Below are 113,704 nucleotides of genomic sequence, written 5' to 3'. Positions count from 1 at the left end.
ATTCAGTTTATGCCCTATTTCGTGCTGGAGAAAGTGAATTCGCCCCGTCTAACTTCAAGAGTTTTTCATAGATTCTCTAATACAAAACAACTTTTCGGAGACAATCAGTTAATAGTGCAACTCAAACTAACTTAGCGCGTTGATTTTGCCTTGCAAAATTTCGATAGCCAGCTCTAAGTTTTCTTGTCTCTGGTCATCAGCAGCCAAACGCAATACAGCTTGGATGATAGGGTCAATCTGTGTTCGGCCACCTTCCTCGTGGTAGCGCAACAAGCCACACACTTCGATTGTTTTCCACCCTTTACCATGCTTGTCCCCCTTATGCCTATAGGTTATCCCTGGCACCAGTGCGGTGATGTGGTCTTCGTACCTATCGTAGTGTGCATGGACGATAGTGTAACTCGATGATCGAGTGGGGAATCTTTTATAAGAAGGTGATTTAGTAATTAACGATGTACCTTTGTATCCATTGCATTCTTTACAGGAAACACAAAGGTTCTCCGGGTGAAACATCCACTTATCAAAATTGTTTTTGTGCATAATATGCTCTAAATCCCAATCCCCACCATGCAAGGAAGGTTTGTGAACCTTACAATAAGCACAGCAATATTCTTGCTGTTCAATGTAATGTACCTTCATTCTGGTTTTGAGTTCTGTCACCGCGGGATCCGCCCATTTTTCACTAGGGGAAACGTTTTTTTCCAGGACGCTTGTGATGATCGCTTCGTCATCTTCGCTCAGAACAAAAGGGGTCATAGGTACCCTCCTGCCAACAAAGACGAGCGCATAATTCTCAGTAAGACTCTGACTTTATCGTGTTCCTCTAATTGAGGTTCAAAGCTCAATAACCAATTCGCAGTTGTTAGCGTTTCCTCGGGAGGGTTTTCTGACTTACAGACAGAATCCAAGACCTCAATAATTTGAGTAATTAAATATTCGTTGTTATTACCTGGATTGTGGAACAAAGTGGCCAGCTGATAATCTGCAGAGCGTTCTTTATGAGGACGAGCATCAATTAACTTGTGATTAACCATATCGTACACGCAACTATTTGAAGCGGAGATGTCTGATACAATTAAAGGGGAGTGCGTTGCGATAAGGAAATGGCACCCTTTATAGCCTGAAAATGAGTCTTTAAGAATGTCTACAAACTTCTCTTGCCATTGCGGATGAAGGCTGATTTCAGGTTCATCGATGCAGATCAGTGCATCATCTTCGATGGAAGAAATAATACCCAAAAAGAGCAAGAATAAGCATTGTTCGCCAGAACTACGCTTTGCCAAGCCCGTCAGAGGTACATCTGATATATCAAAATCATCTACATAATTTGTGGGATTTTTTGTGTGACGAACTGTCTCAAGGTTTTCTAGCTCGATAAGTCCAGCTCTAAGTAGAGTGGAAACGACATGACGATCAATATCAACGTCAGAAAAGGTCTCTTCGTGGTTTCTTAAATGTTTTAATGTAAAAGCATTGCGATCTACAGTAAGAAGAAACTCAGATTCCTTGTAGATTACTTCACAATATTGGATTAGCCCTAGGATTTCTTCTTGTTCATATTCTTCTAGGGCTTCTTTCAGTATCAGAGATGTTTTTGGCTGTAATTGTTGGCCATTTTGCAAATTTGTAAAGTCATCGCTAGAAATAGCAACATTAAAACGTAAACGCAATAAGCCACCAAAATCGAACTTAAGCAGAAAATTTGTTAACGCAGCAAGTTTTCTCGTTTCAAATTTTTCGTTGCCCAATAATTGTTGAATTGCTTTCGATGCGATACGTGTTGAAGGCACTTGAAATGGTGTATAAGGTTTAGAACCTACATAGGCATAAAACCCATTGTGCTGTATGTCCTTCTTGTTCTTCCATCTTTGTTGGAACTTTTCAAACTGACTCGTTGACGCTGCGATCAATTTTCTTGGTAAAGGAAGGCCGAACCTTTCACCTAATAGACTCCACGGAGCAGAAAATTCTTTTACATCACGGACTGCAGTAGCTACATTAGGTTTGTCGCTATTGAGCAACTGAGAGTACATTTCTTGATAATAAGTACAAGTATCAACTAACAGTTGCGTTTTTCCACACCCGTTACTCCCTATTATTACAGTAAAAGCGTTCTCTTCAGTTGGCCCCAAATGCCAGAGCTCATGATTTGCGATATTATTAACTCTGAATCCCATGTAATTATCCACACTATCCGATTGTATCAATATGGAATTTCTCACATATATGTTTGTAAGTATAGTTGTTGTGGTCTATTGGCAGTCAATTGCACGTTTGCCATACTTTTATTTATTCGTCATGAGCTAAATTAGTAAAGTCGATAACGCACTTTTATCCAAAAAAACTTAGAGCGACCGTTCGTTGTTCGCTCTTTAATACCTTTTAGGAGTAGTCAAAACTCTCCGATCTAGTATGAGCTACTGCACCTTAAAAAGGCGAAACACGAACCATTGCAGTATCAACAGAACCGTTTTTTGCTCGCTTGGGTAGTTCCTTTCTCCACAAATCAAACTTTATTTGCTGACTAAAGTCTAGGATACTGTTTAACTGATCAAGTCCCTCCTCTTTAGAGCATTTAGTTCCTCCTTTTCCCATATGCTGAAGAACTTCGTCAAGTTCATGCCCGCAAAGAACTCTCGATAGAATTATCAGAATCGCATCCTCTCGTTTCTCATGAAATCCAGACCAAGTATAAGTGTTAAGATCTTTAAAACTCGCAACATTTGTATTAGCTAATATATTTAAAAAAGCTCCTTTAGCTTCAGGGGGAGTATACTTCAGCATCTCGGGTTCGTTTTTTATTCGCTCTGCTAAATTCATTGCTTGACTATGTGAAACGACTAAATTTCGCCATCGTTTATCTATTTGGTCTAACTCTGAAGAAAGGTAATTAGCGATATCGACTCCTGTGGTAATCTGCAACATAACAGCCTTGTAAAGCACTTCAAACGCCAAGGGCTGTATAAAGGTCAAATAATCATAATCTTCATTTTTCAGCTGGTGATATACAAATTGTACTAATGTCAGCAGCTCATCCAAGCCTACTTCACAGACAAGCTCTCCACCTGCGCCAACGCCCCATACGAGACTGGCTTTTGCTTGGATCTTAAACTTGCCATCCTCGTAGCCAATATAAAAGCCCCATTGGGCACCTGCGCCTAAAGAACCTTGCGCTTTGCCACCTATCTTTGCAAGATCACAAAATGCTGGACGCTTTTTCTTTTCTGGATTGTCCCACTGTAAGGCGCCTGCCAATTCACACCCGCCGGATACGCCAACAAAAGCCTCAGCACCGCCTTTGACTGGCTCAAACATGCGGTCGGCTTTACGCATTTGCTTTTTCTCCTGCTCACTTAGACCGTTCACCATCATTTTGCCTTGCTTGAGCGAACAGCCCAAATTCACTGATGCTTGTAATTTTGCCCCAGCATAGCCAAACACGGATACGGTTGCACCTAGCCTCATCGCTCCCAAATTAACTTCGCGCTCTTGGGTGGAGTTTTTGAGCGGCATCATAAATGTCATTTCATATCCGCGCTTACTGGGCAAATAGCCACTGAGCTCCGCTTTTGCCTCCCCCACGGCAAAGTCTGATTTAAAATCGCCTTGCAAAGCAAAAACGCCATCTTTGGGATTAAATGCTGCGGCAATACTGGCACCATGTGTATAGCGCATCAACCTTGCTTCTGCGCTCGCATCAAAGTAATCGCTTTTTTCAAACCCTTTTATACTGAGGTTTTTGTTTAACTCTTTAGCCCAATCGCCCCACACTGCGGTGTAGTCATCAAGTAGCTTGTGATCAAACTTAAAACTGGTCTTTAACTTACTTAAGTCATTCTTTAGGGCTTGAGCGAGTTTATCTTTATCAAGCTCTCCTTTGTCATTGCTAAAGCGTCGGCCATCGCGAATATCGGTTTTAATTTTATATTTGCGAGTGTGGTTCGCGACTTTATCACTGCGTACATAGGTATATTTATTACCTTTGTAACCTATCACTTCTGTGATGCTATTCGCGCTTGGCCCGCTCACTAAAGGCTTTAATGTACTGTTGAGCTCATCTTTGGCTTTTACCAGACTTTCACTTGGCCCTTGACCAACAACATCTTGACTCTGCCCAGCGATACACTGCTTTAAGTTTTCAATTAAGGGGTTCAGCTCGGCTCTTTGCGCATCTAATATATCCGCCAGTGACTGGGTAACGGCAACAAAACTATGATCCACGGGGATATAAATAATATCTACAATTTGTTGCTGTTCATTTGACTCAACAACCGAAAATTGAATGCGATGACTTGCGCCATCCGCATTGGCGGTGAGCTGGTACTCGCCTTCAATAAGCGGCAAAGCAAGTGTGTACTCATATCCCGTATCAGGCTGATACTCACCATCAATGCGTTCTAACTCTGCGTGCAGTGTTCCGGATGTTGGCCCTTGCCAACTAACTTCAACAGAATTACTGTTATAAAACTGACCTTTAACTAGCACATCATAGCCAGTATGTACTTTTATGGTGTCACCGGGTTTAGGTGGCTTTTTAGCGGTAATTTGTGGGTAGTTAAAGCCATATATTCGGCCAGTGTCGAGTGTCCCTGTGTACAGGTCCACCACACTTTCAACGGTTTCACCGGGTCGCATCACATGGTGCGCAAAACGCTTTTTAGTTTGCGCGCTTTGCTTTAAAACCAAGGTTTGCGCGTCTTTTGGCTGACTGATGATCACCGAGGGGGCAATGGTATCTGCATTTTTCGGCTGATTTTCAATGTGCTCTTTTGGCAGTGCGCCAGCGGCGACCGCCGCTGCATCTGATTTAAACATCGCGCTTGTCGGCTTGGCTGGCGCACCTGTTACAGCTTGGGTTGATACGCTCACGGGCGGTTTTTTAATAAACGCATACGTATCCGCTGATTGACTTTGTAACGCGGTACTAATTCGCTGTGTGCTGTTTTTGTTAACACAATACAACTGTTTGTTTGCGTGCAAATCAAATCCGGTATGCCAGTATCTTGCTGAACTTACCGGTACACGTATATAGTTTGAATAGTGTGGCTTAAGCCCTGTTAAAATATCACTGGGTACACCCCGCATGGGTAATTCACAATAAGGGTTTGGCGGCGCAGGTTCGGCGCACAATACTGGGTTGTCTTGCGCTGGTAAAAAGGGGGATAAATGTTGCTTGTCTTGTTCGAGTTGTCCCAAAAAGTGCTGCTGTTTTAACAACGTCATAAAAATGCTTCCTTGTAAATTTGCTGCCAAAAAACCTATATGGCTTGGCAGTGTAAAGCACAAAAAAACCTTTTCATAGAGAGGCAACGAGGGCAAAAACACCGACAATTTGCCCCTTTGCAATAATTGTTCAAACCTACACTACCCTACTACTTAATTCGTAAGGCCTGCACACCTTGTTGCGCAGGTTTGTTAACCTTTAAGGTGCAACAATCTTTTTAAATATTATTTGCTTGTGCTTGTCTTAGCTCATGATTTAACTGCTCAAAACCAATTTCACTGATTTTTAATACCAAGCTTTGACGCTTAACACTTAACTGCGAAACATGGCGAGAGATCACATCATATACGCGCCACTGACCTTGCGTATCTTGTTTAAACTTAAAGATAAGTTGCGAGTGTTCGCTATTGGGCTTATTGATATCAATGGCCGCCTCTGCAAACTTTCGGCCCTGATTAGTTTGTAAAGACTGCAACGACACATCAGCGCCTTTATATTCCACCAGCACTTGGGCATACATATTTACTAGTTGTGACTCAATCAGCCTTGTAAACTCAGCGGTTTGCTGTCTATCTAAACCGCGAACATGCTTACCTAGTAATTTTAAAGAAGAAAACTCCAAGTCTAAATGCGGTGCAAGCTGTGCATTAACGACTTGCATGGCAAACATATCTCGTTCGTTGACAGGCAACAGAGCCAGTTGCTCAGTGGCTTGTTTAAACTGTAAGCTCAAGTCTTGTGCTAATACATCTAGCTGACTAGCTGTTTGATTATCACTCTGACCGTGTGCAGAAAAACTTAGGCCGAATATCAATACTGCTATTAAGGCAAATGCTAAAAACCAAGTGCGCATTGTGTTGCTCTCTTTTGTTGTTAAGGTGCGATTAAGGTAAGTGTACACCTCCTTTACAGTTAAAAAAGTCAACAAAATAGCAATTGATTGATGCCAATAATGCACAAATTAATAATTAACAGAAAAACCAAACACTTATATTAATGATGCCAAATCAGCACCAATAAATTGCTTTTTAGTTTCTATTTAGACATAAAAATAACGCGCACAATAACGCAAATTCTCTATTGAACCACGCGTTATGAAACACTTATCAGGCTTACTTTTATCTTTGGTTATGTCGGGGTCAGCCTTGGCTAGCTCGCCTCATGGTTACGGAGTACATTATATTCATGGAGAAGGAGATGTACGGGGCGTAAAGCTTGCTTATCAGTACCATACAAAATCATGGCTGCCCGACAATTGGCATCATGTTGATATGTATTTCGAGTCAAGCGTCAACTTTTGGCGTTTTGGTGACAGCGGCAAGTACGACCAAAACTTTGTCTTAGCTGTATCTCCGGTGCTCCGATACCCAGTCATGACACTCTATAACAGACCTTTGTCTATCGAGTTTGGCATTGGCTTGGCACTACTTGAAGATACTGAGTTTGCAGGAAAAAACGTCAGTACCCATTACCAGTTTGAAGACCGATTAGGGCTCGTTTACAACTTAGGAGAAGCCAATATCGCGATGCGATATATTCATTATTCTAATGCTGGCTTTAAAAGCCCAAACCCGGGCTTGGACTTTTTATCTCTTTCTTACTCATCCAAATTTTAAGCATAAAAAAAGCCACAACCTAGGTTGTGGCTTTTTTTATACGTGTTCGATTTTAATCACTGGCCGCTTTTGACACGACGCGGTGAGCAAGCAGGATAAAGTATCCTTCACGGCCTGCGCGCTAAATTCAATGAGTTCTATGTCAGGTACTTTGATCTGACCTGATTTCACATCAGCTAGGAGCTTTTGCCCCATAAAGCATAAGTGCTGCTGTGCACAGAGGTTATTTGCTAGCCAAGCACCACCAATTGACACAACACCAATGTTTGGCGACTTCTCAAACAACAGCTCTTGAGGGATTTCACTAAACCCATTCAAACAGGCTATGCGGCCACAAAAACGTAAATGTTCTAAGTCTGTCACAAACGAGTCGCCGCCAGAGGTGTTTAAAATGCAATCAAAACCCTCAGGGCCAATCTCGCGCTTAATTTGGTCGCACACGTTTTCTGACTCACAGTCAAAAGCAAAGTCAGCGCCTAACTTACGCAGTCGTTTATGATGCTCTTTTTGTGCAAAAGCAAAGACTTGCGCGCCCTTTTGCTTTGCGTATTGAATGGCAAAATGCGACACGGCACCCTGTGCGCTATTGATGGCGAGAGAGTCACCCTCTTGTAACTTTAACTTTTCAATGGCGAGTAAAGCAGCCATACCAGCATTCGGTAAGATCACCGCCACTTCTGGGCTAATATCGGCTGGCAATTCAGAAACTGCGTGATTGGGTACCACCGCAAACTCTTTTAACATGCCTTTTTGTGCCAAGTTCGCATTAAACAACACTCGGGTGCCCGCTTTTGGAAATACCCCTTTACCAGCTTGGATCACAGTACCAACGGCATCCAACCCCAAAATATGCGGGTATTCCCATTGGCTAAACCCATCTCTTGCCATTTTTGCATCTAAGTGATTGAGCGCAACATATTCAATGGCCACAAGTAATTCATTACTGCCTGGCTCAGGCATGGCGTGTTCGCTCATTACTAAGTCAAAGTCGAGCCCGTGCGAACGTAATTCAAGGGCTTTCATCTTCGTGTTTTCAATAGACATAGTATGTTGTATCTCCAAAAGTGGCGCTGTTGCAAGTATTAAATACTTGCAACCAAAGCCTTAGACCATTGTCCGTTTAGTTCACCATATACACTTACCGACGAGCTAAGTAGCATATTTCTCATGGCCATTTGCGATTGTTGCGCTATTAAAACATCTTGTCGCGCATCCAACAACTCAAGATAGCCCAATTGCCCCTCTTTATATCCTGCGGTTGCTTGCTGATAAGCACTTTCGGCTGCAATCACTTGCTCATGTGCATAATTTACTTGCACTTTAGCTTGTGACAAGGCACGTAATGAATACTCAGCCTGTGCCAAAACATGGGTTAAGGTTTGACGGTAGTCATAGTAACTCGCCTCGCTCAGCGCCGCTTGCCTGTCTAACTGTGCCAATAATTGTGGGTAGCTAAACAAAGACCAGCTCAACGTGGGGGCAACCTGCCAGCTAGATTGGGTATCATTAAAATTAACCCCAGTTGGGTTGAGCACCCCAGCAAATGCCGAAAAACTAATGTCTGGATATAGCGCTCGCTCTGCACTTTGCGACAGGTAGCTTTGCTGTTTAAGCTTGGCAATTGCACTTTGTACATCACCGCGTTGCAGCAATGCATCTGATGCCGAGTTTACGTTAACGGCAATCGCTAACGCTTCATAGCGGCTCTGCTCTAATGCATGCAAACCTAGTTTATCAGTCGACTTGTTGGTCAACACTGCCAATGTCTGCTCAACTTGAGCCAGTTCTGTGGCAATGTGCGGTAAGCGTTGCTTGTGCTCAAAATATTGCGACTTGGTGCGATTAAGCTCCAGCTCTGTTGCCACGCCTTCTTTAACACGGATCTCAATAATGGCTATGGATTCTTCAAGTGCTGTCAGTTGCGCTTGAGTCAAGGCCTGAGTTTGCTTCAGCGCCTGCCATTGCAGGTAACTCTGTATGGTCGTTGTGACTAGCTCTCCTGCCAGAGCTTGATACTGGCCTTGCTGCGCCTCTGCTGCGGATGCGGCTGCATCCGCCAACTTGGCAATACGACCCGATAAATCCACATCCCATGTTAATGCACCGCCACTATTTAGTGATTCATTAATTGGGCCTTGCATGCCATTAGTAAGTACTGTGGTACCGCGCTGGCCAACAAGATTAATATTACCTTGTGGTAAGCGAGCGCGCTGAGCTTCACTTAGCCCCGCCATTGCAGCGCGCAAACGCGCTGCAGAGGCTTTGAGGTTTTGGTTGGCAGACATCACATCCACCACCAACTGATTTAAGTGCGTGTCTTCAAGTTGCTGCCACCAATTGGCTTCATCCGAGCGCGTCACTGTGTTGAGTACCGCTGTGCCGTCAACTTGCGAGTTAAATGCCTGCTGACTTGCAACCACATCTTGCTCGTAGGAGGTGCTTGTACATCCTACCATTGCAGCAACAGTCAGACTTAAAATAGACAGTTTAATAATGCGCATGTTTATTGCTCCTTTGGCGTTACTAGACGATAAAATACAGGTGTAAATAGTAAGCCAAACACGGTTACCCCTATCATGCCGAAAAATACTGCGTTACCCATGGCTTGACGCATTTCTGCACCCGCGCCTGATGCTAATACCAGCGGGATAACACCTGCGGTAAACGCGATTGAGGTCATTAAAATTGGACGTAATCTTAGTCGACATGCTTCAATTATGGCCTCTAAATGTGTCGCACCTTGTACGTGCTTGTCTCTGGCAAACTCTACCATCAAGATGGCGTTTTTCGATGCCAATGCCACCAATACAATCAAAGCAATTTGCGTAAAGATATTGTTGTCACCACCTAGCATATACACACCAGCAAGTGCCGAGAATATCGTCATTGGTACGATTAAAATAATCGCCAGTGGTAAACGCAAGCTCTCGTACTGCGCTGCCAGTACCATAAAGACTAAAACCACAACCAATGGGAACACATACACCATGGTATTACCTGCCAAAATCTGCTGGTACGTGACTTCAGTCCACTCGTACGCCATGCCTTCAGGTAAGGTATTTGCCAGTACTTTTTCAATGGCTTGCTGCGCTTGATCTGAGCTGTAACCCGGCGCAGGGCTGCCGTTTAGCTCTGCTGTCACATAACCGTTATAGTGCATCACACGATCAGGGCCAGTGGTTGCTTCAACGGTAACAACTGAACCTAATGGCACCATGTTGCCCGCGGCATTACGCACTTTCAGGTTATTAATTTGCTCTTTTTTCGCTCTAAATTCAGCATCAGCTTGCGCTTTCACTTGGTAAGTGCGGCCAAATAAGTTGAAGTCATTGACATAAACAGAGCCTAAATATACTTGTAAAGCATCAAATACTTCCTGTAATGGAATACCTTGGATGAGCGCCTGCTCGCGGTCGATATTAATGTCCATTTGCGGAACCTGTACTCTAAAGCTGGAGTAAAGGCCGGTCAGTGCTGGATCTTGCTGCGCCGCACCTATGGTCGATTGTAACGCTGCAAACAATGCTTCAAACCCTTGGTTGCCTCTATCTTGAATTTGCAGTTTAAAACCACCGGTTGTGCCCAAGCCTAAAATTGGCGGCGGTGGAAATACCGCAACAAATGCCTCATCAATGGCTGCAAAGCGCATATTCAGCTGCATCGCAATTGCCTGCGCTGACAAGCTTGGGTCGTTTCTGTCTGCAAAGTCATCCAGTGGCGTAAACACAATGCCGCTGTTGGTGCTATTAGTAAATCCGTTTACAGATAAGCCTGGGAATGCAACCGTGTGTGCAACACCCGGCACTTGCAGTGCAATTTCTTGCATCTGTTTAATGACTTCTTCAGTGCGGTCTAAGCTTGCTGCATCTGGTAATTGCGCAACGGCAACCAGGTATTGCTTGTCCTGCTGTGGAATAAAGCCGCCCGGTACAGACTGGAACAAACCAATGGTTGAGCCAACAAGTGCAAGATAAACCACACCAACAACCACACTCATACGGATAAGCTTTTTAACGATGGCTTCGTAGCCTTTTGCACCTTTATCAAATAAACGGTTGAATGGCTTAAATAACCATGCACCAAATAGCTTATCAAGCAGGCGTGTTAATCTGTCTTTTGGCGCATCGTGCGATTTTAATAAAATAGCGGATAGCGCAGGTGAAAGCGTCAGTGAGTTAAATGCTGAGATCAGCGTCGAAATCGTAATTGTAAGCGCAAATTGCTTGTAGAACTGACCCGATAAGCCCGTAATAAATGCCGTTGGAATGAATACTGCGCACAGTACAAATGCAATCGCGATAATTGGGCCAGTCACTTCCGTCATGGCAATTTTAGTGGCTTCGTATGGACTGTGGCCATCTGCAATATTACGCTCTACGTTTTCCACAACCACGATGGCATCATCCACAACAATACCGATTGCGAGCACTAGACCAAATAAAGATAAGGTATTAATTGAAACACCTAACATTTGCATCACGGCAAACGTACCAATCAAAGATACCGGTACCGCAATCAATGGAATAATAGAGGCGCGCCATGTTTGCAAGAACACCACAACCACTACAACTACCAATAGAATTGCTTCCATTAAGGTCATGATAACCGCGTCGATTGAACCGCGAACAAAAACAGTTGGGTCGTAAGCGATTTCATAAGTCATGCCCGCTGGGAATGTTTTCTCAAGACGTGCCATGGTTTCACGCACATCATCAGATAATTCAATGGCGTTGGTGCCCGGACGCTGGAAAATCGGCATTGCAAGGGCTGGCTGGTTATCAAGCATTGCACGCAGTGCATAGTTTTCTTGGCCAAGTTCAACTCGAGCAATGTCTTTCAAGCGTGTCAGTGCGCCATTGTCGCCCACTTTAATGATCACACTTTCAAACTCTTCAATGCTCTCTAAACGGCCTTTTACATTTAACAAAATTTGAAATTGGTTTTCTTCAGGTGTTGGCTGTGCGCCCAATGAACCTGCTGCAACTTGTTGGTTTTGCGTACGCAGTGCATTAACCACATCAGAGGCCGTTAAGTTACGTGCAGCCAAAGCGTCTGGGTCTAGCCAAACACGCATTGAGTACTTTGCACCACCAAATAGCTGCAAGTCACCCACACCCGGTAGGCGCTTTAGCTCATCTTTGATGTATAAGTCAGCGTAGTTTGCCATGTAAGCAGTATCTTGCTCACCATTGGGTGATACCAAGTGCACAACCAATGCAAGGTTGGGTGATGACTTTTGAGCAGTGACACCTAGGCGCTGTACCTCTTGCGGTAAACGCGGTAATGCATTGTTCACACGGTTTTGTACCTGTACCTGCGCTTGGTCAAGATCAGTACCTAGTGCAAACGTGACAGTCAAGGTTAAACGCCCGTCACTGGTAGCTTGCGAGCCGTGATACAACATATTCTCAAGACCATTGAGCTCTTGCTCAAGTGGCGTTGCCACAGTCTCTGCAATGACTTTTGGGTTAGCACCTGGGTATGTTGCGTTAACAACAACTGTAGGCGGCACAACTTCTGGGTATTCACTGACCGGCAGTTGAAACAATGAGATAGCACCTGTGATGATAAAAATCATCGACAGCATGGCCGCAAAAATGGGCCTATTGATAAAAAAGTGGGAAAATTTCATAACGCTCTCTTAGTTTGCCGCACTGAGTAATAAAGAAGAGTCAGACTGTTTTAAAACAAACTGAGTATTTTCAAAGGCTAAACTGACAGAATTCGGGGTAATTGGCATACCTGGGCCGACACGCGCAGGACCATTAACAGCAATGCGATCGCCCTCTTCTAAGCCCGACTTAATGGCACGAAACGCACCGTAACGCTCGCCAAGTTCAACCAATCTGTACTGCAAGACATTGTTTTCGTCGATTGTCAGGACAAAACGGTTTTTAAGATCTGTACCAATTGCACGCTCAGGCACAATGGCCATTTGCTGTGCATTTTGTGCACCGATTGAAACGCGAGCAAATGCGCCCGGCTTTAAGTGATGCTGCTGTGCATCAAATACGGCACGCACTCGTAATGTGCCAGTGTTGGGATTAATTTCGTTATCGATAAAATCAAGCTTACCCGCTACTTGCTTGGTTTCGCCTAAGCGCTGAAGCTGTACTGTGATCTGATCTTGTACAGAGACACCTGCAAATTGGCGGCTCCATGTGCGCTCATCCACATCAAAATACGCATAGATTTCATCGTCAGAAACAATGGTCGTCAGCTCAGTTTCACCCGCTTTGACATAGTTACCTGTGGTGACGACCGCACGAGAAATAGTGCCGCTGATAGGCGCGGATACTTGGCTGAACTCTAAATCTAACTGCGCGTTTTGCAGACGTGCCTCAATGGCATTTTTGTTTGCAATCGCACTGCGAAGGGTTGCACTGCGCTGCTCTGCCTCTTCTGTTGAAATGGCATTTTGTGCAACCAAACGATTTGCACGCTCTGCTTCACCTCGCGCTTGCTCTAAGCTTGCCTCAGCACTTTTTAACTGGGCGTTTAAAGTATCAATCTGAGCTTGGAAAGGTCTTGGATCAAGGCTAAATAATAACTGACCTTTATTGACTCGCTCACCTTCGGTGAATGCCATACGTTCAATTTGACCGGATACACGCGGCTTAAGTAAAACGCGTTCAGGCGCTTCTAAACGCGTGGTAAATGTGTGCCAAGATTGAACTTGTTCAAGCTCAACGCTTGCTACGTCTATGGTTAAAGGTGGCGGCTGTTGTCCTTGCTGTGCATTGGATTGACCACATCCACTTAAAACAAGGGCAAGGGCCACAGCACTGAGTGTAAAACCTAACTTTTTCATTTGTTGCTCCGCAGAAAATTAATATGCGAACATCGTACGCCTGTTATTAATGACGAAAAATAGTAGTTTTTTAAAAACATTAATGCCAGAATGGCACCAATAAACATTTATCGTGATGCCAAATATGGATACAACCAGTCGATTGATCATGTTATTAGAAGTCGTTGAGCAAGGCTCTTTTTCAAAAGCTGCCGAAGTCAGAAACATAGATCGCTCAGTTATATCTAAACAAATCAGTAAATTAGAAGAGGAGCTTGGTGTACGTCTACTCAACCGGACTACCCGTTCGTTTTCATTAACTGCCGCTGGCGCTGAAATGGTTAAAAAAGCTGCTGAGCTGAGAGTGCTGCTGCAAGACACAGTGCAAATGGCTGAGAACTATCACCAAGAAGCCCGAGGTTTATTGCGTATCACCTCATCAAGTTACATCGGTAAATACTACCTACTGCCGGTGATCAATGATTTCCAAAAGCGTTTTCCGCAAGTCACCATAGAGTTAAGATTAGATGACCGCGTCATCGATATGGTATCAGAAGGCTTTGATCTGGCGTTTCGCGTAGGTGAACCGAGAGATTCCTCATTGATCGCACGTAAAGTGGCACGAAATCGTATGTTGATTTTAGCCACACCACAGTTTATCGAGACCTATGGTGAGCCAAAAGAAATGTCTGATCTGGCTGATCTGCCAGCTGCTGCCTACTCAAGTAACCACATCCGCTTTGAGTCCATCAGCTACACTGACGACAAAGGCAAATCTCAAGAGCAGCCTATTACCCCGGTGTTTAAATCTAACGATGGTGAGGCATTACTTGAAAAAGTGCTCTCGCATACTGCGTTTTGCACTGCGCCTGCCTTTTTCTTTGCCGATCATATCGATCACACGCAGCTAGTGCCTATGCTGACACATGTGAATTTACCTGACTACAGCGCCATGTATGCAGTCTACCCGCACCGAGATTTACCGGTCAGAACACGATTATTTTTAGATGCTGCACGGCATTATATTGGCGAAGCAGTGCCTCGTTGGGAGCACAATATCCCGGGTCTAGATAAGATGTATTTGCCGAAATAACCGAGTCAGAAAGCGAGTAACCCACCCTAAGAGTTTGATATAAACTACCGCTTTCTGACAAACGTATTTTGGCATATGCCATTTTCAAACAATTCACTTTCTGTGCAACTGAAATGAAGCGGCTCGGCTAACTCACCGAATAGACTCACTCCACCCCCCAATATGATAGGAATAGTTGTGATGATCATCTTGTCAATCAAGTCTGATTTTAAAAAGCTTTGAATTGTAACGCCACCGTCTATATACAAATCTACAAACCCCTGCGCATTCAATTTATCTACCAACTGGAGCAAGCCTCCACTGACTAACTTTACTTTGTCTTCATAACCAGTGGGAACACACCGCATGGTATTGCTCAAAACAAACACCGGCTTTGTATAAGGCCAATCGCAATCAAAGCCGCAAACTAACTCAAAAGTATTTCTGCCCATCACTAACCCGTCAATGGCAGCAATGTGATCGTCATACCCCAAATCCAGTTCTTGGGTGCCAGGAATTGAATGTAACCACTCAATTTCGTTGTTTTTATCTGCAATATAGCCGTCCAAGCTTGTTGCAATAAATACGATGTTCGCCATGACATCCTCATAGTTGATTTAAATAATAACTCCATTATTCTACGATGTAGAATATATAAATCAAATTAAGCATTCATAATGAGCAATACAGCCAAAAAGCGCGGCCGTCCCCAAAAGTCCCAAAGTGCACTAAGTAAAGCAGCTATCATTCGTGCCGCAAAAAATTTGATGGCAACAACAGGTAATATTCCCAGTATCCGCAAGTTATCAGCACAACTTGGGGTCGATGCGATGGCGATTTACCACTACTTTAAAAACAAAGATGCCTTGTTAGAAGCCATTACCACCTCGCTAATTGAAGATATTTATACACCACAAAACACAGAAGATTGGCAACAGGAGCTCAGTGCCCTATGCAAAAGTTACCTTGCGATACTGAGCCAGTATGACGGATTATTACACACTTTACTGAACATGAAATCTGACAGCCCCGCAGAGGTCTTTATTAGCCGATTTGAGCAAATTATCAGTGTCTTAGAACTAGATAGCAGCCAGTCTGAAGTTTTCTTACATCTGTTAGTAGACTACCTCCATGGGTTTTCACTGGCTATGAGCTGCGACAAAGGGAACACACTGAAAATTGATGGCATTGACAAACAGCTGGCATTTATATGCCACTACTACCAACACTTAAAATCATGAGTCCAATGACTTTAATACACTTTTTAAAAAATAAGTGACTGATGTAAGCAAGCTTAACCGCTCACTTCTATTTTAAGACCGCTTAACTAGACAGCCACCCGCTTGGCACCTTTCCCATACTCAATATAACCAAGTACTTACAATAACAAAAAAAGGAAAATGCCATGAAAAGAATGAAACTAATAAATCACATAAAAACCATATCTATCACTATGGCAACGGCATTGTTGCTCACAGGCCCATGTGCCAATGCCAATGCCAATGTAAATCTAGACCATAATGAAGGCGACAATCGCTTATCGCAATTACTAACAGACATTGAACAAGTACGAACTGTTCACAACATACCCGCTATAGGTGTCGCAATTGTTCAGCAAGGGCAATCTCCGATTACTCAAGGCTTTGGCTACGCCAACAAAGAAACAAATGAGCTAGCCACTGATAGACACTTATTTAGATTTGGTTCTGTCACCAAATTACTGCCCGGTATTGCAATTTTACAACTGCAATCCAAAGGCCTACTAGCACTTGATGACAGATTAAAAGATATTGCACCGAGTATTCAATTTAAAAACAAATGGCATAAAACCCACCCAATCCAAGTTCAGCACTTATTAGAGCATACCACAGGCTGGGACAGTCACGTGGCGGAGCAAAAAGCGCTAAATGATGACTCCATATCACTTGAGCAAGTGTTAACGCTTTACCCTGAAAGCCGAATAAGTCGCTGGGCACCAGGCACGAGAGAAGCATATAGTAATACAGGGCCAACCGTTGCCGCGAGAGTAGTTGAAGTTTTAACAGGCATGCGTTTCTCGGACTATGTTAATGAATATATATTTTCGCCACTATCAATGAAAAATAGCTCATTACTTAAACCTAAGAACTGGAATGAATTAGGCGCAATACCCTACTTAAACAATAACCTTCCTGTAGGCTACGAATATATGGCAACACGACCTGCCTCTTCTTTAACAGCTTCAATGCAAGATATATCAAAACTACTCATGCTATTTTTGAAACCTGAACAATCCGAAGTGCTCTCTCCCGCATCAGTATCTCGAATGCAAAAAATAGAAACAGAATTAGGAGTTAGTCTAGGTTTAAAATCATTTAAAGGGTTTTCACACAGTAAAGACATAATTAAGGGACAAACATTCTACGGTCACAACGGCGGGCTTCCAGGGGTAGTGAGTACTTTTAGATACCAGCCTCAGTTACAAATGGGTTTTGCTATTGCCATGACAAAACAAAATGGCCCAGCATACCGAAAAGTAAAAAAGTTAATCACTGAATACTTACAACTACCAGAAAAAGTGAATCATGAGCCAAATTTACCTTTGAGTTATCATTTTTCCGACGCCAGTGGCCTATACACGCAACTTAATACAAGTATGAGTTTAGGCGATATCGTCGCCTATTTTAGCAATGCCGTGATTGTAACGACTCACAAAGAGCAACTATCATTTAAATGGCTATTAGGAGGCTATCAATTAAACTATTTTCAACAAGATGAGCAGCCTATACTTTATAACAAATATGGTGCAGCACAAGTTGCTTTTGCAAAAGATCCAATTGCAGGAAATGTGCTCGTTCGCAACTCTAAAATATACAAAAAAACACCTGCTTGGGTATTCTATGCAAAATTAGCATCACTCGCTTTAAGCGTAATAATAGTGCTTTCTAGCCTACTGTACCTAGTTTTTTCCATACCAGTCAATGCTGTAAAGAAGCTACTAGGTAGGCCAAAATCAAACTTTATAATTTGGAAAGCGTTAACACTTACAGCCTCTTTCATCGTTACGCTTACAGCGCTTCCTTTTATACTGTTAAGTGACTACATGTTACTAAATAGTATGAGCTGGGTTTCACCTCTAGTACAAGTTTGCTCAATACTATACCCCTTACTCAGTTTTGCTGCAGCAGCTTTTTGTTTGCAACAGTGTAAAAAAAGCATTAAAAGCTTTGTACATTATTACTTGGTGAGTATAGTAGCATCACATTGTGTTTTATCATTATTTTTAATGAGTTATAAATTAGTAAATATCCAATTGGCATCTTAGGGCAATCATCGATATGGGCGAGAATTCGCCCAAACTTGCATTCACAAGTCTGGCTTTTAACAAAGAACAACAATAAAAACTAATTACAGGCGCTTTCTATGTACTTTTTCCCACGAACACCTCTTTATTGGTTCTATCATTTTTCCGCACTCATTATGGCCATCAGTGTTGATTTGGTTACCAGCATTGAGCAAGGTAAAATTAATATACATGTTTTAAAAGTATCTATGCTGTTTGCCTTTTTCTTTACTATTTCCACTCTCATATTTAGATATATATTCAACACTCGTGGTTGGATCTCGGCCCAATATCAAAAACAAATACCCAACTTATTAATAGCGGGAACACTACTATCTATTTTGGTTTCTTTTTCGACAATTACAGTCTGTTATTACGTCGATTTTTATAACTCTATTTATCTTCGCTATATTGGTGAGAACGTGTCTTTAATTAATGCGTATACATCCAGCTTTATGTTAAGGCAATGCTTACAAACTCAATTATTCATTTGCTCTTGGATTTTTATTTATACAAGTATTAGCCACCAAAAACGAGCGGTATCTGCAAAGCTACAAAGCTTGCAATTTGAAAACTCACTAAAGTCTGCACAATTAGAAAATTTAAACACGCAACTAAACCCCCACTTTTTGTTTAATACATTAAACAACATTCGCTTTATGATAGCCGAGTCAGTCGAAACAGCCGATGACATGATGGTCACGTTGTCCGAGCTGCTACGTTATGCACTGGAGGTTACGAAACAAGATAAAGTATCTCTTAACAGTGAAGTTCAAATGCTAAATAAGTACATGCGACTAATCAAAATACAGTACGAAGAAAAGCTAATTTACCATACTGAAATTCAAAGTGGCCTATCAGAATATCAAGTACCGCCCATGATGTTACAGCTATTGGTTGAAAATGCAGTTAAGTATGGCATAGAAAGCTCAAAAACTGCTGGGAAAATCAACTTATCTATTACTCAATCAAAACAAAGTTTAATTCTTCAACTGTCTAATACAGTCCCGAAAGAGATCAATACTACAACAACCAGCATGCAGATTGGCCTAGCAAATATTCGGGAGCGGTTATCACTACTTTATGGCCCTAAAGGCTCCCTAGAGACACAGCTTAACGATCAGCAATTTATCGCGACTTTGACTTTACCTAAGGAAGTGACATGTTATCAGTAGTTGTTATTGAAGATTCAAGGTTAGCCCGCAATGGCTTGATACGGTTACTGGAGCCCTACACAGAAATAGACGTTATTGGTAGTGCAGATTGTGTTGCTAATGCATTAGAGTTGGTCAAAAATTTTAGGCCTGAAGTACTCTTTTTAGATATCCATATGCCTGGAGAGAGTGGCTTCGATTTACTAGAACAGCTAGATTATTCTCCAAAAGTTATTTTTACAACGGCTTACAATGAACATGCATTGAGGTCTTTTGACTATAACGTTGTTGATTACTTATTAAAGCCAATAAATAAATCTCGTTTATGTGACGCTATTACCAAGTTGACAGCATCAGAAGTAGAGACACCTTCTGAAACTTTTAAAGATCCAGAAGTTACGACTATGACTATGCAAAGTAAAGTATTTATTAAAGATGGTGAGCAATGTTACTTACTTCCGATAAAAGAAATCGATTATTTTGAAAGCTGTAAAAACTACACACGAGTTTTCTTTTCTAATAAAGATGCATATATTAAAAAACCACTGAACAGTATATTAAAACGCTTACCTGAATCAGACTTTTTTCAAGCGAACCGACAGCAGATCATAAATCTAAACTCAGTGACTGAAACTGATTTAGGAGTTGGTGACACATGTGAAGTAACGCTCAATCATTGCACCTCAATTTCAGTTTCTAGGCGTAACTTACAAATAATGAAGGCCAAATTGGGTTTCTAAGTTTAAGAAACTCTTTTTATCTCAACTCATGCTGGAAACTTACTTCATCTTGCACACCTATTTAACAGAGGCTAAAAAGCGGCTGCTATTCAATCAGTATAATTTCTTTTTTCTGTGAGATGCGCTTTACAAACAACAACTGAGTGTCACTGATATCTGAAATCGACGAAATACCGTTATCGACTTGCTTAAGCGCTTGAAAGGTATGTTCTTTTAAATTATAACGCCACAAAATATTGCCTTTTGTCAGCCCAAATAAACGACCATCTCGCTCAACAAAGCCGGCCTTATGCGTATGCTGATTTAATAGCGCCAAAGCCACCACCTGGCCCTGATTTAAATGCCAAAATTGACCATTTGAATCTTGATAAACCAGCTCATGAGGCTTCAATAGCACTGCATCTTGTATTGCCACTTTAAGCAAATTCTCTATTTCCCCCTCTTCATTTCGAGTTGATAGATGTGCTATCGCTTCTTCTTCATAAGCCAATAAAGTATGCGTAAGCAGGTTCGACTGATATACCCCTACGAACCTTTGCTCAGATAACAAGCTTTTATAATTTCCAGTTAAGTCATAGAGGTACAGCCCTTGGTTAGTCGCAACATATAACTTATTTTCATCAGCGCGCCACTCCACAGACGATGGATATTCAGCACCATTAAACTGTGTCAATCGCCTTGGCTCTCCTCCACTCGACAACCAAACTTGTTTTCTTCCTGAACGCTCAGAGATAAACGCGAGGTGTTCCGTGTTTTGACTCCATTTCCCTTGTTCTTCTCGCCTTGTAGAGCGAACACTGGGTTTTGACTCACCCAGCACTTGGCCATCAACATAAGGCATGACAATTAAGTCCGAGTCGTAAGTACCGTAAGTGCCCACAATCGCATTGGTGTGTGGGTGGAAATTAATGCTGTAAATATCCTGATAAAGGGGCAAGGTGATAGGCTTTACACTGCCATCAAAGTCCAGTCCAAACAAGGAATTACCACTACCATAAAGCAACCTTTTTGAATCAGGGTCAAAATTGGGATAAATACGTGAACTGCCATCATATGACGCGGGAAAATCAATGATACTTTGCGCAACAAGCTCACCGGTGGGTTTTAACAAGCTCAATACTTGCCCACCTTCTTTGTTAAACCCTATCACGGCCAATAATTGATGAGTGGGTGAATACCTTAATGCATATAAATGTAAGTTTTTATCTTCAAAGAGCGTGGCGACTTGATGGTTATTTATATTGTGCAACGCAACACGTAACTGATTGTTTTGCAAATCAAGTGTGGCAAATGAATCTGCAGTTAACCACTGTGGGTGATACATTTTGGTCGGCTTACATGCTTTTAGTACATGAGGTGTTTGCGGACTTTTCAAAGCTTCAGCAAAGTTAATTGCCACCAAATCCCAGCAGTTTGTTACAGTGTTTTGGTATTCAATGGGCTCGTGCTCACATGCTCGGTTTTGCAAAAAGCCCAACTTTTCCCCATCTGGTGAAAACGTAAACCCCGTGAATTTAGCCCCGCTCAGTGTCAGCTTCATTGATTGCTCATTTGCAAGATCTTTGGCCCACAGCTCACTCTCGCAATGCGCCAAGTGACGGTAAAATACTAAGTATTTTCCATCAGGTGAAAATACCCCCGCGCCTTCTTGTACATCACTGGCAGTCAAAGAAGTCAGTTGAGTAAACTCGAGCGTCTCACTCTGTGGCTTTGTAAAATAAAACACACCAACCAAGCTGTTCATAAACAATACAATTACCAAAAAAAGTACAGGCTTTGTGGCTTTCTTTGCATATGTATGTGCCTTTATTGCTGGCTCGGTTTGTTGCTCGCTCCATAAAACTTCAGCTTCTAAGCTATAGCCTTGCTTTGAATGCGTTTTAATGATGGCCTGCGCTTTACCGTCATCGCCAAGTGCCTTTCGCAGTTCAGCAATAGCACGCTGTAGCGAATTAGGTGACACAACAACGCTTTTCCAAACCTCGTCAATCATCTCATCATGGCTGACCACTTGTCCCTGTATTTTTGCCAAGCAATATAAAACCGCAATTACTTTAGGCGGCAAGACCTGCGGTTGGTTTTTATAGGTAATTTGATTTCTCGCGGTATCAATAACTCGCTCGTTTATTATTATTTTTTGTCGCACGTATTTTAGCCTAGCTTTTCTTATCAGTGCTCACTTATACCCATAGTAAAACACAAATAAGTAATAATTTCATAAAGATATCATGATAATTTCAGGTCGATTTCATGTTTCCCTTTCTCAGTTTGTCACACTGTAGCCTCAAATATCACAATAATAATTCAGGAGCGTAACATGCAATTTGTATGGTACATATTATTTTTCATCGCGACTTTTTGTACACAAGCTAGCGTAAAACCAATCACAGAAACACCACTTATCGTTGGCAAAACGCTCAGTATTTCCTCCAAATATATAAAAGAAACACCGAACTTTGATGTGTATTTACCCTCGGACTATCACACCACATCTGAAAAACGTACCTACCCACTGGTTGTTACGCTCGATGGTTGGCTAGTCTCTGAGGCAACAAATGGTATTTTAAGCCACCTCGGCGACACTGCTTCCATGCCGCAAGCCATTATCGTATCCATTCGCTCCCATAATAGGTTTGCATGGGGACCTGAATTGTATGTAAGTAACAGCGGTTGGCAGGGGGAAAAGTCAGACCGCTTAGAAGGCTTTTCACAAGGGCGCTCGCAGGATATGGTTAACTACTTGCATAACGAGCTGTTTCCATTTTTAAAAAGTCACTACCGCATCAATGATTTCCGTATTTTCATCGGTGTATCGCCCACAGCAGCTTTTGGTTTGCATACCTTAAATGCAGCGCCTGATCTATTTAACGCGCATTTCTTATTTGCTGCAACCGATGTACTGGGATTGGGCTATACACCTGATACCACTGTGATTGATGCAATCGCTAAAAGCTTCGAGAAGATCCCCGACAGAACCGGTTTTCTCTATGTCGCGTCAGCAAAGCAAGAAGCTGAGAGAAACCCCGTTAGGTACACGCTTGCCAAACAACTTCGAGAAGCGCTCGCCCCTTATTCAAAAACATTTAAGTTAAAAGTCGAACACATAGATGATTATGGTCACTACCCCATGATAGTGCCCGGATTATTAAACGCCATCGGCTTGGTATTTCCGCGTAAAGACTGGGATATAGGCGCTAAGTTCATCGAGTTCACAAATAACGGGAATCAAACACTGACAGATATCCTCGCCCATTATCAAATACTTAGCAAACAAGTGGGCTTTGATGTCTACCCCAATTTAAACCTAAGCAATAATGCAGCCTGTATACGTGCTATCGCTCAGCGCTTACGAGCTCAAGGTCGCTATGGTGAAGCTGATGCGTTATTTAATTATTGGATATTACACTCGCCAAGCTCTGCGTCAGCTGTCGCTGGACTCGCCGTCAGTAAAGATCTGCAAGGTGAAGAAAAAGAGGCTCTGACACTCTATCGTAAAGCGTTAAAGCTAACTGTTCCTGAAAATACCAGAATAAAGGAGTGGTTAACGGGTAAGCTAAAGTCCTTATTAGAGAGCAAAAATTAGTTTAATTATTGATTACAACAATCGAGTTTTAAGGCGTGATATCTTGAGCGACTGCGTGTTGCAAAAAATATCACACCTTAGGTTTGAAAGTGTATAGCTAACTAATTAGCTTGCATCTCTGACAAGAAAAAACCCTCTATCGTCTTCTTTCTTAAAAGAACTAAAACCACCGTCCCAGTATAGCGCAACGGTGAATGCATACCTTTCTTGAGTGGGCGTCGAGGTCCAGACAAAAATTGCACTCGTTGGGAAGACCTGTACATTTAAAGCGGGGTTATCACATGCAGTTTCAATAATCGTCGACATCTCCTTTATCGTCGGTACCCGCCAGCCAGAATACCCACTAAAAGTTGAGTTTTTGGCTATGTCTAACGCCTCACTCCAAGAGTATCCTTTTGCAACATCGTTGTGAGTACAACGACCCTTGACAATTGAATCACCATACTGACAACGAGACCACATTAACCCAGTGCGATTATCCGTCGCAACCTCAGCATTATGCACGGTAAAGTAGGAGGTTAAAATGTTTTTAGGGATTAGCGGAGAACAGTCTTGTGCCTGTAACTCGAACGCATAACTTCCAAATAAAGCGATTAAAAAAAGTGATATTTTAATTTTCATTCTGCTCTCCTTTATTTAGCTTCAGTAACTAAACGCACTCTAAGTTTTTCACGCTTATACATATCTTCATCAATGCCCTCGGACACTTCAAAGTCTACCGTCCATGCTTTATACCTATCTTCACTTTCATTTTCATAGTAAGTGTCCCCTGTCCAATATTTTAAAAGATTACTTTTCCATCTTTGTGGTTCAGTAATATTTGGAAAAAATGTCTTATCAAGCATGGCTGGCGATAGGCTCACATCCAAAATAGAGTGAAGTTCAAACTTAGATGGCAAACGCCATTGCTTAATGCCACACAGTCCAACTTGATTAACCGCATTCACAAAACGATAAGTATCACACTCAGAGCCACTGCAAATGCCCCCATTTATCGTGCCATCTTCTCCGCCGTGAACACTGGGGTCTGGGTTGAACCAAGTATAGGTATTATCTTTGTCACGCAAGCCGCCATCTGTAGTTTTAACCTCCCAAATAAGTCCCATATGATTGTCTTTTACACACGACCAATTTTGTGCATCTGCTGGAAGTGGGTTACCTTGCGCATCAAGCTTGGTAAAATCAAAACCAGCATTACCCGAACCTACTTTAGTTAACTGTCCTAACTTAGCGAGTTTATCTCTACCAAAATCAGCATCTTGTCCATCAGGTATTGGGTCACCTTCATGGTCATGGGTTTGATTACAATCAAGCTGCCAGTCACTCTTATTCCAAACATATTCATTATTTTGTGGATAATCACTACATGTTGTTAAACCACTATCATTGTATTTGAATACTGGTAACATCTTTGCTCGTTGCTCTGGGCTAATTAAAGTGCCTTCCTCACCAAGACGCGTGGCAGTGACAACAATATAATACGACTGTGATTTATCTTGAACACTGATCTCAAAACCAGATTGCGCATTTGTAAACTTTTGTCCTCCCAGCTTTTGTGCGTAATTCTCCGGTGTTAACCCCGACTCAAGTGCTACGAAAACATCAAATTGTATGTCGTCATCCTGCGCTTCCCAATTTATTTTTATGCCTGTGCGAGTCGCTTCAGGAAACACATTAGGGACTTTCATTCTTTTACGAATTAAAAAGGTCAAGGTACAATCTTGTGTCGTTGGGTCTAAATAAAAGTAGTATAGCTGGCGGGATAGTCTGCCAGGGCAGCCAACAGCATCAAACAACTCAAAATCATCGTTATCTGTTGGCGCAGCATGAATTCCACCAGTCTCGTTATAAGCTAAACTCAGCGAAGTAGGGATAATTGAAGCTGGTAGATTAGATACCGCATTAATTGTATAAACACGCTTAACAAAACTTGCCGTTACAGAGCAAGCAGAGGTAACAGCACCTGTTGTATATTTATCACCAGTCAATACACCGCCACAACCTTGCACTGTATCTACCTGATAGCCCGGCAATGGAGATAATGTAAACTCAGCCGTTTCACCATGTTTCACAGTCTGCTGTGTTGGCGAAATCGAACCATGTTCACTGGCAAGTGCTTGAACCAAGTACTCGTTAATTGCAAAAGACGCTTCAACTTTACAATTTGCAGTGACAAGGCCTGTGGTATATGTGTTTCCTGTCAAAGAGCCACCGCAACCAACAACGGAGCTAACAGAGTAATTTTCATCTGCACTTAAGGTAAATGTTGTACGATTACCATGGGCAACAATTTGAGTGGCTGGAGAAATACTGCCCCCCTCGTTGGCAGCACTGCTCAACGTATAACGATTGAGGGTGAATTCAGCTTTTACTGAACAATTTTGCGTTATTGCACTCGTTGTAAATATGCTGCCATTTAAGGAGCCGTTACAACCTGATACTGTGGATAGGCTATATCCCTCTTTGGTACTGACAGTGAAACTGACAGTTTTTCCGTGTTCAACGATTTTACTTCCCGGAGAAATTGCTCCTCCAACACCACTAGTTGCACTCACAATATAACTGTCAATATTAAAGTTTGCGTTCACTTGGCAATTTGCAGTGATGGGACCTGTGGTAAATATATTGCCATTTAACGTTCCACCACATCCTTCAACCGCCACTAGACTGTGTCCAGCATCGACGGATACCTCAAACTGAGCTGTTTGCCCATGCACGACTACTTGGTTGGGTGGTGAAATTTGACCACCAGCGCTAGCAACCGAATTTACCGTATAGGTTTTTTGACTAAATGAAGCGCTGACAGAGCAGCTCTGACTTATACTACCCGTTATATACGTAGTACCAGTAAGGCGTCCACCACAGCCTGAAACGTCACTAATTTCATAGCCAATATCTGGTTTAATTTCAAATACAGCCGAATTACCAAACACAACTTGCTGTGAAGAAGGCGTTATACTGCCACCAACAGTTGCTGATGCAGAAACCGTATATTGGATTGGCTCAAACTTTGCCCTAATTTGACAGTCTGATATTAAGCTATCCGTTGTATAAACAGAACCATTTAGTAGGCCTCCACAACCCGTTACTGATTGAATCTTATAGCCAGCTTCAGTGATAACATCGATAGAAACTGTTTCTCCATAAGCAACAGTCTGCGCTGAAGGTGTTAACTCACCACCTTCATTGTGAGTGGTAGTAACAGTCAAGTTTTGTATGGAGAATAATGCCTCAATGTCACAATGGTTGGTAATCTCTGAAGTCATAAACGTATTACCAAATAAGCTCCCCTCGCACCCTTGAACAGATACTATTTCATAACCTCGCTCAGCTGACACTTCAAATGTTGCCATTTCACCAAAAACAACATTTTGCATCGCCGGTAATATACTACCGCCTGTACCGGCATTAGCAATCACTTCAAATGCTACTTTTTCAAACTGCGCACTCACAGTACAGTGATCTGTAAGCGCTTCGGTTCTGTAAACATTTCCGCTTAACTGACCGTTACAACCTTCTATTTGAACTAATTTATACCCAGGTTCTGCAAAAATATTAATCTCGGCAGAATCTGCGTAATTTACTTGAAGCGAATCTGGCGTCAGCGCGCCCCCTTCACTTGCAACTGTACTAACAGTTAATACATTACGCTCAAAAATAATAGCTGCTTGACAGTCTTGTGTGACAGGCGAAGTCGTGTAAGTATTGCCATTTAATACTCCCCCGCATCCCGATATATTTTCTACTCGGTAACCTTCATTGGGGAGAATAGAAAATACAGCTTCCTCGAGGTAAGGGACTTGTAACGATGCTGGCTCAATTTGCCCACCGTCATTTGACGTCATCTGAACTAAAAATGATTGCAATGACAAGTCGACAGATATATTACAATCTTCAGTAATCACACCTGTGGTCACCGTACTGCCTGCTAGAGACGCACTGCACCCTTGAACATTATCAATTTGATAACCAGGATAGACTGTAACATCGAAACTTACCGATTCATTAGGCAAAACCTCAAATTGAGTCTGTGTGATACTTCCACCTTCTGATATCTGCACTCCTACAGAATAAGTCTTAGCTATAGCTGGACCACCGGGGTCTTGAATTAAGCCATTCACTTCCCAGTCAGCATCTCCAAGCTGCCCGTCGGTTAACGTTAAACTGATAACTTTTCTGTCTTGTGAAATTGAGTAAAGTTGGCTAGGCAGTTCATACCAAGTATCTTCGGCACCAGGCTCTTTTGGCCCAAACTTAAAATATTTAGTGCCATCCGGCAGCGCTTCTTCATATACTATTTCAAACTCGACGGTTTCTCCTTCACCAACTTTTATATCGATATCATTGACCAAAAATGGCAATTCTATATCTTTGGGAATAGGAGGGGCTCCGTCTTCACCTGGTTTAATTACACCTTGGCTTGAAGAGGCAAGCGCACCATTTCCTTTTACACGGACCTCTATCGTTTGATCTAATCCTGGCGCTTCAAGCACCACATTTTTAGGTATAAAGTCAACTCGGATTTCACAATCTGATTTAACCCCCTGCACTGAATATACTTCGCCCTCTAAAACCCCAGCACATCCCGTAACACCGGATAGCTCAAATCCTTGCATTGCTTGAATAGAGAAATCTTGAGAAGTACCCCAATCTAATATTGGTGAGCTTGGTAATATAGTGCCTTCACCATTTATTACCGTTGTAATTTGAATAGGTTTAATCGCAAACTCAGCTGAAACAACACAGCTAGAAGTTACATCAGAGATAATGTAATTATTATTTTCTAATCGACCGCCGCAGCCAGTAATACCAATTAACTCCTGGCCTTCGTCATTAGATATACTAAGTGATATTGATTCACCGGCTTTAACTTGAGATTTTATGGGGTAGACCTGCCCTGAACCGACGATATCTACACTAACATCATATTCTGTGTTCTTGGGCTTAGACGGCGTGCTCGGTGATGCATTGTTATCACCTCCTCCACCACCACCGCAAGCATTAATAAAAGTTGATAACCCGATTATTAAAAAAGGTTTTAAAAGCTTCTTAAACAATGAATTCCATTCCATACTAAAATTTAAAGTGCGAATTATATCTATTTCTAAAATTATGGCTATCAATTATTAGCAATATGAAAAACATTATAATAGTGCAAAAAACAACAAATAATAACACCTAGATAACATCGTGATTATATGAACACAGATTATAAATTTAGACGCTTTTAGATAGGATAGTTAAGATGATAAATTTCGTTTAATTTTCAGTTTTAAAAGCAGAAAAAGAGAGTCTAAAGACCCTCTCTATAAATTCAATCATTTAACATTTATAACCATTAATTGAAACAGGGCAGGAGTAGTTCGGATCTGAGATTGGCCCACATCCCATCGCAGAAATGCCCCCTGCTATTTGGCGTGTTTTTTCTTGATTTAATGAAGCCATTGTCTGAGAAAGGTTTTTTACGCTCTTTTTGTTCATTTTTAATTTCATAGTTATATCCTTTACTTTGTTGAGCCATAATTGGCAAAAACAGTGTGTCGTTAATTTGCACAAACAGGCACTAGACAATCGTCTAATAAATAAACAAGCTCACAAAAGCGTCATATAGTCATACTCTCCTTATATTGAGATGTTATAACAATTTCCAATTGTAAAGGACGCTATCATGGTCATGCAACATACACCTATGCCAAATTATGGTCGGATACCGCTCCTAGACACTATTCGCGGGTTTGCCTTATGCGGCATCATATTTGCCAATTTAATGAGTTTTTTTGGATTTTATTCATTAAATTATGCGCAAATAAGCCAGCTTCCTTTTGCTGACAGAGCCTCGTTATTTGTCATTGATTGGCTGGTTGAGGGTAAATTTTATACCGTGTTCGCCATATTGTTTGGCGCAGGATTTGCGCTATTACATGAACAAAAGCAAGGCGCTGATTTTGCTTCGTATTGGCACAAGAGAATGGGTGTTTTATTGATCATCGGCCTCATCCACATGTGTTTTATCTGGCATGGCGATATTCTTATTTTGTATAGCCTGCTAGGTATGGCATTGCCTTGGTTTATACGTTTCTCTGCATCGCGCTTACTTTTTATCGCCCTCATGCTTCTGTTTATACCTTTACTTATTCACCTCATGGCCATAATCAGCAAAGACGCCAACTTTTGGTCAGCTCTAAAATTGATTGCGCTAAGCTTAAAATCAAACCTTGGCTATGAGCATACCAGCTTACTGAGCATGCGCACCTCAACCGAATTTATGGACGTGTTTATTGCAAACATTTATAGCGCTATCCCAAGACCCATGTCTTATCTTATTACGGGAAGGCCCTTTCAAGTTCTAGGACAATTTTTGCTTGGGATTTATTTTGTCAAAACGTTTATGAAACAAGGTCGTATCAACATGACTATTTCGTGGCAGGCAATTTCTTTTTTAGCGCTTACAGGGCTTTTACTGAATTTAGTGTACGCCGTAGTCAAAGCCATGACAGGCAGCCCATTTTCTCTTAACTTAATTGGTTTTATGCAAGGTGTGTGTTACCACCTAGGGTGCCTATTCTTGGCGTTGACGTACCTTACTTGCATCGTCAAGTTAGTCGATAAATGCCACAGCAAGGTTGCACTTGGGCTTAATACATTGGGACGTATGTCACTGACCATGTACTTAATGCAAACCACGCTCTGCGTCATGCTGTTTTATGGGTATGGCTTAGCACTGATGAATACTTTGCCATTTTATTTGATTGGAGTATTTGGTGCTGTCATTTTAATAGTGCAAGTATCTTTTGGGCAGTGGTGGCTTAATCAATTTCAACAAGGGCCAATAGAGATGATATGGAGAAAGGCGTTGTAAATATGTAAAAAAGGCCAGTAAGCCGGCCCTTTGGTCAATTTCAAGTGGAGGTTATTTACACTCGCCTAGGTGTTTCCATACTGCCCAACGGCTAGAATATTGCGCTGGGTTTTGATTGCGTGTCCACCACTTCGCTTGATATAACTGTCCATCAAGGCTGGCTTGCTTACCAGAGGTATACACACTACTTGCCTGCCATGCTGGCACATCACAGCTCGGTTTACTGCCATTCACTTTAAAGCGATTTGTCGAAGACTGTGTACTCAAGCCTTGTGCATCCGTTGCAATGGCAAATACACTGTAACTACCCGCCGCTGTAGTCTTAAAGTTTGCACTGTATGGCGCTACACTTGATACCGCCACTTGCTTGCCATTCACAAAGTAAGCGATTTGCTTTAAATCGTTGTCTTTGTCACTGGCAACAACTGACAGTGCAACTTGCTCACCAACATTAAATGTACTGCCATTTGCAGGGCTCGTTAAGCGCACACTTGGGGCTTCTGGTGTTGGCTGTGGCTCAGCATTTTTCACCGTAATAGTACGACTCACAGTCGCGGATTGTGCCTCATCATTATCATATGCAACCGCAGATAATTGATAGGTACCTACTTCAAGTGGTTGATAGTTGAATGCATAAGGAGTGCGCGTTAGCTCAGTTAGCGCTTGACCATTCACACTCACTGCAACTTTAGCGATCTCACCATCGCTGTCATTGGCAACAAATCGCACCGACACTGACTCACCTAATTCAATCGCTACATTACTTGATGGCGATGTAACTGAAAGGCTTGGCGCTTGATTTGGCTTATCAGCCACACCGCCACACTCTAGCCCTTTTTTCCAAACACCCCAAGAGCCTGAGTTGCTGGCTGGACTTTGGTCTCGGTTCCACCACTTCGCCTCATATTCAAAGCCATCAAATGCGACTTTGTTACCTTGGGTATAAACTTTACCACCTTGCCAAGGTGCTGTTTGGCATTGGCTTGGATCGATCAGGCTAAATGACACGGACGCAGCATCTGTTGATAGGCCTTCATCATCGGTCACTTTGGCTGCTACCGTATATACGCCTGTTTTTTCAGCACTAAATTGGGTCTCAAACGGCGCGTGAAGATCGGTATTATACAACGCACCATTGACGAAAAACTCGACCTTCTCCACGGCTCCATATTCATCTTTAGCCTCAGCTTTAAACGTAACGTCACTGCCTATCAGGTAACGTCCGTTGCTTTCTGGGCTAGTAATTGAGATAGTCGGCGCTTTATTTTCAGTACAAGCAAAAACACCTACTGCTTTAAAGGCTTCTCCCACGGCTTTAGTGTCGTAGCCCAAGTCAGCCGCAGCATCTGTTACGCCACAGGCAAGCGATTCGAACTTACCATTGTAAACCCAGAAGTTTTTATTGGCATGAAGCATCACTTCATAGGCTTTTTTAACCCCCCAACCTTCACTATTTGCAAGTAAATAGAAAGCGCGATTGAATACACCCGAACTGTGGTGAACACCCATGCCTATTTCAAATTTGTTGGCATGACCGATAGAACGGCCATCTCGCTCTGGATTCTCCATATAACGAAGCGCAGTTCTATTTTTAAAGATGCTCGCACCAATAAGCCAGTCAACTTCACAAGTGCCATCTGGTTTTTGATTCATAAAGCATTCAAGTGCTTCAGAAGTCATATCAGAAAATGACTCATTCACGCCACCAGACATATTGCTATAAACCAATTTAGAGTTTTGATGCGTGACACCATGACCGATTTCATGGGCAACAACCCCTAAAGACGTAAATGGATAAACGCCGTAGTTATCTAAGTCACCATCACCAAAAGTGACCTCTTTACCATTCCAAAACGCGTTCAAGTAATCTTTACGATAATGGATTCGCATTACAAGGTCGCCCGATAATGCACGGCTGTCGAACCAATCATTAAACATGTCTATGGTTGCTTGACCATAAAACATCGCGTCGTTGAGTGGTGAATAAGCACCATTTACATGCTTATGAGTATTTTCGTGACATGGGAACTGATACGTTTGCGTATTCGTTGTGCCATGTTCCATATCGATAACACGAATGTCTGTATGAGACATTTCACAATTTCCATTACCGAGCTCCTTTGCATGGAACTTTGGCATATCATCACCATAATAGTGCTTGCCAATTTTCTCATTCCCCCCCGGACCCATGCCAATTTTCGAGTGATTCAGCGTTTCAATACGCGACAGCACTTCACCGGAATGTGCATCAATTGCAAACTCTGGGCGCATTGGTGCATGTTCAGTTTCAGCAAATAAAGTCACTAAATAAGCGAGTTTTGCCTTGCCTTGATGAGGGTAAATAACCAGCTCAACCTGTTCATCTGATGTTGCAAGCAGCTCAGTAATTTGCTCTTTTGCAAACTCAATGGCTTGCTTATCAGAAATGCTCGCTTTAACCGTGGCAAGCGAGATATCTGGGACAACAGATCCACTGATTGAAGTGATTTCTCCTTCAGGTTGAAACCAAACACTTAAAAAGTTTTGTTCATTATGGTGAGTGACAATTTCACCGCCGTACACACGCACACCTTTATAATACTGGCTGCGGCGCATGTGGCGTCCATCTTGTGTTGTTTGGTGGGTGATAAACTCTAAATCTTGCTGTTCGTCATTTGATGTCGCTCTAAAAAAGCTTTGATGCTGTGACAGCTTCGATTTGATGTTTGCTTTCAATTGTTCATTATTGTGCAGGCTCACAGGCTCGCTGGCCAAAGCCGCGAACGTTGAAAAAACACCAACACTTGCCGCGACCAGTAGCGCTATTTTTTTTGCTTTTAACATGGATATTTACTCTGTACTTGTTGTTATAGTAAGAAGGTGCATCCATGCACCAGAATGAACTCGGTTTGAATAAACTTGGTTTGAGTGAGCTCGGTTCGAACGAGCTCAGTTAACTAACCTGTTATAGCTTGCGCCAAACAGAGTTGCTGCCCGGAGTTTGACCGCGTGTCCACCAGCGAGCTTGGTAGGTCTCACCATTATGAACCACTTTGTCACCACCGGTATAAACTAGATCACTGCGCCAATCGCGCACTTTGCCATCATCAGGAATGATCTCAGCCCATACGCCGCCGTTACTTGGCACCGCACCTCGGGTCCACCAACGCGCTTTATACTGAACACCTTTGTACCAAACTGTGTTGCCACCAGTGTACACCTTGTTTGCATCCCAAGTTGTCTTGCCATCATCTGGCGTTGGCTCTGGATCCGTTTCGACATTCTTAATCGTCACATTAAACTGACGCGTCACGCTGTGCTCACCATCAGATACCACAACGGTGCCTGTGATTGTCTCAGTTTGTGTTACTTCACCTGCTTTGACGGTGACCGTGCTACCTGTGCCCACAATGGTGTGACCGGGTAGTTGCCATGCAAAGCTCAGTGCTTTCCCTTCAGGATCGGTTGCTGATACGCTGATAGACTCGCTAGTATTTTCATCGAGGGATATCGCTGAAATTGTCCCAACTACTGGCGCTTTGTTCTCTACAACAGGTGCTTTAACAATGACTTTTACTGTGCGATTAACCGTGTTTGCACCGTCACTGACAGCCAAGTTGACGGTGAACACAGAATCACTTGTGACACTTGGTGCTGTCACGATAACGCTGTCATTTTCACTTTGCAGATTTAAGGCCGCATCACCTTGCCAAGAAAAAGTAAGCGCTTTTCCTTCAGGATCGATAGCTTGAGCCGTTAGAACATGAATATCGCCCGCATTTAACGAAATCTGGTTCGTCAGTGTCACAACAGGTGCTTTATTCACTGGCGTTGGGTTAGTGACCTTACCCGCAAGGCCTTCGTGCATTGCATTTAAAATGTCACCATTGTCTGCATCGATTTCCCACGCAAATAGACCCGCTAAATTATGCTCACGTACATAGCGACCTTTTGCGCGCACAGAGCGAGGGCTGTCATAGGTAACCAAGGTGCCTTTTTGGCGATTCCAGACATATGCTGCTTCAGCTTGCTCATCGTACCCTACTTCAAAACCATTAATACCTTGCTCATCATGACCAATCATGTGTGCTTTTAGTCCCTTGTAGTCGATAACGCCTGCTTCCCAAACACCTTGCGACGTCGAACCGCGTAATTTACCATTTGCTGGCGCAGTCATTGGGTTATCAGCAATTTGTGCATTTTGTGGATATACGCCTTCCCAACCACGACCATACATCGCAGTGCCTACAACTAACTTTTCACTTGGCACACCTTGGGCCAAGAGCAATTTAATGGCATTGTCTAGCGTATATGCTGGGCCTTTTCGCGCTTCGCCTTTATCATCAACACCGGTGCCGTTACACTCATCTGTAGACATATGAGAGCCACAATAAATCGCAGTCTGGTGACCTGTTACATTGTTCCAACCACCTGCAAAGTCATACGTCATGGCAAAAATGTAATCCATGTATTGCGCGGCTTGCTGATAATCAACATCTTCAATTTTGTCGTAGCCAGTACCAATTGCTGAAGTCAGTTCAAACTCACGACCCATCTCAATCTCAAGTTCATTCAGCATCTCACGAAGCTCTTTCATCAGGATGATATAAACTTCACCATCTTTGTCTGAACCTAAATCTGGGTTTGCACCGTCACCGCCTGGGAACTCCCAGTCAATGTCGATACCGTCGTAGAATTTCCATGTTTTTAGGAATTCACGCATTGAGTTTACAAAGGTGTCACGGTTTGCTTTGACATCAAAATCAAAGAACGGATCTGAGAGTGTCCAACCGCCCACTGAAGGTAAAATTTTCAAGTCTGGGTTACGCTGCTTCAATGCCATTAGCTGAGCATAAGTACCACGAATTGGATCTTTAGAACTGATCCCCGGTAGTGCTTTTTGCACCGCAGCCCAAGGGTCATGGATCACTACTTCATAGTCTTTTGAGCTACCACAGGCTAATTTAAGCGCTCTCAAACTATTGCCATTTTCGATTTCCGCCAGCGAGTCATTTGGGCCACATACTGGGATAAATCCATAAAGTAAGTGGGTTAAGTTATCCGCAGGAATTTGTGTCACATCGAACTTACGACCATAAATCCCCCACTCAACAAAATAAGCACCGACAACTGTGTTTGGATCTGTGTCGAACTTTTTATTGTTTGGATTCACATTCAGTTTAAGTGGCTCTAAGTGGCCACCGTCTGTATCGGCGATCACGATTGGCTTTGACGCAGACATTGAACAGCCTGATGAATCACACAATGCGATTCTTAATTCATGACGACCAGACTTGTGATATGGAAAACGAATTGTGCCACCGGTTGTGCCCTCAGCGAGTGTGCCTTCATTCACCACTTCATTGTCAAAATATACTTTATAGCTATCGCCACCTTTACCTGACCATGCATTCCATTCAATTTGAATATCCACCACGTCTTTGGCTTGGATCAGCTGCTTGTATGAGCCTCGACCATAAATATTCACGTCAACAAACGAGTAATTTTGTGGTTTCCAGTTAATGCTTGGTGTTGATGGCGCAGCCACAACAGCGGCACTTGCAAGTGCCGCACCGACAGCTGCAGCAGTAGTTAAATATTTAAACATTTTTGAATTACCTCTATGATATTTTTATAGTTTTTTCCAAACGGAATGTTGGTCAGGTTGCTGATTACGCGTCCACCAGCGAGCTTGATAGCGGGCACCGTTAAAAGTCACGATTTCACCGCCACGGTAGGCTTTGCTTGACTGCCATGATGTGTTACCTGCATCTGAATCATCACCACTTGGTACTAACTCCCACGCATGGCTCGACGTTGGTAGTTGGCCGCGAACCCACCATTTAGCACGGTAAGTTTTGCCTTGATAAACCACGGTATCGCCAGCTGTGTAGATTTTGCTGGGCTCCCAAGTATCCCCTGTTGGCTTGTCTGGCGTGCCAGGATCGGTATCGATGTTTTTAACATTCACAACCAGTGGGACTGTTTTGCTTAAACTGCCATCTGACACGGTCACTTTGCCGTCAAAGCGCGTATCCGCGTCCACCTTTGGCGCAGTGATCGTGATGGTTGAACCAGAACCGATAAAGCTCAATGCACTTGGTAGCTGCCAATCAAACTTCAGAGTTGGCTGCTCGTCATCAAATGCATGGACATGCAAGTGCTTGCTCTGCTCTTCATCAATGGTGATTGGCGCTGGCGTGTGCACTGTTGGTGCGGTATTTTTCGGCTTTGAAATCACCGATAAGTTATAGCTATATGACTTGTCCGATAAAAAGACTTGGTTGCTCGAAACTGCCTCAGAACTAAACTCAATATTACCCGAGCTGTCTTTCACACCGATGCGCACAATGTCAGCAAATTGCGTGCTGAGATTTAAAGCAAACTGACTTTGCCAGTGTGTTTCATTGGCTGAAGTGACATCGAAACGCTCTTGAATAAGCTCATTACCATTACCGTTGAATACTCTGACCCACACAGTGTCTCCAGCACTTGCCTCTTGACCTTGCTTAACAAAATAGTCAACGGGGAACCAAGTTTCTGGCGTCGGTGTTGGCTCAGTACCGCGCACAATGGTCACATCACTACAGTTATAGAAGCCTTCACCCACCACATCATCACGCTGCCAGCGGCTATATAAAATCGCATCACCTGAAAACTTTTCTGGGATCGCAACTTCCATCTCGTAATAGCGCTTGCCATCTGGTGCCATGAAAAATGCAATATTGCCATGCTCTTGCACCAGCTCTAAGTCATTCCAAGCAAGTGGTTTTTGCTTAAAATCAGTACTCGGCTTGGTTAAATAAAACTGCCAAAAACTGGGGTTATGCGGTGTTGTGGCACGATAACGAATTTTCACTTTGCCATTAGCGTTTGGCTTTATCTCTGTTGCCTGCCACTGCGTTGATGGAATATTCATCCCCGCTTTTTGGCTATCACCTGCGCCACACAAGGTGCCATCTGGGATATTTGCTTCAACAGCGGCTTGGTTGCGAAAATCTGCTGTATTTGCTGCAAACTCATGCTTTTGAATAAATTGCACGTGTTCTGATTTAAGGTATGCAGCACGGCATGCGGCATTGGGGATTTTTGAGCCATCTTTTGGCCACCAAAATCCACCTTGCTCCTGACAGATTGCTTGCCTCGCTTTGGGAAAGTCCATATAGCCATGCGCGTTCACTTTACCAATGACGCCCACACCTATGGCTACGCCCAGCGCGCATAAGGTTACTTGTTGTCTCATAGTTTTCTCATTTATTGATTGTAAGAGTGATCCGCAGATCACTCCGGTTGGGAATAAAAGTGGCCGTTACAGGCTACACACTTTCTGCCATGCGCCACCGTCACTTGGTGTGCCATTTGTCCACCACTTAGCTTTGTAAACAGCGCCGTTGTGGATCATCATGTCGCCGCCGACAGCATGACTTGGATCACCTGCCCAGTTGGTGCGAGGCCAGTTTGGATACGTGTTGATGTTCTCAATTTTCACGCCTTCACACTGCTGCCCATTTGGTGGGTTTTTATCACCGTCACCTGGGTTTGGAATGTGTTTTTTAGCGACTGGCAACTCTGGATATTCAGAGGCAAACGCATACTGCTTACCGTCTTTTTCAACAATAAAGTTCACAGGGCCTGTGATAGGCATGTAGTACATAACCTGCGCGTTCACAGTCTCGCCTGGGGCAAAAGACTCAAGCTGACCACCCCACTCATTTTTAAATGTGATTGAAAAACGGTGGAATTCATTTTCAAAACCGCCGATGTTATTGCCAGCAGAATTTGACGCATCATGCTCTACACGCATACCCAGTTTTTTGCGCGCATTCCAATTTGACTTGAAAATAGCCGAGGTAGATGTGGGTACATTGAACGTGATCGTTGCACCGGTCAGGTCAATCTCAGAGTTATTAGTAAAGGCAAACGTTGGGCGAATTGGGTAGTTTTGGTCACCCACCGGGAAATCTTTCGCTTCAAATGCAATATCAACTGCTTCGGTGGGTACTGCAAATGCACTATCACCAACATGATTGTCATAGGCCACACCACTTTGGTTGAAGGTGTTGTATGCCAGCGCTGTCATTGTCGAGCCCATGAAGTACTCACCTTTATCAGCGTGATAATCAAAGTCACCAGCAAGCTCCCAGAACATGACACCACCCAGCCCCTTATCAACCACATAGTCTAATTTGGTTTTCATAGACTCTGTGTCTTCCATCGATAGGAATACTTTTTTCTCGGCGTTATACAGCCATGGTGCAACGGCAACGTCATCGTAATGACGCACATAGTCACCGCGCAGAACATCATCTGCATCGGTTTCAGGGGTTAAGCCATAAACTTCTAAGTAACTTGGGTTGATCCCATGCTCAAGGTTTTTCGCATGCCAAAGTGGGTTAGAACCGGCAGCCACTTCTTGACCGTTTTCAATGTCATGCCACAGGTTATCAATACCAATTGCGCCGTTACCGCATTTGTTCTTCTCACCAATACCTGTGCCTTTTGGACAATCGCTTTGGTTTGGCAAAGGTGCACGACCCCATAAGCCATTTTCACCACCGCGTACGTCTTTAAAGCCACGGGTGTAATATGGAATACCAATGTTGATACGCCCTGCAGGTAATGCACCGCGGAAATAGTTCACCGCCCAGTCTGTATTCAAATAACCAATACCACCGAACTCTTTAGTGTCGTAGACATTCCACACCTTAAGCTCTGTATCTTTACCCGTATCGTAAAGCGGCGCATTGTGACCAACATGATCGTTCCACGCACCGTGTAAGTCATACGACATAATATTTACGAAGTCTAGATACTGTGCTGTTTGGAAGGTTTCCATGCCACGCAATAAATAGCCTGATGACGGAGAAGCAATGGTCAACATATAATGTTTTTCGTCTTGCTCACCTGCTTTATCAAGCGCTTCACGTAATTCTTTCATCAGCACTTGATAAGATTTGTTTAACCCTGCACGCCTTGCATTACTCACAGGGAAATCTTCTGGGTGACCAGAGTCTTTCATTGATGATGGGTATTCATAATCAACGTCTAAGCCATCAAAACCATAGGTTCTTAAAAACTCAACCGAACTTTTCACAAACTGTGCAATACCAGCATGGTTAACGCTGCCATCCGCATTCGTGGTCATCGTATAGAAACCACCGTTATTCACGCGTTTACCCGTTTCGTCGAAATAGCCACCAGTTTCAGCCCAGCCACCAACCGAGATCATGGTTTTCACGTGTGGATATTGCTTTTTGTATTTATTCAGCAGGTTGAAATGCCCTTTATATGGCAAGCTAGGATCCATTTCAGCACCAGCAATACCTGGCCAAGTCATATTGGTTGCCGCATTTCCGTCTGCATTCGGGTTGCCAATGCTTATCTCATTTTTATCATTGACGTGCGCAAACGCGTAATTGATATGCGTGATCTTGTCCCATGGAATGTCTTTAACAAGGTAACTTGGCTGATCGTTTTTGCCGTGGCGCCAACTTGTGAAGTAGCCAATCACACGTCTTGGATGGTCGGCGCCCATTTTTTCCCGCCCTTCACTGTCATAAATATCACAGTAAGACGGCGTTACACCCGCCGTTTGGTATAAACCAGCAGGGCGACAATCGTCATGTGAGCTTTGACCATCATCTTTCGCTTTCACCGTAAAAGTTCGGCTTATTTTTTCTGATTCTAGACCGTGTTCATCTTTAGCGACTAAGACAAATGTCTGCGGACCTTTTGCAGTGGCTGTCCATGCATATTCGAATTCATTTTGAGATGTGCTGACTACTTCGATGCCATTCACAGAGAGTGATTGAGTCAAACCATCTGACTCTTTATCATTTGCAATCAAAGTAAATACAATCTGACTACCCACTTCTAGTTCACTTGGCAATTGTGCTGCTAAGCGTGCGATCGGTGCTGTATTTTGATCTTTCGGTGGCAACGCCTCAACACTTACTTTGCGACTGACTGATTTTGCAGTAGCACCATCATCATCTAACGCAACACCATGGAACTCATGCTTGCCCTGTTTCGCTTGCCAAGAAAAGCTATATGGTGCCTGACTCAATACTTTTACCAATGCATCGTTGTGGTATACCGCAACATGCTTCACTTCACCATCGCTGTCGTTAGCAGAGAAATCAATGATGACTTGTTCATTTTCAGCCACGGTGATATCCGCGATTGGCTTGAGCAATTTAATTGAAGGCGCTTGGTTAACAGGCTCTGCGCTACTGCACTCGCCTAGCTTCGTCCACTCTTGCCATTGGCCAGATTTTAGTTTTGGTGAAGAACGGTTCCACCAATTTGCTTTATATGCAACGTTATCTTGTTGCACCTGATTGCCGCCAACATAAATTTTACCTGCTTCCCAACTTGCTAGGCTGTCACAGTTTACCTCGGCAAAAGCCGATGCACTGATCAAACCCATGGTTATGGCACTGAGCTTGAGTACCTTATTCGAGGATTTAGACACGCTCATTTGATTATTTCCTAATTTGTATGATTTTTGTTTATAAAATTACATTTAGTAACAAAATTACCTAATGCAATACTGAGCAGCGGCGATTGTACCGATCCAAAAACACACCACAAGGGATTAGGTGAAATTAAAAATAACAAACCAAATAACTAGAAAAAGACCGTTTTAGACAAAATTATGAGTTACGTAACACATTGATATTGATTGTTTTGTTGACAAATAAACAACAAAAAACAAAGAGCGAATGTTAACTTAATTAACATGATTTTTGTTTGCTTTTATTTACAATGTGGCGAGGACAAACCAGAAGATAAACCATTTTCATTAATTAAAAATAAATTTCTAATACTTTTATTTGTACTATAAATCACCTAATCGTCATGTTGATATTTGACAAATAGAAATAAAAAAAGAAATAATTATAGATTAAGAAAGAATACTTTAGTATTTTCATGCAATTACTGAGGTACTTCACTATTTCATTTGGACCTTTAGTTAAACCTACAAATGTCAATCATCTCTTATTATTACAAAATGCACTTTTTTGGAATGTTTTTTTATTAACAAGCCAGTTAACACAAATAAAACATACAAGTGTTTGACTCCTAGAGTGGTCAAGCTAAGGTTAAGTTACATTCATTTACTAGAGCATATATAAGATGCGATTTTTGTTTAAAGTTTTGTTTACTGTGTTTATTTTTTGTGCCGGATTTGCACTGGGGGTATACTCTTTACCTATCATGATGGCTACGCCAGCCCCCACACAAACAGCGCTCTCAACGGCGGCCAATCAAGCAAAGTTCACAGCCATGTTTAATAAAAACCTAAAAGGCTCAGACTTTTTGCATTTCGGTGAAGGCAATGTGTTTATTGGGGAGAAAAATATCGCGTTTGAAGGCAGGCTGGCGCCAGGCCCTGACTATCGGCTATATCTATCGCCTACATTCGTAGAAAATGAAGTTGAATTTGAACAGCATAAAAACACGATGCAGTTTGTCAGTATGGTTTCGAGCTTTAACGGCTTTATTGTTGATGTGCCAACAGGCATTGATATAGAAAAGTTTTCGACTGTGGTCGTGTGGTGTGAAACGTTTGGTGAATTCATTACTGCAGGAAAGTATCAGTAACTAAATGATATGGTTCAAGGGGCCAAACAGGCCCCTATTATTAGATCATTAGCCACTATCTAAATGAGGATCGCAGCCTTTTTTGCAGTGCGCATCTAGCCTTTTATTTTAGCCTATCGCATGACCTCCCTTGCCCTTGAATGCAAAATTAGTAATTTGTACATGCTGTCGTATAAGAAGCTTGATGCAATGCGATATACTTGCCCACTTTCACACATATCTTATAGCACTCTTGGAAGTGACTATGGGCATCACGAAAATATAATGGTTACAATCGAACTCAACACATTCTGTTGTATGTCAACCGAGTTTAGCTCATTGATTGGTAATGGTACGAAGTAATCCGCGTTTGTGTTTTGAGCTTCACTCGTATTAATACACTGCGAAAAGATAGGAAGTTGGATATAAAAATTACATTCAGTTTATTTGATGAAGTGTGTCTATTTCATTTAAGATAAATATCATACGGGGAGTTAATCGATCGTAACTCCCCTACAGACTTACAATTAGTATCTATGCCCTAAAGTTGATTCACATCCCTCAGCATCATACCTTTCAGAGCCTTTATAAAAAGCTCTGACGTTACCTAAGGAACCATGTATCTCTACGCCATTATGTAGCCAACCTTCAAACTCAAACTTAGTGCCATATTTCCACAATCGTATATATTCTTTTCCACCTGTAGAAGCATAGCTCACCTCTAAATTGATACCTGTAAAATCAGGCATGCCCGGATAAAACTGACCGTACTCGCCATGAACAATATACTTATCTCCATAAGTTGCTTCATCATTTAATGAACTAGCCCCAATTATTGATGATGAGTTTGTTCTTATGCACATGCTTAAAAATGGTTCAAAGTGTCCAGTTTTGTATTGGTCTTTTTCAAGATATAGCACACCATAATGTTCAAATCCGCCTGTTTCTGGGTTGCTCTCATCCATAGGGAAAGTTTCAAAATCATCCGGTCTAGAGCCGTATGAATCACCTGCACCGAATGAATCACCTGCACCGAATGAATCGCCTGCACCGAATGAATCACCTGCACCGAATGAATCGCCTGCACCAAATGAATCGCCTGCACCGAATGAATCACCTGCACCGAATGAATCGCCTGCACCGAATGAATCGCCTGCACCGAATGAATCGCCTGCACCGAATGAATCGCCTGCCGTAAATTGACTATTAAACTCACTGCCTTGATACCCTTCACTAACGTGAGTAGGCTGATTTTCCCCAGTAAAATAGTCTATTGTTTGAGAGACAGCTTTGCCTGAATGGGCGGCTACCATTACAATTGGTAAAACTGTTTTTATATTAAACTTCATTAAAGTCCCTTATTGTCTGTTTGATTGGATGGATGTTTAATCGACTTCTAGCTACTCAAAATCAGTATTCACTTTTTAAGGTATAAAAAATTAAAAAGCGACAGATGGCAACCAAAAATAAATCCTTTATAATCACAATTATAAAACTAAAATAATTTCAAAAAATCAGGCTTATTTACCCAAACTGATGAGCATTTTTTGAAAGTTAGTTACTCTAAATTTATAGCAAACGCATCCCGAATATTTCGTTCTTTATCCATTACGTGTTTACTTGCACCTTACCGTAAACTAAGATTATTTTTTTATTTGTTACCCATGAGATAATTTTTTCATTAATGCATCAAGCATAGATTGTAACTCTTTCCGCATTTGGGTGTCGTAATCTGTCCATGAGCTCAGAGGTAAGTGATTTATATGACTTGCAATAGTGCCAACAATATATTTTATTGACCCTGACAAAAGTATTTCATAAATCAATGAGTCTTTGTTCTCGCGCAAACCCACTATAAAAGCGTTCAATATGGAGACTACGCCTGTTACTGAATTTGCTCTACCAACCGATTGCTTTAGCGAATTAAGTCGTTCATTAGCGTGTGAAAAATACGCGCCACAATCAAGCTTGGAGCCGGTGTGTTCTACCGCATACTCTTTAATCTTAGATAAAACTTCGCTTTTACCATTACTGCTAAAACATAATTCGGTAAACTCTACAGGCTGTGTACCTTCAATAAAGGCACCGTCACTTGCATTTTTAACTTGAGCGAGAGGGTACTGGGCCAGTAACCTTTCTTGCGCGGAACGTGCTTCATTGAAGATCCGAGAAGTAAATACATGAGGCCTAAAGTTCCCCATTACTGCCATTTCATTGTCAAAGCTAACATTTGAGAGCGCATTATTTGGATCGTAATAACTTGAGAGTTGACTATGGTGCTTATTTTGATCGATGTAACCATAATCACAACCCAGTAAAACTATATTATTAAAGCCCATACGTAAAAAAGCAGCTACCGCCATATTGGTAACGGTTGGATTGCAATGATATAGAGGCTTACTCCCTTTACATGATAGTGATGCTAATTCAGCGCCTAAATCATTGCCTTTAGTAAAAACAATTCTCCGGTCAAACTGCTGCATTAACTTAGGGTAAATAGTGCTCAGAGTAATCAGTACCACACCCTTTATTCGTGGGTCACACAGCTCATCTTCTTTTATCTCAAAGTTTACCGATGTCCTTTCCATTTCAATATGAAAATCAGGCGTGACACCCACTTTCATCAATGTACTCAATGATGTACCACAAGAAACAATCAGCGCGCGATCTTGTTGTGTCTTAATATGTTGAAGGTCTTTATCTAAAGACGGCCCGTTTCCTACAATGAGAACTGGAAAACTCGAAAACTCTGAAAAAATATTTTCATGCGCGCCAACTCGTGTATTTTGATAATTCTCGCAAGTATGTTTTAAACCAAGTAGTTCATCTTCAAGGTAACCCCACATACTTGCAAAGCCATTTCGCCATTGCTTAAAATCCGAAAAAATTCGGTCCATCATAGGCGTGCTGTAATGTCGATAAACACTAATATCAGCAAGTAAATGTACACCTTGCTTTTTAACTAGTTGTTTCACTTGGGTTAAAAACTGTTGGTAATTCTCTGTATTAAGTAATGTGAGTGAACCACCTCTGCTCTGGCACTCTGCTTTTAACGAAGCAAAATTAATATGTTGACAGGCCATTGCATAATGCTTTTCATCGGGTTCAATTACAATAACATCCGTATACCTGATCTCTGACATCAACTTATTTATATGATAGCCAGCACCCAAACCGAGTATAACTAAAGTGCCTCGTTGAGGTTTGGAATTAGCATTGCGCCCTAGGTTATCTGCAATACTATTTAATTTGTTTATACAAAGCTGGTGAGTATATGTGTGAGTATTGCTTGAAAAGCTCAGACTTAAATGTGTTGGAGTTTTTAAAAATAAACTGACCTGTTGATAACATTTAGCGGCAATACCCTCACCATAAAAATCATTTTGTAACTCTACAATTTCGGAAGGCTTTTGAGCACATACCCGTAAATAAAAGTCCATTGAAAAATACTTTTTAAGGGTTCTCAAATTGTGATCTATTAATTCCATATAGTTTATAAATTCCAAACATTTAGAGCACAATAATTTTTTCACCATTCCTCTTTTTCGTCAATAAAAAATAGGGGGATTCCACAACCTTCATCAAATTTTTTCTAAAAACCAATACTTTAAAATTACTTTTTATAGTTACTTTCTGTTTTCAAAAAAAGGAAATCGTTTTCAATAACACCTTTTGCGCTAAAAAATTAATATAATTATAAATTTAAATAGAATAAAAAAAGCCACGCAAAGGCGTGGCTGGAGAAACATTGCATGGGTATATTGCAATGAATAAAGTCAGCTGAGTTGATCAGCTATCAAGGGAAACTATGCAGCAGTCGCTGTACCTTCTTCACGAATTAAATACTCAAAAGCACCTAAACTTGCTGTCGCACCACTGCCCAAAGCAATAACAATTTGCTTATATGGTGCAGTTGTCACATCGCCTGCAGCAAATACACCTGGCATATTAGTTGACCCTTTATTATCAATTTCTATTTCACCGAACTGCGTTAAATTTACTTCACTGCCTTTTAGCCATTCCGAATTAGGCACCAACCCAATTTGTACAAACACACCTGCGATATTCAAACTATGCGCTTCGTCTGTCGTTTGGTCACGATAGTTCAAGCCAGTCACCTTATTTGAATCACCGGTAATTTCGGTTGTTTGCGCATTGGTGTGAATCGTAATATTTGGCAAACTGTTGGCTTTATCAATAAGCACTTGATCAGCTTTTAACTCATTTGCAAACTCAAGCACAGTGACATGCTCTACGATGTTAGCTAAGTCAATGGCCGCCTCAATACCTGAGTTACCGCCTCCAATTACCGCAACAGGTTTACCTTTAAACAAGGGTCCATCACAATGAGGACAATAAGCAACGCCACGGCCTTTATATTCTTGCTCGCCAGGCACATTTACATTTCGCCATCTTGCCCCCGTCGAGATAACTACTGATTTGGCTTGTAATTTAGCGCCATTTTCTAATTCAATGTCTAAAAATTCATTGCGAGCGATTTTTGCAACTCTATTACCGTCCATGACGTCAACATTATACTGCTTCACATGCTGTTCTAGCTGCGCGACTAATTTCGGGCCTTCTGTTTCTTGAACAGAAATAAAGTTTTCAATACTCATGGTATCCGCGACTTGGCCGCCAAAGCGCTCTGCAACAACGCCTGTATTTAGCCCCTTCCTCGCAGAATATACCGCCGCGGATGCCCCCGCAGGACCACCACCAACAACGAGTACATCAAAAGGTGCTTTTTTATTAATTTTTTCAACCGACTTCTGTGCTGAGTTGCTATCAATCTTTTTCAATATATCTGATAAACCAACGGCCCCTTGGCTAAATAGTGCACCATTAAGGTATACGCTAGGCACGGCCATAATATTGCGCTGCTCGACTTCCTCTTGAAATAAAGCGCCATCGATCATCGTTGTTGTGATTAAAGGGTTGCTTGCTGCTAACACATTTAATGCTTGGACAACTTGCGGACAAGTTTGGCAGCTAAGCGAAACATAAATTTCAAAGTTTAAAGGCGTGTCGATACCGCTTATGGTTTCCAATTCATCCGGGTCTAACTTGGTTTCATGTCCACCACTGTGTAATAACGCTAACACTAGACTAGTAAACTCATGGCCCATTGGGACGCCTGCAAAGCTGATTTGGGTATTCGCATCAGTTGAGCTGACAACTAAAGATGGTCGTCTCGCATTCATATCATAGTTTTCAACCACCGATATTTCGTCACTCAATGAAGCTAGGTCCTGAGCCAGCGAGTTCAACTCATTGGACTTTTTGCTGTTATCTAACGCCACTCTCAGCTCTATTGGCGATTTAATATTTTTAAAGTGCTCTTTTAATTGACCTTTAATTTGCGCGTCTAACATTTATATAATTCCTCATTGAAACGCAATGCACATGCTTGCTTGATTATTAACTGGCGGTCGAAAGTGATTGCCTACCCACAAATGTGGGTAGGTATATCTGAGGTAAGTTAGATTTTACCAACTAAGTCTAGTGATGGTGCTAACGTCTCTTCACCTGGCTGCCAAGATGCTGGACATACTTCGCCATCATGCGTTGCGATGTATTGTGCAGCTTGTACCTTACGCAGTAGCTCATTCGCGCTGCGACCTATACCTAGGTCATGCGTTTCAACTACTTTAATTTCACCTTCAGGGTTAATCACAAACGTACCGCGTAGTGCTAGACCTTCTTCTTCAATCATTACGCCGAAGTTGCGAGTAATTTTGCCTGTTGGGTCTCCAATCATTGGGAATTCAATCTTTTTGATTGTATCTGAAGCATCGTGCCAAGCTTTGTGTGTGAAGTGTGTATCTGTTGATACTGAGTACACTTCAACACCCATTTCCTGAAGCTGTGCGTAGTGATCTGCTAAATCACCTAATTCAGTTGGACATACAAAAGTGAAATCTGCTGGGTAAAAGAAAACGATACTCCATTTACCTAATAAATCTTGCTCAGAAACTGATACAAAATCGCCCTTGTGGTATGCTGTGGCGTTGAAAGGTAAGAGCTTAGTGTTAATCAATGAAGTGCTCATGGCTATCCTCTTTGTCAGTTGTATTTAGTGTTTGCGAGTGTGCTCGCCTTGCTTGACTACAAAGATATAGATTCAGAGCTTTTAAATAAAATTGATTAAAACTATCATTGCTATCGATTATTTTGATTAAACAAACTCAATAGCAATGTAAACCTTAGGTATAATCTACTCGTAACAATGAGTAATAGCAGTTAACGCACAGCGCGATTAACCTTAAAATCCAAACTAACTAAGAGTTTTTATGCATCCATATTTCAACCACATCCAATTAGGCTACTTTGGCTTTGTCCCATTTTTACTTTGCATCGCATCAACTTTGATGTTGGGTAGCTCAGAAACCCTAGTCAGTGTATTTAGCTTTTACAGTATGGGGATTTTGGCGTTTATGGCCGGCACATTGTGGCGTGCAGGTGATCAACCAAAAGTTCATGCCATACTGGCTGTTTTAGTTGTTATTCCATTTCCGGTCTTGGCTTTAGTATCCTTAACCGCACAATTAGTTTATTTGGGTGCAAGCTACTGGTTAGTACTGTGGTTTGAAAAAAGCATGCCAAAATGGCAAGACGCTCACAGGGATTATAAGCAGATGAGGTTTGTGCTCACGTCTGTTGTCTTCGTTTCTCATCTATTTATGATTGCTCAAGCCATTGAATTAACAAGATAGAATAAACTGTTTTGACAAAAGGCACGTCGATATTTTAACTATTCCTTTAACGACATGTAAAATTGCTACACGTTTATGGTGTTATCGATTAACATATTCGAATAATAAAAGAAGTATCGACATACTCCCTTTCACTAAATCAAGTACATAACTTATAACGGCAAGAATTTTTTATTGAATAATTTACAACTAAACAATTCAAATATATGAATCAATACGGTAAATTAGTTCTCAAACAAGCAGAACAACAATAAAACTGCTATAAGTTAAAGGGGAGCGTTAGGAGTGCATATATGATTCAAAAGCTGCTTTACGGATTCATCGGGGTGTTTGTTGTCACATTCTACCTCTGGATGATGGAACAGCCAGGCGATCTACTGGACTCAATAGAAGAGCTCTTCTGGTTCGCTATCGCGTTTGCCATGATTGTTTACTCCGCGCCTCACCTCAAAAACAATATCTTGATATTTGCTTGGTCTATATACTGTGTAGGGCTTTTACTTGATTTACTGGATGATTTCATCGCTGTAGATATTTTACCCGTAATCGCGCTTGATACCTCTTTAAAACAATTTGGCTTTTTACTTATCTGCTATTCGCTTTATACCATGATAGTTAGACAGCGAGAAGCTATCTCCCAGCTCAATAAAGAAATCCATCAAAGAAAGCGCCTGGAAGAAAAGCTTAAGTTTGACGCAACCCATGACGAACTGACAAAGATCGGCAATCGACGTGCATGCTTCACTCAATTTGAAAGCCTTTGTGAGCAATATCAAACGCTATTTTATTTCGACCTCGATGACTTTAAGTGTGCTAATGATAAATTTGGGCACAGTTGTGGGGATCTTATCTTAAAAAAAGTGGCCAAATCTTTAAGTGATCTTTTCGGTGAAGATAACTGCTTCAGAATTGGTGGAGACGAGTTTGTCGCGTTTGGTACATTTGACACTGAAAATGACGAACAGCTTCGTAAAAAGCTCCTCGAAGAAGTATTTGAATATGGCGTTGGTATCAGTATTGGATTTACTGCAACTGACACCGATGTTGCGCCAGACAAACTACTGCACTTGGCGGATGCTTCCATGTATAGCAACAAAAACCTTAAATCCGTGCGGTCAAAACCGCGAGTGAGTTAAGGCTTGAGTGAATATAGCGCTTTTGCAATAAAACTTTTCCAAAATAAAACCCTTTGATTTATCATTGAAAAAGTAGCAGCTATAAAATTATTTATAGTTGAAGCTAGCCAGTGTCTGGCTCAGCGAATACACATTAAAAAAATAAAACCAAGCTGCAAATTTCTAAATACTCAGTGCGCTCACATTACAAAGGGGATTGAATCGTGTTCAACAACTTATTTTCTAGCTCAGATCTGAAATCAGAGCTATCACAAGTAAAAACAGAATTGGCGCAACAACGCCAGGAAAATGAACGGCTGAGTGAAGAAAATGCTCGATTACAATCCGAGCTGATTGAAGCTCAGCAGCAGTTAAATGACAATACAGACAACCAACTCCTACAATGCGCCTTATCTGGTATGAGTCAGATAGAAGGCATACGTGAAACTGTTTTGCAGAGTTTTCAAAATATAGAGCAAGATAGTAATGCTATTTCACAGGTCAACCAATCATTTGAAACATCTGAAAAGTCACTTTCTAACATACTGACAGGAATGGGACAGTTATCAGATAATATGTCTAGCATGACGGATAATATTTCTGGACTATCTCATATGGCCGACAACATTCATACTTTTGTGGCAACAATATCCAAGATTTCAGATCAAACAAACCTACTTGCGCTCAATGCTGCTATCGAAGCTGCTCGTGCAGGCGAAGCAGGTAGAGGCTTTAGTGTTGTTGCTGATGAAGTACGTGCGCTTGCAAACAACACCAGTGCATCCGCCAATGAAGTGTCTGATCTGGTTACTAAAATCATAGATACGACACAATTAACGGTGAAAGATGTCTCTGTCATTCAAGAATCGAACAAAACACTGTCTAACAGTATAGAACACTTGAATGATGAGTACGGTCATATCGTCAATAGCTGCAGTTCTATGAAAACAACCATTTCAAATGCCACCCAGCAAACTTTCATTCAAACCGTGAAGCTTGACCATGTAGTGTGGAAAAGTGAGGTGTATGCCGTCATTATGGGCAGCAGCAATAAATCAGTATCGGACTTTGCAGATCACACTTCATGTCGTTTAGGTAAATGGTTTTCTGGAGATGGTTCCAAACAATATTCAGATAACTCAGCCTACAGACGCTTGGAAAGCCCACATAAAGAAGTGCACAGATCAGGTGTTGAGGCGATTAAAAAATTCAATAACGGCGATAAACAAGGTGCTGTGCAGCAACTCAATAAAATGGAACAAGCCAGTGTAGACGTGATGCATTTACTTGATGAATTGAGAAACGTTTAAGGCGCTTACGTATTCCCCTCTAAAAGTCGCTAAGAGTTAGCGACTTCGAGATAAAAATCTTGATATAATCCGCAACTTTGAAATAGTCAGTGTTTACTCATGCAATTAAAATCAAATTGGCGGATCTTAACTGTCGGTGATGGGGATTTAAGCTTCTCCTACTCAATCAAGAAATACTTAAACCCAAAGCTTATTGTTGCAAGCATTTACGACAGTGAAGGTGATTTGCGCGCAAAATACCAAAACCATGCACTGGATAAACTGAGAAATACCGACACTCAAGTACTGACCGAGTTTGACGCAACAAGTAGCGCTTCTTGGGCACGGTTGGCAGGACAAACATTTGATATTGTTATCTTTCAATTTCCACTTATTCCTGCTTTTTCATCTCACGAAGCGTTCAAGCAAAGTGCGCTAAGTATCAATACCTTGAACAGAAGGCTGCTGAGGCACTTCTTAAATTACTCGCAATCAGTGGCATTAGATCCAACAGGACCAATGCTCAGTGTTATTACTTCAAAAGACGTTAAGCCATATTGCGAATGGAATTTAGAGGAAACGCTTCATAGAGGACTAAACATTGATTATCTCGGACAAACTGAGTTTTATATCAAGCAATTCCCTGAATATAAGGTCCGAAATGTCGATAGAGACAAACACGTCAAAGATACTCGTGGGATCAGTTATTTTTGGTCACCAAAACATCTTGATTGCTTAGCGTTGACGAAACCCGATTACCTCAAGCCATCTCATTGTGCAATGTGTCGTGTTGGGCCATTCCTAACAGAGCAAGATAGGCAAGCACACCTTAATTCAAAAAAACACAAGCAAATGTCAAAACATGAAGATGCATGGCAGGCATTTTTAAATCAGCCGCAGTGATGCGGCCCTTTCTAGACACGCAAAAAACACAACAAAGACACCTAAATAAAACAATATAAACACTGAAATTACATAAAAGTTCAAAGCCTATTCACCCAAAGAATAATGTATACAAAATGATTGAGAGATAGTCCGTAACCCTTTAGACTAGCGCCCTTCTCACATTGGTAGGTCAAATATGCAACTTTTTGATAAACGCTTTTTATATGCAATTGCATGCCTTTTACTCGCTATGATCACTATTCAGTCGGGCGCATCAATCGCAAAGCAACTTTTTCCTCATGTGGGACCAGAAGGGACCACTGCATATCGTCTAGGCTTTTCGGCATTGATACTATGCTTGATTTTTAAACCTTGGCGGAAATTACCGAAAAATTGGCGACCTGTTATTTTATATGGCCTATGTCTCGGCATTATGAACTTAACCTTTTATTATGCTATTGCTCGTATTCCCCTTGGAATTGGCGTGGCACTTGAGTTTACCGGGCCACTTGCTGTCGCGCTATTTTCTTCCAAACGCAAAAGAGACTACTTGTGGGTACTGCTGGCCATTGCAGGTATCATTTTGCTTTTACCAAATATGAACGAAGTCGATGGTCTTGACCCCATTGGCGTTCTACTTGCACTTGTCGCTGGTGCATGTTGGGCTGGGTATATCATTTTTGGCAAAAAAACAGGGGGCCAAAGCTCAGGTGGGATGGCTGTTGCTCTGGGAATGAGTATCGCGGCATTTGCAGTCGTTCCCTATGGCGTTATCTCTCAAGGAAGTGCATTGCTGGATTGGTCGCTGATCCCATTGGGGCTTGCCATTGGCATATTATCAAGCGCCTTGCCTTACAGTTTAGAAATGGTGGCACTACGAAACATGCCTGCACAAGGGTTTAGCATCATGATGAGCTTAGAGCCAGCTATCGCCGCATTGGCAGGGCTATTGATTTTGGGAGAGCTACTTTCATTCAGGCAATGGGTTGCCATCTTTTTAGTTATCGGGGCATCACTAGGCAGCTCGATAACCACCAAAGAGGATTAACATCAATTGCAGTTGGCCCTATTCAGGGCCTTTTTGCTAACCCCAAGGTGAAGGGTATTCAGACTCAGTTTCTTGCTCGCTGGGTAATTCAAAACGCAGCGCCTCAGGCACCTGATCCAACTCCTCAACTTCTGGCAAAGGTTCAAAATGCAGCTTCAACCACTGCTGTTGCTCATATAGCATGTGCAGTAAATCTTTATCATCGCTAAAGGTATGATCACTGTTGGGAAGCAACACAAGCCTTGCTGTTTTTCCAAGATCGTTCAACGCACTAAACATTCTTTCTGACTGCACTGGATAGCTGCCAACTTGACGATCTCGATAGCCATGCATCAATAAAACAGAGCTTTTCATGTTTTGAGCAAAATACAATGGAGAGTTTGCCAAATACTTATCTTGCTGAGCCCACAAACTCTGCGCTTCATCACCAAACATAAATGGCGCTAGTGTTAGATTATATGTGCCACTTCTGGCAATACCCGTAACGAACATGTCAGTTTGCGTTAGTAATTTCATGACATTCGTTGCTGCTAGTCCATGGCCACCGATAGCAATTTTACTTTTATCAGCGATACCTTGTGATACTAATGTATCAATGACTACTTTAGCAGCATCACGCAGTTGTTTATCTAATTGCTGACCCTGTAGCTTTGCGTTTAATACAGGCATATTTTTTAAATTTAAAACAGCATAGCCTTCATGAACAAATGGGACGCCATTCATTGCATTAAGCTCAGGAAATAAATACGGCGAGTCTATTTCTTGGTTGGCTTTATTTTGTTCACCATTATTAAGCCAAATCACCAATGGGATGCGCCCTAAGCTTGGGTCAAAACTATTAGGAAGATAAAAATCACCTTTAATCACTTTACCGGCACCCACTTTAAACTGCATTTCCTCTTTGCGGATCGGCTGCATGCTGGGATATGGATGGGCATGCTTTGTTAGCTGCTCCACAACATCAAATGTGAGATTCCGAGAAAAGTAATTCGTCGGATTGTCTTTGGACTCTTTGCGTGTCACAAACTGCATACCATCATCTGCCAACACAGCAATCACCTGCTCAAAATAGGGTGCGCTAGATTGCCAGATAGGCGTGATAAGATTGCCGCGAGCATCAAATCTTGCCAGGTAAGGTACATCCACACCATCTTGCCTTTTTGTGCCCTTTAAAAATAAATATCGTCCACCTGCCACTTTAACAACTGGAACGCCTAATTCATTTTTTGTCATGACAAGTTCGCGCTGTTCACCTGACCCCATCTCATCAAACAAGCTTAACCTGACTTTCGCGCGTTCTGGTGTCAAAGGAGAAAAAGAATAGTAGGATTTATTATCTTGATCAGATTCAATCACCATAAGCGCCAGTTGGTTATCGCCCCAAATGATTTCAGACACGCGCCCTTCCACGTCTGCATACAGTCTAGGATCGCGTCTAAACGGTGCTGAGATACTGTATAAGCTCTCATTGTCTTCATCTGGCTCTGACTGTGCCCAAACTAACGTAGCCCCTTTATCCGCACGCCATTGAAAGCCTCTTTTAAGTGTCGAGTCAACAAATGGCTGAGCCAGTATGTCTTGCTCAGAGAGTGTGCTTTTTGGGCGAAACACCTCGTACAAGGGCACGCCTCTCATACCCCAGATCTGCCAAACGCTGAAGCTTTGGTTATCAAAATCTTGTTCTGACATATCTGACAAATTTTGCACATCTATCATGGCCACGATTAAATTCGTGGAGTCTGGCGATGACTTAAACTCGCTAAAATACGCTGGCTGCCCAATTGCCACAGCTTTGCCATTTAAAGGAACTTTATACAACTGCCCTAGTGCAAACTGCATAAATTGAGACTGCTTCGCTGCACTGAATCCCTCGTTATCTACTTCTGCTATTTTGGCCGTTGAAGTCACGACCAATGGCCCTGTGTCCATATCTGATGTTACTTCATGAAGAACTTTGTTGTGTGACAGATTCACTCTAATATTTGCAATCAAGCCTGAGCCATCAGCAAGCCACTCAAACGGTTTTTTAATTGCGAAGCCGTTCAGCGCAAAGCTCGATAAGCTTTTTGGTTTACGGCGCTTAATATCATAAATCCACAGGTGCGCACTCGTCATGGTTTCAAGCACAAACGCGAGATATCGGCCATTTGCACTCCAAGTGGGGTGTACAATATTCCCTTGTGGAATGCCCGTAACATTTAACACTGCACCAGTATCGATGTGCTTAAAAGACAAAGATGAATATCTTGGCAAATCAGTATGCAAATTAGTGGCTGTATTGAAATGCACACCAAGAAGATTAGACGTTGACGTATTTGAATGGGCCTCTGTTTGCTCAGTAAGTAATGCCATCCAACTACCTTGTGAATTCACTAGGGCTTCTGGAACACTATGATGTTGTATCAACTCAGCCATCTCTGCTGAGGGTTGCTTGTAGGTAGATGCATCGGCGTACCCGATACCGCTTAACATACATGCGCTAACAAATAGAATTAATGCCCTGATAATTATCACTTATGTAGTCCTAGTCAAATAGCCACAACGGGACATCATATCTTTATTTTTGGTCCAGTGCAGTATTTTAGAGACATTTTACAGTCAAAAAGCTGTTTTTTAGACTATTGTTTTATACAGAAGCACCACAATTGAATTGTAAGTTGCAGAGTCGAAGTTGATAGGTTTAAACTATGCAACCGTCATCAGCACAATGTATGCGATCAGGCACTTATGAACAACGACAAAAAACCAGAAAAAATAACAATTTTTGATGTTGCCAAAGAAGCGCAAGTTTCCAAATCTACTGTTTCTCTCGTATTAACTCACTCCGACAAAGTAAGTGACAAAAGTAAAGAAAAAGTACTTAAAGCCATTGAGAAACTTGGCTATGTTTACAACCGAGATGCAGCGGCATTACGCAGCAAACGCTCTAATTTAGTGGCTGTAGTTATCAATGACTTAACCAACCCTTACTCGGCACAACTTGCTGTTGGTTTAGAAAAGCACATTTATGCTCTTGGTATGGTCCCGATGCTTGTTAATACTGGTGAAGACTTCAAACGCCAGCAACAAGTGGTCAACACACTAAAAGAATATAACGTCTCCGCTTTTGTTATGGTACCAGCGCCTGGCACGACTAAAGAGTGGGTAAATCAACTGGTATCAACTGGGTTTCCTGTCATCAATATCATGCGTGAAATACAATTTGCTGATGCGCCTTGTATTTTACCCGACAACCAAAAAGGCACCCATTTAGCCACAGGGCATTTGCTAGAAAAAGGGCTGACTTCTCTTGCCTTTTTAGGTGGTACCGACGATATATCAGATTATCATGAGCGTGTCAGTGGTTTTCGCTCAGCAATATCCGCACATGCTTCACCGATTAAGTCATATGAAATTAAAGCGCCGACCAACCGCCAAGGTGGCCGAGACGCATTTCACGAGATTATAAATCAAGTGCCTGATATTCAAGCTGTTGTCTGCTTCAGTGATGTCATCGCTTACGGTGTAATGGAAGCGATGCGAGAGCATGACTTAGTGCCTGGAAAAGATGTAAAAGTCATTGGTTTTGATGATCTTGCTGATTCGCGCCTTATGCGCCCAGCCCTTTCTTCAGTACGTATTGACGCCAATGACATCGGTAAAAGAACTTGCCAAGCACTGAGTGAGATCCTAAACAATTCACAACCGCCAGTCAGAACACTGGTTGATATATCCTTACAAATACGAGAATCATCTTCTTAAATGAATAAAGTTTTAGTTATTGGCTATGTATGGCCAGAGCCTAACTCGTCGGCTGCCGGCATGCATATGCTTTCTTTGCTTCAGTTTTTTACATCGCAAGGCTGGCAAGTTGAATTTGCAAGCCCTGCACAGCAAACAGACCATATGGTTGATTTATCAAACTATGGCATATCCAGTAAGCAAATTGCACTCAACTGCAGTAGTTTTGATAGCTATGTCGAGACGCTCGATCCTGATATCGTCATGTTTGACCGTTTTATGATGGAAGAGCAATTTGGCTGGCGCGTTGATAAGTTTGCGCCGCAAGCCCTCAAAATTTTGGACACTGAAGACTTGCAATGCCTAAGAGGTGCAAGACACGCCGCTGTAAAAGCAGGAGTTGATTTCCATCTAGACTCTCTATTGGATAGTGAGTTGGCGAAAAGAGAAATAGCCGCAATACTTCGCTGCGATTTATCCCTCATCGTCTCAGACTATGAATATGAGTTGTTACAATCAACTTTTAACATCAACCCTGCACTTTTGGTCCACCTACCGTTTTTAGTCGATCTGAATTCACTGCCTTGCGAGCTGCCAACATTTGAAGAACGCCAACACTTCATGACCATTGGTAACTTTCGCCATGCGCCTAATTGGGACTCTGTACTTTATTTGCAAAAGCTTTGGCCAGCAATTAAAAAGCGCCTACCTGACGCACAATTACATATTTATGGTTCTTACCCGCCTAAAAAAGCAACGGATTTAAACAACCCTAAAACTGGGTTTTTAATCAAAGGTTGGGCAGATGATGCATTAGAAGTAATGAAAAACAGTCGCGTCTGTTTATCCCCTATCAGATTTGGTGCAGGTATTAAGGGGAAATTTTTGGAAGCCATGTTAACTCAAACTCCCTGTGTTACCACTGAAGTTGGTGCAGAAGGCATGCATGGTGACTTACCTTGGCATGGCGCAATAGCAAGCAGTGATGAAGCCTTTATTGAGGCAGCTGTCTCGCTATACACAAATCAACAAGACTTTCATCAAGCACAAAATAATGGCCTTAAAATTCTACACAACAGGTATGACAAAAAAGAGTTAAGTTCCCGTTTAATAAACCAAATCACTGAACTCCAAAAAAATCTTGCACCTCATCGAACGCACAATTTCTTCGGGCAAATGCTCAAACACCATACACTGCGCAGCACACAATATATGTCTCAGTGGATAGAAGAAAAAAACGCAAATAAAATGCGTTGAAAATAAGGCAAAACTGGTTAGAATGCGCGGCGTAACTTATTATTAGCTTTATAGAAATGAGATAAGCGTAATGTCTTTACTGTTTCTTAGGCAGAGTACGCCGCGAGAATAGGTCTAATCAGGCATTTTTGGCCAAGTTTTTTTGCTTAGAGTATTCAAAATTACAACATAATTTAGCGGTATCATAAGTTACATAATTTGGGATTTAAGTGACCAACACTTAAGTTTATGGGCTTGCCCTCAACCTCTCAACTATTTAGGTATTGCACAGTTGAACTCAGCGACGTTTACCCAAAAGCGCAAGTTTATTGTTAAGCTTGGCAAAATGCTTCATCAATATGGCACCCCTGCTTTTCGTTTAGAAGCACATTTGATGGAAGTTGCCACTCACCTTGGTTTAAAGTCTTCATTTGTTATGTCTCCGACCTCTGTTACTTTTGTAATTTGGACTGATGGACATGAGGAAGAGTACACCCATGTAGCCAGAGTTGAACCGGGCGACCATGATTTAGGCTCACTTGCCAATACCGATGACGTCGTGAATAAAATGCTGGCTGGCGAGCTCACAATCGCTGAAGCTGATGAAAGCCTTGAGCAGATCCAAAACGCATGTTCCCCTTATTCAAGGTGGCAAATGGCACTTGCATTTGCAGTCTCTGGCGGTGCGTTTGCTATGCTAATGGGCTCAAGCTGGAGTGATGTGATCTGGTCAGGGATAATCTCAATCTTGGTATACCTATTTATCCTTTGGTCGGAGCACTCCAAGCGCGTTACGCATATGCTCGAACCTATGGTTGCCATTGCTTCCGCATTTGCAGCCTGTGCCGTCTCTGCATACCTCGACCCACAGCTCAATATTCGGTTAGTAGTGCTATCCGCAATCATTGTGTTTATTCCGGGATTGGCACTAGCACTGGGGTTTGCTGAGCTCTCTGCTCGTCACTTGGTATCGGGTACTGCTAGGGTTATGGACGCCTTTATGCTGTTATTCAAGCTATATTTTGGCGCCTTTTTAGGCATTAGTATTGGCTTTTACGTGTTTGGACAAGTTGATTTTGTTCAACCTGAGCCGCTGCCAAAGTGGACCGCTTGGTTAGCGGTATTTTTGCTGTGCGTTAGTCTTGTTGTTATATTCAAAACCAAATTAAAACATGTACCTTGGTGCATTACATCTGGGTTTATTGCTTATGCTGTTTCAGTCAGCGCAGCTATTTATTTTGATTATGCCTTAGGCACGTTTGCAGGTGCATTTGCCGTAGGTATTTTCAGTAATATTTTTAATCGCGTTGAGAACGCGCCAGCGTCAATCGTCACCATGAAAGGCTTAATTGTATTAGTCCCAGGCTCTAAAACATACATCGGCCTCAACTCCTTAATTGAAGGGCAGAGTTTTGTGATGGCAGATCATATTGGTCAACAGACCTTTTTAATCTTTATGTCGCTGGTCGCAGGCCTAATCTTTGCCAACGTGGCACTACCTCCTAAAAAGAGCTTGTAGCACGATTTAGCTCGATACAACCCTTTCTCTCATGAAGGGGTTGTCGTTTTATTTCAGTCATCTCAATTTACACACGCCTTAATGACAAATCTCATTGTCGAACTCCTTTTCTGCGCTCGAAGCACACCGGCTGCCTCCCATCAAGCATCACATTGCGCTCTGCTTTTAAGTCGTACATAACCCACTTTACACGTTTAACAGCTAGACACCTTAAATCGATATTAACAGCCTTACTAGGTAAGCAAACTAAAATTAACCGCGCATAGTTAACTTGCCAAAAGTCGCTTTAACCCTTGTGTAAAACGCAACTCAGAAAGTCGTGGCGACAAGCAGCCAATTTCTAATTCAGCCTAGACACCTCCCCTTTCAATATAATTAGTTGTGAATGTAAATAAATTCACACTTGAAAATTAAAAAATAAAATTACTTATTTAGCTAAAAAACAATGAGAAAACAAAATAATAAGCATAAAAATCATAAGCTAAGGAATATTTATAAGTATATATTTTATGTTTCACAACTAATCATATCCTTTCAAGATTTAACAAGCAGACATGTTGTTAAATTTCAACTGCACAAAGTTACATTTAAGTGATTACGTTCAAAAATTCATCCAAGGGGATTGGTATCATGTTCAACAATAAAAACAAGTTGTCGCTGGCAATAAGCTCAGCTTTAATGACTTCTACTTTGTATTTTTCACCTTATGCGTTTGCACAAAATGACAGCGCTGTTTCAAATCAAAAAGAAGTTGAAGTCATCCAAGTTCGAGGTATCCGTGGCAGTGTTGTTAAATCGCTCAATACCAAGCGTTATGCAGATGCAATCGTAGATGCAGTGACAGCAGAAGACATTGGTAAATTTCCTGACCAAAACGTCGCAGAATCACTTCAACGGATCACAGGGGTTTCCCTTACTAGAAGCTTTGGTGAAGGTGAGCGTGTAAGTATTCGAGGCACAAGTGAAAGCCAAAACCGAACATTGTTAAATGGACAAGCCGTCGGTTCAACGGACTGGTGGACTAACTCGGCTGCGAGTCGTGGTTTTAACTATACAATGCTGCCATCGGAGATTGTATCAGGTCTAGAGGTATATAAATCACCTGAGGCAGACATTGATGAAGGCTCCATCGGTGGCACAATCATTGTTAGAACAAGAAAACCGCTGGATTTAGAGGCGAACAAAATAGCTGGTTCATTGTTAGCCCAACACAGCGAAGTTTCTGGCGAAACGGATCCGCAAGCATCCATCATGTATAACTTTAAAAACGATGATGAAACATTTGGCGCACTTGTGTCGTTGATTAGACAAGAGCGAAATCTGCGCCGTGATGGTATTGAAGCTTGGAGCTGGACAGACAGAAACATCACCATGGCGGATGGTACCGTGCATGAAGATGTATACAGCCCGGGTGGCGGTGGCTCAGCAATGTTCTCTCAAGAACGTGTCAGAACAGGTATCACACTTGCACTGCAATATCGCCCTAGTGACGCGACAGATATTTCATTTAATGTATTAGATTCAACGCTGGATGCTGATAATGAAAACCAGAACTTTCTTTGGTTACCTGAACGTGGCGGCGCTCAATATACAGACATCACAATCATAGACCAAAATAAGGTCGGCAAAATGGTTGTTGGTGGCACCATGGGGTTATCTCCAGACGGTACAAACATCCTAAATGAAACAAAAGTCAGAAACTCAAAGCTCAAAACCAAAGCATATGACTTGAAAGTCGAGCACGAAGGCGAGCTCTGGCAATCCACTTATCAACTAGGTTATACCGAAGGCTCTGGTGGTTCACAAGCTGACCGCTCTGTAGGCTGGGTTGGTAACTACGTACATTCTTTTGATACATCACAGGTAGAAGATGTCAGAACGTCTTACGGTGCAGACCCGAAAGATGGCACAAAATGGAACCTCGGCTTTTTACGTTACGACAACAATGATGCAAAAGATGACGAAAGCTATTTCCAAGCTGACTTTAAACGCCCTATTGATGTTGCTGTATTCAGCGAAATAAAAATGGGCTTAAAATATCGTGATCACAGCCGTTTTAATACCAAAAACACCACAGATGCGCGCACTGACCTTAATTGGAGCTTAGCAGATTACTCCCTAGTTATGCCTAGCGACTACCTCTCCGGTTTGGGTTCATCTGGTACATTGCGATCTTATGCCATTACTGACTCAGATAGAGTTCGCCAAGATGGTGATGCCCTTAACTGGAACTATAGAGTTTTAAAAGCCAGTACTTTTGACATCAAAGAAAAAATACTAGCTGGTTATGTTAAAACAACCATAGATGCAGATGGCATGCGTGGTAACTTAGGTGTAAGACTTGTACACACCAAGCAAGAGTCTTCTGCATTTGCGGGGGCAACTGGTCTTGAAACGTGGACCACACAAGACAAAGACTATTTTGATGTACTACCAAGCATTAACCTCGCCGTTGACTTGAGTGATGATCTACTAATGCGCTTTAGTGCAGCGAGAGTAATGTCTCGTCCAGACTATGCCAGTATGACGGCTTCAACCTCGTATAACGTTGAAACTCAAACAGGCACAGGTGGTAACCCTGATATAGATCCATTCCGTGCAACACAGTTCGACACCGGTATTGAGTGGTATTTCAACGAAGCTGGCTTATTCTCGGCGGTATTTTTCTATAAGGATATTCAATCATTCTTAGACAGTACGCCAGCATTAGAGATACATGAAAATACCCCAATTAGGATCAGTCGCCCTTCAAATGGTCGCGCTGGTCGAATTCAAGGCTTAGAGTTTGGCTATCAACAAGAGTTACTTGAAGGTATTGGTATCTCTGCCAACTACACCTATGTGGACGGTGAAGCCAAAGATAAAGATGGCAACGACGTGACTATTCCTGGTAACTCTGAGCACACAGTCAATCTAAGTGCATACTATGAAAACGACTCGCTCAGCGGCCGTATTTCATATAACCACCGCTCAGGCTATGACTCAGGTAATGATTGGCCTGGTTACATTGACGCCTACGGTCAAATTGATGCAAACCTAACTTATAACATCAATGAAAACTTAGCCGTCGTCTTAGAAGCTATCAATTTAACCGATGAACATACATTTAGCTATCAAGAGGAAGGTGTTGAGCAGGCACTTACTGGTGTCTATGCAGATGGTAGACGCTTCGTAGCTGGTGTTCGATTTAACTTTTAAATAAAAAAGCAGGCTTGTAAAAAGCTAAGCGCTGGCACAAGTTCTGTACCTTGTTCGTTGTAAACACAGCGGCATATGGCAAGGAAAGCCTCTCCCTGCCCAGGAGATTTAAGCTGAAGCCTACTAATGTAGGCCTTCAGCTTTTCTTTTTAAACACCTTGTACTATGAGATATGGTAATTGTTTGTAAAAGCTGTAGAATCGGTCATTTAGGTACATAAATTAATATAGTAAATACGTAACATAACGCCTGATGTAGGTTGGGTAATTATCACAAGGTGCCACTTTAATCAGCATGAAGCATGTCAGGCCTATTGAACTAATCATATTAATTTTGGCGCTGTTCTCAACAAGCAGTCGTGCGGATCTTTTTACTGCAACACACTATTACCAACAACAAAACTACGTTAAAGCCTATAACGAATTTTATCAACTGGCCCAACTCGGTAACGGCGACGCCATTTATAACTTAGCCGTAATGTCACTCCATGGCCAAGGCACTGAAAAAAACCTATCAATTTCTCATGCTTGGTTTGCAATCGCTGCCGAATACGGCATTGCAGAGGCACTCAAAACAGCGCATCTAATTTCATCTCAGTACGCAGACAAACAGGTGCTAGAGCAAGTCCTGCAACATCGAAAAAGCCAATTTGGCTATCAATACTTAAGTGAAAAGTACCAGCCAGATTTCAGCAAAACAAGTACACAGTCTCCCTCATTGGAGAGAACATTTGATAAGCAACCTGATTATCCAGAGCAAGCCGCAAGACAAGGGATAGAAGGCTGGGTTTGGCTTGAATTTGATATTGATACAACCGGCGTTGTTAAAAACATCATCGTTATTGATGATTACCCTAAAAATATCTTCGCTTCATCTTTAATTAATGCGGTTAAAGTTTGGCGCTATAAGCCCGGAAAAGCTAAAAAGAATCATTCGCTTATTTATCACTTCACAACCTATAAGGGTAAAGAATACAAGCGGACTTTGGCGTTTCAGCAGCAAGATTATAAAGCTCAGATCAGGCGTCATATTGATGCAGCCGAGCAAGGTAACGCGCTTGTACAGTATTATATCGCAAACTGGTTAAGCTCTAATCAATACAACGCCAGTCGATTACTGAAATACCACTGGCGAGACGATAATGACTACTTAACTATACTGCTTGCCGCTGCAAAAAATAACTTGCCTATTGCGCAATACAAGCTCGCCGTTGAGCTACTTACTAACTCACATGACAAAGCACAGTTTGATGTGGCGTTAAATTGGCTAAAACGCAGTGCCCTGCATTTTTCTCCAGCCCAATACAAATTAGCCACTTTGTACAGTGATAAACATAGCCAATTGTTTGCCCCCTTTGAGGCAACTAAATGGTTTAAACGCTCAGCACCTCACGATAAAAGAGCGGCAAAAGCGCTGAGTTTGCATTTATATAAACACCCAAGTGATGGAGAAAGCCTAACTCAGTGGCTCGAGATGGCACTCGAGCAAGATGAAAGTGACCCTGAGTTACTTTTATTACAAGCAAAACTCACCCAAAGCACTGACACAACAAAGTCGATTGAAATAGCTCAAAACGCATTTAAACAAGCACAAAAAAGGCAATGGGATACAAGTCAGATTGAACAGTTCCTTGATCAACTATAGGCTGTAGACGCTTAAATTTGAAACTGCGTTTTGCGCACAGGGTTGAGCTTTATCTAACTGGTAGTAAGCTGCGAACTTGAGAAATGCACATTAACACCAGTTTGTCGAAAGCCAACTTTAAAACATCACGCGCTTGCCCAAAAGAGTTTAGGAAAAACCTGCTGTAGAGGTCTTATTTGTTTCAATCTCATGGAAAAACGAATCTTGCCTATTGATACTCTTGCACAAGATAACCTCATACTAGTATGTTAATTTTTCAGTAGACAATATTCATAGTCAAAATATACACGAAACAGCTAGACTGGTTGTCGCTACATTTAATGAAAGAGAGCCATTGGCTGGAGCAAATAATGCGCCACCAAAGGAGTTTTCTGAGTTTATCTTGGGTCTAACACAGCATTGTGCAGACAACGGATTGGGGTTTATAGCCAAAGAGTTAACAACGAACAAAGTTATTGGCGCTATTTTGGCTTCAGATCTGGCCGAGACCCTGAATAAAGTTGATACCGATGACAAAGAGCCAAGTAATCCAATTGCGACTTTGATAACAGCACTCAATAATAGCTATTTTAAAGGTGAAACTTTACCAAATAATACTTATTTAAATATAAAGTTTGTCGCAATGGACGATAGGTTTAAAGGGAAAGGAGTCGTAGACAAATTGATATCTAAGTGCATTAACGAGGCCAAGAATAAGGGGTTCAAATTTGCACAAGCTGAAGCTACTGGAAATGTTTCTCAACATATCTTTAAGAATAAACTGGGGTTTGAAGAAAAAGCATTTATAAAATACAAAGAGTTTACTTTAGGTGATGAAAAACCGTTTTCTGAAATTACAGAGCATGAAGGTATTAAGCTACTTATAAAACGGATTTAACGTTCGAACTTGCACTAACAACATACACATTGGGAATAAGTTTGTGAGCCTTGCTTATTCATAACCTAGTATGGTGAACGACAGCTTTTTGTTAGTATTTTAGATTAGACGAACTTTAATTAACGGCGCAAACTGGCATATCGCTAAACTTCGATAAAGAGTAAAAAGCGGACGTCGATAAAACGAGTAGTCATGAACGCAGCTCAATCCTATAATATCCGACTTAGTCACCGCAAATGACAAGTAATGCAAATAGAGGGCCCTAAGCCCTCACGCGATAGTAATTACTTGTGTTGAATAGTTTGTGGCAAATTGAAGCTTTTATAGTTCTGTATGTTTATAAAATCTGCTAGATATAATCTATTATTACAAGCCTGTTTCTGTCAACTTAATTAATGGAATACCCAATACGGCCGTTGATTATGACGGTGTCGATTTTCTCTATATCACTAATATTATCCCATGGGCGGCCATTAATGATGAGGATATCAGCAAATTTCCCCTGTTCAATGGTCCCAAGTTGCGTTGATTTTTTAAGGGCAATTGCGCCATTTCTTGTCGCTGCGATGATGGCTTGAGTATCACTAAAACCCGCATCAACTAAACGCTTTAACTCCATATGATAACTATATTGACCATGTTCTTTTACCGGCGAGTCAGTGCCAATTCCTAACATAACATTAGATTGGGCCAGGTGAGGGATATTTAAATGACCCTTGGGCTCTCGACCGAGCGTGGGAACATAAGTCACTTGATTGTTAACAACAGCGTCAAGCGTCTCTTGGCGAATGATGTTTCCATGCCGAATACCGTGTTCAACACTACTCACTCCTGTGTTAATCGCTTCGATTGTTTCGTTTTGACCACCGGTATGCGCAGCCACCCAAAGGCCGTTTTTTTCTGCAAGCGAAGTAATAGTAGCCAGTGTTTCCCGAGACATGCGAGGCATTTCAATATCATTAGCACTGTCGGTGTGACCTTGATAAACAACCTTAATCCCGTCAATCCCCTGTAAAATTAACTGTTCGATTTTTGCTGTGATTTGCTGTGGAGAATCTGACTGAAAAGTCATTTGTTTTAAAACCCAAGATGGAATGTCTTTACGTTGAGTGGGATGACCACCTGCAACAGTAAAAATTGGACCCGCGATAAATAATCGAGGGCCTGCTAACTTATCTTGATACAATGACTTTTTTAAATCAAAGATAGCTGGCGCTATGTCTCCTAAAGAGCGATAACTGGTTACACCAGCTTGAATTAGGTCTTGTCTTACACTGGGTAAAAAACGAAGTTGATCCCAAATTGTATTTAGCATGTTGTCATGTTTGGATTGCTCCTTCCCCCCAAAGAAGTGGCCATGTAAATCAATTAGGCCAGGCATAATTGACTTTCCCGTAGCGTCAATGACCAAGGTTTTTTCTGTAATAATACAGCTTTCTCCAAGACAAACGATTTTACCATCGGTTACTAATATTCCTGGGTTGCTTCTTGCAAACTCTGAGGTAGCATCAAATAAAGTCCCGCCTTGAATCCACATATTTTGTTTTGGGCTTTCCCACGTGTATAAGTTGTGGTTATACGCTAGTACCAACGCTAAACCAGAACTAATTAAAAATACGAACAGATATGTAAAACACTTTTTCATAACTTTTCTCCGGTTATTGCTCTTAGTTAAGTTTTAATTGAGTGTTGTTCAAAGTGCCTCTGGAGCCGTTAGAGCGCAGTTGCTGATGGTTAGCTACTCCCCGAATATCAAGGTCGCCAGCGTCATTCATTTCTATGTTTGAGTTGTCTACCTGAACGACAAGATTCGCGTTGGCAGTGTCGTTAATTTGTACGCTGAGTTGCTTTGCTGCTAAGGATAAGCTTGTTATATCGCCAGACCCTGTAGTCACAATAGTGACGTGTTCTGCAATTAATTGGTTTTCACCTGTTAAAGTGGCAGAACCTGAGGTTTTAATGTTTTTTAATTGTTCGTATGTCACATAAACTTTTACCGACTCACCACTGTGGTAGCCCTGCGTAGTCAAGATTAAGGTGCCATTTTCACTGTGTGTAATGACATCTTCTATGGGTATGCCACGGGCGAAGACTCTGACTTGTTGATGCTCAGATTGAGTGATAAATACATCAGCAAGTCCACCAACAATAATACTGTCAAAATCTTTGACTTCTCTTATTTCCTGCTGACAGGCAAAGTTGGCACAACCTGACAAAATAGTGGTAAATAAAATTAAAACAATAGTTAGTGAATGATTCATATTAGCCTCTAGCACTTTATTGGTGTGAGCATTATTAAAAAAGTGCTAGATGTAAGTAATGGACAAATGTCATGAACAAACATGACATTTGTCATTTATCTTTAAATAAGTTAGCAGTTTATGAGCTGTAGCGGTGATTTAGAAAGGTGCCAAACATACTAGTTTAAACAGCGGTGTTTTAGTGCAGAATTTAATGCGTTTTGCGATGCTGGTTTCAACTAAGATAATTAACCAAATCAGAATCATTGATTTTTATTCGCCCAATGACCACTTCTGACTCAAAGCAGCCAGCTTTGATTCAACCTTAAAATAATTATGGCATATTTAGCCAACCCTTATTCATATGTAATAAAAAGCGTCGAGTAAATGAAGGAAACGTTGATACTTTTAAGGGGTGCGAACTTTATTTCTCTTTACCAAAAGCCGAACATTACATTCGGCTTTTTATGTTAGGCTACTTCATTCTTTTCTTTAATGCTTTCTCAAACGCATCATATTGTGCTTTTTGTTTCGCAATGTAAGACGGTCGCTCATTCCTGCCCCATGCGTTATGTGGATCTTCGATAGCATCTTCGAATAGGTCCAAGCCTACTTTTATGTGTGTTCCTGCCAACAACAACAAAAACCAGCCATTAGCAACAGTTGCAAAGAGTGTGTCATTTACATTCATAAAAGCATAGAGTGTGGGTTCAATAGCAGCGAAAAATATATAGCAAAAGGCGATAAAACCAGCAGGCATAAAAGTGGTGGACACGATAACCGCAGCTCGACGACCACCTTCCAGCGTTCTTTCTTTCGCTAGCTTCATCATAAGATAACCATAGAGCCCTCCTAAAAACGCATAAATATAAAGAAAGATGGGGTATGACAGGCAAACTGTCGCTATTGTGGCAGTTATCATTGCGTTACTTTAGGCCTAATGTTCAATTATTCCTTAATAATAAAGGAGTTAGATTACTCCAGCAAGATATAAAATGTAAGCTTAAAGGAAGTGGTAGAAAAAGTAATAGACTAGATAGCACAGACAATGATTGCTATCAATGAAGTACATCTGGCAGGAGTAAGAGCAAATAGGATTACTATGCACGAAAATCACAACCTCTCCTTCCACCCGCTCTAAATAAGACATAAAAGCGGGCTTTACATCTGTACTTTGCGCTCAATTTGCAGTGTTTCATCAATGACAAGGATTAATACCTTATAACTTGCTGAATATGCTCGCAGTTCATTAGTACAACTAAAATACATTAATTGAACGAACAAAAACCATTTTATCACCTTATATCTATTTTAACCTTTGTTATTGGTTTTACTAAAAACAAGTAATGTACATACATGTACAATATATAGGTTAGTTTTTATTTGTCCACTGATGTACAATAAATTTCAAGTTGTAATTGGAGAGATTATGGGTAGAAATAAGGCATTTAGCCGTGACCAAGCAGTTGATTCGGTCATGCATTTAATTTGGAGTCAGGGATATCAAAACTGTTCTGTAAAAGCAGTATCAGAAATGTTAGGTATTACTCGCTCTAGCTTCTATCATTCCTTTGGCTCAATGGAATCCCTCTTTATAGAAGTGCTCAAACGCTACTATGTTCACTCTCCTTTTTGTGCCTTTGACCAAATCAATGAGCAAGGTGATATCTTGAAAGAAATTTGTACTGTATTTCAGAATATCTGCGTTGCGAGAGTGACAGACAAAGAAGCCAAAGGATGCTTGATGATCAACAGTATTATTGAGCTCGTGGGAAGCAATGACATTCTTTCCCCTCCATTATCAAGTAGCGTAGATGTCGTATTAACTCGATTAAAACGGCTTTTAAATGCGGCAAACATGCAGGAAAAACTCAACGAAAAAGAAGTTGAGCAAAAGGCACTTGCGCTCTTAAATTTGCTTATTGGGATCAACGTATCTGGCAAGTTTATAAAAGACTATGAGCAGCTTTGGTCTTCCACTAGACTCTCGCTGCAAAGTCTTGGAGTTTACAATGCCGATTACAATATGACTTAAGTTACCGTATTTGGGCGGGCGTATATGTCACTGTTAGATTACAAGATTGGCACAAAGTGCTCTGTGCTGCGACGTGATGTTCATCTTGTATTTGCAGACCCAAGTCCGCAAAAGAGGCTTGCCAATGCTCCATATCTAATGCATAACGATTACGCAAAGACGCTTTGATGTCCGGTTGTTTTGACTCTGTGATGTCCCGCGCTGAAAAGTGTATCTGACCTAAATAAGTAGACTCGCCTGACTTGCTTTTAAAGTTATGCTCAGTTTCGCCCATTTTATTAACCAATATGAACTGCTCACTTATCTTCCACCCTGTGAACATATAACTTCCCGCAGGGAGTTCAATAGCGAAAAGGCCCGCTTCATTCACACTCGTGCTTAAGGATATAAAGTGCTTTTTCCCAGTCTTAATATTTTTAAAATGGACCTGATAATCAGCGTAATTGCCTTCATACGCCATACTACCCCATACAATACCATTTTCACTGGATATCTGATTGCTCAGCCCTATACTAGGCGAAGCACAACCACTAATTAGCACTATGCTCAGTAACGCGATAACACATTTTATTCTTTTCATAAGTACACCATTACGTTAAAAGCGTACTCTTACACTGCACTTTTAGTTAGCTCATTGCAACAAATAATATCAAAAAAATATCTAATCAGTTAAGAACTCATGAAGGACAATATCCATTTCCAAATTTTCTATCCGATTGATTATAATATATTCACCGTCACTGGTTGCACTCAACCCTAGCTCCACATTCACATCATATAAATAAAGCCCAATATCAGAAATAAACTTATTAGTCTGCTCTTTTATGTTGTAATTAAACAATGATAATTGATGCCCTTCCCTCACAACATAATAAATACCACCTTTGTATATTGCAGGGCGATATAATTCTAACGAATAAGAAAGATGATGAAGCGGCACTTCCCCCTGCAACACTTCATACAAATACACACCAATATCATTTGTATATGAGTCAAAGCTTTCATTTTTATTTATTAATGCAGTATATGGCTGCTCTAGTTCAGGAAGAAGCGTATTACTCGCGCTAGCTATATCATGTTTCCAAAACTGTGAACGATTCTCTTCTATTGTTTTAAAATACAATGATTTCCCATCATTTGACCAATGTATATTCTGTAGAGTTTGATTTTCCTTAATCACCGAACGAGGGGTTTTTGAAAAGGTATTGATTATAAATAATGTATTAGACTCGCTCAGCATAGCTAAATATTCTCCATTAGGAGAAAAAAGCAGCAGCTTAGGTTTATCCTTTTTCAGTAAACTAGTTAAAAGACTCGGACTCGACTTAAATCGGTGCTTCAGCCATACTTCAACATGTGTGATTTGAGGGTCTGCATGTGATGTCGTTGAGACATATGCCACCTGCATTCCATCACTTGAAATCGTAGCCTGTGTATCAATTCTTGAGTTTGAAGAAACGGCCGTAAACGTATTCGATGTGATAGAAAACTCATAGAGATTAACTTCGGCACTGCCCTCTGTATGGGCAATTAAGCCGGTTTCACTGTTAATGGCAATTTCAGATATTTCGCCATAAGGCTTATACAAAGTGCTGCTCTGCTGATCGGGTGAATGTAACTTTAACTCGCTACCAGCACTCAACCAACTTCCGTCAGTTAAGCCAAAATACGGCTCATCACCTACCTCAATTAGCCCAGTTTTCCTGATCTCACCATCTTTACCAATAGTCCCTAGTAACCATTGCATATCTTGCTTATAGATAATTTGGTCACCGCGGGACCGATAAGTCTCAGCTTGAGCAACGATCTCTTTTTTTGATAATGATAAATTATTAATATCGTCCATATTAATATTATATTTCACTATCTCCTTTCTCCCTTGACTCATCTCGTTTACAAAAAGCTGGCTAGATTTATTTAATATCACTTTTTGAGGAACTTGTGCGCTATCACATTCTAATACTGATACATCCCGATTTAAACGCCACAATTCAATAGCATTATGAACGGACAAGCCTCTTACCTCACAACTAAAGGGGCTATATCGATAATATAATAGCCACTCCCCATCTTCAGACCAACTCGGTGCTTGCTCACTATAACCTGATGATTTAATTGTATGAGAAGAGTTTGTTTGGAGATCGTGCACAACCAAATCATATTGACTTTGACCTGTTACAATTTGACTGTAAGCCAAAAAACGACCATTGGGAGAAAAACTTAAATACGCTTCAGCACCCGGAGAAGAAGTGATTCTAGAGATATATTTAATTTTTGGTGTAGATTTAAATATATTAAAATCAAACAAAGCGATAAAAGTAGTAATAAAACCAATAAATGCCCCAAAAACAAGCCAATTAATTGGTATATTCTTTTGCGGAGAATGTGCTCTTTGGGCTAATGTTGGCGCATTTGCAACACTAGCAATGCACTGATAACCAAATCGAGGCACTGTTTTTATAAAGGTAGGCTCTTTAGACGTGTCATTGAGCGTTTTCCTAATTTGTGCCACGAGTTGACTAACAGAGTTGTCACTAACCACAAGATTTGGCCATAGTTGATTAATTATCTCATCTCTGCTGACAGGTTCAGGAGATTTTTCAATTAACAGCCTTATCAATGCAAGCTGCTTGTGCTCAAGTGGCCGCCATATTCCGTCCACTTTGACACTCATTTTTTGGGTATCTATCAAAACATCATTTAACAGAAAGCGTTCAAACTGCATTTACTGATCCAATCCAAAAAACGAGCCCAAGCTACATGGCCCTGCACATAACGACTATTCCATTATGATCATACTATGTTATGATGGGGACAAATTTTTTTACCTAAACGCAACTTTACAGCACTTTCTGTTGCACTTAAATAGAAATATAAAAGCAAAGTTTCCCGAACGTTAATTGAGAATAGGAGTAGGAAACAATGGTCATGAAACGTATTTGTCATTTGTTTCTTCCCCTTTTGCTTTTATATATGCCCTTTGCTCACAGCAAAGCTGATCAAGAAGCCCAAAGCCAACCGCTCAATCAAAAGCCCTCAGAAAGAGTTGAAAACGACCTGTCTCGAATAGAAATTCGCGCCTTTCATGACAGCGTTGTCAAATCATTGAATATTAAACGCTTTGGTGACCAAGTTTCAGATAGTATCAGTGCTCAGGAAATTGGTAAATTCCCAGACAAAAATGTTGCGGAAGCCTTACAAAGGATCACTGGTATTTCACTCTCAAGAGTACAAGGGGAAGGTGAACGGATCGGCGTCAGAGGAACAACCCCAGAGCAAAATCGCACCTACCTAAATGGACAATACCTAGCTTCAGCGGACTGGTGGATATCGTCATTACCTAGTAGGGGCTTCAATTTCACCCTACTACCCGCTGATATCGTATCGAGCTTAGAGGTTTATAAAACCCCAAAAGCAAATCAAGATGAAGGCTCGCTAGGTGGTGCCATAAATATTAGAACTCTAGACCCTCTTTTTTCAGATCCTGGCGTGTTGTCTGTCACATCACAACTGCAATACAATGATTTGTCACAGCAGTACGACCCGCAACTATCAGCCGTATATAGCTGGATCAATGAGCAGCGTGATTTTGCTTTACTCTTCACGGTAAATCATCACAGCAGAAGCTTACGTCGGGACGGACTGGAATCTTGGGGGTGGCATGAAAGAAGTTACAATCTAGACGATGCAGGCCAGTTAGTGTCGAATACTCAAGCGGACAAACCAAGCGACTTACAGAATATATGGTCACCGGGTGGCGGAGGCTCAGCCGTTTTCCAACAAGACAGAGCACTCAGTAGTTTCACCACCAGTGCCACCTATCATATTGATGAACTTTGGACTTTGAGAGGCCACCTTCTGCACTCGCAACTCAATGCTGATAACTCAAACCAAAATTTTTTATGGCAACCAGGAAAGGCATTAGAGGCAGGTAGCACGATAAGCAATTACCAAATTATAGATAATACCCTTGCTCACGCGTCTCTTACACCCGCGCAAAGCCAACCATTTAATACCAGCATGGAAGCAATTTGGCGAAAAGCGCAAATACAAACCCAAAGTATCCACCTTGATTTACTCTATACCGGCCCATGGTGGCAGGCTCAATATCAAGTGGGCTATACCCATGGCAGCGGTGGAACAAGTGAAGATAATACGGCTCAATTTGCTGCAAACACCCATTACAGCTTTGATACTAGAGAAAATAAAAATATTAAAACTCAGTATGACGTATCACCGCTGGCCCCACAAAAATGGTTTATCAGTGAAGCGCGCAATGATAGTCAAGATGGTAACGATACTGGCTACTTTTTACAAAAAGACTTTACTAGGGATCTCTCATTTCAACATTTTCATACCTTGAAGTTTGGCGGTAAATACAAACGCCATAAGCGTGATTTTATCCGCATGCGTTCACAAAATGGTGGGCTTAATGGCTTGGCTGGCCAACTCAACACCACATTGGCTGATTATCCAAATAAGTTTATTAATAGCTATTTAGACGGCATCGGAAGCAGCGATACTTTAAAAGCGTATAGCTTTGCTGATATCAATGCATTATCACGTGACTTCTCGACCTTAGACTTTGTTCAAAAAGAAGAAAAAACCAGCCGTTTCACAATTGAAGAAGAAACCCTTGCTGGTTATGCTATGGTTGAGTTTGCTAACGAAGGCTATAAAGCCAATTTGGGGTTAAGAGTTGTCTCTACTTGGCAAAAAGCAGGAGCATATGAGCGCACAGCGTCTTCACCAACAGATACTTATGACTGGCAATCTACATCAAAACACTACACCGACCTATTACCTAGCCTTAACATTCAATTTGATTTAACTGAGCACCTTATCTCTCGATTTGCAGTTGCACGTGTTATGTCTCGAGCACAGTTTCACCACTTGATGCCCTCCACTAATTACAATGTAACTCAGGCGCAAGGCCAAGGCGGCAATCCTGAACTTAACCCTTACAGAGCAACTCAGTATGATTTTGGTTTAGAGTGGTATTTTACTGATTCAGCGCTGGCATCGATTGCGGTATTCAATAAAGATGTAGAGTCTTTTATTGAATTCAACCGAGCGCTTGAATTACATGAAGGGGTTCTCATGTCCATCGATAGACCTATTAATGGTGCAGGAGGGGTGATCAGGGGAGTTGAGCTCAGTTACCAGCAAGCAATCGCATATGGCTTTGGGGTCATTGCGAATTACACCTTTGTTGATGGAGACCGTAACACCCAGTTAAATGGCAATTATGATTGGGTGCCAGGGACCTCTAAACACAGCACAAACCTCACAGCATATTATGAAAATAGCTCAGTCAGCTTTCGCCTTGCCTATAATTACAGAACGCAATTTGCCACAGGCATTGGCGAAACAAAAATGGATGATTATGGGCAGCTTGACGGCAGTGTTACATTCTCAATCAACGATGACCTAGACCTTATTTTTGAATTCTTAAACTTAAACAACGAGATCATATATACATTCGATCGAAATGAATACGCTCCAACTGCTATTTACCAAAATGGTCGCCGCTTCTATTTAGGGGCAAGATATCGCTTCTCAGCAAATTAATTCCAAAAGTTCAATTAACTAACTACCTCATACACCTTCTGATAATTCGGCTTTTGGACTGAATGTCGCTTTAAGGCCAATTGCATATGTGTTTTTCTCATTCACCTATTATGCTTATTTATTCACGTTAGTGATTGGTCGCATACCTCAGACGATTAATCGCAAACAGTGGCTTTCTTCAGGGCTCACCGTAAAATAGCGGGAATTTTTTTACTCGACGTTTTACGTCCCTCACAATCCTTTTTTCAAGGCTAGTAAAATGAAATTGATCAAATCCTCAATTGCACTGGCAGTTGGCTTGGTAAGCACAAGCGCACTCGCTGGCACTCAATCTGACACCATTACCTTAGAAGACATTCCAAAAATCCAAAGCGTGGTGAGTGCGCAGGTCAGCCCTGATGGTGAATCTGTTGCATTCACACGCTCTGTACCTCGCGAATTGTATATAGATAAAAATGGTAAAAACTTTAACGAGCTGCACCTAGTTAACGATGAGGGTATTGAACGTCCTTTTATTACTGGTCAAGTCAATATCAAAAGCATCGCTTGGTCAGCCGACGGCCAGTTTATCTACTTCCTTACGAAGAAAAAAACGGATAAATTCACGACCCTTTACCGTATCGCAGTAAACGGTGGTGAAGCGCAAAAAGTATTCGCATTAAAAGATACATCAATTTCTAAATATCGATTAAGCCCAGATGGCAAGCAAGTTGCTGTGTTAGCAATGCCAGCCAAAGATAGCTCAGAAAAAGAACTTAAAAAACTTGGCTTTATGGCTGAAGTGTATGAGCTTGGTTTGAGAAATAAACAACTTCATATTATCGATTTACAGCCAAGTGAAAAAGCACTCACACCTGATGTCGTTCCAGTTCAAGGGTATGTAAGCGATGTGAATTGGTCTGATGATGCCAGTAAATTACTGGTCAAAACTCAGCCAACCGCGCTCATTGATGACCAATATATGAAGTCACAATGGCATATTATGGATGCCAAAACAAAGCAGATCACTACGTCTTTCCAAACCGAAGGAAAGTTAGGTGAAGCGGAATTTTCTCACGATGGCAAATACATTGCGCTCTTAGGCGCAGAAGATAAGCATGACCCAGCTAAAGGCAGACTGTTCTTAGCCAATGCAAAGACTGGCGAAATCGAAGAGTGGATCCCGAACTTTATGGGCCATATTGGTGATTTTGAGTGGTCTAATCGTAAAAACACGCTTAATTTTGTAGGTCATGTTGGTGCAGAGAGCTTCGTAGGGCAAATTAAAGTTGGCTCGAATAAGTACAAAAAAATCATCAAAGATGGCAAGCTTATCGCCGGAAAGCTATCAGTTTCAGACTCAGATAAAACCATAGCGCTTACTGCAAACACGGCAAAACACCCTAACGAAGTCTATATGCTACGCTCAAAGCGTACGACGCGTTTGTCAAACTCAAACTCTTGGCTTGATAACAAGCGCTTTGCAAAGCAAGAAGCGTTGACATTTAAAGCCAGAGACGGGGTCGAAATCGGTGGTGTTCTTATTTATCCATTAGACTACCAAGAAGGTAAACGTTACCCATTGATCATGTCTGTTCACGGTGGTCCTGAGTCACACGATAAAAATGGCTGGCTAACAAGCTACTCAGACCCAGGTCAAATGGGTGCTGCGCGTGGCTATGCGGTATTCTACCCTAACTACCGTGGTTCAACCGGAAAAGGCGTAGATTACTCAAAACTAGGCCAAGGTGATTACGCAGGTAAAGAGTTCGATGATTTAGTCGATATGAAAAAATACCTCGTTGATCTTGGACTAGTAGATACCAAGAAAGTAGGCATTACAGGTGGCTCATACGGTGGTTATGCTTCTGCTTGGGGCGCAACAAAATTAACAGAGCATTTTGCTGCAAGCGTCATGTTTGTGGGTGTGACTAACCAATTATCGAAATTTGGTACTACTGATATTTCAAATGAGATGTTTTTAGTACACGCTCGCTCATACCCTTGGCAAAAATGGCAATGGTATCTTGAGCGCAGTCCTATTTACTGGGCTGGTCAATCTAAAACACCATTGTTAATTATGCACGGTAAAGATGATCCTCGCGTACACCCTGCACAATCCATGGAATTGTATAGATATATGAAGGTACAAGGCAAAGATGTGCGTTTAGTCTATTACCCTGGAGAAGGTCATGGCAACCGCAAAGTCGCAGCGCAGTATGATTACAGCATTCGCCTGATGCGCTGGATGGATAACTACCTAATTCATGGCAACAAAGACATGCCAGATTACAAGATAGATCATGCCGCTAAACTAAAAGCAGCAAAAGAAGCGAATAAATAAGTCACTTCCATGTCAAAAAGAGTAAAACAAAGGATTTGCGTTTTACTCTTTTATTTCACTCCTCAAAAATATGCTCGCCCTGAATTTATTGCCCAGTGTCTGACCTATGACCCCTTCCATGCGCTTCAAAGCACGAGATAGTGTAGCACCCGCTCAAAGAGCAAAATAAATAGGACAAGCTTATTTTTGAGTTGTACCCATATTAAAATAAAGCCTCGAGTTTTTAAAACAAAAAATTTTCAATTTAAACACAAAATATACACAGCTAAATCTGAGGGTCAAAAAATACCTCAATGGGCTCAGCTCGACCTTTTAAGCTCACTTCCGCTGCTTTTTGTAAATCTTGTTGCTTAGATTGCTCAACACTGACCTTGCTGATAAGCAAAGTCTTCTTTAACTCTTTCGTTTTGCTTTCTATTCTAGCGGCAACGTTAACGGTGTCACCAATCACGGTGTAATCCATACAGCTCACGCTGCCAACGTTGCCAGCAATTGCATCTCCACTGTGTATTCCTATCCCGATTTCTAAACTAGGTAACCCCTCTTTGATAAACTCTTTATTGAGGGTTTCCAGTGCTTCTAACATTTCTTTGGCGGCATTTATTGCATTACTGGCACTGTTTCCTTCACCTTGAGGTGTACCAAACACCGCCATAATGGCATCACCAATAAACTTATCTATCATGCCATCATACTTAAACACAATTGCACTCATCGCTGAAAAATATCGATTCAGTAGACCTGTGATCACCTCGGGGTCATGTGTTTCGCACATGCTGGTAAAGCGCCGAATATCAGCCATTAATACCGTCACATTGCGCCGCTCTCCACCAGGTTCTATATCAACTTTACCAGTTTCAACTGCACTCACCAATTTTTTTGGTAAATAACGAAGTAGCCTTTCCCGGTGTCTAAGCCTAGTGTAAGTGTTTGTGATATAACTAGAAATCGACCATGCCAACAAGCCCGAAAATAGAATAATTATCTGCTCATGCATCTCAATCGCTCTGGCTGTATCACTGTGCTCTAGGATCACTGTCCCCGTTGCCAAGCAACATAAGGTGGAATAGTAAATTATTAACTTACCTTGACGGAACGCACTCATCACATTGAACAAGATAAGTGCGCTTATCAGCATCAATTCAAACTCCGTATTATGCATATCATGTAAAAAGTGGCCAATCTCCGAAAGAAACTCCATCTCAAGGGTGATCAGCAAAATAATAAGATAATCAAATAAGATAGAAATATACTTTAACCACGGTTTATAGCCTTCACTTTTTGCCCACCGAGCGACACAAAAACACCACATAGCAGTCAGTGCCATAGTGCCCAGATCAACGACTATTAACGTCCAATCTATGCCTCTATTTAGCAAACCAATCAAAAGCTCCAATAAAAAGAGTGACATTAACCCAACAAATCGGATCTGATTAATGTGGTACTCCATTTCCATTTCTCTTTGCTGATAGCAATCAGTCAGGAGTGCATCAAAAGACTCATCAATATCCTTTAGCCATTTCATAAATATCTGCCATCACCTAATTACAATATTTTAAGCACTGTCTCAGTGCCCAACTTTAACTAAGTGTAGCTTGGCTTTTTCTTGTTACATGCGTAATCAAAAACTTACTTCTAGCCTAAATCATTCACAAACCTCAGCGACTAGGCTACTATTGCAGCCATAACAATGGAGTGACGACCACCAATCATGCAGTATTTTCTAGACTTCGAATTCGATCCAAAGCAAAAGCGCCTATTCAAAAATAGTCATGAGATCCCCTTAACACCCACTCAAGGCAGGCTGCTTGTCTTATTAATCGAATCACGGGAAAAGGTACTCAGTAAAGAAGATATATTGGATCATGTTTGGCAAGGTCGAGTCGTTTCTGAGCAGGTCGTATTTCAAAATATCAGTCAGCTTAGGGCGGTGATTTCTGATGCAGCCATAAAAACGTTTCCAAAACGTGGCTATCAATGGCAGCTAAAAATAACCTCGCAGGCTAAAACCAGTGATGTAGAGGTTACATCACAGTCAACTATACACAACTACTCGCAAAGGTTTATCCTCTCGTGTGTATTCACCGCTTTATTCGTTATAGGCCTTGTCAGCAGCTATTGGCTATGGCCACATCAAGATAACAACCTGTATGTTCAAACAAATACACATCAACGCATCTTATTAGTTCCTTTTTCGCCGAGATTTGAAGGACATTTAACTTCCCAAACAAATCAACTCAATGACACCTTATCTGCCAGTTACGCAGCACTCGGTGAACAGCACAGTTCGGCACAAGCCCTATTCAACTCTCCCTACATCGAGCACCAAAAGCTGTTGGGAGCAACATCAAATAAGCTTTTATTGAGCGGATTTATCTACTCAAAAGAGGTGTCTAACACACCTATGTACTTGCTTGAGTATCGTTTACAAAGCCACCTCAGGCACTGGCAAGGCTATATTTACGCCCCCAGCGTCAGCGAACTTAAAGATCAGCTGCACTCAAATATTGATAGGTTACTTAAATCCGACTATTTTCAAGTTCACTCTGATACTTTCACGACAGCAGAGCTTGAAAAGCTGTACAGCCAATCACCTGATAATTTGGATATATTGAAACATTTGGTCGAACGCCTGCTTGATGAGTACAACCACAATGTTGCCAGCGCGCATATTGAGCAAATGATAAGTCTCAGCGAACAACAGAATCATCCGCTGTACAAAGCATATAGCCAATGGCTTAAAGGCCAATTACTGATGGCGTTAAATCAATATGCTCAATCCAAACAGCACTTGGAGCACGCCAGTGCACTGATGGATGACGCGAACTTTAACGCCTTAAATAGTGAGATCAGTAAATCACTGTCTGATGTGGTTGCACACGAGCAAGACTTTTCATTGATACAAAAGCACTTATATAAATCAGCTAGCCAAGCTCGACTAGCCAATCGCCCAGTACAAGAGATCAGGGCCTACACACTTTTATCAATCAAAGCGTTTAAACTTAAATTAGAAAAAGAACAGTACGACTATCTTTATCAAGCAAAAACCTTGTTAGCCGACCACCAGCTAGATGGTAGCCATTACATGCTCATATTCTATCACTTCGCACTGTTTGCAAAAGACCTAGAACAAAAACAACATTATTATTTAAAAGTATTAGAGCAGCCCATCACGCCCGAAAACTACTGGGTTTACTTCTCTGTCAGTGAGCAACTAGCTAACCTCTACCTTGAACAAAACGAGCCGGATTTGGCGATAAAACTAGCTGAAAATATTGATGAACCTGCCAGAAGGGACATGTTATTCGCTCAGATTTATCACCAAATGGGACGAATAGATGTGGCCAAGCAGCACGCACAATCAAGTTTTAATACAGCAAGAATGCAACATATTGACTGGGTTGGATTGGCAATGGCAGTTAAGTTATTGGAGCTAAACGCCCAACTTAATGAGGATACAGATTCTCTGATTTATCGCCACTATATTAGAGATACTGCCTCACCAAGGTGGCAACAAGCACGGCGAGATAAACTCATAAAATTAGGGGTTATCAATAACCCCTATGAACAAAATAAAAGTAAAATTTAGCCACCTAACGCATCGCGATATCGAACCAATTCACTGCGAATATGGACGTTTCTCCCTGGATAGTTAGAGTATGTCGTCCTTGTTCAAATGTTACTTTGATATCTTTGATGGTACGCCAGCCGCGCTCGCCTGATAGCACTGAGGCTGTGATCGGATCCCCATTGAGCATCAATGTATAATTTTGTGTCGGTCCAGAGTGAAACAAGCGAATTGTCATCAAATAGTCCCCTGCTGTTTGTGCCTCGAGGATGTAACTTGCCTTACTTGTGCCAAGAGAGCCGATGATTTTATCGCCTTCTGGCTCAAAGCTAGAGTTCACAACCGTTGCCCCTGGCGCAAAGTTAAATGCCTCCCCTTCAATGCGCGAGGGAATAACATGAGGCTGCTTAGAAGCGCTGTCAAAAACTGGGCTTGGTAAGCTCTTCGCGCTACCATTTAACGCGACAACAGAATACCTGCCATTGTGCGAAAGCGCGGTATCATCAATAAAACTTGTCTGCTTATGGCTTAGTTTTACCAATGTGACAGTCTGGTTGGTTAGCGGGTCTTGCCTAAATACCTCGTACCCTGTTACACCAGATTTTTGCTCAGCTTGCCAAGTAATTTTCACTTTATCTTTGCTAAGGCGACTCAGCTTCACATCATTCAACTGTTTTGGATAATGTGGGTTTTCTTTCTTGTGTTTATTTCTGGCATTTGTTTGCGCTTTACTCAATTGCTTAACAAACCAAGGGGTACCTTCGGTTGCCTCTAACGCTTTTCCCTTCGTATCTTTTACTAATCGGAAACCTTCCAGCGCCGCGAAAAAGTCCTCATACATCATCATTCGTCGGCTCGAACCAAATGCAGGCCAGTGCCAACTGCCGCCACGAGCGACAAAAATCTCACAGTCTTTTTTAGTTACCGCACTACCATCCACAGGTGCCCCTTCATAGCTATCTTGATAACAATCGGCTAATCGCTCAACCACATTACCTTCCATATCATGTAAGCCAAACCCATTGGGTTTATACAGGCCAACCGTTGAGATCATCACTTCATTATCATTACACGCATTGATCGCGTCTTGAGCATAGGGCGCGTCATACAACTTCCCAGACAAGGAGTAAGCGTGTATGTCAGCAATATTTGCATATCGGCACGCATCGGATGATTGAATTTCATCACCAAAAAAGTACTTTGATTTGGTTCCAGCTCTTACTGCATATTCCCACTCGGCTTCTGTCGGTAATCGATATTGTTCGCCTGACGCCTCTGATAACCACTTTGCATAGTTGATTGCATCAATACGAGACACACAGACCACAGGGTGAAATTCACTGAGTACATAAATATTATCGTCCCATGTCCCATCGCGTTCACCACTGCCAAACCACTGAGGGCCAATATGGTGGACACAGCCTTTGGTAGACTCATAGCCGGTCGCCTCTATAAACTTTCGATATTCGGCTACGGTCACTTCATATTTCCCCATTTGGAATGCAGGTATTGTGACTTTGCGGATAGGTAACTCATCCTCTCTACCCTCTGTACTACCCATGGTAAAAGTACCTTTGGGAATACTCACCATAGGCGGTTCGATATAAGTCGTTTGCTTACTTTGTACAGGCAGTATTGTGGCTAACGACACCAGCGTAGCAGCACTAAAAACGAACGGATGTGATCTCATAATTGCTCCTTAGAAAAAGTTCGAAGCCACTATGAACCAACAGCATTTATCTCGTCTTAAAACTTATCTATTAAATATAAAAATAGAGTTCTGATAGATTTAATCCATTGAAAATAAAGGATATGATTTTAAAACCAGACACTTTTTAATTTATGAATAGATTAAAATTTTCTGGCAAAAAAAATAAATGTGTGGCACGTCAAAACATGCCACGCATCTTTTTGAGTGATTTTGCTTATTTGTTATTTATGCTGCACACCAAATCTATATAGATCAGCCGCGAGGTTATCCAAATAAGGCTGGATAATTTCTTTGCCGCGTATAAAGTCCTCACCATTTGTAAGCATGATGACGCCAGTTTTTGTCAGCGCGTTATAAATCATTAACGCATTCGTGCCCGGATCACCACCATTGTGGCCAAAGAACGCCCCGTCCCAATACCAAAAAACGCCCTGTTGATAAGGTATGTTAAACACATCACTTTGCGCACCGATTAACTGTTTTACACTCGCAGTATTTAAAATCTGAGTACCTTGATAACTGCCTTGATTTGCAATAGCAGCCAACAATTTACTTAGATCATGACTACTAATATTGAGTTCACCATCGTATAAAGTGGCGTAGCCATACTCTGGCAGAGCATGCGCAGTCCCTTCTTCATCTATGTTGTATTGCAATGCTTTTGGGTTATCCGCTGATAACTGAGTGTGATCCCACTGGGTGTTGTTCATGCCCAGAGGCGAAAAAACAGACTCACTCATATACTCAGCCAAATTCAACGCCGCTTTTTTCTCCACCGCATGGGCAGCAAGCGCGGTCCCCATATTAGAGTAAGACATGACTTCCCCAGCTTGCCCATGATCACCATCAAGATATACACCACTGCCTACATAGCGGCCTTGCTCTGAGAAATAGTCCTGCGCTAGCAACTGCTCTAAACTCGTCGTTACCGGCATATCTTCCTCGCAAAACGATAGTCCAAACATAGTCGCTAATGGAAGTTGGTCTTCATACTTATAATAAGTGCAGAAAAACCTATCGCTGTCTTTTATACCTGATGTATGGGTCACCAAATGCCGTAGCGTCATAGTTGATCCTGAACTTTGCGAGTTATTCGGATCAAACGACAGATTCATTTCTGTCAATTTATCATCTAAGCTCAGTGCTCCCTCTTCGACTAGCTGCATAATTGCAACTCCAGTCACCGCTTTGCTGATTGACCCAACGTTATAGGGGGTATTCACTGTTGCTGGTATTTTCTGCTCCAAATTAGCAAAACCTTCCGCATGCTCAAAAACAATTTTATCGTCTTTAATAACGGCGACCGAAACACTTGGCAAACTAGTTTTGGTGACGACATCACGAACCGCTTGCTGCAGTTTATCAACTGATTTGGCATGTGGGCTTGTGATATTGTGCTGCTGCATTACAAACTCAATGGGAGTGTCAGTCATATATTTTTGGTCAACGGTTGCGTAAGCATAAGTTTCAACATCCGGCTCAATGCCCACTCCCTCAACCACTTCTCCGGCTTGATTTTTATATACCTCATGGCTTAACGTCAGCTCCCATCCATTTGGTAATTGATGCGTCAATGTGTCAGAAACACTACCATTGGTCGCTTCACCAATTAATTGACTTTGTGGCAGAGACTGCAATGCCATAGCAAGCACTTCGCCCCCACTGATGGTATGCTCACCGATCAAAACATAAATTTGCTTGGTGAAGTTCAACTCGGTATTTGAGGTCACATCCAGATCGATCACTTCCCCTTTAAACGCTTGATTTTTTATCTGCTTAGTCCCAAACGTGTAGTCTGAATCTGTGAAATAGCCGGCTATTTTTTGCGATACCTTATCAAAACCGCCTTGGTTATATCTTAAATCGATGATAATAGAATCAACATCACGCAATTGTTCAAGCGTGTGTGTCATGATCAAATCCGTATTGTCTAAGTCTTGCTCCACCCGCGATAAGATATTGTCTGCTGCATCATCCAAAATCATGCCTGAGACTCTATCAATACGGATATAGCCAAGCTCAGGGGAAATATGACCAAAGCGAATAGCATCCGTTCCTTCAAAGCTATGTAACTGACCGTCAGACATTAAATGCTTTAAGACGCTCAGCTCTTTGGCTTGTAACTGTGCCAAATTATCATTGATATCACCATCACCATTTAATATCCCCTCTTTGATCCAGCTATCAATTTTACTGCCATCAGCTTGCTCTCCTTGTGGCCCTTCGAGGCTAAGATGTCCATCGCCAAATTCGGTGAAAATTTCATCCTTTATTATCATAAATTCAGCATGGGAAGTGGGTGCTGTTACCTTTGGCTTATAAGTATCGTAAACCGCTTGCCAATTAATATCCCGTAATTCAAAAAAACCGTAATACTCATCGAGCGACAGCCATACATAATCAAAAATTTCTGGTAATGTCATATCCGTTGTCAGGTTATCCGCGCCACACTGTGAAGGCAGCGCGTCGAGTTTGACAAGCTCAATCTTGGAAGACGCAGGACTGTTAAAGGTCAATCTATCTTTTTCGTCATTCAGTGATAAGTACTCAGCAAGTGGCTCGGTAAATTGGGCACTTTCTTCATCTGCTTTAATACATGTATTGCTATTAAAGTTGTATGTCACCAGGCCATTTGATGATAAATCCCAAACCTCCCCCGACCCTTTGATTTCCCATAGCCCGTTAAAGCTTTCAATCGTCGCGGGCTTTTCTGGTGCAATGACAACCACATCATTATCTTTATCGCATCCTGACAGCAGGATGGCCGTGGTTATAATACTCAGCGTTAATCGTTTCACATTTTATCCTTAAGGGTAATTAATAACGCATACAGCATATGAAACATGTATCTCAAAAAGTGTTTTTATCTGGGGTGATGATGTAGAGGGAAGTTAAAAGATACGCACACATTTATACGATTTTTGAAAATTTTACATAGTGTAGATATCGAGTGCTGCTGTCTATTCACCGCAATTATATTGGCGCCATAATAAATTGACGATATTTTAGCTAGGCAATCTTTAAGGAGAAATGATGAGACAGACAATAGCACTTATTGCGCTTTGCTTTGCATTTAAAAGCGCCGCAAGTACCGATATTACATTGACTTCTAGCGATGGTTTCACCATCCATGGGAGCTATTTTAGTGGCAAAGAAGACAGCAATAAAGCCCTGCTTATGCTCCACCAATGTAACTTTAATCGCTCCATGTACAACGACATTGGAAACCAATTATCCCAACAAGGGATCCATGCTTTAAGTATCGATTTCAGAGGTTATGGCGACAGTAAAAATAATCAATTTGATGTAAGCAGCATAAGAAAGCTCTCTGGCCAGTCACGCACTGATGCATGGAGAGATATGGTAAAGTATTGGCCACAAGACGTACAACTAGCCTATGAATATTTAAGACGTAAAGTATCAAACACCGGGCAGATTGGCGTTATCGGCGCAAGCTGCGGCGGTACACAGGCCATCACCCTTGCAAATAACACCAACATTGATGCTATTGGCTTTTTTTCATCTGCCCAAACCTATGACAATATTCAGAAATATGTAGCAAACTTATCTGGCAAACCAACCTTGATCATCGCAGCAGACGACGATGGTAGGACTTATACCAGCGCAAATATCCTGTTCAAAGAAGCAAAACACGCCAATAGCAAGCTGCTCACTTATAAGGGCAAGTTGCACGGCTACCCATTATTAGAGCATGATAAGAACTTAAACAACGCTATCAGTCATTGGTTTGGACAGCAGCTCAAAAAATAAGCTAGGCATTTAATCCTTGCAATGCTGGTCTTCTATAATGAGCTAAACCTAGCTTTTTACAGGTCAAAGATGGACAAAGTAATCATTGTTTTAGGACATAAAAATGATAATCAAGGGCACCTATCAGCGCTTTCAATTGCAAGATGTGAGCTTGCCCTTGACCTATTTAAGTCACAGCAAAATACAAAATTAATTTGTACGGGTGGTTTTGGCGCAAACTTCAACCAAACTGAAATTGCGCACGCACATATCAACCAACAATATTTAATCAATAATGGAATTAAAGCAGCGCACTTTTTGCCAAGCGCTTTAAGTCGCTTCACAATTGAAGATGCAACGCTCACCTATCCGATACTTAAACAGCTCAACGCACCGCAAGTCGACATAATCAGTTCAGATTTTCATATCCCGAGAGTTCAGCTCATTTTTGGCAAAGTCATGCCCTCAATGAAAAAATACTACTTATCTGCACCTAGTCCAATTTCAAGTCAAGCGCTACGACAACTAGAAAAGCACGAGGTATTCGCAAAGAAAAGAGACTTAGCAACGCTCTCCAAAGAGGCAAACGAATACTGAACAGGCGTAAACAAAAACCATCATCCTGCTAAAATACACATTTAATTATAAATAAATTTATATGCACTTTTACTCGCTTATCAACAAAGCTAATTTACCAATCTATTAATTAGCAGCTACTAACCACAAAAACAATGAGATATATAGGAGTAATATCTAAAATAGTAACGCCCACTTAGCTTGCGCTATATCAAAAACCTTTCCAATGGTACTTTTTTTACTCAACTTTTTATCATAGAGTGCTTGCGATAATAGCTGTACAAACTTTGGACATTTCAAAATGGAGGGAAACCATGTCTAATAAGTTTAAACTTGCTGTACTTACTACATCACTACTTAGCGCTTCTGCATTTGCAAATATCAGTGTTGGAAATGTTGCATTTGACAACCATACCGTGATCCCAAATCCTGGCTCTGCAAATTTTAATATTCATTATTATTTGTTCGGCTCTCAGATATTTAACCCAGGCGGACAAGTTGAGTTCTTTTTAACAAAAGATGGCGGTGCAACCGGATATTATGTCGGCAGAGAAGCCCCCGATTTGAATTGCGGCACCAATGGCTGCCGTCCAATTAATGCGCAAAACACTTTTAAAGTGAGCCCATTTAATCTCGACGGCACAACAAAAGAGTATTTGAGTAGCTTATGTATGCCAACAGACTTTCAAGTGGTCGCAAGGTTTAATAACTCAGTGTCAGTCAGCCATAACTCTGCAACTTTTGGCACCATTGGTCAACCAGACTGGCTATTTCACTCAGGCTCTATGACACCTGCGAGTGTTTCTGTCGGTTATGGTGGAAACTTAAAAGTAAACTTTGTGGTTAAAAATGATGGCTGCCCTAATTCTCCTGTATTACCTAAAGTAGGCATATTCTTAGCCGATTTAAATAACAACCCCTTAGTTTATTTTGGTGCTGTGCAGGTCATAAACGATGTAGGCTCACAACACGAGGTACTGCTTCCTTTGAAAAACATCAATTTAGCGAAAGGGACTTATCGTATTATTTTGATGGCCGATGTTGAGCAAAAAGTCCCTGAAACCAATGAAAACAATAACTTTGGTGCGTTTACGTTAAGAGTGAATGACCCTGCTACACCAGCAGATATTCCTTATTATCAGAAGAATGCAAACCTAGATAACTCTTATGAACAACTCGGTTATCAACTTGAATCGCTCACCCATAGCATCACCTCAGAGCAAAAGCTTGAAGTGCTAAAAGAGCAGCCTTTGAAGTCAAACTAATTTGCTACCTGCTTATCACAAATAACTCAGGGTAACCCCCTGAGTTCATACAAAACAGCCACACAACCAGATTTGCGCCGAACTATTAAAAAATTCTTCTAACCTGTTATTTCTGGAAAAAAGCATCGTTTTTTAAGATGACTCACACAAAAATAGCATCAATAAGGAAGATAAAATGAAAAAAGTATTCGCAATATGCGTTGGCTTATCTGCAATATCTCTGACTACACAAGCTGCTCCGACTCAGTGGCAAGGCTTTTTTAAAGGCCAATGTGAACTACTTGCACCTGGCAAGGGAGCGCTATATGCATTTCCAATGTCACTTGAAGTTGGCAGCCCCGTTGATAACCGTGCTGACTGGGTTGTCACATACGGTGAAGGCGCGCAAGCAAGACCTCGTAACTACACGTTAGTCACGGTTGATGAAGCAAAAGGGCATTTCGAAATTGACGAAAATAACGGCATTATCATCGACCAGTACTTATTCGATAATAAGTTTGTAAGCTTGTTTGAATTTGGTGATACCAAGCTGAACGCAGAGTATGAATTGCACAGTGACGGCTCTTTAGATGTTGAAATCATAAGCTATACAGCAGACAAGATCCGCGAAGAGCAAGTTGGACCTTATCTAGTGTCTAATTATGGTGGTAAACGCATCCAAAAATGTAAGCTGTTTAAGTGGTAACAACGTAGCAATACTTGAAAGGACTCCCTATACCAGTTCTACTCGCCTACTCGGGCAGAACTGGCAAAACCAAGAACTTGCCCGTCGCTTGGTTTTGAAGTGCGATCTGCTTGGTAAGAAAAATAATAATAACGACTTACCAAGCAGTATCCACGCCAAATTAATCTAAAAATTTATATTAAAGGCTATTTTTTACAAATCGATATTGCCCACTCCAAATTAATGCCTGAATCTCGCCTTTATCATTTCGCTCAATATCCACCGTTGCACCGTCGCGCACATCAATTAATGATTTCTCACTCGTCGCTATCAAACGGTTGGTGCGATCTCTTGATGGGTCATATGCCAGTATATATTGTCCATCAAAGGTCAGATCAAATAGATACTGGCTATCTTTATCATAAATATACTTGCCAACCATTTGCTTTAACTGCGCACTTGAAAAGGTATACTTTTCCACTTTTTTAGCGCTAGAAAAGTCCCAACCAAAATGCTCGCTGATGGCAAGTTGTAACTCCCTCATGACCGGCCTGGCTGCATCTCCATTGGTCATAATAATAAATGCATCGCCTTTATCAGCATACGCTTTAAATACATTGGTAAAGCCTTTGTTTTTACCGCCATGTTCAAACGCGAGCCCTTGCTGATAATTTTTCAATACTGGTCCAAGCCCCCAGTCGTTGTCATGGAAAACAAGCATGTCTTTAACCAACTTTGGTGTAATGGGGCCAACCGCTTTACCTGCTCGTGCACTTTGTATCGCTTTGACGTACAGCGCTATATCGCTCGGCGTCGTCCACAAACCCGCAGCTGCCTGCTCAGGGTAAACGTGCCAATCTCCTTCAACCTGATTACCGTTTACATCAAATGCTGCACTGGCTTTAGACCATAGGTGATTAGGCAGCGGCTGTGCAAACGTGCTGTTTGTCATTCCCAGCGGTTTCAAGATCTGCTCAGATGTATAATCAGAAAATGACTGTCCTGTTACATTTTCAACAAGCAAATCTAATACTGTATACCCGCCACCGGAATACCTAAATCCTTCACCGGGTTGTTTATCGACTATCACTTTACCTGTGTTGCCCTGTCCATTTAACACCCCAATATCGGAGGGCACTTTACTGCCGCGTTGATATCCCGGAAAGCCATGCTGAGTTAATCCAGCGCTGTGTGTTAAAAGCTGACGCACTGTCACTTTGGCTGATTTGGTGAATTCATTGCTTGGCACTTGCCAGCCTTTTAAATACTGATTTACATCCGCATCTAATTTAATTTTTCCTTCATGAACCAATTTTAAAACAGCCAGAGCCGCAACCGGTTTACTGATAGAACCAGCTTGAAATAAAGTTTCAGTTGTCACTTTGCGATTAGTCTGTTTATCCGCTAAGCCAAAGCCTTCCGCCCAAACAACTTGGCCATTTTTAACCACAGCAACACTTAACCCAGGTAAGTTGTGCTTACGCATTTGTTTTTTTATGGTGCTTGAAACGTATTGCTCACCTTTTACTTGAACCAGTGGAAGTAGTTCTAGTTCAATATTTGTGCTTCTCTGTTCGCTTGCAAAGCCCATATTTGGCGCAATAAAGATACCTGCGATTAGTGTAGCGATAACGGTTTTTTTCATTCTTATAATCCTTGTTTAATGATGTTCTATACAATAGTAAATTACAACAATTTCATATAGATACTGAATGTGACTCTGATAAATTTAACGAGGAAAATCGCTGTGCCACTCACTAGATAATACGAATAGTGCTACCACCGTGACAACCCTATTTTTTTAAAAGAAGGTAACAACATGTATCACGTTAACGCATACCAAATTCATCAATAAATATTCTTCTTTAATTCAAAAACATGGCGAAAAGCCAATCCTTTTGGCGTAAAAAAACACTCAAAATTAATGAAAAAATATTGTTAAATTAAATGAGCATGCTATAAAAGGGTTAGAGTTTATTGAGGCAATCACAATGAAAATGCGTGTTCTGTTTTTACTTGTAACTTTAGTTTTATCCGCATGTGGCGGCGGTGGTTCCGAGTCAAGTACTCCCACAGCATCTCCACAGCTACCCACCAGTGATGAAAGCACCAACGACGCCAACACAGCAAGCAGCAGCCCTCCTTCATCACCGAGCACTGAACCAAATAGTGAAACTGCTGACCAAAACACCGATAATGACATAGCCGATACACAGAATATAAGCACATCACCTGTTGTGGACATTCGCTTACCAGGCGATGTTGTCAGAAAAGGCAGTGTTATCACCATAGACAGTGTCATTGAAGGGTCTACAGAAGGCTTGTCGTTCGCTTGGGCTCAAATTAGCGGCCCGACCGTTCCCCTTACAGGCGCAGACTCTGCAAGTCTAACCGTAACATTACCAAGTGCGAGTTCTATCAATAATGAAAGCTATACCTTTTCACTGACAGTCACTGATAGTACGGGCATGAGTACATATACAGAAACCAGCATTGAGTCTGTCAATGCAATGACTGAACAACAAGCATCGGCATTAATGCAGCAAGCGACACTTGGCGCAACTTATGCGGAAATCCAGTCTGCTTCGGGCATGAGTGAAAGCGAATGGCTTGACCAGCAAATTGCGTTAGCGCCTACCCTGCATACGCCTTTACTAGAAAACTACCCAGACAGAGATAACCCAAGCCACATAAACAGAATAGACGCTTGGTGGAAAGCGAGTTTAAATGCACCTGATCAACTCAGGCAAAGAGTAGCATTTGCGCTCAGTGAAATTTTTGTGATTTCGGATGCCAATACAGCTTTACGAGGCGAGCCAGAAGGCATGGTCGCTTACTATGACATGCTGTTAAAACATGCATTTGGTAATTTTCGAAGCCTACTAGAGTCAGTCACTTTATCTCCTGCTATGGGCGTGTATTTAAGTCACTTAGGGAATGAAAAAGCCAATGCCGAGCTTAACATTCGTCCTGATGAAAACTATGCGCGAGAAGTCATGCAGCTATTCACAATTGGTTTGAATGAACTCAATTTGGATGGCTCTGTAAAATTAGATGCCAATGGCAACACCATACCAACTTATTCACAAGCGGAAATAGCCGGCTTTGCCAAAGTCTTCACTGGCTGGACATTTGCTTACTCGGCAAGGTGGGACAGACCCAGCCGAAACTATACCCTGCCCATGCACGCTTTTACCGACTATCACTCAATGGAAGAAAAGTCATTGCTAGGCGGTGAAATTATCCCAAAAAACATCGGTCCCCATGAGTCCATGCAACTTGCGCTAGATAACTTATTTGCACACAACAATGTCGCCCCCTTTATCAGTAAGCAACTAATCCAAAGACTTGTAAAATCTAATCCAACGCAAGCATATATTGCTCGAGTGGCGACTATATTTAACGATAATGGTGAAGGTGTAAAAGGCGACCTAGGTGCCGTCATCAAAGCAATTTTACTGGATGAAGAAGCCAGAAAATACTCGTCTGTACAGCTACATAGCGGCAAAATTAAAGAGCCGATCCTCGTAAAACTGCACTTATGGCGGGTGTTAAATGCACGCTCGGAGCTAAATCGTTATTATACTTGGAACTTAAACACAGCATATGGTCAAGGGCCGTTACTATCCCCCTCTGTATTTAACTTTTTTAGGCCTGACCATACGCCAAATGAGCTTCAAACCTTAGGACTCGTTGCACCTGAGCTGCAAATTGCCACCGACTCCAATATGATCTCCACTATCAACGGGCACTATGGTGACTTGGTGTGGCGGATGGCTGAGCGAAAAACAACACTCAACCCCAATACAATCTACATGTACGCCCAAGCAGACATTGAGATGCTGACAAACAATGGATTACCCCCTCTACTGGACTACTACGACCTAGTTTACTTTGCAGGCTCCATGTCGGATGCCACACGTACAGCACTCGTAGATCTAGATAGCTATTTTGTGAACAGAGATGCGTCGCTTCGAGTCGCCCAGCTACTGTACATGATTTCATTGTCACCTGACTTTAATTACCAAAACTAGGAGCGCCTGCCATGTCGTATTTTAATCATCAGTCTAGACGCGCTTTTTTATCTATGTGCCTCAAGGGCGGGGCCTCTGTTGCCGCGCTCACTAGTTTGCAGTTACAAGCTATCAGTAGCTCTATGAACAACGCCGAGCTTACTGATTACAAAGCGCTTGTTTGTATTTTTCTGCACGGTGGGAGTGACTCACTCAATATGCTAGTCCCCTTAAGCGGTGATCAAAGGCTACATTATGAGCAAAGCAGGCAAAATCTAGCTATTGCCGATCCGCTGAATTTAAATACACTGACACAATTTGAGGGCGGCGTTGGCCTGCACCCAAGCATGGGCGCCATATCCTCCATTTTTGATGCCGGTCAGCTCGGCTTTGTTGGCGGTGTTGGCACACTTATCAGACCAACAACACTTGCTGATTATCAAAACAAAGCCGTGCCTTTACCCAATCACTTGTTTTCACATAACGACCAACAAGCCACATGGATGAATGGACGTGAGAAGGTGTCTTTAAATACGGGTTGGGGCGCGCGAATGCTGGAACGGTTAAACCAGCACAACAGCTTTACTAGTAACATCTCCCTTGCTGGAGCAAACCCATGGCAAGCAGGTATCGACACCACCCCCTATGCACTCAATAAAAGCGGCATAATGAAAATAAACTCGCTGACAGGTTACCAGCCACAAGTCGACCATGTTAAAAGCATCATGGATAGATTGCTAAGCACCCAAACAAACTCACTGCAAGACGCATATGCCAGCAGACTTTCTAGCTCCATTAGTAATGTGCAGCATATGAACACCTTATTAGAGCAAGCGCCCGTATTAACCACACAATTTAGCGATAACAGTTTATCGGAGCAATTAGCTGCCGTCGCTAAGTCTCTGAGTATCAGCGGTCAAACAGGTAACCAGCGGCAAATATTTTTTGTCTCATTAGGTGGCTTTGATACCCATGATGAACAAGTCACGCGGCAACCAGCCCTGCTAGGAACACTTGCAACAGCACTGGCTGAGTTTAATAACGCACTTACAGAACTATCTCTGCAAAATAGCGTAACAACCTTTACTATGTCTGATTTTGGCCGCACATTGACTTCAAATGGAGATGGCACAGATCACGGCTGGGCCAGTAATCAACTGATTATGGGCGGTGCAGTAAATGGCCAAGACTTGCATGGCGCCATGCTTTCACAGCAGGTCGGCAGTAATATAGATGTCGGTGGCGGCAGACTTATCCCTCAATTTTCCAATGAACAGTATTTTTCACCCATAGCGAAATGGTTTGGATTAAATGACTCAGAGATTAATGATATTTTTCCAAACTTAAGTAATTTTGATGCGTTTTCTATGAAATTATTTAGATAAAACAATAATAGAAAAAATAATAAAGGAGGCCTACTTTAGCCTCCTTAAACACCAAATAAACAAAAAATTAATTAATTAGTTTAATTCGCATAGTAACCGGTATAATACAATACTTCTACGCGGCCACTGGACAAGGGGTAATTCCATTCTCGACCACCAGCACCATACCAACAGTGACCATTTACTAGTTTACCTGTTCTAAATATATTATGGCCGTCTCTGACGCCACAAACATAAGTTGGATAACTGCCTTCTTGTGATCCTTTCACTAGGTATTTACCAGGACGTTTTATATTGCCATCAATATCTATACGTAAAGTCTCAACTTGCCATTCATAGTTATTAGGATCCATTGTAAGCACTTGGAAGTTACTACTGTGGGCATATTCTCTGCCATACCAAGGTACATAACATACCCCTTTAACAGCTCGCCCTAGGACATTGCCGGAATCACGACAGATATAAACTGTTTCGCTATTATATTCACCATTCTCCGTATTGTAACTCACCGCCCATGGAGGCATTTGTTTTGCTCCAATATAATCAGACCAAACGCAATCTTCCTTTCCATTGTCTCTTTTATTTTCACCACACTCTGCGAATTCAATACTAGAACTGAAAGCATGCATAGATAACAACGCTGAGCTACTAAGCAATAGTGTAATTAATGTTGATTTTATCATTTTATACTCCTTTTTTATTTTGGTAGTTTGCCCTTTATCTTGGGCAAATCCATATTTAAAAAAGGAACATACATACACAATTAAAAGAAGGTAAAATAAGCATAAAAACAAAGTCAAAAAGCGTAAAAACCAAGTTTAACCACATGACTATTAAAGTAATATATTTATATATTATAAAAAATATAAACTATATTTTTGCGGCCTGCTCAATGACGATAGCGTGACGTTTTGCCAAACGCTCATGATCTTTGTCATATCCACCACCGATCACAGTGGCTACTGGCACACCTTTTTGATTACATGCATTGAGTACAATACGGTCGCGTTTCTCAAGCCCTTGCCAGCTAATGTCTAATTTACCTAACGTATCCTCTTGCCAAACATCAACGCCTGCATCATATAACACCAGATCAGGGTTTAGCTGATCCAGTAAATCATGGATTGTTGCTTCTACAACTCGCAGGTATTCGTGATCGCTGACATTAGGGTCTAACCCAATGTCTAAATCACTCTGTTGCTTTCTAAAGGGAAAGTTCTTTTCACAATGTATTGAGCAGGTAAATACAAAAGGGTTGTGTGTGAGCATGGCGGCAGTGCCATCTCCTTGATGCACGTCGCAATCAAAGATAAGTACATTATGAACCCGTTTTTCTTTGATCAACCGCTCTGCTGTATAAGCCAAATCATTCACCATGCAATACCCAGAACCGAAATCGTAATGAGCATGGTGCGTGCCACCCGCCAAATGACACGCCACGCCGTTTTCAAGTGCAAGCGATGCAGTAAGATAAGTGCCCAGCGGTGCTGTAAATGTTCTCGCCATCAGCTCTTTAGACCAAGGGATCCCAATTCGTCTCATTGCTTTTGGGCAAAGCTCATTATGGTATAAGTCTCGAACATACTGCTCACAATGTACTAGCTCTAAGTCCGAATAGTGACCAACAGGACCCTGATGCAAGTTTTGACCAATGAGCCCTTGTTGCTCTAGATAATTTTTTAATCTTGCAAATTTACTCACCACAAAACGGTGTTTGGGATCAAAACTGAATGAATAATTAGGGTGGTAAACTAAAGGTAAGTTCGGGTTATACATGAGGAAATTCTTATGTTACTAATTAAAACACACCGACAGGCATGCTGCATAATACGATAAAAAATGCTGTAAGCGTTATATTAAATGCTCAGTACTAAAAATATTTTGATAGTCTCGTAAAGACCATCTTGCAGTTAAAGTGGGCTATAGCAAGTTGAAGCATTCGCTTTATTACTTTTTCTGTTTTGGGATTACATATGGTGGAAATAAACTCGATGGGGGCTTAAGTTCCAAAGCATCATCAAACTTGTCGTATTCTCGTAGCTGCCAGCCATCATTACTCTTCGATAAATAGTGTACAGTGCCATCATCACTGTAATAAAACCATAATCTGTCTTGCTTATCCCACACCCAATATAGCGAGAATGCGCTTCTCATCGCTGTATTTTCATTTTTGTATACTGTCTGCCCCAAGGCATTTTCCACCTCAATATGCCAATAATTAAACGATGCAGATACCCGGGCGATAAACTGTTCAGAGCTAGAAGTATTCAAAGAGCGCCTATTCTCTTCCATGTTGAGAGCCGATGAAAAAATACTATAAGCAAGTAATAATAAGGCTGGCATCATCAAGGCCAAAACTTTAAAACGCTCTATTTTAAACACTTTATAAACTAACAAGACACTCATATGATAGACGCAATTCGACAATGACAAAACGCAAAATATCACCAGTAAGATAAAGGATAAGCCACCATTAGCACTAAAAATTTGATGCCAAAAAGTAGCTACAAATACGATGATAATGTTAATACTAAAAATCAAATATGGGGCAGCTTTAACTTTTCTCATGGCTTACCTCAAAGTCCTTGGCAAATTAGTTTTAGTCAAACAAAGTTATCACAGAATAACTACACCGCTAAAGATTTCTGCCTCCTAGCTCATACAATACCATCACACACATACCCGCGATCACCAACGCCGCAGCCTTGTTAAGCCAACGCACATACTTATCATTCAAAATATAATGAGACACTTGCTTACCAAATACGGCCCACAACAATAAAGAAACAAAACACACCAAGGAGTAAATGAGTACAAACACAAACAATTTGCTCGTTTGGCTAGGCTCAATGAACAAACTATTGCCCGCGATAGCAGCCAACCACGCTTTTGGATTCAGCCACATCAACATAAAGCCTGCCCACCACCCTGAGCGCATCGCTGTCGTTTGGCCTACTCTCGGTTCAGATTTAAACAGTTGCAAGGAAAGATACATCATAAAACCACAGCCGATCACTGTAGAACTATATACTAACCACTTATGTTGCTGCACCACCCAACCAAGCCCCAGCCCTGTTGCTAAAAGCAACAGACTAAACCCAATTGTTGCACCTAAAATAAACGGTAATGTGGCTTGGATACCACGATTCATCCCACCTGAAAAAATAATCAAATTCACCGGGCCCGGTGTAATAGACATAGAAAATGCATATAAGCCCATTGCCAATATCATCAACATTGCTCACTCCATCGCTGTATAAAATTTGAGTGTATACCCCTGTTTTAAATTTGATTAGGTGGTATAAATTAACATCACTGTTCTAAAAACTTACTCAATATGATTGACGAACTCAAAAGCATCGCCATTTTTTCAACGGTTGTAGAGCAAGGATCTTTTCGCGGTGCAGCGCGCGCACTGAACTTGTCGCCCTCAGTGATCAGCTATCACATTACTTTGCTCGAAACAAAGCTAGATACCGCCTTGCTGTACCGCTCAACCAGAAAACTCTCGTTAACAGAGCAAGGGCAGCAGTTATTCAAAATGAGCACAAACATGTTAAAAACAGTCGAGCAAGGCCTAACTGATATCAATGCCCAGCAAGAGGCGTTATCTGGCAGGATCACCGTCAGTTTGCCGACTGTACTTATACGCTCCCACTATACCCGCGTTTTAGCAGAGTTTTGCCAGCAACATCCAAGGTTAGAGGTCAACTTTCACTTTAGCGATGTGTATGAGAACTTGATAGAGAAAGGGATCGATATTGCAGTTCGCCTTGGCGACCTACCAAATAGTGAATTAAAAAGTAAAAAACTAGGCAATATAAAGCGAAAGCTCACCTGCTCACCCTTATTTTTAAAAAATAACCCACTCCCTAAAACCCCTAAAGATCTTGAAAACGTACCATGGATAAGGCTTGTCAGCTTACCCAATAAGCGAACAATCACACACCCAGAGCTTGGCAAACAGGACATTCATTTTGACTATCAAGTCACAGTCAATTCGGTTGAGGGCATGACACAATTATGTATGGAAGGGCTGGGTATTGCGACACCTGCGGACTTTCTTGTTGAACAAGCCCTTAGAGAAAATAAGTTGATTGAGTTACTGCCCAATTGGCAAGTAACCCCTATTCCGGCCTATGCTATCTGGCCTAATAACGTAACAAAAAAGAGCGCAACCATGGCCATGGTTGCGCATCTTGCTAAGGCTATAACTTAGAAGAATCCAAGCGGACTTTCGCTATAGCTGACTAGAAGGTTCTTAGTTTGCTGGTAATGATCCAGCGCTTTTTTATGTGTTTCACGGCCGATGCCCGAGCGCTTGTAGCCGCCAAAAGCGGCATGGGCCGGATACATGTGATAGCAATTAGTCCATACCCTACCCGCTTCTATTTTTCTACCAAAGTGATAAGCACGGTTCATATTACGGGTCCACACCCCCGCTCCTAGGCCAAATTCACTGCTATTAGCCATTGCGAGTACTTCCGCTTCATCTTTGAAAGTACACAAGGAGATCACAGGGCCAAATATCTCTTCTTGAAATACTCGCATAGAATTGTGACCTTTTAACAACGTCGGCTGAATATAATAGCCTTCATGATATTCCGTACTGAGTTTTTCTGGTTCACCACCAAGGAGTACCTCGGCACCTTCTTGCTTGCCAATTTCGATGTAGCTTAAAATTTTATCAAATTGTGCTTGGGAAGCCTGTGCGCCTACCATGGTGTCTGTGTCCAAAGGATTGCCACGTTTTATCTGCTGCGTGCGCGCTATCACTTTTGCAATGAATTCATCGTAGATATCTTCTTGCACAAACAATCGAGACGGGCATGTACATACTTCACCTTGATTGAAGTAAGCCAGTACAGCCCCTTCGACACATTTACTCAAAAATTCATCATCTTTTTCCATTACATCACTGAAGTAAATATTGGGAGACTTGCCGCCAAGCTCTACTGTTGATGGAATGATATTATCCGCCGCACATTTCAAAATATGTGACCCCACTGGCGTTGAGCCGGTAAACGCGATTTTGGCAATGCGGTCGCTGGTCGCCAGTGCCTCTCCGGCTTCTTTACCAAAGCCATTTACCACGTTAACAACCCCTGCAGGGAGCAGATCTTCTATCAGTTCCATCAATAATAAAATCGAGATAGGTGTCTGCTCAGCGGGTTTTAATACCACGCAATTGCCCGCAGCAAGCGCTGGCGCAAGTTTCCAAGCTGCCATTAGCAATGGAAAATTCCAAGGAATAATTTGTCCAACAACCCCTAACGGTTCGTGGAAATGATACGCCACCGTATGCTCATCAATTTCACCAATGCTGCCTTCTTGCGCACGGATACACCCTGCAAAATAACGAAAGTGGTCGGCAGCTAAGGGTACATCAGCAGCTAAAGTTTCACGCACAGCTTTACCGTTGTCCCACGTTTCGGCCACGGCGAGGTATTCAAGATTGGCTTCTATACGATCGGCAATTTTAAGCAAAGTATTGCTGCGCTCTGTCACTGACGTTGTGCCCCAAGACTCTTTGGCACTGTGAGCTGCATCCAAAGCTAATTCAATGTCTTTTTGCCCAGATCTTGCTACCTGACAAAAAACAGCACCATTGACTGGGCTGATATTATCAAAATACTGCCCCTCGACAGGTTGGGTCCATTTTCCGCCAATATAGTTATCATAAACGGGTTTAAAATTAACGATTGCATCTGATGTATTTGGATTTGCATAAATCATAAATGCCTCTTCAACTTAGTTGTTATGTGACTACGGTACTCTCTCAATGAGGAGGCCGCTTGTTGTTATTCTGTTGACATTAATTTAAAGGCGGATTAAAAACTTAACTCTGCGTATAAAATGTTTGCGCTTGAGTCCAAACAAGGAATAAAAATGCTAGAACAACTTCATAAAAAAAGGCAAAAAGTCAATTCACTGGTTGAGAATCGCGTTCATTTTGCAGGCGATGACGTCGAGCTCAGTATTTATGATACCTATGAAAATGCAGAGCATATTCGATTGTTTTCTAACAATGTGCTGTTTTGCGGCATGCTCTCGGGAAAAAAAGTCATGCATGTCGAAAGCTGTGACTATCATCATGTATTTTTACCCAATGAAAGCTTTGTATTGGCGCCTGAACAAGCAGTGCATATCGACTTTCCCACCGCCTGCATAAATCAACCGACAACCTGCTTGGCCATTGATATTAGCAAAGACAAAATAGCCTCAGTCGCAGAGCAATTAAACCAACTTGAGAAGTGCTCTGAATCACAGTTTAATTACTTGCCAGAGCTTGTTCATAACGAGCACAACTCGCAGACACAGCAACTGCTTATGCGCTTAATGCATTTATTTTGCGAAAATACGCCACAAAGAGACTTTTATATCGACCTTGCGTTAAACGAGTTAGTTGCTCGTTTACTGCAACAGCAAAGTCGCGACCTCTTGTTTAAACAAGTTGCGAAGTATGAGTTAACAACGGGGATCCATGCGGCGGTTGAATATATGCAAAGAAATCTGGATGAACAACTCGACGTCGATGAATTATGCAAAATAGCCTGCATGAGCCGCAGTAAATTTTTTGACCAGTTCAAAAAGCGCATTGGTACGACCCCGCAAAATTGGTTGAATGGCCAACGAATGATGTCAGCACGCAAGCGCTTGGAGCGCGGTGAAAGCGTGACAAGCATTGCTTTCACCTTAGGGTTTAATCACCCAAGTCAATTAAGTCGAGGGTTTAAGAAGACCTTTAAGCAGACACCAAAACAATATCAAACTCAATTTCTTCAAACGAAAACAGATTAACCCTCATAAGGGTATTGCTTGTGATATTGACCTTTGAGTGTCATGCCTAAGTATTCAAATGTTTTTTGCAGCATCTCAGTAAAAGGCTGCGGCGCAGCTTCGTGAATAGACGTGGATAATATTGAAAACTGTTTGCTTCTAAGCTCACGTAACTCAGGTTTGAGCAGATCATCATCCATAAATTCTGTGATCCTATCAATAAATGCCTTCATTCTCGGTGTTACCGCGTACCAGTAGACAGGCGAGGCAAAAATCACATGGTCAAACTGTAAAATGCGCCTAAATACACTGCGAAAATCATCATCTTTATTTTTGTGATCATAACTATAATCGTTAATCACATAGTCATCCAAAAATAGTGTTTGCGCATCAAACTCCGTAGCTAACTCTCCAACCGCATTGCCTGTATTGCCCATTTTTTTAGCGCTAGAATAAACAATGATTGTGTTCAAAATGATTCTCCTTTTGTAAATTTGTTGATAGGCTAAAACCTCAACCTAACCTTAGGTAAAGCGTTATTTTAAAAAAGGGGCAAAAATGACAACACCAACAACCCGAGACGAGCCGCGCTTAAGTGTAGGGCAAGTAGCAAAACGCGCAGATGTGGCAGTCTCAGCGCTACATTTTTATGAGACCAAAGGCTTAATTCGAAGCTGGCGCAACGCAGGTAACCAAAGAAGATATAAAAAAGATGTACTGCGGCGTATTGCGGTCATTAAAGCTGCGCAAAAAATGGGCATTTCACTGCTAGAAATCCAAGAAACCTTGTCTAAACTGCCAGAAAGCCGCACACCAACCAAGGAAGATTGGGCCAGTATGTCACGATTTTGGCAAGCCAAACTTGATGAAAAAATAGCGTATATGACACGCGTTCGCGACATGGTGGACGGATGCATAGGCTGTGGCTGCTTATCTATGAAGTCTTGTCCTATATATAACCCAGATGACATTGTGGCGAAAGAGTGTAACGGTGCTGTGATCTTAGATCAGCCAGAACGAGCGCGCGCTGCGAAAAATTGATATGATAAGGAAAATTAAAATAGGAACAAGCGAATGAAAAAAACAGCGCTCACAATGGCTGTTGCAGCGGCTCTGGCTCTAGTTGGCTGCACAACAACAAGTACTCCTTCACAGTCTACAACTCCGGTTGTTGCACAAGCATTACAAAATCAAGCATTTACTGATTTTTCAGCACAGCTTATCGAAGACATGTGGCGCCAGTACCCAGAACATTCTTTATATGTCGGGTATGGCAAGTATGATCATATTATGACCATCCCTAATGCAGAAGCACGCGCAAGCAGTGTTGCTTTCTCAAAAGCGAAATTAAGTGAACTGCGTGGCTTTGATCTAAATAGTTTGAGTGACAATCAAAAATCAGACTATTTCTTAATTGAAAATAGCCTTGAAAAAAGAATTTGGGAAGTTGAAAAGTTTAAAGATTGGCAATGGAACCCGTCTAATTACAACATCTCCTATGGATTCGCGACCATTTTAAATAGCCGCTTTAAATCAGACTCAGAAAAATACAAAACAGTATTAGAGCGCTTGAAGTATGTTCCAGATTTTTATCAAGCGGCAAAAAACAACATAGATACGCCTACGCTTGAGTACACTCAACTCGCTATCGCGCAAAACCAAGGCGCATTTGCAGTATTAAAAGATGACCTATTAGATAAAGTCGATGCGTCGAACGCACTTACTGCTGATGAAAAAGCGCTGTTTAAGACCCGTTTTGTCAACGCCAAAACTGCGATTAATGGTTACATCGACTTTCTGACTCAATTAGAAAAAGAGTTAACTGCCAATGGTAACGCACGCAGCTTCAGAATTGGTGAAGAGCTGTATGAGGAGAAGTTTGCTTTTGATATTCAATCTGGTTACACAGCTAAAACCATGTACGAAAAAGCACTTGCTGACAAAGCACGCGTGACACAAGAGATGGTAAAGCTGACCGACCAGCTGTGGCCAAAATACTTCCCAAATAAAGCACGCCCTTCTGATGATGCGCAAGCCATTGCTGAGCTTATTAAGCATTTATCTGTAAAGCATGTGCCAAAAGAGCAGTTTGTTGATGAGATTAAGCGTCAAATCCCGCTACTTGAAAAGTTTGTTATGGAAAAAGACTTAATCTCACTTGACCCTGAAAAGCCGTTAGTTGTGCGTGAAACACCTGAGTTTATGCGTGGTTTCGCGATGGCTTCTATTTCAGCACCAGGTCCATACGACGCAAAAGAAAACACCTATTACAATGTAGAGCCGCTTGAGCTGAGAACAGAAGAACAAGCAAGCTCTATTTTACGCGAGTATAACCACTGGATCTTGCAAATCCTCAACATCCACGAAGCAGTACCAGGCCACTATACTCAGCTTGTTTATGCCAATAAGTCACCATCACTCATTAAAACTATTTTAAGAAATGGTGCCATGATTGAAGGCTGGGCTGTGTATACGGAACGCATGATGCTTGAAGAAGGCTATGGTAATCATGAGCCTGAGATGTGGTTAATGTACTACAAATGGAACTTGCGCGTTATTTGTAACACCATTTTGGACTATGCGATTCAGGTTAAAGGGATCAGCCGTGATGAAGGTCTGGACCTACTGATGAATGGCGCTTTCCAAGAACGTGCTGAAGCGGAAGGTAAGTGGCGCAGAGCGACTCTGAGTCAAGTTCAGTTAACGAGCTACTACAGTGGCTATCGTGAAATTTACGATTTACGTGAAAAACAAAAAGAAAAGCTTGGTAAAGACTTTGACTTAAAAGCGTTCCATGAAGAGTTTTTAAGCTATGGCAGCGCACCGGTTAAGTACATTAGCCAACTAATGCAGTAACCGTCACGCATAAAAAAGCCCCAATACGGGGCTTTAGTTAAGTGAATAAGTCTTAACTTGATCTGCCAGATTAGAATAATAAAATTCAATCAAATCTTACCGTCTCATATGTGCCAAAATCGGACAGTAGTGCATTTGCAATACTCGCATCAGCAAAAGCTTTCTTTATTCAAGAATTTTCATTGCTTCAATGAGTGCACTGTCTTTTTCAGCCTTTAAATCGGCTGCGTTTAAATATTCAAAGCTCTTCTCTACTGGGTAACCTCGATATTCATAACTTTCGCCTTTATGGTCAAAATAACGTTCATTGGATAACGTAAATGACCAGCCATTTGGCAGCTGCTTAGGAAGTGAATCACTAAAACCGCCATTAGATGGCTCTCCAATGATACTAACTTGTTCTCTGGCAGCAAGACCCAGTAAGAATGATTCAGCAGCACTCATGGTTATGCCACTGGTAAGCACGACAATAGGCCCTAGGTAACGGTCAAATGTAGCGGGATGAACAATAATATTTTCGGGTTTGCTAAAACCATTTTCTGTTCGGTACGATTTACTGCCAACCAGCAATGGTTTATCAATAAAATAGGATAACAATCGTTGTGAAACAATGTCATATCCTCCACTATTCCAGCGTAAATCAATTACTAGCCCTTTAGACTTCGTGAGCATAGGCATAATATGCTGTATCGCTTTGTCTACTTCTTTTATATCCGCTTGAATAGTCTCTTCAGCGGTATAGTCACTCATATCATCAATACTTAAGTAGTTGATTTCATGGGGAAGTGAAGCCCATAATAAGCTGCGGTTTAATTTCTGTGGCGGGTGTTTTTTGTCAAAATAGCTTGAAATGATACTGTTGCGTTTTTTACTAAGAGCTTGAAAAAAATCACGAAAGGATGAAAACTCAGTCTGTTGTGAAAACCCTTCTTCAATCATCCTACTTCTGAACTTTTCCCATTTAATGTTGTTCATAGCAAAGAAGCTGTCATCATCTGATTCTACATATGCATGAGCGTCACCTAATTCATCTATAAGTTCTGTAATGACCTCAGCCAATGCCGATTCGCTCATACTATCTGACACTCTATCTCGCCAAGTTTTATAGTTGGTATGCCAGTTCCAATTAAGCTCTTCGTTAAAAGCAAAGTGTTCTGCAAAGGTAAACCACAAAATATCAAACACTTCTGGGGCTGAGAACTTTATATTTTGAGTATCTGTATTAAGCAGTAGGCTTTGCTTACATGATGTAGGTAAACGGCTCAACTTTTTTAGTTTTACAGGGTGTACTGTAAACCAATCTAATTCAGCAGCGTCACCCTCTACAGTCAAGTTACGACTAGGATATTCACCTGTTTCGACTTTATTTAGTATGCAATGGTGTTTTGTAATATCGTAAAAACGTATATCTTCGCCGATGACTTCTAATATGTATCCATAACCTTGAGTTTGCCAGACTGAATGATTGGGTGCTGCACTCTTGGCTTTACTCGTTAAAAGCTCAACATCTGAATAGAAAGCAGAAACATTTGCAGATAATAAAAATAAACCTATCAGCAAGAAAATTGAAGTTATTGTTTTGTCCATAAAGCTATGGTATTTCCCTAAATAGTATTTTTTTGGAAATCAAACAATAAATTAAAATAGCATAAATACAAAGCCTCATTTGGGAGTTATTGAATGTGAGGCTTTTATTTAGAAAATTTGGATGTTTAGAACAAGTAATTGAATGGTAATGCCAAGGTCTGTTTTTCTCTCATAGCTGCCTGTCAGATATAAGCGACTACAGTTAAAGCATAAAAATAAAGCCACTTAAGTGGCTTTATTTATTCTTATTCTGCTTCTAATCCTTCAAGATTAAAACCAATCTGAGTATTAACCACACCATTTAAGCGCGCTACTTGCGCTTCAAAAGTATGCAAAGCGACGTTTGCATCCGCTTGGAAAATAGCGCGATTACCACGAACATAAATCAGGTTTAGCTGATTTGCTTGTGCAAACTCTTGTGCATCGATTAAAGACTCAAGCTCAACAACCAGCTCACCTGTTAATACGATCGCCTCATCAGTTTTGATATCGACAAGTGCTGCACCTGTCACCAATTCTTTATCACTCTTTGCAGCAACAAGTACGTAGTCTTTGCCGTTGACGTTCACAGTCACACCAGAATCGCTGGTGACTGGCGTCGCTTCATGAACTGTTTGGGCGCTCGCTTGTACTGCGTATAAACTGCCTACAATAGCAAGTAAAGGGATTAATTTAGATTTCATTTTACGACTCCTTATTTACGTCCAAAAAAGCGAATATCCCAAGATTTAAGAACACCGTTTTCTGTATTGTTTCGGTGCACCATATTCACGTTCGGCTCACCAGACGTACGCGGATCAAAAATGTATGCTTCATCTTCAGAAGCGGTATCAATAACACGTAAAGTCCATTCACCCTTCGCTTGCTCTCCATAGAAATGGTGAGTAAGCATCTGAGTATTTTGCATGCCACTGTTACCCAAAATAGTACCCGTTCTTGGAGTCATCACGACACTGCGAGTACCAGAAGGAGAAATCAGTTCAATCGCTAAGTCACGTGTACTTGTGTGGTCAATATTTACTCGAATTTGAACCGCATCCACAGTTAGCTCTTGGTCGTTATTAAATGTGCTTTGTGCACCACTTAAGTGACCATCCGGAATTTCTGCATCAGCTGTTACTAACACTCGATCAGTCTTAACAAACTCACCTAAGTTTTTGTCGTAGAAACGCGCTAGGTTAACAGCAGCATCGACATCAACAGCGCCAAACCCAAAGAAGTTATGGAACTGATAACCCGCCGCATTTGTTTGCCACTTATCAATTGCTTGGTAGCTCACCTGCTTGCCTTCCGAGTCTTTGAATGACAATGCAACACCTGGGTGATCTGCATCGATACGACGTGAAGTTGTCGCAAGGATATTTCTTACATCCAACCATGAAAGCGCAGGATTTGCAGACATAATCACAGCAATTGCACCAGCAACGTTTGGCGCCGCCGCCGAAGTACCATTCGATCTTGCGCTGTAATCACAGTTTGGATCAAGCGGATGACCGCCGTGTAAGTCATTGCGAAGCCAAAGCGGGTTATAACCTGCCTCACAACCAGATACATCTGTTGTAATGATCGCTGGTGAAGACGTACCATACTGGCCACCAGGCGCAGAAACAAACACACTAGAACCGACTGTCGAATATGATGAAAGCTCACCATCTGCATTGTATGCTGAAGCAACTAAGTTCCAGAAATTTGTATCTGCACGTTCAAGGTTTACGTTTTGAAGTGGTAAACCATGGTTGGCATTATCAAACCATAGGTAACCACGTCCAAGCTCACTGTCTGTAAACGTTTGTCTTTCGTAACCATTACCCGCTGATTTAACAAAAATTGCACCGCGGCCACCGTGTGTTGTGCGGGTGACTTCTTCTTGTGCTTCATCAAACGTTTGTAACCAAGGAGACTCTTCATAATCGTAGCTTCTTGGTGCAGACAATGTACGGCCATAACTTTGGTTAAATACACGAGGATAGTCAAAAGATTGCTTCGCAAAGCCATCAGAGTACATACCATGAGACTGAAGCCAATTTGCTATTGTTTGGTTGCCCGAAACAATATAGTTGAAACCAACTAGACCTGCTCTTGGTGCAACACCACGACCACCAATGCCATTAAAAGCACTTGATGCAACGATACCGGCTACAGCAGTACCGTGTCTATCAGTAGGGCTACCTGGTGCTAAGTCAGGGCTATTAGTTGTGAAGTTCCAAGAACCAGGACGTGCATTATCAATTAAGTCTGGGTGCTTAATTTCTACACCACCATCAATAACGGCAACAGTTACACCTGTACCCATGATACCCATCGCGTGTGACAAAGAAACATTCATATCTTCGCCAGCTTTACCGCCTCTATCAGAGAAAGCAGCTTGGCCTGTATTTTTAAGGTGCCATTGCTGATCAACTAGCGGGTCGCCAGGCATCAGCGGATATTCGATATTTGCCATTGCGTTGGCAGACAATGATGCTGCAACAACCAATGCGAGTTTTGTTATTTTTATATTCATAAATCGCTACTTACTTTTTGTTTTAATTTGTACCCAAAAAATCCGTACTCAATATAAACACAAAAAACAATTAAAAATAACACCTAAAGCACAAAAAAATTACTAAAATGACACTTTTATGAATTTAAAAAACATAAAAATACCGCATACTATTCAGTTATATGCATTTATATAGCGTGTTATAACCCACCAAAAATGTTAACTTAATTTACAAGTCGGTTCTTCATTAAAATCTTCTAAATATCTGAATTTAAATCACGTCTTTACTAGCAGTATGTCAACAAGGAACGCCCATGAAACACCTATCAAACCTAATAGGCTGTCTTGCTATCTCAGCTTCAGCCATTGCTAATGCATCAATATTTCCAGATCCGCAAGCCCTACTTGCGCATTATCTACAAGGAAAACCGACCAATGGCAACCCTTCCTTGGAAGCGTCTATGGGATACTTCAAGCACCATGACGCAGCGCTCAGAGAAATGCTTAATAGCGGATCTGCAGACATCACAAGCATTGTCACTGGTGCAAGTTATTGCTTTGCAGCGGTTGCAAGTAAACCGCCGGTAAGCCTATTACCAAAATTGTACAGCCAAGATGGCCAATGTAACGAAGTAAATACCGCCTTGGCACACAGAAGCTGGTATTACACGGATGCACAATGCACTACGGCCATAGAATATAAAAATGAGTCAGACACCGAGTTTTGCTTAAGAGAATTTGACTACAAGGCACAGCGCTACGGTAACAGTGAAGATTTAAACTTTGTCCAAGATGCTTGGATGCCAGGCTACACAGCGACCTTACCTATCACCACAAAGCCACAAGATTTTGCTGAGATCCCGCTTGTGCAACGTACCACATATAAAACCACCTTTAACGAGCGCGGTACGTGTCATTTAGAAATGCGTGTTTACAAAAATGCCAATAATCATAGTGCCACACCCATTATGATGATCCACGGTGGTGGCTGGTTAGAAAGACTTGGCACAGCGCGCACTGCAGAAGCACAATTAGCACAGTTCACAGATGCAGGATTTGTGGTCTATATGCCATATTATCGCTTAGTTGAAGACCGAGAAGCCGGCCCTGCCTGTAACCAAGTTAATATTGAGGACAGTAAACAAGATATTCGTGACGCATTTTTGTGGGTGCAAGCAAATAATGCAAACTACACCACCAGCAACAAATCAGTGCGAATTACGGGACAATCTGCAGGTGGCCATATGGCCGTTTGGTTATCTCAGCAATTTCCTAATAAAGTCGATAAAATCGCTCCCATGTTCCCTGTTGCCGATTTTGCTCATCAATTAAAAGAAGTACAAGACGGTACTTATGTACATGGTTACATTGAACGCATGATCGCCATTTTATCAGGCAAGGCCCACTGGCAAGATTTAACAGGTAATGAGCCAGTGGTGGTAAACAATAGCTTGCTACAAGCCATTGAACAGGCGCCGACTCAAGCACCAGAGATGTTTATCAGCCACGGTATGGCTGACACCATAGTATCGCCAAGTCAGTCATTGAGACTATGTAATGCACTAACAGGCAATATAGCTTCAGGCCCAGCACAAGCAAATACGCTGGTGTTTAATGAGCAATATGCTCAAGTTCAATGCCGCAACGGCAGCGAGCTGCACTTACTAGAAAAAGCCGAGCATCATTTTGATGGGTGTGGTTTAGGGCTATGTGACGTCGGTGGACCAGATGGTTTAGTGGCAACGCAAGCCTTGATGACCAATATGATTGAATGGTTAAAGTAACCCAAGCCATTAAAGTACTCTCGCTGAGCCACAACAGTTAATTTGTGGCAAACTATGATACCAACCAAAGCAAGGCACAGCCTTGCTTTTTTAGTTTTCAAGCTAGGTATTTATCCTGTGAAAGTCATACTTGCAAACCAAGCGAGCCACCCGCCAAACAAACTAAGACTTGAAAGCGCAAATGCCATTGTTCGCCTCTTTATATTGGTTGAACGAATATGCTCATAGCAGTGCCAATAACGCGCAGCAACAAATATAAACGCAAGAAGATACCAACCTGTGCCTGCCACAGATTCAATATGTAACAGCGCTAATAGACAGATGAACAAAACAGGCTGCTGATACTGGTTATCATAGCTATTGCCATATAGCCGAGTGCGTTCAGCCATCTGATCTTTAAGCACAAAATTGACCGCTTGCAGTGATAATTCACCGCGCCGGACTGCCTTTATGCGTAAGCAGGCCGTTGCAAGCCATAACCATAAAAATAACAGTACCAAAGCGATGATGGGGAACTGGATCCACATACAAATTTCCTTACTCAATGAATGTGCCACCACTTTACAGTAGCGCTCTCCCTCTCTAAAGTGTCACTAATGACAAGATAAGGGGTGAAAGCGACATGAAAGTTGCAATGTTATGTCAACAAGGTGTGATGGCAAGCGCGTTAACAGGGATCATTGATGTTTTAAATGTTGCTAATCAGGTGATGCAGACCCAATTTTATCAATGGCAAATTGTCTCTTTAAATGACCAAAGCGTTGTCAGTAGCCAAGGCTTGTCGTTTAAGGTTGACTGTCAACTCAAGGACTTACAATACTTTGATGTGTTGATCATCATTGGTAGTCAATACCAAGGCGACAAACGCCTTTGGCAGGAGTGCCAAAAGCTAAATAGTTATGCCCCGCTGCTAAGTGAAAAATTAAAGCCCCTTACCTCACCCACACTGATTGCTGGTTGCTGTGGCGTTGCCTATGCAGCAGCGCTAGGTCTATTAGACAAACAGCGGATCACCGCAAGCTGGTGGTTAGAAGCTTTTTTCAACCGTCATTTTCCACATTTAGAACTAGACACCTCACCCATTTATCTTTGCGACCAAAAGCTATATACCGCTGGCGCCGCTCATAGCTACATGTACGTTATGCTGGCGCTTATAAAACAGCAAGTCGGCGCAGATACAGCTAAAAAAGTCATGAGTTGGCTTGCTATACCTGAACCACAACTTCGCCAAACTGCCTTTATGATGAGTAGCGCCCTAGATGCGCATCAAGACAGTGCTGTGCAATTAGTACAATGCCATGTAAAAAAACAGCTCAGTGCGCAATTCAACCTCAAGGCACTCGCTGAGTTAGCATGTGTGTCTGAGCGTACGCTCATTCGACGCTTTAAGTCCTCGGTCGGCATGACACCATTTGACTATATTCGCTTACTTAGGTTGGAGAAAACCAAAGAGCTACTTGTCTATTCAAATAAACACTTTGGGGATATTGCCCAGAGCGTGGGCTACCAAGACCCGCAAGCACTGGCAAAACAGTTTAAACGGCATTTTGGCAAATCCGTCGCTGCTTTTCGTGAGCAACTTGTGCATATCTAAAAAAAATATATGTTTTTTATCAAGCAACTGGCCATAGTCTTATTTTACAACTAGATTTTAATTAACATTAAATTCACAAAAGAATAAGCCGTGGCTAAAACTGACCGTCTCTACTCTCTTGATATTCTGAGAGGCTTTATTATTGTGCTCATGGCGCTGGATCATACTCGGCGCTACTGGGCAGAAACCCCCTTTTCACCCACAGATCTTGATCAGACGACACTGGCATGGTTTTTAACCCGCTGGGTAACCCACTTTTGCGCCCCTTTGTTTATATTTTTAACTGGCATAGGCGCTTACTTATATGCAGACAAAGTGCGCTCAACTGCAAAAGTACGTAACTATCTGATCAGCCGAGGGCTTTGGTTGATTTTTTTAGAGCTTACCGTGATCAACTTTAGTTGGCAGTTTGGTTATGACGTGGTGTTTTTACAAGTGATCTGGGCCATTGGCTGGTCAATGATTATTTTGGCTGCACTGATTTACTTGCCTCTGACATGGATCTGCATTATGTCAATTGTGGTGATCGGTGCACATAATACCTTGCCAGATCAAGCCATCTTAAACTGGTTTGGACAAGACTTCGCGTGGCTATGGCATATTTTACATAGCCCGACGACATTGACCTTTTCGACGCAAGTTGACGTACTTGCCCTTTACCCCTTGATCCCCTGGTTTGCCGTCATGTCTTTAGGGTACTGCTGCGGATATTTGTTTCAGCTCAGTGCGCAATATAGATATAAGGTCTTTGCACTGTTTGGTACTTTCGCTGTGGTACTGTTTGTATTGCTCAAATTGGGCAACATTTATGGGGAGCCGAATTTATTTACACCTGAAGCGTCTTTCGCAGAGTCCGTCATGTCTTTACTGAATAACAGCAAATACCCACCGTCGCTCGTTTATCTGTTAATGACTTTAGGTCCGGGTTTACTGATTTTGGCCAGTTTAGAGTATTTACAAAATCGCGGCTTTAAACTGACCTTATTAGATGGGTTTAAGATTTTAGGCGGCGTTCCGCTATTTTATTACCTGCTACACATTCCAGCGATAAACCTCAGCGCGCAAGCTTATAGCTGGCTTGTCTATGGGCAAACAATACACTTTTTCAGCACGCCTGAGGAGTGGCCAAGTCGCTATGAACCCAGTTTAATACTTGCTTATATTGCATGGCTTGGGATCACCTTGGCTTTATACGTGCCTTGCAAACATTACTTGGCCATTAAGCGAACCCATCACAGTCCGCTGCTCAAATACCTATAGCCTAGTTCAGTGCCGACTTATTGGGTGCCTGCGCACATGTCGGCACCCACTTGATGGCAAAGCAAGTTATAACCCCGCAGGTAAACCAAATCATAGTAGCGACAAAAGAATACACCGTCACCATATCTACATAAACTAGGCTAAAGCCAATGCCAACTATCCCCCGTAAGGTGCATAACACGCCAATGGCCCACAGTGCTATATAAGTCAGTGGTAAACGCTTAATGAGCCCTGCGCCTGCAAGTGCATATGCACCACATAAAGCAAACAAAAACGAGATGCCTACCGTGGCAATTGGCGCAAATAAGGTACCATTTTTAGCAGACTCCACCACCTCTTTTGGCGCTAATTGCGCTCGATAGCAGGCCTCCCCAAGCCAGATACAAGACATATGCGCAACCACGGTCACAGCCGCCATCAGCGCAACAAAAATTAAACCCCATATCGCAAACTTCTGCTTTTTATCCATTCACTACTCCCAATAAAGCACGTTTAAATAAGACGTTAGGCTAAACCCAAATATGGCCTTGTAAGTACAGTACAGCTTCACCGGTAATGGTGACTCGCTCAGTACTAAAATCAACCTCACACACTAAATGTCCACCCCTTTTTGAGGCTTGATAGGCCTTGAGTACTTGCTTATCAAAACGCTTTGACCAAAACGGCGCAAGACCGGTATGAATTGAGCCGGTAACCGGATCTTCTTCGCCCCCATTCGCGGGCCAAAAATACCGAGAAACAAAATCATGTTCAGAACCCGGCGCACTCACCACCACATCCAAAGGCGCCAGTTGCTTTAATTGTGCCGCGTCATAAGCCACTTGATGCACATCGACTTCATTGTCATAAATTGCAAAATACGCTTGGCGATTTTTAAGTACTTGGCTTGGTGAGATTGATAAGCCCGTTAGCAGCGCACTTGGCACGTTTGATATAGGCTCAGGCATTTGCATCGGGAAGTTCATAACTAACTTCGACTCAGCCGTTTGCGTTACAGTTAAGCTACCTACTGTTTGCGTGGTAAATTCGACACGCTCAGAGACGCCAAGGTGATTAAACAAAACAAATGCGCTGGCAAGGGTTGCATG

At 41.8% G+C, this 113,704-nt stretch carries 80 protein-coding genes (1 of these 80 running past the window's edge); 37 read left to right on the top strand and 43 right to left on the bottom strand.

The features are described 5' to 3' along the window. Window positions 1-126: 126 nt before the first annotated feature. From L1077_RS14300 to L1077_RS14285, 4 genes are all read right to left on the bottom strand, one after another. A complete protein-coding gene (locus tag L1077_RS14300) occupies window positions 127-660 on the bottom strand; it encodes an HNH endonuclease (RefSeq protein WP_237137453.1) in 534 nt (177 codons plus the stop codon). 92 nt (window positions 661-752) lie between these two features. Then, window positions 753-2,177, bottom strand: a complete 1,425-nt coding sequence (locus L1077_RS14295; RefSeq protein WP_237137452.1) for an AAA family ATPase — start codon at window positions 2,175-2,177, stop codon at window positions 753-755. A 250-nt stretch (window positions 2,178-2,427) separates the two neighbouring features. Continuing rightward, window positions 2,428-5,223, bottom strand: coding sequence for a hypothetical protein (locus L1077_RS14290; protein ID WP_237137451.1), 2,796 nt, complete (start codon window positions 5,221-5,223; stop codon window positions 2,428-2,430). A 218-nt stretch (window positions 5,224-5,441) separates the two neighbouring features. Continuing rightward, a complete protein-coding gene (locus L1077_RS14285) occupies window positions 5,442-6,077 on the bottom strand; it encodes a Tgt2/MlaC family protein (RefSeq protein ID WP_063360506.1) in 636 nt (211 codons plus the stop codon). A 241-nt stretch (window positions 6,078-6,318) separates the two neighbouring features. Between L1077_RS14285 and L1077_RS14280 the strand changes: the two genes are divergently transcribed. Then, on the top strand, window positions 6,319-6,840 hold the full coding sequence (locus tag L1077_RS14280; protein WP_063360507.1) for an acyloxyacyl hydrolase: 522 nt from the start codon (window positions 6,319-6,321) through the stop codon (window positions 6,838-6,840). 36 nt (window positions 6,841-6,876) lie between these two features. Here L1077_RS14280 and L1077_RS14275 read toward each other — a convergent pair whose 3' ends face one another. The 4 genes from L1077_RS14275 to L1077_RS14260 are packed head-to-tail and all read right to left on the bottom strand — an operon-like array spanning window position 6,877 to window position 13,651. Next, window positions 6,877-7,884 carry a zinc-binding dehydrogenase gene (locus L1077_RS14275; protein WP_046356489.1) on the bottom strand — a complete coding sequence of 336 codons (1,008 nt, stop codon included), beginning with the start codon at window positions 7,882-7,884 and terminating at the stop codon, window positions 6,877-6,879. Between the two features lie 38 nt (window positions 7,885-7,922). After that, entirely contained in the window at window positions 7,923-9,341 is a 1,419-nt protein-coding gene (locus L1077_RS14270) for a TolC family protein (RefSeq protein WP_063360508.1), read from the bottom strand. Between the two features lie 2 nt (window positions 9,342-9,343). Further along, window positions 9,344-12,472: an efflux RND transporter permease subunit gene (locus L1077_RS14265; protein ID WP_237137450.1), complete on the bottom strand. Its 3,129-nt coding sequence runs from the start codon at window positions 12,470-12,472 to the stop codon at window positions 9,344-9,346. 9 nt (window positions 12,473-12,481) lie between these two features. Then, window positions 12,482-13,651, bottom strand: a complete 1,170-nt coding sequence (locus L1077_RS14260; protein WP_063360510.1) for an efflux RND transporter periplasmic adaptor subunit — start codon at window positions 13,649-13,651, stop codon at window positions 12,482-12,484. A gap of 124 nt (window positions 13,652-13,775) precedes the next feature. On the opposite strand from L1077_RS14260, the gene L1077_RS14255 reads away from it, so the two are divergent. Next, on the top strand, window positions 13,776-14,723 hold the full coding sequence (locus L1077_RS14255; RefSeq protein ID WP_237137449.1) for a LysR family transcriptional regulator: 948 nt from the start codon (window positions 13,776-13,778) through the stop codon (window positions 14,721-14,723). A gap of 44 nt (window positions 14,724-14,767) precedes the next feature. Here the strand turns inward: L1077_RS14255 and L1077_RS14250 are convergent, their stop codons facing one another. Continuing rightward, entirely contained in the window at window positions 14,768-15,301 is a 534-nt protein-coding gene (locus L1077_RS14250) for a dihydrofolate reductase family protein (RefSeq protein WP_237137448.1), read from the bottom strand. Window positions 15,302-15,379: 78 nt separating this feature from the next. Between L1077_RS14250 and L1077_RS14245 the strand changes: the two genes are divergently transcribed. The 4 genes from L1077_RS14245 (at window position 15,380) to L1077_RS14230 (ending at window position 19,918) form a co-directional block, all read left to right on the top strand. After that, window positions 15,380-15,943 carry a TetR/AcrR family transcriptional regulator gene (locus L1077_RS14245; protein WP_237137447.1) on the top strand — a complete coding sequence of 188 codons (564 nt, stop codon included), beginning with the start codon at window positions 15,380-15,382 and terminating at the stop codon, window positions 15,941-15,943. 164 nt (window positions 15,944-16,107) lie between these two features. Beyond that, window positions 16,108-18,006: a serine hydrolase domain-containing protein gene (locus L1077_RS14240; protein WP_237137446.1), complete on the top strand. Its 1,899-nt coding sequence runs from the start codon at window positions 16,108-16,110 to the stop codon at window positions 18,004-18,006. 98 nt (window positions 18,007-18,104) lie between these two features. Continuing rightward, a complete protein-coding gene (locus L1077_RS14235; RefSeq protein WP_237137445.1) occupies window positions 18,105-19,199 on the top strand; it encodes a sensor histidine kinase in 1,095 nt (364 codons plus the stop codon). Continuing rightward, window positions 19,187-19,918 carry a LytR/AlgR family response regulator transcription factor gene (locus L1077_RS14230; protein WP_237137444.1) on the top strand — a complete coding sequence of 244 codons (732 nt, stop codon included), beginning with the start codon at window positions 19,187-19,189 and terminating at the stop codon, window positions 19,916-19,918. The genes L1077_RS14235 and L1077_RS14230 overlap by 13 nt, the downstream gene beginning before the upstream one ends. Before the next feature lie 85 nt (window positions 19,919-20,003). Here L1077_RS14230 and L1077_RS14225 read toward each other — a convergent pair whose 3' ends face one another. Next, window positions 20,004-22,064: a winged helix-turn-helix domain-containing protein gene (locus tag L1077_RS14225; RefSeq protein ID WP_237137443.1), complete on the bottom strand. Its 2,061-nt coding sequence runs from the start codon at window positions 22,062-22,064 to the stop codon at window positions 20,004-20,006. Between the two features lie 171 nt (window positions 22,065-22,235). Here L1077_RS14225 and L1077_RS14220 point away from each other — a divergent pair, with 171 nt between their 5' ends. Further along, window positions 22,236-23,501, top strand: a complete 1,266-nt coding sequence (locus tag L1077_RS14220; protein ID WP_237137442.1) for an alpha/beta hydrolase-fold protein — start codon at window positions 22,236-22,238, stop codon at window positions 23,499-23,501. A 105-nt stretch (window positions 23,502-23,606) separates the two neighbouring features. On the opposite strand, the gene L1077_RS14215 is transcribed toward L1077_RS14220, so the two are convergent. From L1077_RS14215 to L1077_RS14205, 3 genes are all read right to left on the bottom strand, one after another. After that, the gene (locus tag L1077_RS14215; RefSeq protein WP_237137441.1) at window positions 23,607-24,122 is read right to left on the bottom strand and encodes a DUF1566 domain-containing protein; all 516 of its coding nucleotides are present in this window, start codon (window positions 24,120-24,122) and stop codon (window positions 23,607-23,609) included. A gap of 11 nt (window positions 24,123-24,133) precedes the next feature. Next, window positions 24,134-28,558 carry a DUF1566 domain-containing protein gene (locus tag L1077_RS14210; protein WP_237137440.1) on the bottom strand — a complete coding sequence of 1,475 codons (4,425 nt, stop codon included), beginning with the start codon at window positions 28,556-28,558 and terminating at the stop codon, window positions 24,134-24,136. A 265-nt stretch (window positions 28,559-28,823) separates the two neighbouring features. After that, window positions 28,824-28,994: a hypothetical protein gene (locus L1077_RS14205; protein ID WP_237137439.1), complete on the bottom strand. Its 171-nt coding sequence runs from the start codon at window positions 28,992-28,994 to the stop codon at window positions 28,824-28,826. Between the two features lie 175 nt (window positions 28,995-29,169). Between L1077_RS14205 and L1077_RS14200 the strand changes: the two genes are divergently transcribed. Continuing rightward, window positions 29,170-30,360: a DUF418 domain-containing protein gene (locus L1077_RS14200; RefSeq protein ID WP_237137438.1), complete on the top strand. Its 1,191-nt coding sequence runs from the start codon at window positions 29,170-29,172 to the stop codon at window positions 30,358-30,360. A 51-nt stretch (window positions 30,361-30,411) separates the two neighbouring features. Here the strand turns inward: L1077_RS14200 and L1077_RS14195 are convergent, their stop codons facing one another. The 4 genes from L1077_RS14195 to L1077_RS14180 form a co-directional block, all read right to left on the bottom strand. Continuing rightward, entirely contained in the window at window positions 30,412-33,183 is a 2,772-nt protein-coding gene (locus L1077_RS14195; protein ID WP_237137437.1) for an Ig-like domain-containing protein, read from the bottom strand. A 121-nt stretch (window positions 33,184-33,304) separates the two neighbouring features. Then, complete coding sequence (locus L1077_RS14190) at window positions 33,305-35,947, bottom strand: glycosyl hydrolase family 18 protein (RefSeq protein WP_237137436.1); 2,643 nt, start codon at window positions 35,945-35,947, stop codon at window positions 33,305-33,307. A gap of 24 nt (window positions 35,948-35,971) precedes the next feature. Further along, on the bottom strand, window positions 35,972-37,582 hold the full coding sequence (locus tag L1077_RS14185) for a lytic polysaccharide monooxygenase (protein ID WP_237137435.1): 1,611 nt from the start codon (window positions 37,580-37,582) through the stop codon (window positions 35,972-35,974). Window positions 37,583-37,648: 66 nt separating this feature from the next. Continuing rightward, window positions 37,649-40,819 (bottom strand): glycosyl hydrolase family 18 protein, encoded by a 3,171-nt coding sequence (locus L1077_RS14180; protein ID WP_237137434.1) that lies wholly within the window; start codon window positions 40,817-40,819, stop codon window positions 37,649-37,651. Window positions 40,820-41,478: 659 nt separating this feature from the next. Between L1077_RS14180 and L1077_RS14175 the strand changes: the two genes are divergently transcribed. Next, window positions 41,479-41,946 (top strand): DM13 domain-containing protein, encoded by a 468-nt coding sequence (locus L1077_RS14175; RefSeq protein ID WP_237137433.1) that lies wholly within the window; start codon window positions 41,479-41,481, stop codon window positions 41,944-41,946. A 506-nt stretch (window positions 41,947-42,452) separates the two neighbouring features. On the opposite strand, the gene L1077_RS14170 is transcribed toward L1077_RS14175, so the two are convergent. The 4 genes from L1077_RS14170 to ahpC form a co-directional block, all read right to left on the bottom strand. After that, window positions 42,453-43,274 carry a hypothetical protein gene (locus tag L1077_RS14170; RefSeq protein WP_237137432.1) on the bottom strand — a complete coding sequence of 274 codons (822 nt, stop codon included), beginning with the start codon at window positions 43,272-43,274 and terminating at the stop codon, window positions 42,453-42,455. Between the two features lie 309 nt (window positions 43,275-43,583). Continuing rightward, the gene (locus tag L1077_RS14165; protein ID WP_237137431.1) at window positions 43,584-45,365 is read right to left on the bottom strand and encodes a motility associated factor glycosyltransferase family protein; all 1,782 of its coding nucleotides are present in this window, start codon (window positions 45,363-45,365) and stop codon (window positions 43,584-43,586) included. Between the two features lie 366 nt (window positions 45,366-45,731). Further along, window positions 45,732-47,300, bottom strand: a complete 1,569-nt coding sequence (gene ahpF / locus L1077_RS14160; RefSeq protein WP_237137430.1) for an alkyl hydroperoxide reductase subunit F — start codon at window positions 47,298-47,300, stop codon at window positions 45,732-45,734. A gap of 107 nt (window positions 47,301-47,407) precedes the next feature. Continuing rightward, a complete protein-coding gene (gene ahpC / locus L1077_RS14155) occupies window positions 47,408-47,977 on the bottom strand; it encodes an alkyl hydroperoxide reductase subunit C (RefSeq protein ID WP_063363575.1) in 570 nt (189 codons plus the stop codon). A 241-nt stretch (window positions 47,978-48,218) separates the two neighbouring features. Between ahpC and L1077_RS14150 the strand changes: the two genes are divergently transcribed. The 5 genes from L1077_RS14150 (at window position 48,219) to L1077_RS14130 (ending at window position 52,978) form a co-directional block, all read left to right on the top strand. Then, the gene (locus L1077_RS14150; RefSeq protein ID WP_237137429.1) at window positions 48,219-48,641 is read left to right on the top strand and encodes a DUF3429 domain-containing protein; all 423 of its coding nucleotides are present in this window, start codon (window positions 48,219-48,221) and stop codon (window positions 48,639-48,641) included. Between the two features lie 293 nt (window positions 48,642-48,934). After that, window positions 48,935-49,777, top strand: a complete 843-nt coding sequence (locus L1077_RS14145) for a GGDEF domain-containing protein (protein WP_237137428.1) — start codon at window positions 48,935-48,937, stop codon at window positions 49,775-49,777. A gap of 203 nt (window positions 49,778-49,980) precedes the next feature. Further along, window positions 49,981-51,066, top strand: a complete 1,086-nt coding sequence (locus tag L1077_RS14140; RefSeq protein ID WP_237137427.1) for a methyl-accepting chemotaxis protein — start codon at window positions 49,981-49,983, stop codon at window positions 51,064-51,066. A 99-nt stretch (window positions 51,067-51,165) separates the two neighbouring features. Further along, on the top strand, window positions 51,166-51,948 hold the full coding sequence (locus L1077_RS14135) for a class I SAM-dependent methyltransferase (protein WP_237137426.1): 783 nt from the start codon (window positions 51,166-51,168) through the stop codon (window positions 51,946-51,948). Window positions 51,949-52,126: 178 nt separating this feature from the next. Then, window positions 52,127-52,978, top strand: a complete 852-nt coding sequence (locus L1077_RS14130) for an EamA family transporter (RefSeq protein ID WP_237137425.1) — start codon at window positions 52,127-52,129, stop codon at window positions 52,976-52,978. A 36-nt stretch (window positions 52,979-53,014) separates the two neighbouring features. On the opposite strand, the gene L1077_RS27605 is transcribed toward L1077_RS14130, so the two are convergent. After that, window positions 53,015-55,492 carry a S9 family peptidase gene (locus L1077_RS27605; protein ID WP_237137424.1) on the bottom strand — a complete coding sequence of 826 codons (2,478 nt, stop codon included), beginning with the start codon at window positions 55,490-55,492 and terminating at the stop codon, window positions 53,015-53,017. Window positions 55,493-55,705: 213 nt separating this feature from the next. On the opposite strand from L1077_RS27605, the gene L1077_RS14120 reads away from it, so the two are divergent. The 6 genes from L1077_RS14120 to L1077_RS14095 all read left to right on the top strand — a co-directional run bounded on the left by L1077_RS14120 (window position 55,706) and on the right by L1077_RS14095 (window position 65,172). Next, on the top strand, window positions 55,706-56,719 hold the full coding sequence (locus L1077_RS14120; protein WP_237137423.1) for a LacI family DNA-binding transcriptional regulator: 1,014 nt from the start codon (window positions 55,706-55,708) through the stop codon (window positions 56,717-56,719). Next, window positions 56,720-57,955: a glycosyltransferase gene (locus L1077_RS14115; RefSeq protein WP_237137422.1), complete on the top strand. Its 1,236-nt coding sequence runs from the start codon at window positions 56,720-56,722 to the stop codon at window positions 57,953-57,955. A gap of 271 nt (window positions 57,956-58,226) precedes the next feature. Beyond that, complete coding sequence (locus L1077_RS14110; protein ID WP_237137421.1) at window positions 58,227-59,453, top strand: threonine/serine ThrE exporter family protein; 1,227 nt, start codon at window positions 58,227-58,229, stop codon at window positions 59,451-59,453. Between the two features lie 630 nt (window positions 59,454-60,083). Further along, entirely contained in the window at window positions 60,084-62,651 is a 2,568-nt protein-coding gene (locus L1077_RS14105) for a TonB-dependent receptor (RefSeq protein ID WP_237137420.1), read from the top strand. Window positions 62,652-62,945: 294 nt separating this feature from the next. Continuing rightward, window positions 62,946-64,295: a TonB family protein gene (locus tag L1077_RS14100; RefSeq protein WP_237137419.1), complete on the top strand. Its 1,350-nt coding sequence runs from the start codon at window positions 62,946-62,948 to the stop codon at window positions 64,293-64,295. A 334-nt stretch (window positions 64,296-64,629) separates the two neighbouring features. Further along, entirely contained in the window at window positions 64,630-65,172 is a 543-nt protein-coding gene (locus tag L1077_RS14095) for a GNAT family N-acetyltransferase (RefSeq protein WP_237137418.1), read from the top strand. Window positions 65,173-65,560: 388 nt separating this feature from the next. Here L1077_RS14095 and L1077_RS14090 read toward each other — a convergent pair whose 3' ends face one another. The 3 genes from L1077_RS14090 to L1077_RS14080 all read right to left on the bottom strand — a co-directional run bounded on the left by L1077_RS14090 (window position 65,561) and on the right by L1077_RS14080 (window position 68,244). Then, window positions 65,561-66,817, bottom strand: coding sequence for an amidohydrolase family protein (locus tag L1077_RS14090; protein ID WP_237137417.1), 1,257 nt, complete (start codon window positions 66,815-66,817; stop codon window positions 65,561-65,563). Between the two features lie 22 nt (window positions 66,818-66,839). Further along, window positions 66,840-67,433 (bottom strand): GIN domain-containing protein, encoded by a 594-nt coding sequence (locus L1077_RS14085; protein ID WP_237137416.1) that lies wholly within the window; start codon window positions 67,431-67,433, stop codon window positions 66,840-66,842. 454 nt (window positions 67,434-67,887) lie between these two features. Further along, the gene (locus L1077_RS14080) at window positions 67,888-68,244 is read right to left on the bottom strand and encodes a hypothetical protein (RefSeq protein ID WP_237137415.1); all 357 of its coding nucleotides are present in this window, start codon (window positions 68,242-68,244) and stop codon (window positions 67,888-67,890) included. Between the two features lie 597 nt (window positions 68,245-68,841). Here L1077_RS14080 and L1077_RS14075 point away from each other — a divergent pair. Then, window positions 68,842-69,447, top strand: coding sequence for a TetR/AcrR family transcriptional regulator (locus L1077_RS14075; RefSeq protein ID WP_237137414.1), 606 nt, complete (start codon window positions 68,842-68,844; stop codon window positions 69,445-69,447). 1 nt (window position 69,448) lies between these two features. Here the strand turns inward: L1077_RS14075 and L1077_RS14070 are convergent, their stop codons facing one another. Further along, complete coding sequence (locus L1077_RS14070; protein ID WP_237137413.1) at window positions 69,449-70,027, bottom strand: hypothetical protein; 579 nt, start codon at window positions 70,025-70,027, stop codon at window positions 69,449-69,451. Between the two features lie 81 nt (window positions 70,028-70,108). Further along, window positions 70,109-72,172, bottom strand: coding sequence for a winged helix-turn-helix domain-containing protein (locus L1077_RS14065; protein WP_237137412.1), 2,064 nt, complete (start codon window positions 72,170-72,172; stop codon window positions 70,109-70,111). 203 nt (window positions 72,173-72,375) lie between these two features. Here L1077_RS14065 and L1077_RS14060 point away from each other — a divergent pair, with 203 nt between their 5' ends. Then, on the top strand, window positions 72,376-75,018 hold the full coding sequence (locus tag L1077_RS14060; RefSeq protein WP_237137411.1) for a TonB-dependent receptor: 2,643 nt from the start codon (window positions 72,376-72,378) through the stop codon (window positions 75,016-75,018). Window positions 75,019-75,277: 259 nt separating this feature from the next. Beyond that, entirely contained in the window at window positions 75,278-77,341 is a 2,064-nt protein-coding gene (locus tag L1077_RS14055; protein WP_237137410.1) for a S9 family peptidase, read from the top strand. Window positions 77,342-77,606: 265 nt separating this feature from the next. Here L1077_RS14055 and L1077_RS14050 read toward each other — a convergent pair whose 3' ends face one another. Next, a complete protein-coding gene (locus L1077_RS14050; protein WP_237137409.1) occupies window positions 77,607-78,866 on the bottom strand; it encodes an adenylate/guanylate cyclase domain-containing protein in 1,260 nt (419 codons plus the stop codon). A 186-nt stretch (window positions 78,867-79,052) separates the two neighbouring features. Here L1077_RS14050 and L1077_RS14045 point away from each other — a divergent pair, with 186 nt between their 5' ends. After that, entirely contained in the window at window positions 79,053-80,930 is a 1,878-nt protein-coding gene (locus L1077_RS14045) for a winged helix-turn-helix domain-containing protein (RefSeq protein ID WP_237137408.1), read from the top strand. A gap of 4 nt (window positions 80,931-80,934) precedes the next feature. On the opposite strand, the gene L1077_RS14040 is transcribed toward L1077_RS14045, so the two are convergent. Both L1077_RS14040 and L1077_RS14035 read right to left on the bottom strand, forming a co-directional pair. Beyond that, on the bottom strand, window positions 80,935-82,599 hold the full coding sequence (locus L1077_RS14040; RefSeq protein ID WP_237137407.1) for an SUMF1/EgtB/PvdO family nonheme iron enzyme: 1,665 nt from the start codon (window positions 82,597-82,599) through the stop codon (window positions 80,935-80,937). 242 nt (window positions 82,600-82,841) lie between these two features. Further along, window positions 82,842-85,418: a serine hydrolase gene (locus tag L1077_RS14035; RefSeq protein ID WP_237137406.1), complete on the bottom strand. Its 2,577-nt coding sequence runs from the start codon at window positions 85,416-85,418 to the stop codon at window positions 82,842-82,844. 235 nt (window positions 85,419-85,653) lie between these two features. On the opposite strand from L1077_RS14035, the gene L1077_RS14030 reads away from it, so the two are divergent. From L1077_RS14030 to L1077_RS14015, 4 genes are all read left to right on the top strand, one after another. Next, the gene (locus L1077_RS14030; protein ID WP_237137405.1) at window positions 85,654-86,391 is read left to right on the top strand and encodes an alpha/beta hydrolase; all 738 of its coding nucleotides are present in this window, start codon (window positions 85,654-85,656) and stop codon (window positions 86,389-86,391) included. 69 nt (window positions 86,392-86,460) lie between these two features. Next, window positions 86,461-86,967 (top strand): YdcF family protein, encoded by a 507-nt coding sequence (locus L1077_RS14025; RefSeq protein ID WP_237137404.1) that lies wholly within the window; start codon window positions 86,461-86,463, stop codon window positions 86,965-86,967. Between the two features lie 293 nt (window positions 86,968-87,260). After that, entirely contained in the window at window positions 87,261-88,211 is a 951-nt protein-coding gene (locus L1077_RS14020; protein WP_237137403.1) for a hypothetical protein, read from the top strand. Window positions 88,212-88,386: 175 nt separating this feature from the next. After that, window positions 88,387-88,896: a hypothetical protein gene (locus L1077_RS14015; RefSeq protein WP_237137402.1), complete on the top strand. Its 510-nt coding sequence runs from the start codon at window positions 88,387-88,389 to the stop codon at window positions 88,894-88,896. 178 nt (window positions 88,897-89,074) lie between these two features. On the opposite strand, the gene L1077_RS14010 is transcribed toward L1077_RS14015, so the two are convergent. Beyond that, entirely contained in the window at window positions 89,075-90,520 is a 1,446-nt protein-coding gene (locus L1077_RS14010; RefSeq protein ID WP_237137401.1) for a serine hydrolase domain-containing protein, read from the bottom strand. Window positions 90,521-90,866: 346 nt separating this feature from the next. Here L1077_RS14010 and L1077_RS14005 point away from each other — a divergent pair, with 346 nt between their 5' ends. Next, window positions 90,867-92,909 carry a DUF1800 domain-containing protein gene (locus L1077_RS14005; protein WP_237137400.1) on the top strand — a complete coding sequence of 681 codons (2,043 nt, stop codon included), beginning with the start codon at window positions 90,867-90,869 and terminating at the stop codon, window positions 92,907-92,909. Window positions 92,910-92,920: 11 nt separating this feature from the next. Next, window positions 92,921-94,273, top strand: coding sequence for a DUF1501 domain-containing protein (locus L1077_RS14000; RefSeq protein WP_237137399.1), 1,353 nt, complete (start codon window positions 92,921-92,923; stop codon window positions 94,271-94,273). A gap of 80 nt (window positions 94,274-94,353) precedes the next feature. On the opposite strand, the gene L1077_RS13995 is transcribed toward L1077_RS14000, so the two are convergent. From L1077_RS13995 to L1077_RS13980, 4 genes are all read right to left on the bottom strand, one after another. Then, on the bottom strand, window positions 94,354-94,956 hold the full coding sequence (locus L1077_RS13995) for a DM9 repeat-containing protein (RefSeq protein ID WP_237137398.1): 603 nt from the start codon (window positions 94,954-94,956) through the stop codon (window positions 94,354-94,356). A gap of 187 nt (window positions 94,957-95,143) precedes the next feature. Next, window positions 95,144-96,049 (bottom strand): histone deacetylase family protein, encoded by a 906-nt coding sequence (locus L1077_RS13990; RefSeq protein ID WP_237137397.1) that lies wholly within the window; start codon window positions 96,047-96,049, stop codon window positions 95,144-95,146. Window positions 96,050-96,220: 171 nt separating this feature from the next. Beyond that, entirely contained in the window at window positions 96,221-96,841 is a 621-nt protein-coding gene (locus tag L1077_RS13985; RefSeq protein ID WP_237137396.1) for a hypothetical protein, read from the bottom strand. A gap of 67 nt (window positions 96,842-96,908) precedes the next feature. Beyond that, window positions 96,909-97,511: a LysE family translocator gene (locus L1077_RS13980; protein ID WP_237137395.1), complete on the bottom strand. Its 603-nt coding sequence runs from the start codon at window positions 97,509-97,511 to the stop codon at window positions 96,909-96,911. Between the two features lie 99 nt (window positions 97,512-97,610). On the opposite strand from L1077_RS13980, the gene L1077_RS13975 reads away from it, so the two are divergent. Next, window positions 97,611-98,492 carry a LysR family transcriptional regulator gene (locus L1077_RS13975; protein WP_237137394.1) on the top strand — a complete coding sequence of 294 codons (882 nt, stop codon included), beginning with the start codon at window positions 97,611-97,613 and terminating at the stop codon, window positions 98,490-98,492. On the opposite strand, the gene exaC is transcribed toward L1077_RS13975, so the two are convergent. Continuing rightward, window positions 98,489-100,009, bottom strand: coding sequence for an acetaldehyde dehydrogenase ExaC (gene exaC, locus L1077_RS13970; protein ID WP_237137393.1), 1,521 nt, complete (start codon window positions 100,007-100,009; stop codon window positions 98,489-98,491). The genes L1077_RS13975 and exaC overlap by 4 nt on opposite strands. Before the next feature lie 153 nt (window positions 100,010-100,162). Here exaC and L1077_RS13965 point away from each other — a divergent pair, with 153 nt between their 5' ends. Beyond that, window positions 100,163-101,074, top strand: a complete 912-nt coding sequence (locus L1077_RS13965; protein WP_237137392.1) for a helix-turn-helix domain-containing protein — start codon at window positions 100,163-100,165, stop codon at window positions 101,072-101,074. Here the strand turns inward: L1077_RS13965 and L1077_RS13960 are convergent. Beyond that, window positions 101,071-101,526, bottom strand: a complete 456-nt coding sequence (locus L1077_RS13960; protein WP_237137391.1) for a flavodoxin family protein — start codon at window positions 101,524-101,526, stop codon at window positions 101,071-101,073. The genes L1077_RS13965 and L1077_RS13960 overlap by 4 nt on opposite strands. 85 nt (window positions 101,527-101,611) lie before the next feature. Here L1077_RS13960 and soxR point away from each other — a divergent pair, with 85 nt between their 5' ends. Both soxR and L1077_RS13950 read left to right on the top strand, forming a co-directional pair. Beyond that, entirely contained in the window at window positions 101,612-102,094 is a 483-nt protein-coding gene (soxR, locus tag L1077_RS13955; RefSeq protein WP_237137390.1) for a redox-sensitive transcriptional activator SoxR, read from the top strand. A gap of 33 nt (window positions 102,095-102,127) precedes the next feature. Next, complete coding sequence (locus L1077_RS13950) at window positions 102,128-103,909, top strand: DUF885 domain-containing protein (protein WP_237137389.1); 1,782 nt, start codon at window positions 102,128-102,130, stop codon at window positions 103,907-103,909. A gap of 165 nt (window positions 103,910-104,074) precedes the next feature. Here L1077_RS13950 and L1077_RS13945 read toward each other — a convergent pair whose 3' ends face one another. From L1077_RS13945 to L1077_RS13935, 3 genes are all read right to left on the bottom strand, one after another. Further along, a complete protein-coding gene (locus L1077_RS13945; RefSeq protein ID WP_237137388.1) occupies window positions 104,075-105,496 on the bottom strand; it encodes a S41 family peptidase in 1,422 nt (473 codons plus the stop codon). 245 nt (window positions 105,497-105,741) lie between these two features. Further along, window positions 105,742-106,179, bottom strand: a complete 438-nt coding sequence (locus L1077_RS13940) for a hypothetical protein (RefSeq protein WP_237137387.1) — start codon at window positions 106,177-106,179, stop codon at window positions 105,742-105,744. Window positions 106,180-106,190: 11 nt separating this feature from the next. Next, window positions 106,191-107,999, bottom strand: a complete 1,809-nt coding sequence (locus L1077_RS13935) for a S8 family serine peptidase (RefSeq protein ID WP_237137386.1) — start codon at window positions 107,997-107,999, stop codon at window positions 106,191-106,193. 293 nt (window positions 108,000-108,292) lie between these two features. Here L1077_RS13935 and L1077_RS13930 point away from each other — a divergent pair, with 293 nt between their 5' ends. After that, the gene (locus tag L1077_RS13930) at window positions 108,293-109,762 is read left to right on the top strand and encodes an alpha/beta hydrolase (protein WP_237137385.1); all 1,470 of its coding nucleotides are present in this window, start codon (window positions 108,293-108,295) and stop codon (window positions 109,760-109,762) included. A 110-nt stretch (window positions 109,763-109,872) separates the two neighbouring features. Here the strand turns inward: L1077_RS13930 and L1077_RS13925 are convergent, their stop codons facing one another. Further along, window positions 109,873-110,289, bottom strand: coding sequence for an MAPEG family protein (locus tag L1077_RS13925; protein ID WP_063362716.1), 417 nt, complete (start codon window positions 110,287-110,289; stop codon window positions 109,873-109,875). A gap of 95 nt (window positions 110,290-110,384) precedes the next feature. Between L1077_RS13925 and L1077_RS13920 the strand changes: the two genes are divergently transcribed. Together L1077_RS13920 and L1077_RS13915 are read left to right on the top strand one after the other, a co-directional pair. Next, a complete protein-coding gene (locus L1077_RS13920) occupies window positions 110,385-111,356 on the top strand; it encodes a GlxA family transcriptional regulator (RefSeq protein ID WP_237137384.1) in 972 nt (323 codons plus the stop codon). A 90-nt stretch (window positions 111,357-111,446) separates the two neighbouring features. Continuing rightward, window positions 111,447-112,616, top strand: coding sequence for a DUF1624 domain-containing protein (locus tag L1077_RS13915; protein ID WP_237137383.1), 1,170 nt, complete (start codon window positions 111,447-111,449; stop codon window positions 112,614-112,616). Between the two features lies 1 nt (window position 112,617). Here the strand turns inward: L1077_RS13915 and L1077_RS13910 are convergent, their stop codons facing one another. Both L1077_RS13910 and L1077_RS13905 read right to left on the bottom strand, forming a co-directional pair. Then, complete coding sequence (locus L1077_RS13910; protein ID WP_237137382.1) at window positions 112,618-113,085, bottom strand: hypothetical protein; 468 nt, start codon at window positions 113,083-113,085, stop codon at window positions 112,618-112,620. Window positions 113,086-113,125: 40 nt separating this feature from the next. Then, window positions 113,126-113,704: the 3' portion of a PhzF family phenazine biosynthesis protein gene (locus L1077_RS13905; RefSeq protein WP_237137381.1), read on the bottom strand. 222 nt of this gene lie beyond the right edge of the window; only the last 579 of its 801 coding nucleotides appear in the window; its start codon lies beyond the right edge, outside the window — the gene reads right to left on this strand; it ends in the stop codon at window positions 113,126-113,128.

Source organism: Pseudoalteromonas luteoviolacea (assembly GCF_021654285.1).
GTDB lineage: Bacteria > Pseudomonadota > Gammaproteobacteria > Enterobacterales > Alteromonadaceae > Pseudoalteromonas > Pseudoalteromonas luteoviolacea_J.
This window is presented reverse-complemented; position numbering and strand designations above follow the sequence as displayed.

Coding starts and splice junctions, on each gene's coding strand:
- L1077_RS14295 (WP_237137452.1), bottom strand. CDS start 2,177: ATGGGATTCAGAGTTAATAATATCGCAAATCATGAGCTCTGGCATTTG.
- L1077_RS14290 (WP_237137451.1), bottom strand. CDS start 5,223: ATGACGTTGTTAAAACAGCAGCACTTTTTGGGACAACTCGAACAAGAC.
- L1077_RS14285 (WP_063360506.1), bottom strand. CDS start 6,077: ATGCGCACTTGGTTTTTAGCATTTGCCTTAATAGCAGTATTGATATTC.
- L1077_RS14280 (WP_063360507.1), top strand. CDS start 6,319: ATGAAACACTTATCAGGCTTACTTTTATCTTTGGTTATGTCGGGGTCA.
- L1077_RS14275 (WP_046356489.1), bottom strand. CDS start 7,884: ATGTCTATTGAAAACACGAAGATGAAAGCCCTTGAATTACGTTCGCAC.
- L1077_RS14270 (WP_063360508.1), bottom strand. CDS start 9,341: ATGCGCATTATTAAACTGTCTATTTTAAGTCTGACTGTTGCTGCAATG.
- L1077_RS14265 (WP_237137450.1), bottom strand. CDS start 12,472: ATGAAATTTTCCCACTTTTTTATCAATAGGCCCATTTTTGCGGCCATG.
- L1077_RS14260 (WP_063360510.1), bottom strand. CDS start 13,651: ATGAAAAAGTTAGGTTTTACACTCAGTGCTGTGGCCCTTGCCCTTGTT.
- L1077_RS14255 (WP_237137449.1), top strand. CDS start 13,776: ATGGATACAACCAGTCGATTGATCATGTTATTAGAAGTCGTTGAGCAA.
- L1077_RS14250 (WP_237137448.1), bottom strand. CDS start 15,301: ATGGCGAACATCGTATTTATTGCAACAAGCTTGGACGGCTATATTGCA.
- L1077_RS14245 (WP_237137447.1), top strand. CDS start 15,380: ATGAGCAATACAGCCAAAAAGCGCGGCCGTCCCCAAAAGTCCCAAAGT.
- L1077_RS14240 (WP_237137446.1), top strand. CDS start 16,108: ATGAAAAGAATGAAACTAATAAATCACATAAAAACCATATCTATCACT.
- L1077_RS14235 (WP_237137445.1), top strand. CDS start 18,105: ATGTACTTTTTCCCACGAACACCTCTTTATTGGTTCTATCATTTTTCC.
- L1077_RS14230 (WP_237137444.1), top strand. CDS start 19,187: ATGTTATCAGTAGTTGTTATTGAAGATTCAAGGTTAGCCCGCAATGGC.
- L1077_RS14220 (WP_237137442.1), top strand. CDS start 22,236: ATGCAATTTGTATGGTACATATTATTTTTCATCGCGACTTTTTGTACA.
- L1077_RS14215 (WP_237137441.1), bottom strand. CDS start 24,122: ATGAAAATTAAAATATCACTTTTTTTAATCGCTTTATTTGGAAGTTAT.
- L1077_RS14205 (WP_237137439.1), bottom strand. CDS start 28,994: ATGAAATTAAAAATGAACAAAAAGAGCGTAAAAAACCTTTCTCAGACA.
- L1077_RS14200 (WP_237137438.1), top strand. CDS start 29,170: ATGGTCATGCAACATACACCTATGCCAAATTATGGTCGGATACCGCTC.
- L1077_RS14195 (WP_237137437.1), bottom strand. CDS start 33,183: ATGTTAAAAGCAAAAAAAATAGCGCTACTGGTCGCGGCAAGTGTTGGT.
- L1077_RS14190 (WP_237137436.1), bottom strand. CDS start 35,947: ATGTTTAAATATTTAACTACTGCTGCAGCTGTCGGTGCGGCACTTGCA.
- L1077_RS14185 (WP_237137435.1), bottom strand. CDS start 37,582: ATGAGACAACAAGTAACCTTATGCGCGCTGGGCGTAGCCATAGGTGTG.
- L1077_RS14180 (WP_237137434.1), bottom strand. CDS start 40,819: ATGAGCGTGTCTAAATCCTCGAATAAGGTACTCAAGCTCAGTGCCATA.
- L1077_RS14175 (WP_237137433.1), top strand. CDS start 41,479: ATGCGATTTTTGTTTAAAGTTTTGTTTACTGTGTTTATTTTTTGTGCC.
- L1077_RS14170 (WP_237137432.1), bottom strand. CDS start 43,274: ATGAAGTTTAATATAAAAACAGTTTTACCAATTGTAATGGTAGCCGCC.
- L1077_RS14165 (WP_237137431.1), bottom strand. CDS start 45,365: ATGGACTTTTATTTACGGGTATGTGCTCAAAAGCCTTCCGAAATTGTA.
- ahpF (WP_237137430.1), bottom strand. CDS start 47,300: ATGTTAGACGCGCAAATTAAAGGTCAATTAAAAGAGCACTTTAAAAAT.
- ahpC (WP_063363575.1), bottom strand. CDS start 47,977: ATGAGCACTTCATTGATTAACACTAAGCTCTTACCTTTCAACGCCACA.
- L1077_RS14150 (WP_237137429.1), top strand. CDS start 48,219: ATGCATCCATATTTCAACCACATCCAATTAGGCTACTTTGGCTTTGTC.
- L1077_RS14145 (WP_237137428.1), top strand. CDS start 48,935: ATGATTCAAAAGCTGCTTTACGGATTCATCGGGGTGTTTGTTGTCACA.
- L1077_RS14135 (WP_237137426.1), top strand. CDS start 51,166: ATGCAATTAAAATCAAATTGGCGGATCTTAACTGTCGGTGATGGGGAT.
- L1077_RS14130 (WP_237137425.1), top strand. CDS start 52,127: ATGCAACTTTTTGATAAACGCTTTTTATATGCAATTGCATGCCTTTTA.
- L1077_RS14120 (WP_237137423.1), top strand. CDS start 55,706: ATGAACAACGACAAAAAACCAGAAAAAATAACAATTTTTGATGTTGCC.
- L1077_RS14115 (WP_237137422.1), top strand. CDS start 56,720: ATGAATAAAGTTTTAGTTATTGGCTATGTATGGCCAGAGCCTAACTCG.
- L1077_RS14105 (WP_237137420.1), top strand. CDS start 60,084: ATGTTCAACAATAAAAACAAGTTGTCGCTGGCAATAAGCTCAGCTTTA.
- L1077_RS14100 (WP_237137419.1), top strand. CDS start 62,946: ATGAAGCATGTCAGGCCTATTGAACTAATCATATTAATTTTGGCGCTG.
- L1077_RS14090 (WP_237137417.1), bottom strand. CDS start 66,817: ATGAAAAAGTGTTTTACATATCTGTTCGTATTTTTAATTAGTTCTGGT.
- L1077_RS14085 (WP_237137416.1), bottom strand. CDS start 67,433: ATGAATCATTCACTAACTATTGTTTTAATTTTATTTACCACTATTTTG.
- L1077_RS14080 (WP_237137415.1), bottom strand. CDS start 68,244: ATGATGAAGCTAGCGAAAGAAAGAACGCTGGAAGGTGGTCGTCGAGCT.
- L1077_RS14075 (WP_237137414.1), top strand. CDS start 68,842: ATGGGTAGAAATAAGGCATTTAGCCGTGACCAAGCAGTTGATTCGGTC.
- L1077_RS14070 (WP_237137413.1), bottom strand. CDS start 70,027: ATGAAAAGAATAAAATGTGTTATCGCGTTACTGAGCATAGTGCTAATT.
- L1077_RS14065 (WP_237137412.1), bottom strand. CDS start 72,172: ATGCAGTTTGAACGCTTTCTGTTAAATGATGTTTTGATAGATACCCAA.
- L1077_RS14060 (WP_237137411.1), top strand. CDS start 72,376: ATGAAACGTATTTGTCATTTGTTTCTTCCCCTTTTGCTTTTATATATG.
- L1077_RS14055 (WP_237137410.1), top strand. CDS start 75,278: ATGAAATTGATCAAATCCTCAATTGCACTGGCAGTTGGCTTGGTAAGC.
- L1077_RS14050 (WP_237137409.1), bottom strand. CDS start 78,866: ATGAAATGGCTAAAGGATATTGATGAGTCTTTTGATGCACTCCTGACT.
- L1077_RS14045 (WP_237137408.1), top strand. CDS start 79,053: ATGCAGTATTTTCTAGACTTCGAATTCGATCCAAAGCAAAAGCGCCTA.
- L1077_RS14040 (WP_237137407.1), bottom strand. CDS start 82,599: ATGAGATCACATCCGTTCGTTTTTAGTGCTGCTACGCTGGTGTCGTTA.
- L1077_RS14030 (WP_237137405.1), top strand. CDS start 85,654: ATGAGACAGACAATAGCACTTATTGCGCTTTGCTTTGCATTTAAAAGC.
- L1077_RS14025 (WP_237137404.1), top strand. CDS start 86,461: ATGGACAAAGTAATCATTGTTTTAGGACATAAAAATGATAATCAAGGG.
- L1077_RS14020 (WP_237137403.1), top strand. CDS start 87,261: ATGTCTAATAAGTTTAAACTTGCTGTACTTACTACATCACTACTTAGC.
- L1077_RS14015 (WP_237137402.1), top strand. CDS start 88,387: ATGAAAAAAGTATTCGCAATATGCGTTGGCTTATCTGCAATATCTCTG.
- L1077_RS14010 (WP_237137401.1), bottom strand. CDS start 90,520: ATGAAAAAAACCGTTATCGCTACACTAATCGCAGGTATCTTTATTGCG.
- L1077_RS14005 (WP_237137400.1), top strand. CDS start 90,867: ATGAAAATGCGTGTTCTGTTTTTACTTGTAACTTTAGTTTTATCCGCA.
- L1077_RS14000 (WP_237137399.1), top strand. CDS start 92,921: ATGTCGTATTTTAATCATCAGTCTAGACGCGCTTTTTTATCTATGTGC.
- L1077_RS13995 (WP_237137398.1), bottom strand. CDS start 94,956: ATGATAAAATCAACATTAATTACACTATTGCTTAGTAGCTCAGCGTTG.
- L1077_RS13990 (WP_237137397.1), bottom strand. CDS start 96,049: ATGTATAACCCGAACTTACCTTTAGTTTACCACCCTAATTATTCATTC.
- L1077_RS13985 (WP_237137396.1), bottom strand. CDS start 96,841: ATGAGAAAAGTTAAAGCTGCCCCATATTTGATTTTTAGTATTAACATT.
- L1077_RS13980 (WP_237137395.1), bottom strand. CDS start 97,511: ATGTTGATGATATTGGCAATGGGCTTATATGCATTTTCTATGTCTATT.
- L1077_RS13975 (WP_237137394.1), top strand. CDS start 97,611: ATGATTGACGAACTCAAAAGCATCGCCATTTTTTCAACGGTTGTAGAG.
- exaC (WP_237137393.1), bottom strand. CDS start 100,009: ATGATTTATGCAAATCCAAATACATCAGATGCAATCGTTAATTTTAAA.
- L1077_RS13965 (WP_237137392.1), top strand. CDS start 100,163: ATGCTAGAACAACTTCATAAAAAAAGGCAAAAAGTCAATTCACTGGTT.
- soxR (WP_237137390.1), top strand. CDS start 101,612: ATGACAACACCAACAACCCGAGACGAGCCGCGCTTAAGTGTAGGGCAA.
- L1077_RS13950 (WP_237137389.1), top strand. CDS start 102,128: ATGAAAAAAACAGCGCTCACAATGGCTGTTGCAGCGGCTCTGGCTCTA.
- L1077_RS13945 (WP_237137388.1), bottom strand. CDS start 105,496: ATGGACAAAACAATAACTTCAATTTTCTTGCTGATAGGTTTATTTTTA.
- L1077_RS13940 (WP_237137387.1), bottom strand. CDS start 106,179: ATGAAATCTAAATTAATCCCTTTACTTGCTATTGTAGGCAGTTTATAC.
- L1077_RS13935 (WP_237137386.1), bottom strand. CDS start 107,999: ATGAATATAAAAATAACAAAACTCGCATTGGTTGTTGCAGCATCATTG.
- L1077_RS13930 (WP_237137385.1), top strand. CDS start 108,293: ATGAAACACCTATCAAACCTAATAGGCTGTCTTGCTATCTCAGCTTCA.
- L1077_RS13925 (WP_063362716.1), bottom strand. CDS start 110,289: ATGTGGATCCAGTTCCCCATCATCGCTTTGGTACTGTTATTTTTATGG.
- L1077_RS13920 (WP_237137384.1), top strand. CDS start 110,385: ATGAAAGTTGCAATGTTATGTCAACAAGGTGTGATGGCAAGCGCGTTA.
- L1077_RS13910 (WP_237137382.1), bottom strand. CDS start 113,085: ATGGATAAAAAGCAGAAGTTTGCGATATGGGGTTTAATTTTTGTTGCG.